Consider the following 115343-nt stretch of genomic DNA (forward strand, 5'->3'; position numbering starts at 1 on the left):
TCATTAAAATGCTAAAAGTACGAGCGGGTAATTGTCCAAGTGCTTTCATTTCGAGTGTAAATGGTATTGCGCTAGATAAAAGAGCAAGAGCAATTCCCATATATAAGTAGGTTGGAGTAAGGAGCAGGAGTCCTTTTCCGGCAATTCCGAAGGGTATAATTAATAAGGAAGCAAAAAGCATTCCTGTAGCTACAGCTTGACCTCCGTTCATAATTTTCGAAATTTTCCCTCCTAATATAATATAACCTGCCCAAAGGCCACCTGCTATCAATGCAAAAACAACTCCTAAAATATCAATTTTGCTATTGGTCCAAGGAGCAATCAATGCAATGCCTGTAGCTGCTAGAGCAACCCATAAATAATCTAAAATTCGTTTTGAACCCAAAACAGCGACCAACAATGGTCCGAAGAACTCTAAGGTAACTGCAAGTCCTATCGGAATGCGCTCGATAGCCATGTAAAAAACTAAATTCATTGCCCCTAACGATAATCCATACGGAATTACAATTTTCCATTGTTTAGCGGTTATGTGAAATAAGTTTGGTTTGTAAACAGCTAGTAGAATTAATGCTGAAATCCCAATACGCAGTGAAGCCGTGGCCGATGCACCCAATATTGGAAACAAGGTTTTAGCAATAGCGGCACCTGATTGAACACTTATGATGGCAAAAAGCACGGCGGGAATAGGAGGGATCGAAGGTAATTTGTTTTTCACAACTCTAATTTAAAGGAGTAGTAAATCTACTAAAAATTATAGTCTAAAGGTGTACTATTTATTTCATGATAAATTAATTTAAATACAAAATAGGACAACTAACTAAAGTTAATTTTGAAATTAAATTATTGAAAATGAGTGTTTTTATGATTGTTTTTTTAATATCTTTAACACAATCAAAAATTAAAACGTCTCTAATTAATTATTTTAAAATCGTGACCTCCAATGATAAAAAACTACTTTTTACTTTTTTCTCTGTTTTTAACTTTTTGCTTACATGCTCAAACTAAGAGTGTATTTGATATTGCAAGAAAAGGCAACTTGGTTGAAATAAAAAATGTATTTCAACAAAACCCTAAGCTCATAAATTCCGTAGATATAAATGGATATACACCTTTAATCCTTGCATGTTATAGAGGTAATGAAGAAGTAGCTCTATTTTTAACTGAAAAGGTAAGTGATATCAATTACAATAGTGGAATGGGAAGTGCAATAATGGCAGCAGTAATGTCAGGAAATAGCGCTATTGTAGAAAAACTTATTGCATTAAAAGCTAACCTGAATGAAGTAGATGCTCAAGGAAAAACTGCATTGATTTATGCTACATTTTTTAACAAAAATGAAATTGCCAAAATGCTGATAAAAGCAGGTGCTAATCTCAATATAAAGGATAGTGATGGTAAAAGTGCACAAGATTTTGCCACTTTCAATAAAAATACAGAATTAATAATATTGCTAAATTAATTAACCCTTAATTACTTAAATATGAAGAAAATTTACATACTGCTATTTTTAATTACAACAAGTTATTTTTGCCAGGCTCAAAAAACATCGGGTGAGGTTACTCTAGGTGGTCTTATGTCGGCAAAACTTGATTTAGATTCTAATACATCAAGAGTTACACTTACACTAAAGGGTCCATCAGATCGCTGGTTTGCATTTGGTTTAAATGCCTTGAGTATGAATTCAGGCACTGATTGTGTTGTGATGCGAAGTGCGTCATCTTTTAGCGATGACAGATTGATTGGTTTTCAAGCACCCGTTGCTGATGCAGTACAAAATTGGACTGTAACAACTAACGAAGTTAATGGATCAACAAGAACAATTGTGGCATCAAGAGCATTTAACACAGGCGATACCTCTGATTATATTTTTAATTTTAACCTAAGCTCTCTAAATGTTATTTATTCATTTGGGTCGGGAGCAAATTACAATTTAGTATATCATGGAGGAGCTAATCGCGGTGCAACTACACTGTCATTTACCACTTTGGGAACGAATGATTTTGCAACTGTAGAGGATGTAAATATTTATCCTAATCCTTCAAATGGTGTTTTTAACATATTAAAAAATGATTTAACTACAGTCTCAAAAGTTAGGGTTTTTGATATTAATGCAAAACTATTGAAAGAAATAGATACTAAAAATGACGATGCTATTGCTGTAAATTTATCACAATATGCAACGGGTCTTTATTTTATGGAAATTACCACTGCTAATAATAAAATGATTAAAAAAATTCAAAAAAAATAGCTCGATTAATTGAGCAAGAGATTATTACTGTTTAATTAAACTTTAAAAATCTTCATTGTTGGATGCTATTAAATTCGATACGAACTAACTTTGAATCTACTTAAAAAAAACCGAGCCACTGCTCGGTTTTTTTATTGATATATTTCTCAGCCTTGTAGTTGTCGTAATACTATTTAGGCTTTAAAAACTCGATAAGTGTATTTTTACAATTTTATTTATAGAAGTTTGTGAACCTTTAATAAGTAAAAGAACTCTGATTTTTCTATTTTTACACAAATTTAGAATTGCATGAATAAAATTTTTAAAGTGCTGCTTTTACTGCTTTCTTTTGATGCGGTGGCTCAAAAAGAGGCGAATATTTGGTATTTTGGCGGTAAAGCTGGATTAGATTTTAACAGTGGCAGTCCTGTCGCACTTACAGACGGGCAATTAAACACGCTAGAGGGTTGTGCTTCTATATCCACTGCATCAGGGAATTTGCTATTTTACACCGATGGTAAAAATATATATAACAAAAATCATCAAATAATGAATAATGGCTCTGGTTTACTAGGGCATCTTTCTACATCACAATCAGCGACCATAGTTCCGATGCCAGGATCAGCGTCATTGTTTTACGTCTTTACCTTAGATGCGGGTGGTGGAACTGAAGGACTTCGCTATTCGGTAATAGATATGAGTCTTGATGGCGGCCTTGGCTCTGTAACAGCAAAAAAAAATGTTTTAATATACACACCTTCATGCGAAAAAATTGCAATAGTAAAACACGCAAATGATACTGATTTTTGGATTATAACACATGGCTTTGATTCTAATTTGTTTTTTTCTCATTTGTTAACGGAAAATGGTTTAAGTGCTAACGCAGTAATTAGCAGTTCAGGAATTGTGGTTTTAAAAGATAGTAATGGTTTTAATACAATGGGGTATATGAAAGTGTCTCCAAATGGTACCAAATTAGCATTATGTCATCAATTTCTTTATTCAGCAGAATTATTTGATTTTGACAATGCGTCTGGCCTTGTGTCCAATCCAACTGTATTGCTATCTGATGCCGGTCAGTTATACGGTTTAGAGTTTTCACCAAACAGCGAAGTATTGTACGTGGCTTCTCAAATTTCAAGAAAACTTTATCAATTTGATTTAAAAACGTTCAATATAGCTGAGTCCGTAAAAACGATTTCAACATTACCCTACTTTATAGGTGCTTTACAATTAGGACCTGATGGCAAAATTTATATTGCTGCCTATGAACAAGCAAAATTGAGCGTTATCGAAAAACCAAACACAATAGGTTCTGCCTGCGATTTGCGTATTGATAGTGTTGATTTAGCTGGTAGAATAACAAAACTAGGATTACCTGCGTTTAATCAATCTTATTTTTTTAATTCGGATATTGTAGTTGATAATACATGCGTGGACGAAGTTTCTCAATTTAAAATAAATTCGAATCAAACCCTCACTACCGCCAGTTGGGATTTTGGTGATGGAACAAATTCAACAGAAATCAACCCATCTCACATTTATACGACAGCAGGAACTTACACCGTTTCTGTAACTGCTACAAGTACTAGCGGAACAACTACCAAAACCAAAAAAGTAGTAATTTTTGAAGTGCCAAGTGCGACAAAACCAGCAAACATTCAAGTTTGTGATGATGACAATGATGGTATATATTCTTTTAATTTAGAATCTCAAATGACTTCAATATTAAATGGACAAGACCCTGATTTGTATCAAGTAACTTTCTATGCCAATGCAACAGATTATGCCAACAAAGTTGCTTTGACCACGCCAAACAATTATTTAAACACAACACCATATCAGCGTCAAACTATTTATGCAGAAGTAGCTAACAAATCAAATACTAGTTGTAAAAGCGCGACTTCTTTTGATATCGTAGTTTTCGAAAAACCGCTTCCTAATAGTGCTTCAAACATTACAAAAACAGCAGTATGTGACAACACAACGGTTGGTACGGACACTGACGGTAAGGTGGTATTCGATTTGACTCAAAACGCGAATACGGTTTTAAACGGACAATCGGCTGGTCAATTTTTGCTTTCTTATTACAAAGATATCGCGCTAACGCAAAGTATTTCTTCTCCGGCATCGTACCAAAACACAAATGCATCAGAAACCATTTATGTTAAAGTTATCAATAAGGATAATGCAAGCTGCTTTGCTGTTACATCTTTCAAAATCGAGGTTTTAGCCTTACCAGTAATTACCAATGTTGCAGATTTAAAGCAATGTGATGATGATACTGATGGATTTAGTGTTTTTAATTTAGAAGAAGCGATTTCTAAAATCACTTCATATTCTTCAAATGAGACAGTTACTTTTTACAGTAGTTTGGTAGGAGCTGAAAATGATATTAATCCAATTTTGAATACAACTTCTTATTCCAATCAAATTGTAAGCAATGATGCTGTGTTTGCCAAAATTAGCAATAGCAATGGTTGTTATCGAATTGCAAGAATCAATTTGTTTGTCACAACAACTCAAATTCCGGTAAATTATGCCAAGTCATTTACTGTTTGTGATGACGCTACTTTAGGCACAAATACAGATGGAATTACCTCTTTTGATTTTAGTAGTGTCACTTCAGATATTCAAAATATTTTTCCAACAGGACAATTATTAGACATTCGTTATTTTAGAAATCTTGCAGATGCTTTAGCCGAGAAAAATGCGATTGTCGATATTTCAAATTACAGAAATATTGGATATCCCACCACACAGAAAATTTATATTCGTGTTGATAGTAAAATTAACAACGATTGTTTAGGATTGGGAAGCCACATAACATTGAATGTAGAACGAATTCCAATAGTTCAAGCCTTGAAAGTTGCTAAATGTGATGATGATCAAGACGGTAAATTGGCTTTTGATACCTCTTCGCTGCAATCGCAAATTTTAAATGGTTTAACAGGTGTTTCTGTTACTTATTTTGACCAAAATAACAATGCTTTACCAAGTCCATTGCCTAATCCGTTTATCACTTCAACTCAAAAAATAAAAGTAATTGTAACAAATACTACCGCAGCGGCTTGTTTTTATGAGGGTAGTATTGATTTTATTGTAGATGATTTACCAGAAGCATTTGCAATACCAACAAGTTTGACCAGTATTTGCGATGATGAAGTGGATCCTAAATTGCAAGATGGAAAATTTGCTTTTGATACCTCATCATTTCAAAATACCATTCTAGGAGCGCAAACGAGAATGCAGGTTTACTATTTCGATGCCAACAATAATCAATTACCAAGCCCCTTACCAAATCCATTTTTCACGACTACTCAAGAAGTGCGAGTAGAGGTGGTTAATCCGATGAATCCATCTTGTAAAGCAATTGTAACGATCCCATTTGTTATCAATCCTTTACCAACAATGGAGCTTGCCGGCGATGAATTAGTTTGTAGTGATTTACCAACTTTTACCAAAGTAATTGATGCAGGATTACTTGACATCAATCAAAAAAATAATTTTAGTTACAGCTGGACTAAGGATGGTCAACCGTTAGGGAATGCGATAAATTATGAATTAACAGTTAATCAAAAAGGAATTTATAGGGTGACTGCTACCAATTCATTTGGATGCGCAAGAACTAGAACAATTACAGTTAACGCCTCAGATAAAGCCAAAGTTGAAATAGCAATAAAAGACTTAACAACTGAAAACAGTATTACAGTTATGGCATCGGGTGCAGGTGATTATGTGTATGCTTTGGATCAGGAATTTGGAAATTTTCAAACAAGTCCTATTTTTGATAACGTAGCTTCGGGAGTTCATACCGTTTATGTAAAAGATTTAAATGGGTGTGGGACAACTGTTCAAGAAGTTGCAGTACTAGGAATACCAAAATATTTCACTCCTAATGCAGATGGATACCATGATAAGTGGACTGCACAAGGAGTAAACGCAACTTTTAACTCAAAAACTATAATTCGAGTATTTGATAGGTATGGCAAATTAATAAAACAAATTGATCCAAAAGGGGAAGGCTGGGACGGCACATTTAATGGGCAACCTTTGCCCGCTGATGATTATTGGTATGATATTCAACTTGAAGACGGAAGAGTTTTAAAAGGTCATTTTGCTTTGAAACGTTAAAAAAAATACCACTACTTTACTAGTCAAAATACTGTTGACAGAGGAAAATGTAGTTTAAGTTTTTTATAACATTGAAAAAAACTAATTGTAATTAACCATAATTCAAAAACAAATCAACTTAATATCACATGCATATTATTACTTTTGTTCTTTTTTTTGTTTGAAATAAAAGGCTATGATTTGTGATTTAAACAAAACATTTTTGACGAAGTATTTGTTAAAATTATTGATTCAATTTACGCTAATTTAAGACCTTTCTTGCTTTTCAAATAAATTGTATATACCAGAATATCAGTTATTCATTTGTAAATAGAGGCAACAATTATCTCACAAGAAATTACATTAATTGATTGTTATTTTTTTGATTAGGTTAATATTTTGATGGCTTATTTTTGCAAGGTAAACACCTTGAGGTAGCTCCTTTTTGATGATGATATTTAATTCTGGCTTGGCCTGAGTTTGAAGCTCGTATACTGTTTGTCCAAGTATAGAAATCAATTGAATTTTAAGATCTCCTTCTATAATTGTTGGTAGTGTAAGGTTAAATTGATTGTTGGTAACCGGATTAGGGTAAAGTACAATTTGGTCCGAAGTAAATTCCTCAGTAGCTAATGTTTTGTTTTCGAATATAATTTTAAAACGATCGTTTTTGTATGAAGCTGCAGCTGTTGTAGTTGAAAAATTTATGATTGCGGCTTCATCTGTTGGTATTTTGGTTTTACTCCCAAGATGGGTATCTACCAAAAACGGTGTAAATTGAGTATCAAAATTAGAAAATTGAATTCGGAAACTGTAGTTTTTGTTGGCTTTAAAATCTTCTAAATTAAGGAATACTTCATCTTTATCACTAATGAGACCTCGAGTATCGATAGCCCAAGATTTGTTATTATTAGTTATGGAGAAATTTTCAGTTCCGCTGCTTAGTTTAACCACATCAGTATTGTCAATAGCATTATTAAAAGCGGCATCAAAAACAGCAACAGCAGCATCAATTGGATAACCGCCAGTGCTTAGTTCACTCGCTTCGTATACACTCATATCTAAACGCGAAACCAATATTGGCTGGGTTCTTGAGCCTTGATTAACGTTAATGTTACCCACTTTATCTGCTTCTCGAAATGTTAATTTTCCTGCAATACCGAGAATTTTATTTTGTACAAAAAAAGCTTGTCCCGGCGCAATAAAGCCGTTAACCTCCGACGCTATGTTACTAGAACCTGTGGCACTGTTGTACACCACATAACGTCCTCTTTGCTCATCAGTACCCATGTTAGGATCCCATACATAGTAAGACTCCGTTAAACCCTCTTTAGATAGCGTACTCCAATTTACGGTATTTACATACGGATTTCCTATAAGGCTATAGCCATTAGTAGCTTGATTAGTAGTAGAATTTAAGACTTTACTATCAAAAACAATAGTTCCAATTGCTAAATTTCCAGTAGCCTTTAGGGTTACACATGAGTTCATAGTGTGCGATTCATTATTATTAATGATTGCATTTCGGTCTCCAAGCACCATCATTCGGTATCCATTGCCAATTTCAAGGTTAGTGTTGTTTGTTGCAGTTATGGTGCTCCAGCCATTTCCAACAGATTGATTATTGTTGAACTTAAACAAGGAAGGACTTGCTACTGCAGCAGTATCAAATCCACTTGCGCTTGTGCCTACGCCCACAATAGGAGTAGCTAATTGCCAATTGTTACTTATAAAATTTCTGGTTGTTACACCAGAGCTTAAAAGGTGGAAAGCTTTTTTGCCTTGTGCAATAAAGTTTTCAACGGTAACGTTCGTAGCGCCTAATATTGTTCCTGTAACTTGTCCGATTACTGCAGTTCCAGTTTTATCTGATTTTAATGTTATTGGAAGATCATTAAAGTTTGCTAATCCTTGAATAGTTATACTTGCATTAGGTGCTATGGTTAAAGTGCCTGATCCTGAAACGGTAAGTTTTGCATTTTTGGTTAGTGTAAATGGAATATCTAATGTTGGTGTTCCTTTTGGGATTTCTATATCTAAAGTTCCATCTGGAACTTGGTTGTTTGACCAATTGCCAGCTATAGACCACGTATTGTTTATTGCACCTGTCCACATGATGGCACAAGTAGTAACCGTAACCACTACTGCTTTGCGGGAGCTTTCGCAGCCATTAATAGTTTGTGAAACATAATAGGTACCTGAGCGGAGTGCAGTATTTGATGATAAAAAGTTGCTATCAGTCTCGGTAGCGTACCATTTTAAATCTTGGCCCGAGGCTATTAAGTTTAAAACAGTAGGTTGATCGCTTGCGCAAAAAGATTGCATAGAGGCCGTTGGTGAAGCGGGTTGCGAACAAGTTGAAATCATGACTCTGTTATTAGTACCATTTGAAGAAACAGCAACAAATCTGTTGTTTCCGTAAGTAACACCAAACCAGGAATTATCTGATCCAGAATTTCTTGAAGTCCAAATGATTCCGTCTGGGCTAGTCATTACTTTGTTACCTCTTCCATCATTAGCTACAGCTACAAAAAGCCCATTACCATAGGTAATTGCAACCCACTGATAATCTGCTGCTGATGATCTTGAAGTCCAATTAATCCCATCAGGGCTACTCATTATTCTATCTCCAGAGCCACTGGTTGCAGCAGCTACATATAGGCCATTTCCATAAGTCAAAGCATACCATTGATTGGTTGAGGCAGATTTTCTTGAAGTCCATACAATTCCGTCTGAGCTTGTCATGACTAAATCTTCAGTTCCATATTTAGCAACTGCTACAAAAAGTCCATTGCCATAGGTCACTGAAGACCAAGCGTTATCAGCAGTTGAAGATCTTGATGTCCAATTAATTCCATCAGGACTTGTCATTACTCGATTGCCTGTTCCTGAACTTGCAACGGCTACAAACAGGCCATTACCAAATGTCACTGAGGTCCAAGCATTATCAGCAGCTGAAGTTCTTGATGTCCAAGTAATTCCATCAGGACTTGTCATAATACCATGATCAGCACCATCAATTGCTACAGCTACAAAAAGACCGTTTCCATAAACTACTGAGGTCCACAAATTATCTGCTGCAGAGGCACGGGGAGTCCAAGTACAACCATCCGGACTAGTCATTACTCTGTTGCCTGATCCAGTGCAAGAAACTGCTACAAAAATATTTTTTCCATAAGTTACAGAACGCCACTGATTATCAGCTGCTGTGTTTAATGCGTTCCATGTAATACCATCAGTACTACTCATAATGCGGTTTCCAGCTCCACTATTGGCTACTGCTACATAATATCCGTTTCCATAAGTTACAGCAACCCAATTGTTGTCTGCTGCACTAAGTCTAGAATTCCATTGTAAACCATCAGTGCTGGTCATTATTCGGTTACCGGTACCATCAATTGCAACAGCAACAAAAACACCATTACCATAAGTAATTGATCTCCATGAGTTTTGAGCTGCTGGAGTTCCTGCTTGCCATGTTATACCATCAGAACTTGTCATTATTCTATTTCCTACTCCTGAACCGGCGACAGCCACAAAAAGATTATTTCCATATGTTACTGAAAACCAGCCAATATTTTCTGAGGCTGCTCTTGAAGTCCAAGTAATTCCATCAGGACTACTCATTACTCTATTACCAGAGCCACTACTTGCAACTGCAATAAAAAGTCCTTTACCATAGGTTACACTTGACCAATTCATATCAGCTGCTGAAGTTCTCGAAGTCCAAATAATTCCATCAGGACTCGTCATTACTCGGTTCCCTGTGCCGCTTTTGGCAACAGCTACAAAAAGTCCATTACCAAATGTAACTGATTGCCATTGGTTATCAGCAGCAGAGGTTCTCAGGGTCCAATTAATACCATCTGAACTGCTCATTACTCGGTTACCTGATCCATTTGTGCTCACTGCCACAAAAAGTCCGTTTCCGAAGGTAACCGATTGCCACTGATTTTCAGAAGGAGTATTTCTTGCCGTCCAGTTTTTACTATCGGGGCTGGTCATAACGCGTTTATCAACTCCCGAACTAGCTACCGCAACATATAGGCCATTACCATAGGTAACCGAAGTATAATTTAAATCGGAACCTTGATTGATACTCTGCCAATCTATTCCTTGACTGTAGGCCAAATAGGAACTGCAAAATAAAATACTGATTGTTAAATATTTTAAGAGTTTCATGATTACTACCATTTAAATTAATAATTTCAAGAAGTATTTTAGCGATAGTGGGGGATTATTACCAATGATGGTTTGGGCTTAACTTTTAGTCAGGCATGGTAATAATCGAACTTCATAGGGCATCCATATTAAATAAACGATAGTGCAAAAATCATAAACAGCAGAAAAGTAGTTTTTTAGTTTCATAGCAGTTTGAATATATTGTTAGTAATTAAATTTTACAAAGTCAATACAGTATATCTGTAGTACATAGATTATATTCTACGTAGTGGTTTTATACTACAGTTTAATAGCATTACAAATTTGGTTTTTCTTTTGTTATAAAACAAATTTTAAAACAATTATTTCTTACTTATTTTTTAAAAATATGCTTTTAATCGATAAAATATGCTTTTAATCGATTTTTTGTACGAATTTAAATCTGATATTTTTATTCCAATTGATTTCAAAAGTGCTTTTAAAGTTCAGTACCAATTATATTTTAGGACCTAGTCTAAAATCTTGGTAAATTAAACGGCAGTACAAGTGATAAATTTTTTGAAAGTAAAAAGGAGTGTGTCTAGATTTGCAAGAAGTAAGTTTAATTGGGTTTAAGGAACTTTCGAGTAGCAACTTGCTATATATTTCAATCTCTCTACTTTAGATATATAAACGCCAGCCAAAACGTTTTTGTACCTATTTAATATTTTAAAGTAGTTTATTAATATGGTAGTATTTTACGAAGTGGCATTAACGTAAAATCGCCTTTAGGAATACTTGTCCTAAAGGCGATTTTTGTTAACTTGAAAGAGGTAATGATTTCGAAATCTTATGTGTTAACCTTAATAATTTAAATTTACACCCAAACCTAATCCCATATCACTGTCGAAATGCGTTTTAATACTAAAATTCCTTTTGATAATGTAGCGTAATCCTGCCATGTATTCTTTATCGGTATTCCACATTAAATCCATGCGAACTCTTTTAGAAACAGGAATATCCATTCGTTCTAACTGAAATTACAAAATGGACTATTTTACAAAATGTAAACTTTAATAAATATATTTCTAGAATAGTTCATGAGTAGCTTGCAATTACTAAATTAAGTTGCGATAAAAACTATTGATTGTGGGGATAATGTGGGGATATTTATAAAATAAAAAACCCTAACTAATTGATGATCAATTGTTAGGGTTTTAATTGAGCGGAGAAAGAGGGATTCGAACCCCCGGACCTGTTACAGTCAACAGTTTTCAAGACTGCCGCATTCGACCGCTCTGCCATTTCTCCAGTATGTAGCTATCATTTTCTGATTGCGAGTGCAAATATAATAAGTTTTTTTTGAACCTACAATATACTTTTAGGATTTTATAAAAAAAATTCAATAACAGTGCAGAGTCAGGGGTATTTATAAATAAAAAAGGAGTTAGACTTGCTACCGAGATTGATAGAGGATGAGTTGTAAAATGAAAATATTTAAAAAGTGAATTTTTTAAGTTTTATAAAATGAAAAAGCCCGAAACTTAAGTTTCGGGCTCTTCGCGGAGAAAGAGGGATTCGAACCCCCGGACCTGTTACAGTCAACAGTTTTCAAGACTGCCGCATTCGACCGCTCTGCCATTTCTCCAATATGACGATTTCATTAGCTGAATTCGATTGCAAATGTAAGGTTCTTTTTGAGTTATACAAGCCCTTTTTTAGAAAAAAATAGAGTCTTTTTTAGATTGTATTTTAACTATTTCATTCTGTTGGCTTTACGGTCAAAAAAAAAATAAATATTATTTTAGTAACTCACGTATTCTGTTATTTCAAGGCCGTAGCCAATCATTCCTACACGCTTTTCTTGAACTGAATTGGTCACTAATCGTATTTTTGAGATGTCAATATCATGCAAAATTTGCGCTCCGATACCAAAATCTTTACTATCTATGACAATTTTTGGTGCTTTCATTTCACCTTTGGATTGTAAAATTTTTAAATCAGCTAAACGACTCAATAAATTAACCGATTGCATGTCTTGATTTACAAAAATAACAGCACCTTTACCGTCCTCATTAATTTTGCGGAACATATCGTCAAGTTGTTTATCTGCATTATTGGTTAGGGTACCTAATAAGTCATTATTCACTTGCGATGAGTTAATTCGAGTTAAAATTGGTTCACCCAAGTTCCATGTTCCTCTTGTTAATGCGATATGTATTTGCTTGTTGGTTGTTTGCTCGTAAGCACGCAATCTAAATGTACCAAAGCGTGTTTCTAAGTTGAAATCCTCTTTCTTTACGATAAGACTATCGTGTTGCATTCGATAAGCAACAAGGGCTTCAATTGAAACCAATTTTAAATCGAATTTCTTAGCCACTTCAACTAATTGAGGTAGGCGAGCCATAGTACCATCTTCATTCATGATTTCTACAATCACACCGGCCGATTTAAAACCTGCCAATCTAGCAAAATCAATAGCTGCCTCAGTATGACCAGTTCTACGTAAAACACCGCCTTGCTTGGCAATTAAAGGAAAAATATGTCCTGGTCGTGCTAAATCATGAGGTTTAGTTTCTGAATCAACTAATGCTTGAATGGTTTTGGCTCGGTCAGCTGCAGAGATTCCTGTAGTTACACCTTTTCCTCTTAAATCGACAGATACGGTAAAAGCGGTTTCCATTGGGTCTGTATTGTTACTCACCATAACATGCAAACCCAATTCCTTGCATCTGCTCTCTGTCAATGGAGCACATATTAGTCCTCGCCCATGTGTAGCCATAAAGTTGATCATTTCTGGAGTTACTTTTTCGGCTGCAGCCAAAAAATCACCTTCATTCTCACGATCTTCATCATCAACTACAATGATTACTTTTCCTTGACGGATATCTTCTATTGCTTCTTCAATTGTATTTAGTTGTATTTTGTCTTGATCCATTTTGACATTTAGTTTTGTGAGGGTAGTATTTTTTTAATAAATTTTTGGAAAGGAAGGAGTAAACTGTCCATGTTGATTAATCCTATGTCGTTCGTGGCGCGGTAAGTTAATAACACAGCAAGTGGCGTCAGTATAAAAGAGGATAGCCACGAACCAAGAAATGGCGTCATACCGTTTTCTTGCGCCAATCGTTTTCCGAAAGTATTGATAAAATGAAAGGTAATAAAAATTAAAACAGCAAAAACAATTGGTAATCCCAATCCTCCTTTACGAATAATAGCACCTAATGGAGCGCCAATAAAGAACATCAAAAAACAGGCAAATACAATAACAAATTTATCATACAAAGCAATTAAGTGTTTGTTGATATTTTTCTGTTTGTTAAATAATTCTGTTTTAGAGGAATCGATAGAGTAGGCAGTACTTTTTAAATTGCTAACGGCTATATTTAAAATATCTTTTTGTTGTTTGTCTGTATATAAAGTCAAAACATCAAAAGGCAATTTATTTTTCTTAGAACGGATTGCAATTTTATTTTTTTGCGGATAATTTACTCTATTGTTGCTGCTTTTTGCGAAGGACACGATTTCAGTTTTTAAATTCTTATTCAGAGAATCTAAAGTATAATTCAATTCGTTGGCAGTTAGCATTGTGTTGGTGTTAGCCACCGACTCGTCATTGACATCAGATTTATAAAATTCAGATAAATCAATATTTATAATTTGCTTTTTAAAAGCACTTTTTATAAAAGGCATTTTGCTTCGATCCTCGTATTTTTTAGGAACAATATCTTCATAATAATGGCCGTCATTTAAAACCAACTGCAAAATACTCGATTCTTCACTACTAATTAATTCACCGTCTTTGGCTTTAATAACAGTTTTGCTGCCATCACCAGTTTTTGATTTTTTGTGAATTGTAATTCCAGAAAGAATATTTCCTTCTTTACCGCTTTTTTTGTCGACTTTGATATTGTAAAAGCCTACATCGCTGAATTGTCCTTCGGCGATTGCAAGTGCTGGTTTTACTTGAGCAATATTTTTACGAAAGTTTATAAACTTGTACTCAGCGTACGGAATCACATTATTTGCAAAGAAAAAGGCAACAATACTTAGCAACGTAATAAAAACCGTTAAACTTCGCATGGCTCTTTGCAATGAAATTCCAGAGGATTTCATAGCGGCAAATTCGTAGTTTTCGGCTAGATTACCGAAAGTCATGATTGATGCCAGTAATATCGATAACGGTAATACCAATGGTACGATTCTAGGCATAGAAAAAGCCAGGAACTTTACGACCATAAATATGTCTAAATCTTTCCCGGCTAACTCTGATATGAATAACCAAACGGTTTGTAAAATGAAGATAAAAAATAGGATTACAAATACGGTTGTAAATGTAGTCAGAAATGTTTTTAATAAGTATTTGTCAAGAATTTTCACCTAATGCTTTAATCTAATTTGTTGATGTAGTAATTGGGATATTTGCTACCCACAAAGGTAAATTGATTTTTTGACAAAGGTTGGTTGGTTTTAAAAGAATTAACGGTTAATGTTGTTTTTGTTCCTTTTTTGCCAACTTCTATTAAATTATAAATGTGTTTGGTTTGTACATCTATTCCTAAAAGGATTTCTTTTCGTTGATCTCTAGCATTTGTAGGAACTAATTTGATATATTGAATTTTTCTACCTTTTACATTTTGAATAATATCCATCGTATACTTGTACCCTGAATTAAAAAAAGTCAACATTTTAGATGGAGTAATAGCATTGTCATCTTTTTCATTGATACTCGAAATCGTGATTTCTTCATCCTCAGGGACAATTGTATATGTTTTTTTTCCGTCAAAAATTTTAGTAACTCCCATAAAATTCAATACGTATTGATTGCCTTTCATGGTCACATTACCTTTGCTGTCTTGGTTGATATTCTCTTTGGCATTGTTTAATGAATATTTAAAATCAATTCCAATATTATTGTAACTTTTTACTTTGGCCGTCACTTGATCAAGTAGTTCCTTTGCTTTTTTATCTTGAGCTTGCGTTGAAAAACTAAATAATACACAAGCAAAGGCTAGTGTACATTTTTTAGCTAATTTTTGAAAGTTGTTGCTTTTTGAGTCTTGAATGATAAGTTCCATGTTTTAATTGTTTTGTTCATTGTTGAAAAATTGATCAAGAGCATGCATATCCATGATGTTTACACTACGCGCTTTACTGCCTTCAAAAGGACCTACAATTCCCGCAGCTTCTAATTGATCAATCAATCGACCTGCTCGGTTGTAGCCTAGTTTAAGTTTTCTTTGCAATAGTGATGCCGAACCTTGTTGTGCATTGACAATAATTTCGGCAGCTTCTCTGAATAAGCTGTCTCTTTCAGAAATATCTACATCAAGATTAATGCCATTTTCCTCTCCAACAAATTCTGGTAACAAATAAGCTGTTGCATATGCTTTTTGTGCACCAATGAATTCTGTAATTTTCTCGACTTCTGGCGTGTCTATGAAAGCACATTGTACACGTACCACATCGTTACCGTTCGTATAAAGTAAATCACCTCGACCAATTAATTGATCAGCACCTTGTGTGTCTAAAATAGTTCTAGAGTCAATTTTAGATGTTACTCTAAAAGCAATTCGGGCCGGGAAATTGGCCTTGATTAAACCGGTGATCACATTCACCGATGGTCGTTGCGTAGCAATTATCAAGTGAATCCCGATAGCTCTGGCCAATTGTGCCAATCTCGCTATAGGTACTTCGACCTCTTTTCCTGCGGTCATAATTAAATCGGCAAACTCATCAACTACCAATACAATGTAGGGTAAAAATCGGTGGCCATTTTCAGGATTTAATTTTCTTGATTTGAATTTTTCGTTGTACTCCTTGATATTTCGAACCATTGCATCTTTCAATAAAGAGTAACGATTGTCCATCTCCACGCAAAGTGAGTTCAAAGTATTCACTACTTTCGCATTGTCGGTGATAATGGCATCATCCATATCAGGTAACTTAGCTAAATAATGTCTTTCTATTTTATTAAAAAGTGTTAGTTCTACTTTTTTAGGATCTACTAAGACAAATTTCACCTCTGCGGGATGCTTTTTGTACAAAAGTGAAGTTAAAACCGCATTCAATCCTACCGATTTACCTTGACCAGTAGCACCCGCCATTAATAAGTGCGGCATTTTTGCTAAGTCAACTACAAATGTTTCGTTCGAAATGGTTTTTCCTAGTGCAATTGGCAGCTCCATTTCGGCCTCTTGAAATTTAGCACTACCAATAACGCTTTTCATGGAGACCATCGTTGGGTTTTTATTTGGAACCTCAATACCAATTGTTCCTTTTCCAGGAATTGGGGCAATGATACGAATTCCTAATGCTGAAAGTGAAAGGGCAATATCATCCTCTAAACTCTTAATTTTAGAGATGCGAATTCCTGCTTCAGGCACAATTTCATACAAAGTAACCGATGGACCAACGGTAGCTTTTATTTGTGCAATTTCGATTTTGTAATTTCGAAGCGTATCTACAATTCGATTTTTATTTTCTTCTAATTCTTCTTGATTAATGGTAATTCCACCACTTGAATATTCTTTTAAAATATCAATAGTTGGGAATTTGTAATTAGATAAATCCAAAGTAGGATCAAATAAACCAAAATCAGCTACCAATCTTGATGCTAGATTTTCTTCGATGATATCTTCCTCAGGTGCCGTTTCAATAACAAATGATTCTACTATTTCTGGTTCGACTTTAATACTAGGAGCAGGAGTAACCTCCATAGCTATTGGCTTAGTAGTAGGTTTTACTGCTAAGTCAGATGATGCACTTATAGTTGGCTTAAGCGCTTCTTTGTTGATTTCAAATTGAGTACCATTAGTTTTTAAATGTATGGTATCAATTTCTTCCTCCTCGGGAGTTGCATATTCTTCTAGGTTATAAGCGGCACTGTTTTCTTTGTCTTTTACTCCAATTGAAGGAGTTGCTTCTTCTTTTGCGGAAGCGGTAAAAAGAGATTGAATTTTTTCAGGTGAAATTTTAACTTTAAATATCACATAGATTATTAAACCAAAAATTAAAGTCAATAAAGTTCCAGTTTTCCCTAAATAATCTTGTAAAAACAGGTTGAGTTCGTAACCAATTGTTCCACCTAATTCAGGCACCGAAGTGGCAAAAAATCCTAACAAGATGCATAGAATTACCATCATGAAGAGATCCCAAAACCAAATATTTTTTAGTTTACGGCCGGGTATCCCAAGCAGCATGTAAAGTCCCGTTAAGAAAAAGAGTCTAACAAACAAAAATGCTGCAATCCCAAATCCCTGAAAAACCAGTAAATCTGCCAGAAATGCTCCAAATTTACCCAACCAGTTTTCTACGGTTTCTGAACGATCTGTTAATGCTTGAACAGCACTTTGATCTTGTTGCCCATGAAGGAAAAATGAAATAAAAGTAACTAGCAATGCAACCGAAAAAAGCACTAACAATGCTCCCAAAACAATTTTTTGTTGTTTAGAGATTACTATGCTTTTCGGTGAATCTACTTTGTCTGCGTTTTTTTTATTTGGGGGAGTCGTTTTGGTTGTTTTTGCCATTCGAGATTGTAAAATTGCCTAAAAAATAAAAGGGATGTAAATAACAAGACCAATAACAATTGCAGTTAGAGCGGCAAAAAATACCGCTCCCGCTGCAATGTCTTTTATGAATCCTATTTTTTCGTGAAAATTAGGGTGAATGAAATCGGCTATTTTTTCAACTGCGGTATTAAGTCCTTCTGTGCATAACACTAAGCCTAACGCCAATGTTTGAAAAAGCCATTCGGTTTTTGAAATTCCAAAATAAAATCCAGCTGCTGTAACCGCCACTCCGAGAGCGCATTGTACCATGATGCTGTGCTCTGTTTTTATCAGTGTTACTGCGCCTTTAAATGCAAACTGTACACTTTTTAAACGTCCAGATAAAAATTTATTGTCTTTTTGAAATTCCATATTGTTTGTGATTACAATACTGCTAAAGCAGCTTCGTAATTTGGTTCGTCAGCAATTTCAGCTACTTGCTCAGTGTGTGTAATGACGCCATTAGCATCAGTAACAATGATTACGCGAGAGTGTAAACCTGCTAAAGGTCCGTCAGTGATTTCTAAACCATTATTCTTACCAAATTCACCTGAAGCAAAATCAGATAAATTTACTACATTTTCAAGTCCTTCAGCTCCACAAAAACGTTTTTGAGCAAAAGGCAAATCGCGAGAAACACAAAGAACTACTGTGTTATCAAGATTTGCAGCACTTTCGTTAAACTTTCTAACAGAAGCGGCACAAGTTCCTGTATCAATACTTGGGAAAATATTCAAAACTAATTTTTTACCTGCAAACGAAGTTAAATCGGCTACAGATAAATCAGTTGCAACTAATTTAAAATCAGATAATTTTGAACCAACTGCTGGTAGTTCACCTGAAGTGTTTATTGGATTTCCTCCTAATGTAATAGATGCCATAATTTTTGTTTTTTTGTGAGGTTCAAAAGTATGAAAATTATTTAAGATTTTGAACTTAGTATCGGCTTATAACTTTTGTTTTTAGCGATAATTTAATTTTAATTTTACGCAGAACGTTTTGGTCTTAGCAAAAAAAACGCATCCTGAATTAGAATGCGTTTTTTTGTAATGTAAAGATTTTTATTTATCGATTGATCCTAGAACTCGTTTCATAAACTGATTCAAAGCTTCTTTTTTGTCAACCCCAGATTTAACCAATTTGTTGACTTCGATCGCACCGTACATGTTTGAGATTAACTCGCCAATAACATCTAATTCTTCATCTTTTAAGGAAGGAATTTCAGTCATAGCTTCTAGCACATCAATGGTTTCAATGATGTAGTCCTCATCATTTTCCTCGATAAATTGTGTTAAATGTTTGATTACGGGTAATTTCATTTTCTTTTTATATTTTAACGTATAAGTTTTTAATCAATTTAAAATTTTCGCTTCAGCTTACAATTTTAAACATTGCACTAAAAAATTAAACAATTTCGTTTACCAACTCAACCAATACTTCTTGTTTGTTGGTTTGTGTTTCGTTTACCAATTTTCCATTTACAAAAGTAGCGAAAGTAGGCAAGTTGCTTACGTTAGCTAATTTGCGAGATTCTGGGAAATTTTCAGCGTCTACCAAAGCAAATGTCATAGACTCGTTTTCAGTAGCCAATTTTTTGAATTTTGGTTTCATGATTCGGCAATTGCCACACCAAGAAGCTGAAAATTGTACAACAACTTTTTCTTCTTTAGTGATTAAATCTTGTAAACTATCAGAAGTTAATTCAATTAACATGGGATGTTTTTTTAGGGTTGAAAGGAACAAAGGTTCAAAGAGGTAAAGTTTTTAGAACTTCATGATTTGTGCGACAAAAAAGTTGCCGCTCAGACCCGCTGAACCTTTGTGTCTTTATTTTATTAGTTTAAACTTAAGTATTCAGCAGTACTTACGCGGTCAGCGCTCATTGCTTCTTTACCAGCTTCCCAGTTTGCAGGACAAACTTCACCTTTTTCTTGAATGTGTGTGTAAGCATCAACCATACGCAAGTATTCGTTTACGTTACGACCTAATGGCATATCGTTTACACTTTCGTGGAAAATTTTACCCGTTTCATCAATTAAGTAAGTAGCTCTAAAAGTTACGTTAGATCCTTCGATGATCACAGAATCTGTTTCTTCACTGTACTCAGTTGAGTCGATGTCAAGAATTCCTAAAATGTTAGATAAGTTACGGTTTGTATCAGCAAGAATTGGGTAAGTTACACCTTCAATTCCACCATTGTTTTTTGGAGTGTTCAACCAAGCAAAGTGTACTTCGTTTGTATCACAAGATGCTCCAATGATCATTGTATTTCTTTTTTCAAATTCTGGTAAAGCAGCTTGAAATGCGTGTAATTCAGTTGGGCATACAAAAGTAAAATCTTTTGGGTACCAAAATAAAAGTACTTTTTTGTTGTTGTTTACTGCTTCTTCGAATACGTTGATTTTTAAATTATCACCCATTTCAGAGATAGCATCTACTGCAATACTTGGAAATTTTTTACCTACTAATGACATTTTTATTGACTTTAAAGTTAATTTTTTGATTTTGCAAAAGTAGTTGTTCCTTGTTTAAATTAAAACAGATGTTTCATTACATCTTATTATACTTTAATAAACTTTTCTTATGCGGTATCTCAAACAACTTAAGTCCTTGTTGTTAACTCAAAGGTACGTGAACAGGTAGTGTGCCTTTTCCTAAAGTATCTGTCAAAAAATGTTGCGCCGCAGCTTCTTGAAACTCTTTAAAATCTTGATAAACCATTACCAAGCCTTTTGCTTGCGAGAGACTTGGAATGACTTGTAAGGAGTAAGGATTTCCAAACACGTAGACCGTACATTTTTTAGTCTCTAAAAGCTTTTTCAGCATATGCAACACTTCGTCTTCTAATTCAAAATTATTTAGTGGTTTTGCCTTGGGAACAAACAAGGAAATTAAAACTGTATCAAAGTTTTGTAATTGCTGTTCAAAGTGTATTGCAAATGATGTATCGTCTTGTGTGTAGGTAAATGTCGGACTTGATAATTCACTTTCTAAACTCGTAAAAAATAAATTGTTAATTGGTCCGTATAAGCTTATTTTGGCAAATGATTTCTTCTTAATAGCATTTAATAATTCTGCCTTTTTAGTTTTATTTATTAAGCTTGTGATGCTATTTTGAGCAATTTTTGTGTTTAGTTGTGAAGTGGTTTCCCAATCAAAATTTGTTGTGCTTGAAAGCTTAAATTCGTTTTTGGTATCTAATAAACCTGCTTTTTTCTTGTACTTCAATATGCGATTGTAACTAGCGTCAATTCTTTCTATAGTTGCGTTGGCTTTAATAAATTGAATTCCCTCAGCAATGTTTTCTGCAAAACATAAAACATCATTTCCCGCCTGAAAAGCTTCCCATTCTAATTGTCCTTTCTCAGTGTACAATTTTGAAACGCTGTGCATATTCAAAGCATCTGAAATAACTAATCCTTCAAATCCCATTTGAGTGCGTAACAATCCTTCAATAACTTTTTGAGATAGAGTTGCCGAAGTATTTTCGCCATCATTCAACGCCGGCACCGCTAAATGTCCAATCATAATAGAATCAACATCGGCGGCAATTCCAGCAGCAAAAGGATGCAATTCATTATTCATTAATTCCTCGAGACTTTCTGTTAAAACGGGTAAGCCAAGGTGAGAATCGACGTTGGTATTGCCGTGTCCCGGAAAATGTTTCAAACAACCTAAAATGCCTGCGTCATTTAAACCTTGCAAATAAGCTAGCGCGAATTGAGCGACTTTTTCTTTGTCTTCACCAAAGGAACGGTAGCCAATAACTGGATTATCCGGATTATTATTGATATCAGCTAGTGGCGCTAAATTGTAATGAATACCAACTGCTTTTAAATCAGTGCCAATTTGTTTTCCTACTTGATAAACCAAATCTATTTCGCTCAAGGGCAAAGCTCCAAGAGTAATAGCATAGGGATATTGTGGTGTTTTTTCAACACGCATTGCTAATCCCCATTCGGCATCAATACTAATAAGCAATGGAGTAGAGGCACACTTTTGATAGCGAATTATGAGTTCTTTCAAACGTTGGCAACTTTCATCATTTAAAATGACTTGTTTTTTAGACTCGTAATTAGTGGCAGCACTGGCTCTACTATGAAAAAAAGTAAGTCCACCAATGTGATGCTCCCTAATTAATTGTTCCAAGGCTTGAATTTCACTTTCGCTGTCGTTAATGAATGCCGCTGGAAAGAAAAACTGTCCAATTTTTTGTTTTAAAGTCATTGTAAAAGTGGAATAGTATTGTTGTACAAGCTAAATGCGCTGGTTCTTGTAACGAATATTGTTCGAACTTGCGTTAGGCTTGCTGTTTTATTTTAAATTACATTATTTCGATTGACGTAGATTCTCAGGAGTACTTTTTTTGCCAAAATCACTCGGAAAAATCAAGAATCGCGACAAAATTAAACCCGGAATGGTAGCCACAAAAACCCAAATAAAGAAGTTTCCGTACCCTAAATACTCCTGTATGTAACCGCTTACCATGCCTGGTAACATCATACCAAGAGCCATAAAACCAGTAGCAATAGAGTAGTGGGAGGTTTTCGATTCGCCTTCGGCAACATAAATCAAATACATCATGAAGGCAGCAAAACCAAAACCGTAGCCAAATTGCTCAATAATTACTGCCAAAACTACATATGGATTGTAATAAAAAATAGAAGTTGTCAGGTTTAAATTTAGTGGGTTCAGAGAATATTCTAGGTAAGGTAGATTTAAATTGAACATCACTTCCGGATGAATATATGAAATTAGTATAAATCCGATTATTGGTAAATGCATTGCTAAAATCATAGGTAGCATCCATTTACCTAGACCATCTCTTGAAATTACAAATCCTCCAATTAATCCTCCAAGAACAAGAGCTATAACTCCAAAAATTCCATAAATTATACCATAATCCATATTCGAGATACCCATTCCTTTTTTTGGGATTAAAGCGGAATTGCCATTGTGAACAATTAATTCATCTATAAATTTAGTTCTTTTCGATACTAAATCTTTGTATATTGTTTGGTCAGATTTTGATATATTCTTTAGATCTAAAGATGTTTTTTCATTTTGCATTATCGCGAAAATTGGCAAATTAGTATAAATAAATTGCATTTCACTTTTATTTGCTTTCCTATTGTGATTTATAATATTATAGTATGTTTTTAGTGCTGCTTTTTGCTCTGAAATTTTAGTTGACTCATCTAATTCATATTTAATAGGTTCAACTAAAAATGGATTAAGCATTTTCAGTAATTGTGATTCTCCTAAACGGAACAACAAAATAAAAGATATTATAAGAACTATTTGTTTTTTTTGGAAAAAAGTTGAGAAAACTTTGCTAAAATTTGGTTTACTAGTAGTTTCCACCTTTTTATTATTTTCGATTTTTGGAGAAAAAAAGAAATTGTAAATGGTTATGGCTATCATAAAAACGGCTACAAAAATCATTGTGTATGACCAGGCTTTATGTTTGTCTGTATAAACAATTTCTAGATAACCAGCTAAAATTACAACTAAGCCATTTCCAGTAAGAATTGCTATTTTATAGAAAGTACTTCTAATACCTAAAAACAGGGATTGTTGGTCTTTGCTTAATGCTAATAAATAAAAACCATCACTTGCAACATCATTGGAGGCAGAGGCAAAGGCAGCTACCCAAAAAATGGCTAAACTCAGAATAAAAAAGTTACTTGCGGGTATAATTAATCCAACAATTAAGAATGAAATTGAAATAGCAAGCTGCATAGTTAAAAACCATTTTCGTTTGGTGCCATGCAAATCGATAAACGGACTCCATAATGGTTTGATAACCCATGGAAGATACATTAAACTAGTGTAAACTCCGATATCTTCATTGCTAACTCCAAGACTTTTATACATAGTCCCAGAAACAGAAAGAATAATTGCATACGGAAAGCCCGATGCGAAATTTAATAAAGGAATCCAATACCAAGCTTTTGTGTCTGCTTTCATAGTTAGTTTTTAGTTTGATGCTGCTGCAAATGATACAATGGTTGGCTCACTTTCGTTGCCATACAAATCGATAAAGGTAATTGCGCAGGTTTTGTTTTTGTCTAGTTTGTAACTCGGAATAGCAATTTCAGCCAACTTTGATTGCTCATTGAAATTCTCTTTAGCAATAATTTGACTTGGATTATTGACATCTAATTTTGCTTGAAATCGAGAGCTGTAAACCACTACATAACGCATAGTATCGCCCGCAGGTTGGGCAACTGTAAAACGCGAAGCTATCGGGTCATTTTGAATTTTAGTAGCAATTGGTTTGCTCTGATTTTTTTTCACTGCTTGTGGCACAACGTTTGGCAACGCAGGATATTTGTATTGATTTTCAAGAAGCAATTTAGCCACGGTTTGATTCTTATTCACAAATCCTTTGGCACTGAAATAAGCATTTCCTTGAACGTTTTTGAAAGTTCTAGTCAAGTCAATTTGGTTTGGAATTTCTTTGGGATTGTTCCATCTTTTATCTGAATCTTCGTTTACTTTATAGGTGCTGTTTCCGATGTAAATCGCAGTATTATTCGAGTTATCAGACCACCATTTCAACAATTTTGAATACGATGCTTTTGGATGATCAATACTCCAATACAATTGTGGCAAAATATAATCGATCCATTTATTATCCATCCAAGCTAATGGATCGGCATAAAGATCGTCGTAATTGGTTTGCCCCGCCTCAGTATCGGAACCTTTTGGGTCAACTGATTTATTGCGCCAAACACCAAAAGGACTGATTCCGAATTGAACCCAAGGTTTTATCTTTTTAATCGAAAAAGCGACATCTTTAACAAAAGTATTTACGTTTTGTCTTCTCCAATCTTCTAAACTCAAACCAGTACCATACTTTTTGTAAGCAACTGAGTCATTAAATTTTTCGTTGGGCACTTTGTATGGATAAAAATAATCGTCAAAATGAATGGCATCAATATCGTAATTCGTCACTACTTCGTTTACCACGTTTAATAAATGCGCTTGTACTTCGGGTAAAGCAGGGTTGTAATAAATTTTTCCGCCATAGCGAATCATCCATTCCGGATGTTTAAAATAATCGTGTTCAGGACTTAAAATACTAGTGTTATAATCCATTGTAGCGCGGTACGGATTGAGCCATGCGTGAAATTCAAAACCTCGATTGTGTGCCTCATTAATCATCCAAGCCATTACATCATAGTAAGGTTGTGGTGCTTTCCCTTCTTTACCCGTTAAAAAACGAGACCAAGGTGCCAATTTAGTTGGGTAAAAAGCATCGCCAACACTACGTATTTGAACAATTACAGCATTATAATTCAGTTTTTTGTAAGTTTCTAAAATTTCAATATAATCTGCTTTTTGCTTGGCGACGTTATCAGTGCCGGCTTTTGGCCAATCTATATTTACAACTGTTGCAATCCATACGGCTCTGAATTCGTTTTTAGGATGTAGATTAGCTGTTTGTGCGCTCATTTGATGAAAAGTCAGTAAAAAGATAGACATCAATAAAGTGCAGCGCTTGAAATTTTTCATTCGATTGTAATTTTTAAAGTGTTCAAAAATAGTTTTTTTAGTGATAATAGCTAGCACAATTGACCCTAAAATTTGGCTTTATTTCAGTTTGCAATTTCTTTGCCAAAACAGCAAGCAGCTCTTTTGAGAACTTGATAGCCTAATAAAATTTTGCGAGAACGGACCGCAATTGGCTATTGATATTTCTATATTTGTGACTCAATTCTCTTTTTACCCAAAACATGTCAATTATTTCACAATTAGAACAATTAGCGAAGGATCTGGATGGAACTTTAGTTTATGATGATTTGCACAAAATATTGTACGCAACTGATGCTTCGGCTTACCGAATTTTTCCTTTGGCTGTAGCTTTTCCAAAAACGGAACAAGATATTGCTCGAATCATAACTTTTGCTGCAAAGCATCAAATTTCGATTACTCCGCGCACCGCAGGAACTTCATTAGCAGGGCAAACCGTAGGAAACGGAATAATTGTAGATGTGTCTAAACATTTTACAGCGATTAACGCTTTTGATGCCGGAGCGCAAACAGTGACGGTGCAACCAGGAGTTATTCGTGACGAATTGAATTTGTATCTCAAACCACACCGATTATTTTTTGGTCCCAATACATCTACGTCTAATCGATGCATGATTGGCGGCATGGTAGGAAATAACTCTTCAGGAACTACGTCTATTCGATATGGTGTGACTCGCGATAAAATTGTCAAGATAAAAGCCGTTTTAAGTGATGGTTCAACTGCTGTTTTTGAAAACATTACAACTGCTGAGTTCCAGCAAAAAATAAAAGGTTCTACTTTAGAGAGTCAAATTTACCGAACTTTATTTGAGGAACTTTCTAACACAGAGCAGCAACTCGAAATTAAAAGAGAATTCCCAAAACCTGAAATTCACAGACGTAATACGGGCTATGCAGTCGATATTTTGTTGCAATCGGAACTTTTTGGAGGAACAAATTCCCATATCAATGTTGGTCAATTACTTTGCGGAAGCGAGGGAACATTGGCGTTTACTACTGAAGTGACCTTGAAGGTAGATGCATTACCGCCTGCCAATAACGTGATGGTTGTAGCGCATTTTGATTCGGTTCAAGAAAGTCTCGAAGCGGTGGTAACAGCGATGAAACACCATCTGTACACTTGCGAGTTAATGGACGATACCATTTTAAATTGCACCAAAACCAACAGAGAGCAAGCTAAAAATCGATTTTTTATTCAAGGTGATCCTAAAGCCGTTTTAATGCTTGAAGTAGCTTCTGAAATCAGTATGGAAGATGCCGAAAAACAAGCTGATGATTTAATTTTTGATTTACAACAACAGAATTTCGGTTATGCTTTACCAAAAATTTACGGTGATGATATCAACAAAATAAATGAACTTAGAAAAGCAGGTTTGGGTCTTTTGGGTAGTATTGTTGGCGATGATAAAGCAGCCGATAGTATTGAAGATACTGCAGTAGAATTAAGTGATTTACCTAACTATATAGCTGACTTTTCAGCAATGATGGAACGTCACGGTCAAAGTGCTATCTATTATGCGCATGCCGGTGCTGGCGAAATTCACCTTCGACCTGTTTTAAATTTAAAGACAAAAGAAGGTGTGCACCAATTTCGAAATATTGCTACCGAGGTCGCTATTTTGGTTAAAAAATACCGTGGTTCCTTAAGTGGTGAGCACGGTGATGGCATTGTACGCGGGGAATTTTTGCCATTTATGATTGGTGCTAAAAATTACGAATTACTCAAACGAATCAAAAAAGCATTTGATCCAAACGGAATTATGAATTCGGGTAAAATTGTTGATGCGTTAAAAATGGACGAGAACCTACGTGTTGAAGCGGGTAGGGAAGAGCCCAACATTACGACCATTCAAGATTTTTCAGATAGTATGGGAATTTTGCGCGTTGCCGAAAAATGTAATGGTTCTGGAGATTGTCGCAAATTACCGTCAGCAGGTGGTACTTTATGTCCGAGTTACCGCGCTACTCGAAACGAAAAAGATACTACTAGAGCACGTGCCAATGCACTCCGAGAATACCTGACTCATTCTGAAAAAGAAAATAAATTTGACCATAAAGAGTTATACGAAGTTTTCGAATTGTGCGTGAGCTGCAAAGCTTGCTCCAGCGAGTGTCCGAGTAATGTTGACGTAGCGGCGTTAAAATCTGAATTTTTGTATCAATACCAAAAAGCGAATGGTTTCTCGCTACGTAACAAAATATTTGCTTACAATGCCAGACTAAATGCGTTGGGAAGCATAACCCCAAAAATTACCAACTGGATTGTTAATTTGCCTTTGGTAAAAAATAAAATGGGCGTTGCCAAAGAACGCACTGTGCCGCACTTAGCTAGAAAAACTTTTAGATCATGGTTAGCTAAGCAAAAAAGAAAGCAAACTGAATTTCCAAACGGAAAATTAGTTTTGTTTGTGGATGAATTTACGAATTATTATGACGTACAAGTTGGCATCGACGCTTACGAATTATTATCGGCTTTGGGTTACGAAGTGCTTATCGTTGATCATGAAGAAAGCGGAAGGGCTTTTATTTCAAAAGGTTTTTTAGAACAAGCCAAATCGATTGCTAATACCAATGTTGCTGTTTTTTCGGGATTTATTTCTGAGGACTTACCATTAGTTGGTTTAGAACCCTCAGCGATTTTAACTTTTAGAGATGAATATTTGCGCTTAGCAGATGATGTAGAAAAAGCCAAAGAAGTGGCTGCACATACGCATACTATCGAAGAGTTTTTTAAACTCGAAATAACAAAAGGAAATATTTCAGCTAAAAACTTTTCTGATAAAGAAAAACAAATTAAAATTCATGGACACTGCCATCAAAAGTCTTTGAGTACGATTGAAGCTACTTTTGCAATGCTAAATTTACCAAGTAATACAACGGTAACCATCTATAATTCGGGTTGCTGTGGTATGGCGGGATCGTTTGGATACGAAAAAGAACATTATGAAATTAGTATGCAAATGGGCGAGGATACCCTTTTTCCAAAAGTGAGGAACACTGCAACTAACACAGCTATTGCCGCAGCAGGAACAAGTTGCAGGCATCAAATTTTTGACGGTACGTCGCGTCAAGCCTTGCATCCTGTTTCTATTTTAAGAGATTGTTTGCTTTAAACGAAGAATTGCGTTATGAAATGATGGAATAATTTAACTCAAAGACAACAAAGTAAAGGTCAGCGACATAATTTTAAAAAAAACCTAGGAATTCAATATGTTTTGGAATAAAAAGAAAAAACCGTCAGTTACAGAAGATGACAAAAAATGGATTGAGGAAAGTTTTATTTTCCTTCGTGAAATTTTGGGCAATGAACACTTCGATAATTTAATAACAATTACTCCAACTAAAAACTTTTATAATTGGACTTTCAAAGGTGATGAAGAAGATGCCGTATTCGTTCTAGAAAGAACAAAAGATTTAATGCAAATAGAAGATTCTAACATTCGAATTGAATACTTTTCTAATCAACCAATAGAAATGAATGATGGGACAATTCTATCTAGCCCAGAAGATATTAATGGACAATGGCAAAGTGCAACTGGAGCATATGAAGAATTTGAAAATGAGAAAATAATTTACATTGAGAAAGAACAACTGAAAAACTCTCTTTCCTTAATTGCTACAATTGCTATTGAATTGTCGCGCTTTATTTTGCTTGGTGAAAACAGAATTGAAGAAAATGATGAATATTTAACTGAATTGACAGCTATAGCATATGGTTTTGGAATTTTTCTAGGTAACTCAAGATTTCAACATACCAAATTCCAAAACATTTCTAATTCAGGTTGGCAAATGAGTTGTCAAGGATATTTACCTGAACAAATAATCGCTTATGCAATGGTCTGGATAAGTCTTCAAAGAAAGGAATCAACCGAATATGAAAAATACTTAAACAAAGAAATGGCAAAATTTTTTACTCAAAATATCGAATATTTACGCACAAACAATCAATAAGGTTGCTAACAGCTACTATAATGTATTTGGGCATTTGTCTTGATGGCAAAATGATTTTGTACTTGGGAAATTTGTGCTCAACTGAAAAATATCTAATCTTTCATCCTAAACCTCGTGTCGCACCGAAACGTTTAGTTTTTGAAAAAAAAAGAGTAACAAACTATGATAATACAATTAGTTTTATACTTTTGATTTTTGAAGTTATTTTGCAGAATCAACAACAGAAATTTGCAAAAATTACAGATTATAAATTTAATTGATAAAAATACAAGATGGCATTAAAGGGCTTATTTAGAAAAAAAACCGTTCAAGATATCTTAAAGCAAGTTGAAAAAAATAATGCCGATGGCCACGCAGCCTTAGGCAAGCACTTGACAGCCCGAGATTTGACCGCATTTGGAATTGCAGCAATCGTAGGAGCTGGTATTTTTAGTACAATTGGTAAAGCTAGTGCCGATGGCGGACCTGCCGTAATATTTTTGTTTCTTTTTACTGCGGTTGCTTGTAGTTTTGCTGCATTTGCTTACGCTGAATTTGCATCAATGGTGCCGGTTTCAGGAAGTGCATACACCTATTCGTATGTAGCTTTTGGTGAAATCATTGCCTGGATTATTGGTTGGGCATTGATTATGGAGTATTCTGTGGGGAATATAACAGTAGCTATTTCGTGGAGTGATTACTTTACCGGCTTGCTTCAAAGTGGCGGAATTCACTTACCACAATGGGTTCAAATGGATTATTTATCAGCTTCTCGCGGATATGATGAAGCTATGGCGCTGATGCAAAGTGGAAAAGAATTTGCTAATTTGAGTCCGGCTTTGCAAAATGCACATAATGCATGGCAAACTGCACCGGTTATTGGCTCGTTTCATTTTGTAGCTGATTTACCTGCCTTGTTAATCATTGTTTTGATCACAGCTTTGATTTATCGTGGTATGAAGGAATCCCGCAATGCTAGTAATATCATGGTAGTTGTCAAATTATGTATTGTACTTTTGGTAATTGCTGTAGGTATTTTTTATGTAGATACGGCCAATTGGGACCCGTTTGCACCAAATGGTGTTTCTGGAGTTTTAAAAGGGGTGTCAGCTGTGTTTTTTGCCTATATTGGCTTTGATGCCATTTCTACAACTGCCGAAGAATGTAAAGATCCACAACGTGATTTGCCTCGTGGTATGATGTGGGCAATCATTATTTGTACGCTTTTATACATCGCCATTGCGTTAGTTTTGACCGGAATGGTTTCTTACGATTTACTAAATGTAGGTGATCCATTAGCCTTTGTTTTTGAAAAATTAGACTTGAAATGGATGTCGGGAATTATTGCTGTGAGTGCAGTGGTTGCTATGGCAAGTGTGTTGTTGGTTTTTCAAATGGGCCAACCTCGTATTTGGATGAGTATGAGTCGTGATGGTTTGTTGCCGAAACGTTTCTCAAAAGTGCATCCAAAATACAAAACACCATCGTACGCAACTATTGTAACTGGATTTGTTGTTGCAGTTCCAGCGCTGTTTTTGAATCTGACTTTAGTTACTGATTTATGCAGTATTGGTACCTTATTTGCCTTTGTTTTAGTTTGTGCTGGAGTTCTAGTACTTCAAAACAAACCAGATATCCCACGAGGGAAATTCAAAACGCCGTACGTAAATTCTAAGTTTATTATGCCAATTTTGCTTTTGATTGGTGTTGTTTATGCTTTTGTGTACAACAAAAAAGCGACGATGGATTTTATTACTAATGAAACTCAGACAAATTCTTCTGCAGCTATTATTACTAGCTTAACCAAAGAAGAAACTATAAAAGTATATGATTATTTAGTTGGTTTGGATGCTAAAAATGCTACAACAGATACTCCGGATTTAGAGCAAATTTTAAATCAGTACCAAGAAGATGAAGCAAAGTATGCTGAAGTTGTAAAAGGTTTGCCTGTAGCGGATGCTTTAAAATACGAGTCTGGTTTTAGTTTGTTCAAACATAAAATTCCAATGTGGATTTTCCTTTTGAGTTTAATCGGTTTAACAGCTTGGGCTTATCGCGCTAATTTGTCTTTAATTCCGCTTTTGGGTTTAATTTGCTGCTTGTACATGATGGCGGAATTAAGCGTTTGGAATTGGATTTATTTTGGAGTTTGGTTGCTTTTAGGATTAGTTATTTACTTTGGCTTTAGTCAAAAAAATAGTAAACTAAATACAGTTTCAGAATAAGAAATTAATTTTATACTCTATAAATGCTCTACTTTAGTGGAGCATTTTTTTTTGGACTAAGTTCTACCATTTAAAGTATTGTATTTTACATGTAAAACTTTTTGATGATTTACCAATCGATAGGTAGATAGCTCGTTTTAATAGTAGGTAGTTTTGTTTAATGCAGGTAAATAGTATCGCTTAAATCATATTGAAAGATCAATAATTATGCTCCAACCAAACCAATAAGTAATGAAAGAAATACTCTATACAATAGCATATAACTTCCATTAATAGAGGCTAATTAAAATTTCCAATAATTAAAAAAACATGAATCGATATGAGGTTTACTTATCAGATCTGATTCCAGCTCGAGCATAAAATCTGTGTTAATTTGTTTTCAAGTGAATAAGGTATATAAAATGATTTCAATATTTGTTTAAAGACCTAAATAGGAACGAAGAATCAATTACATTGGAAAAAAATGCTTAATATTGAAAAATTGGAATAAGACAATTAACTACTTTTTAACTATACCACACAATTATGAAAACAAAATACCATTCACCTTTTTTAGTAACCGCAATTTTACTTGTGGCTACGCTTTCATCTGCGCAACATAAATTTGTGAACACTCCCCCTGATGTTTCGCCTATGCCCATGAAACCTGAAATGACTGAAATTTGGGAGCCACAAGTTCAAGTAGTAACACCTGCGAAAGTTTTAGGAAACGCTCCTTCTGATGCGATTATCCTATTTGATGGAAAAAATTTAGATCAATGGGTAAGTCAAAAAGAAAAAAGTAAAGCTGCACCTTGGAAAATTATCAATAATGATTACATGGAGGTGGTTCCTAGTTCTGGCGGTATACAAACTAAAATGTCGTTTGGGGATTGTCAATTGCACCTAGAGTGGAGTGCTCCAGACGAAGTTCTTGATGGCGGACAGGCGAGAGGAAACAGCGGTGTTTTTTTTCAAAACCGTTATGAACTCCAGATTTTAGATTCATACAACAATAGAACATACGCCAACGGTCAAGCAGGTAGTATCTACAAAGATCATCCACCTTTGGTTAATGCCGTAAAAACGCCCTTAGAATGGAACTCTTATGATGTAGTTTATACCGCACCAAGATTTAAGTCCGATGGCAAAATTGATGCTCCAGCTCGAATTACCGTTTTTTTGAATGGTGTTTTGGTGCAAAACAATGCTACAATAAATGGTTTAACTTTGTACATTGGATTACACAATTATGCATCTGCACACGGAGAGGATGTAATTTCGTTGCAAGATCATGATTCAAAAAATCAGTTTAGAAATATTTGGGTTCGAAGATTATAATATAAAAATTTGTATGGAGCGCTAGTAACGCTCCATTTTTGTAGGATTTCATTTTTGAAACTGAATTTACTTATATTTGTTGACCTTTAAAAATGTAAAAAGTGACTCCAATTAATAAGAAGAAAATATTTAATGACCCTATTTACGGGTTTATCACTATACCGAATGCACTAATTTATGATCTAATTCAACATCCTTATTTTCAGCGTTTACGCCGTATTTCACAAATGGGGTTGTCCTATCTAGTGTATCCCGGTGCCAACCATACTCGTTTTCATCATGCTTTGGGTTGTATGCATTTGATGCAAAAGGCAGTTGATGTACTTCGTTTTAAGGGAGTTGTCATTTCAGCAGAAGAAGAAAATGCCCTTTACATTGCTATTCTACTTCATGACATTGGTCACGGTCCATTTTCGCATGCTATGGAAAAAAGTATTGTTGAAGATGTGCACCATGAGGAAATTTCTTTGCTATTCATGAATCAGTTAAACAGTGAATTCAACGGAAAATTAAGCTTGGCAATTCAAGTGTTTAAGGGAGAATACAACCGTAAATTCATGTTACAATTGATATCTAGTCAACTAGATATGGATAGAATGGATTATTTGAAAAGAGATAGTTTTTATTCTGGAGTGGCAGAAGGAAATGTAAACTCGGAGCGCCTCATTCAAATGATGAACGTGGTGGATGATTATTTGGTTATTGAAGAAAAAGGAATTTACTCCGTAGAGAAATTCTTGATGTCGCGAAGATTAATGTATTGGCAAGCCTATTTGCACAAAACGAGTTTGGTTGCCGAACTTATTTTGATGAAAATCTTAAAAAGAGCCAAAGAACTTACACTAAAAGGTATTGTACTTCCTTGCAGCGAACCGCTTTTGTTTTTTATGCAAAACAGAGTTTCTTTACAAAATTTTGATGCTGCTACTTTAGATTTATTTTCACAATTGGATGATTTTGATATCATTGGTGCTTTAAAAACTTGGCAAAGACATCCCGATTATATTTTGTCATCTTTAAGTAAAATGATTGTCAACAGGGATTTGTTGAAGATCAAATTAAGTAGCGAAAAAGTAGATTTAGACTATCTACAAGAACTTAAAGAACGATTTTCTAGAGAACATCATATTTCTGTCGCAGATACTAACTACTTTATTTTTAGAGGAAAAATCAAAAATCAAGCCTACAGTAAAGAAGCAGAACCGATCCGAATTTTGAAAAAAGATAATACAGTTGAAGATGTAATTGAGTCTTCTGACCAGCTGAATTTAAAATCGTTATCCAAAGCAGTGACTAAGTATTATCTATGTTTCCCAAAACAACTGTTATAAAAACAGCATTTAAAATCTATTTTTTTATATTTTTGTCGCGATGAAATTTACAGCAGAACAAATAGCGGGGATATTAGAAGGTGAAGTAATTGGTAATGCCAATGCCGAGGTTTCTACCTTATCAAAAATTGAAGAAGGAGTAGAAGGTTCTCTAACTTTTTTATCTAATCCGAAGTATCAAAATTATATTTATACTACAAAAGCCTCTATAACAATTGTTAATAAAAATTTTATAGTCGATGCTCCTGTTGAAACGACTCTTATAAAAGTAGACGATGCTTATGCTAGTTTTACCAAACTTTTAGAATTTTACAACGAAGTTAAATTGAATAAAACTGGGGTAGAACAACCTTCATTTATAGCTGATAACGCAAAATTGGGGTCTAATATTTATTTAGGTGCCTTTAGTTATATCGGGCAAAATGTCGTTTTAGGTGACAATGTAAAGATTTATCCTAATTGTTTTGTGGGTGATAATGTAGTAATTGGAGACAATTGTGTTGTTTTCGCTGGTGCAAAAATATATTCAGAAACAAATATAGGGAACAATTGTACGATTCATTCTGGCGCTATTATAGGTGCAGATGGTTTTGGTTTTGCTCCAAATCCAGATGGAACTTATACTAAGATTCCGCAAATTGGGAACGTAGTTATTGAAGATAATGTCGATATTGGTTCCTGTACAACAATTGATAGAGCAACAATGGGTTCTACAATTATACGCAAAGGAGTAAAATTAGACAATCAAATACAAATTGCTCATAATGTCGAAATTGGCGAAAATACGGTGATTGCGGCCCAAACAGGCGTTGCAGGATCGACCAAAATTGGCAAAAATGGAATGATAGGTGGTCAAGTTGGTATTTCAGGTCATTTGACAATTGGCAATAATGTGCGCATTCAGGCACAATCAGGTGTTGGTCGTAATATAAAAGACAACGAAGTCTTACAAGGAAGCCCAACATTTGGATACAATGATTTTAGTAAGTCATACGTTCACTTTAAAAACTTACCCAAAATTGTTGCAGAAATTGAAGAATTAAAAAAACAAATATTAAACCAAAAAAATGGAAACAATGGTTAAACAGAAGACCATCAAAACAGAAATCTCACTAACAGGAGTTGGCTTACATACTGGTAAAGAAGTAAAAATGACTTTTAAACCTGCTCCAGTGAATAATGGTTTTACTTTTGTTCGAATAGATCTTGAAGGACAACCCGTTATTGAGGCAGATGCTAACTTTGTAGTAAATACACAAAGAGGTACCAATCTAGAAAAACGTGGCGTACAAATTCAGACTCCTGAACATGTTTTAGCAGCTTTAATTGGTTGTGATTTAGATAACGTTATTATTGAATTGAATGCTTCTGAACTTCCAATCATGGATGGTTCATCGAAATATTTTGTTGAAGCTTTAGAACAAGCTGGTTTTGAAGAGCAAAACGCAAACCGTAACGTTTATGTAGTAAAAGAGGTTATTTCATTTACAGATGAGGCGACTGGCAGTGAAATATTAGTAATGCCTAGCGATCAATATTGTGTAACTGCAATGGTTGATTTTGGCACCAAAATTCTTGGAACTCAAAACGCCAATATGAAAAGCATTTCAGAATTTAAATCTGAAATTGCCGATTCTAGAACCTTCAGTTTTTTACATGAACTAGAATCTCTTTTAGAACATGGATTGATAAAAGGAGGCGATTTAAACAACGCTATTGTGTATGTAGATAAAGAAATATCTGCCACAACAATGGAGAATTTGAAGCGTGCTTTTGGTAAAGATGAAATTTCAGTAAAACCAAATGGTATTTTAGACAACCTTACTTTGCACTATCCAAATGAAGCAGCGCGTCATAAATTGTTAGACGTGGTTGGTGATTTAGCGTTGATAGGAACTCGTATTCAAGGAAAAGTAATTGCAAACAAGCCAGGGCATTTTGTAAACACGCAGTTTGCCAAAAAAATGGCGAAGATTATCAAAATAGAACAACGCAATTATGTGCCAGTTTATGATTTGAATCAAGAGCCCTTGATGGATATTCATAAAATCATGGCTGTATTGCCACACCGTCCACCATTTTTATTGATTGATCGCATTATTGAAATGTCTGAAAGTCATGTGGTTGGAATGAAGAATGTAACTATGAATGAAAATTTCTTCGTAGGGCATTTTCCAGAAGCTCCAGTTATGCCAGGAGTTCTTATCGTAGAAGCTATGGCGCAAACAGGCGGAATTTTGGTTTTAAGTACTGTTCCAGATCCAGAAAATTACTTGACCTATTTCATGAAAATTGATAATGTGAAGTTCAAACATAAAGTTTTACCCGGCGATACATTAATCTTTAAGTGTGATTTGATTACACCAATCAGAAGAGGTATTTGCCACATGCAAGCCAATGCTTACGCTAACGGAAAATTAGTTGCTGAAGCAGAATTAATGGCGCAAATTGCAAAAAAACAATAATTTTTTTGTTGATTTGGTTAATCGTTTTTCGGTTAATCGATTAAACAGGTAAACGATTAAATAAAGATTATGAATCAACCACTAGCTTACGTTCACCCTGGTGCTAAAATTGCCAAGAATGTTGTTATAGAGCCTTTTACCACCATACACAACAATGTAGTTATTGGTGATGGAACATGGATTGGATCGAATGTGACCATCATGGAAGGAGCCCGCATAGGAAAAAATTGTAATATTTTTCCAGGCGCAGTTATATCGGCAGTGCCGCAAGATTTAAAGTTTGGAGGCGAAGATTCTCTTGTAATTATTGGCGACAATTGTACAATTAGAGAGTGCGTTACAATAAACAGAGGTACAATTGCTTCAGGACAAACTGTTATTGGAGACAATTGTTTGATTATGGCAACAGCGCATATTGCGCATGATTGTCATGTTGGTAATAATGCAATTATTGTAAACGGTGTTTTATTAGGTGGTCACGTAACCATTGGTAATTACGCTATTATTGGAGGATTATCAGCTGTTCATCAGTTTATTAGTGTGGGAGATCATGCTATGATTTCTGGTGGATCATTGTTAAGAAAAGATGTTCCGCCTTACACAAAAGCAGCAAAAGAACCACTTTCATATGTAGGTATAAATTCTGTGGGTTTAAGAAGACGTGGATTTACCTCTGAAAAAATCAGAGAAATTCAAGAAATCTACCGTATTTTGTATCAAAAGAATTATAATGTAACACAAGCATTAGGGATCATTGAGGCAGAAATGGAAGCAACTCCAGAACGTGATGAAATCATTGATTTTATTCGAAATTCATCACGAGGAGTAATGAAAGGCTACTCAGGAAATTATTAAAAATTAAAATAAATATAAACCGCTGTTAAGATTTTAATTAATAGCTAAACATACCAAAATGGCAACTACATCGGATATTAAAAACGGATTGTGCATTAAATACAACAACGATATTTATAAAATTATCGAATTCTTACACGTAAAACCAGGTAAAGGTCCTGCTTTTGTCAGAACTAAATTAAGAAGTTTGACTAACGGGAAAGTATTGGATAACACTTTTTCTGCAGGTCATAAAATTGAAGAAGTTCGTGTAGAGAATCATAAATTTCAATTTTTGTATCCAGAGGGTGAGCAGTTTCACTTCATGAATACAGAAACTTTTGAGCAAATTTCATTGAACAAAAACATTTTAGATTCACCAGATTTATTAAAAGAGGGCGAAAATGTAATGGTAAGTATTAATACAGAAACTGATTTACCGTTATCTGTTGATATGCCAGCATCAGTTGTCTTAGAAGTTACTTACGCAGAGCCAGGAATTAAAGGAAATACAGCAACTAACGCCACTAAATCTGCAACTGTAGAAACAGGTGCTACTGTAAATGTACCTTTGTTTATCAACGAAGGAGACAAAATTAAAATTGAGACTGCTACAGGTTCTTACATGGAGCGTGTAAAAGAGTAATTAATTTAGGTTTTCTATTTTCGTGAATTTTTTTTTTGATTCACTAAAATAGAAAACCTAATTTGCTTTTTATTAAAGATATATTAGATGAAATTCGAAAAAGTTTACGCTTTACAAGAAATAGCTGCAATAATTGGTTGTGAGTTTATTGGTGACGCCAATTTTCCGGTACAGGGTATGAATGAAATTCATGTCGTTACACCGGGAGATATCGTATTTGTGGATCATCCAAAATACTATGACAAGGCTTTGCAATCGGCCGCTACAATTGTTTTAATAAATAAGAAAGTAGACTGTCCGGAGGGTAAAGCACTTTTGCTTTCTGATGATCCTTTTCGAGATTTTAATGTATTGACAAAGCATTTTAAGCCTTTTCAAGCAACTAATTCTGCTATTGCTTCTTCTGCAAAAATTGGAGAAGGAACTGTGATACAACCCAATTGTTTCATCGGGAATCAAGTGGTAATAGGAAAAAATTGTTTAATTCATCCCAATGTAACCATTTATGATCACACTGTTATCGGTGATAATGTAATCATTCATGCAGGAACAATTTTAGGTGCAGATGCTTTTTATTACAAAAAACGTGCAGAAGGTTTTGATCAGTTAATATCGGGAGGACGCGTTGTGATTGAGGATAATGTTGGTATCGGTGCTTTGTGTACTATTGATAAAGGTGTTACTGGCGATACAACTATTGGTGCAGGTACAAAGTTAGACAACCAAGTACACGTTGGACACGACACTGTTATTGGTAAAAAATGTTTGATTGCTTCTCAAACCGGAATTGCGGGATGCGTTATTATTGAAGACGAAGTTACTATTTGGGGACAAGTAGGAACTACTAGCGGTATAACTATCGGCGCTAAGGCGGTAATTATGGGACAAACGGGAGTTACCAAATCAGTTGAAGGTGGTAAATCCTATTTTGGAACCCCGATAGAAGAATCCCGAGAAAAATTGAAACAATTAGCTCATATTAAAAAGATTCCAGAAATTTTAAACAAACTAAAATAATATGTCTGTAAAAGAGATAGTTCAAAAGTTTTATAAGTCGGATGCCTTAATTGATAGCGCGGTCATTAAAGATTTTCTTCATCCAGAAGTGGTAGTGGAGTGGAATAGTAGTAAAGGTTTTGTTGAGTTAGATTATAATGCATTAGTGCAATTATCCGATGAATTAAGTAAAGCTTATGTGCGTTCAAAGGTACGCATTAGCCATATTTTGTCTGAGAATGATATGGTGTCGTTACGCTACTCCCATTTTGTAAAAACTATTGAAAATCCCAGAGAGGAGATGTTACTAGCTCATTTTAATGTTATTTGGCAAATAAAAGATAATAAACTTTTTCGAGGCTATCAAATGAGTCAATTATCATAATTAAATGCAATTGGCTTGCCATACATTGATTTACCCAAAAGAGGTAGTTTTATTCAAAATTGTTTCGATCGGTTGGTTTATTGGTAAAATTATCTCATTCAAAGTTTGGATATCAGATCGATATTTTCCTGTAATTCCTGTATTTAACTTTTTACAGTTTTCGAATCAAGTCCACTTCATTATATTTTTTATTTCTTTACTCCTTATTGGAGGTCTTTTCTTTTATCCTTTAAAAAGACACTTGGTGTTAGCTGTCATTGTTATAGAGTTTGCATCCTGTCTATTAGATTATATGCGATGGCAGCCTTGGGAATATCAATATCTTTTGACCTTGATTTTTTTTTTATTTGCAAGAAATAGCAAACATTTTCTATCATTGGTGGGGTTGTTAATTGCTGTAACTTATATTTTCAGTGGCCTTCATAAGTTTAGTGGAAGTTTTTTATATATTTTTTGGGATAGTATTATTTTGAAAAAAATCATACATATTTCTGATGGATTGATAAAGAATCCTTTTGTACATTATTTTGGATTGATTTTCCCTGCCATAGAAATTTTTATTGGAGTTGGTATTTTATTTTTTCGGAATAAAAAAAACTGTGCCATTCTCGCAATTTTAATGCATTTGTTCATATTATTGCTTTTTGGACCATTAGGACTGAATTACAACATAATAATTGTTCCATGGAACTTGGTTATGTTAGGGTTAGTTTTGATTCTTTTTTATCACGAGGGATTCTCAAATCTTACATTATTATTCTTTAACAATATTCGTAATATAAGCGTTTTAGTGGTTATTGTAATGATGCCAATTTTGTCTTTTTTTGGAAATTGGGATGATTATCTTTCTTTTAATTTATATTCTGGAAATACAAAAACACTTTCAATTTGTGTAGATAAAATTCAAAAATACCCTGAATTAGAGAAAAGGAGATCAAAATTAAAAAACGATATCTTTTGTAATGGTAGTTACCTGATTGATACCAACACTTGGGCTTTAGAGGAATTAAAAGTACCCGTTTATCCCGAGGAGAGAGTATTTAAAATTATGAAAGACCGATTCAATCAGAAATACCCAAATATTAAAAATAAATTTGTTTATTATAATTATCCTTACCAAAATAAAAACATCAATGAAGTGAAATAAAATTCTCTTGAGATTTTTATTGCTTTTGTTTTAAACTTTGCCTCTAAAAACCTATTTTTGCCTAACGATTTTAAAAACTACATAAAAAATATATCATGAGTGTTTTAGTTAATAAAGATTCCAAAATAATTGTTCAAGGTTTTACAGGAAGCGAAGGTACATTTCATGCTTCTCAAATGATTGAATACGGTACAAACGTTGTAGGTGGTGTTACTCCTGGAAAAGGAGGAACTAGTCATTTAGATCGTCCGGTATTTAATACTGTAAAGGATGCTGTTGATCAAGCAGGTGCTGATACAAGTATCATTTTTGTACCACCAGCTTTCGCTGCTGATGCTATTATGGAAGCTGCTGATGCTGGTATTAAAGTAATCATTGCAATTACTGAAGGAATTCCAGTTGCAGATATGATTAAAGCTAATGCTTATGTTAAAGAAAGAAATGCAAGATTAATTGGTCCAAACTGCCCAGGTGTAATCACTCCAGGTGAAGCTAAAGTTGGTATCATGCCAGGTTTTGTATTCAAAAAAGGTACAGTTGGTATTGTTTCTAAATCAGGTACTTTAACTTATGAAGCGGCTGACCAAGTTGTAAAACAAGGATTAGGAATCACTACTGCAATTGGTATTGGTGGAGATCCAATTATTGGAACTACTACAAAAGAAGCAGTTGAATTGTTAATGAATGATCCTGAGACAGAATTAATCATTATGATTGGTGAAATTGGTGGTCAATTAGAAGCTGATGCTGCTAAATGGATAAAAGCTGACGGTAACCGCAAACCAGTTGTTGGATTCATTGCTGGAGAAACTGCTCCTGCAGGAAGAACAATGGGTCACGCTGGTGCAATTGTTGGAGGATCTGACGATACGGCGGCTGCTAAAAAACAAATCATGAGAGACAACGGAATTCACGTTGTTGATTCACCAGCTGAAATTGGTAAAAAAGTAAAAGAAATTTTAGGATAATCAACTGAAATTTAAATATTAAAAAGCCTCACATTTTGTGGGGCTTTTTTTGTTGTAAATTGAATTAAAGAAATATCTTTGCACTTTATTTAAAAAATCTTGCATCCAAGTTTTTATTTTAATAAAAAACAAAACATACGAATAGTTTTCAGTGAGCCTCACGATGTTGTGAGGTCTTTTTTTGTGAAAATCTATTTCATTAAAAATAACATATATGTACAAAGAATTAGAAAAATTCACGGTTACCAATCAATTTTTATTTAATATTGATGATAGTTTAGAGCAAGTTTGTAATGCTTCTGAAGGATCTGGCGTGTTTTTAGTTTACGCAGTAGGTGACGAGAAAGAATTAATTATGGTGGGTTCAACTGGGACTGTTCAAAATAACGGCGCTTTGAAAATAAAAAATGGCGGTTTATTCGATAAAATTGTCGAAGGTCACCAATTTGCAAAAACAGGAAGAAAATATTCTTGGCCAGCTCAAATGAAAAAAGAAGCTATATCTGCTCTAGAAGTAGTTTGGTATGAGACTTTTAATAATGAAGTGAAATCAATTCCAACTGCTGTAGAAGGTCAAGTTTTACAATCATTTTTAGATGAAAATGGAAGACTGCCTCGATGGAATGTTGCTTTCTAATAAATTTAGCATTTTAGATTAAGTACAAACGCTACCTTTTTCGGGTAGCGTTTTTTTATTATCAAATTTTAAAGCATTTGTTTGCAAATATTGTAACAGATTGTGTATTTTTGCACCCGTTATCACGAATCCTGTAAAGGGATAGCAACCTGCAACAACAAGCAAGGTGCTAAAACGATAAGCCAAATCCTTTGGAAAAAATGTTGTTTACATTCCCAATACCAGCTTTGTTTTTCGTCATAACACTTAATTTAAAATTATTTTTTATGACAAATTTTACTAAGGAATCCGGAAATCCGTATGCTTTGATTCCGCTTTTTATTTTTATTTTTACTTTTTTGGGTGCTGGTATTTTACTAGACGATTTTTATGCGTTTCCTTCACCAGTAGCAGTATTAGTAGGTATTATTGCTGCATTTATTTTGTTTAAAACATCAACTGACGATAAAGTAGATACTTTAATTGCTGGTTGTGGCGATAGTAAAATCATGACAATGTGTTTGATTTATTTGTTTGCTGGCGCTTTTGCCGTGGTTAGCAAAGCCATGGGTGGTGTAGATGCAGTAGTAAATTTAGGGATTAGTACTATTGATGTGGCTTATTTTCCGTTAGGGATTTTCTTGATTGCCTCGTTTTTATCTACTGCTACAGGAACTTCAGTTGGGGCTATTGTAGCAATTGGACCTATTGCTATATCACTCGCTGATAAAAGTGGTGCTTCTATGCCATTAATTGCGGGTGCTTTATTAGGTGGTTCTATGTTAGGGGATAATTTATCAATGATATCAGACACGACAATTGCAGCTACTCAATCTCTTGGTTGTGATTTGAAAGATAAATTTAAGATAAACTTGTTTATTGCGCTTCCTGCGGCCATCGTAACTGTTTTAATTTTCTTTTATTTGGGCTTTAATTCAGATGTTGTTGCTGTAGATATTGCTAAAAATGATTATTCTTTGTGGGCTATTTTGCCTTATGTTTTAGTAATCGTTCTTGCCGTTGTGGGTGTCAATGTATTTTACACATTATTATTAGGAACTATAATTGCAGGTTTGATTGGTTTTTACAACGACTCATTTACGGTAATGGAATTTACCCAGAAAATTTATGAAGGCTTTACAAGTATGACCGATATCTTTTTGCTTTCTATGCTTACAGGAGGATTAGCTGCTATGGTTGATAAGGCTGGAGGTATTACTTGGGTTTTAAACCAAATCAAAAAAAGAATTAAAAGTAAAAAATCAGCACAAACAGGTATTGGAGTACTAGTAGGTTTCGCCAATTTAGCCATTGCAAACAATACCGTTTCTATTGTGATTACTGGGCCTATTGCAAAGGAAATTAATGATGAATACGGATTGAGCGCTAAAAAATCGGCTACTATTTTAGATATTTTTTCATGCGTCATTCAGGGAATATTGCCTTATGGTGCTCAAATTTTATTGATATTGAGCTATGCCAATGGTAAATTAGATTTTCTTGATATTTTGAGTAACGCATGGTATCATTTATTTTTACTTGTGTTTACATTGATTGCTATTTATGCTGCTTTTTGGGATAAACTAGCCTACCGTTTTTTGAAGGTATAATTGTAAAAATTATTGTTCATAATCAAGCCTAAATTTTTTTTAAAAAAGGAAATAGTATATATTTGGCAAGTCGTTTTTAGCCCTGATAGCAACGGAAATCCTTTTGGGTACGCGACAGCGGACCTAAAAGATTGCAGTGAATAGCAGGAATAGCTTCGAATAAAAAATAACTAATTTTTGATTATGAAATTACTAGAAGGAAAAGTTGCCATTATAACAGGCGCAAGTCGCGGAATTGGGAAAGGAATTGCAGAAGTTTTTGCAAAACATGGCGCTAATGTTGCGTTTACATACAGTTCATCAGTAGAGTCGGCAATGGCTTTGGAGAACGAATTGAATGCATTGGGCATTAAAGCAAAAGGATACCAATCAAACGCTGCGGATTTTAATGAAGCGCAAACGTTTGTTGATGCAGTTTTGGCTGATTTTGGAACGGTTGATGTATTGATTAACAACGCCGGAATTACAAAAGATAATTTGTTGATGCGTATGTCTGAAGAAGATTTTGACAACGTTATGGATGTGAACTTGAAATCGGTTTTTAACATGACAAAAGCCATTCAACGTACTTTTTTAAAGCAACGCGCAGGGTCAATTATTAATATGAGTTCTGTGGTTGGTGTGAAAGGAAACGCGGGACAAACGAACTACGCGGCTTCAAAAGCAGGTGTAATTGGTTTTTCGAAATCAGTTGCTTTAGAATTAGGTTCAAGAAATATTCGTTGTAACGTAATTGCGCCTGGATTTATTGAAACTGAAATGACTGCAAAGTTAAACGAAGATGTTGTAAAAGGTTGGAGAGATGGAATTCCGTTAAAAAGAGGTGGTTCTACTGAAGATGTTGCAAACGCTTGTCTTTTCTTCGCATCGGATATGAGTGCTTATGTAACTGGTCAAGTACTTAATGTATGTGGCGGAATGTTGACTTAAAATGTTATTCAAAGATTTAAAATTCAATGATTTAACGAATTTTAAACTTTAAAACATGTTATAAGCTGTAAATTCTTCAAATCTTTTAATAAAGAATAAATGACAACAAACACAATACTATTGATACTTTTATCTTTGATACTAGCTGGGGTGTTGTCGTATTTACAGTATATTTTTAAGGCCAAAAATCAAACTAAAACAGTTTGGTTTTTGGCTTTTTTGCGTTTTTTATCGCTTTTTGGTATTTTGTTACTGTTGATAAATCCGATAGTCATACGTAAAACCTTAGAGTTGTTTAAAACTCCTTTGGCAATTGTGGTTGATAATTCGAGTTCGATTTCTTTTTTAGAAGCTACCAAACAAGCTAAAGAAACAATGCAAGCTTTGCAACAAAATGCAGTATTACAAGAAAAGTTTGAAATACAATCTTTTCAATTTTCTAATACAATGGAGCCTTTTAGTCAGCTAGATTTTAAAGGAAACCAAAGTAATATTGATGTGGTTGCTAAAAACTTGAAAAGTAATTTTAAAAACAAAACTTTTGCTACCGTTTTGATAAGTGATGGAAATCAGACTTCGGGAAGTGATTACGTATTTCAATTTGATCCAGAAAATAAAGTATATCTTGTAGCTGTTGGTGATACAACAACCTATTTGGATTTAAAAATTAGTCAATTAAACGCCAATAAGTATGCTTTTTACAAGAATAAGTTTCCTGTAGAAGTCTTTTTACAATATGCAGGAAAGCAAAATGTTACCGCTAGTTTTTCCATTTCTCAAGGGAATAATGTCGTGGTAAAGCAAAGTGTTTCTTTCTCTGCTTCAAAAAATACCGCCACTTTGAATTTGCTTTTACCTGCAGATAAGGTGGGATTGCAGATGTATCAAGCTAAAATAAGTTCGAATCTAACGGAGAAAAATAGATATAATAACGTAAAGAATTTTGCAGTTGAAGTACAAGATCAAAAAACAGCAATTGCAATTGTATCAGCTATTGATCACCCGGATATTGGTGCTTTTAAAAGAGCGATTGAAACTAATGCGCAACGCAAAGTAACGGTCGTTAAACCTAATCAAATTAATAACTTACGCGATTTTAATATTCTTATTTTTTACCAGCCAACTGCTGCTTTTAAAAGTGTTTTTGAAGGTGCTAAAAATGCTAAGATAAGTAGCTTTGTAGTTACCGGGATGTCAACCGATTTTAACTTTTTGAATCAGCAACAAAATGATTTGAATTTCAAAATGAGCGGCCAAAGTGAAGATTATTTGAGTGTTTTGAATACTGATTTTAATTTATTTGCCACTGATGATATCGGTTTCGATGCGTTTCCTCCTTTACAAAATGCATTTGGTACCATAGCACCAAAAGCGGGACTTGAAATTTTACTTTCGTCAAAAATTCGAGTAATGAATACCAATGCGCCGCTATTGGCTTTTGCTGAAAATGAAAACCAACGAACTGCTTATTTGCTGGGCGAAAATAGTTGGAAGTGGCGTTTACAATCGCACATTAAGGAAAAATCATTTGAAAAATACGATCGTTTTATCGATAAAATTATTCAGTATTTAGGATCAAAAGCAGCCAAAAAGCCTTTAGTCGTAGATCATGAACGGTTTTATAACGCGGGAGAATCAATTGTTATTAGTGCACAATATTTTAATAAAAATTATGAGGCCGATGATAAAGCACGACTAACAATTAGCTTGCTGAATAAAAAAACAAAACAGCAAACGAATTATGATTTGTTAAAAGCTGCAAACGGATACAAGGTAAATCTTGATGGCTTGAAAGCAGGAACTTATCAGTTTACAGTAAAAGAACTAAACTCTAATACGACCTACAGCAGCAGTTTAGAAATTATTGATTTTGATATCGAAAAACAATTTGTAAACTCAGATATTGAAAGATTGTCGCAATTGGCATCGCAAACTTCAGGACAGTTATTTTATCCGAGTCAGGTTGACAAGCTTATTCAGACTTTGTTAGAAAATAAGGATTACCAAACGACTCAAAAAGAAATAGTTGTTAAAACCCCACTTTTAGACTGGGTGTGGTTATTGGTTATTATTGCTCTTTTACTTGCTACAGAATGGCTCGTTCGTAAATACAATGGCATGTTGTAAAACTAAAAAATATGGATTTTAGGCTCAAAGTTTTTTATACCGTAGCACAACGTTTGAGTTTCACAAAAGCTGCAGCCGAATTGTTTATCACCCAACCCGCGGTTTCGAAACACATTCAGGAGTTAGAGGAATATCATAAAATCAAACTTTTTGAACGTAATGGATCGCGAATTGCCATAACAGCCGCTGGAAATGTCTTATTGAAACATGTAAAAAACATTTTTGATATTTACAGTGAAATCGACTTTGATATGAACGCATTGCTGCAAACGCAGTCGGGTGTTTTACGAGTAGGAGCGAGCACAACCGTTTCACAATATATTATTCCGCCCGTTTTAGCTCAGTTTCATCAAAAACTACAAGATGTTCAGGTTCGTTTATGGAACGGAAACACTGAACAGATGGAAACAGCCTTGCTTCAACAAGAAATTGAAATTGGAATAGTTGAGGGAAAATCTAAAAATAAACAAATCAAATATATACCGTTTTTAAAAGACGAACTTGTTTTGGTTTGCAATAGTAAAAACCCATTAACTAAGTGTGATACAATAGGAATCGATGATTTGAAACAAATGCGTTTTTTATTGCGCGAGCAAGGCTCTGGAACACTTGAAGTTATAGATGATGCGTTGAAAGCTTTGGGTGTAAAACTATCCGATTTGCAAGTAGAAATGCAATTGGGAAGCACGGAGAGCATCAAATCGTACCTTATGAATTCAAACTGTGTGGCTTTCATATCTATTCACGCTATTCAAAAGGAACTGCAGAATGAAGAATTATATTTACTTGATTTAGATCGTTTTGCGATAGAACGTTTTTTTTATATCATCACTTTACAAGGAAAAACACATTCACTTGCCGATGTTTTGGCACAAAAGATCTTGAGTTATTATAACTTAAAGTTATAGCAGATTACAAGATACGATTGGTATAACATAAACAATCGTCGCACCTTTGTACTATAATTTTCAAAATAAAATCGTGAAAACTCAAGTACAATCCAATTCGATAATCTTATTAATAGAATTGTTGGCACAAAACAAATTGGCTAGCATTGTCTTTTTCATTATTTTACTTGTTTGTGCAACAGGGCTCATTAGTCCGGCAATAGCTTTGTTACTAGGAATAGTGGTTACACATTTATTCGGAAATCCGATCGCTATTTACTCTCCAAAAATAATCCAATGGTTGTTGCAGATATCCGTTGTTGGTTTGGGTTTCGGAATGCAATTAAAACATGTTGTAACTGCCGGTTCGACTAGTTTTGGAATTACAGTGGTTTCTATCGCAAGTACTTTGTTGATAGGTACTTTGTTAGGAAAATGGTTTAAAACAGATCGCAAAACGAGTCACTTAATTGCTTGCGGTACTGCAATTTGCGGTGGTAGTGCCATTGCGAGCATTGCACCCGTGATTCGGTCTACTGAAAAACAGACTGGCTTGGCACTTGGCGTTATTTTTATTTTGAATGCTATTGCTTTGTTTTTGTTTCCGGTTGTTGGCCACCTTTTGAGATTATCTCAGAGTGAATTTGGAATATGGAGTGCCATTGCCATTCACGATACAAGTTCAGTTGTTGGCGCCGCAAGTAGTTATGGCGCAGAAGCACTGCAAATTGCGACAAGTGTGAAATTAGCTAGAGCCTTGTGGATCATTCCTATTTCATTCGTCACGGCGCTAGCAAGCAGTAATAAAGCAGGTTCAATTAAAATTCCTTATTTTATATTCGTTTTTTTAGGAGTAATTATTGTGCAAACTTATTTTCCTGTTCCTGATTTTGCAGCCGTTAAGATTAATACTTTATCAAAAATAGGTTTGACAATTACTCTATTTTTGATTGGTTCAGGTCTGACCAAAGAAATACTTTTTAAAGTAGGCGCAAAACCATTATTGCAAGGATTGTTATTGTGGGTTTTTATCGCGAGCGGATCTCTTTTGGCGGTAATGTACTTTTTTGATTAATATTTAAAAAAGACAATTTAGCGGAAATTCATTTTTTGGTAAAGACCAGATGTTAAGTAAAGCTTAATAATGCATTAGTAATTGCAGTTCTTTTTTTGAAAACCAATTTATTGAGATACATTTGCCTTTCTAAAAAAATAATTAAATGAAAAATTTTAAACTGAAACCAACTCTTATTGTTTTTACTACAATTTGTGCAGCAGTAGTACTGATGTCATGGGGTGTTGTAGGGCATGAGCGTATCAACAGAGCTGCTGTAATGGCTTTGCCAAAACCATTACAAACATTCTTTTACAACCACATCGATTTTATCACGCAAGAAAGTACAGTTCCTGATTTGCGCAGAAATGTTTTGAATGACAAAATGGAACCACCTCGCCATTATTTTGATATGGAAAACTTTGGTGATCCTGCTTCGTTTCCTAAAACTATGGAGGAAGCTAAAGCTAAATATGACGAGAAATTTTTGACCAAAAACGGAATTTTACCTTGGCACATTCAGGAGTTAATGGAAAAGTTAACGAAAGCATTTAAGGACAAGCGTAAAAACGAAATTCTTTTTATTGCGGGTGATTTAGGTCATTATATTGCAGATGGTCACATGCCATTACATACTTCAGACAATCACGACGGACAAAATACAGATCAAAAAGGAATCCATTCTTTATGGGAAAGCCGCTTACCAGAGTTGTTTGCCAAAGATTATAAGTTTAACGTTCCACAAGGTGTTTATTTAGAAAATGTTGAAAAAGCAACTTGGGATTTAATAAACGATACGCATAGTTTGGTAGAACCATTGCTGGCCATTGATAAAAAATTAAGAACAGCTACACCACAAAATAAAATTTTTGTAACCGATGCGGCAGGTGTAATTGTAAAAAATAAATACGGCGGTACAATGTATTCTGATGAATATGCTAAACAATTGCATGCTGACATGAATGGTATGGTTGAAAAGCAAATGCGAAAAGCCATTACAGTTACAGCTAGTTTTTGGTACACAGCTTGGGTTAATGCTGGTAAGCCTGATTTGAGCAATTTAGATACTCCAGAACTGACTAAAAGAAATAGCAAATTGCTAAAGAAAGACATGAAGACGTACCTGAAAGGAGATCTTTTTGGGTTGACGAGCGATAGAGAATAAAAGAAAAAAAACTTTTTTATAAACGGGTGAGATTCAATCTTACCCGTTTTTTTTGTGTAATAAAAATTTAAAAATAACTTATGAATTACATCAGTAACAAACTTTTTTAAAAAATTAAGAATGGCTTAATATTCATCTGTTCAAAACTTAACAGAGTTTAATAGTGCTACTTTTACACAAAATAAAAGCACTCAAAAATGAAGAATAATCTAATTAGCACCGTTTTACTGCTATTTGCCGTAGTTATTACGAGCAACGCACAAAGCTGGAAAACATCTTTTACAGAAGCAAAAGCTCAAGCTGCTGCCGAGAACAAAAACATACTTTTAGTTTTCTCAGGATCGGATTGGTGTGCTCCTTGCATAAAATTAGACAAAACCATTTGGCAATCTGAAGTGTTTAAAAGTGAATCTGCTCAAAAATGGGTGATTTACAAAGCGGATTTCCCAAAGAAAAAAGCCAATTTATTGCCATTAGAATTAACCGAAAGCAATAAAAAGTTAGCAGAGCAATATAACAAAGCAGGGAATTTTCCGCTGGTACTTTTATTAAATCCTGCAGGTTCAGTATTAGGAATTAGTGGTTACAAAAACGGGAGTCCTCAAGAGTATATTCAATTGATTCATTCTTTCGAACAAAAATGAAAAAGATAGTCTTCTTAATTGCTGTTATTTGTAGTCTTTCGGCACAGTCACAAATCATTCACAAGCGTAAGTTGTTTATGTTAGGGAGTCCATTTGAAGTGACCGCCGTTGCAAAAGATACTATTGCCGCAAACGATTACATAGATTTGGCCATAGCCGAATCAAAACGAATTGAGAATTTAATCTCAGATTGGATTCCCACCACTCAAATTTCTCAAGTCAATAAAAATGCGGGCATTAAGCCAGTTAAAGTGGACAAAGAAGTTTTTGAACTAGTCGAAAGAGCTATAAAAATTTCGAAGTTAACCAATGGAGCTTTTGATATTTCGTATGCTTCGATGGATAAAATTTGGAAGTTTGATGGGTCAATGAAAGTAATGCCTACCGAAGAAGCAATCAAACAATCAGTTTCGAAAATTGGCTATCAAAACATCATATTAGATCCTAAAGAGCAGACCATTTTTCTGAAATTAGAAGGAATGAAGTTAGGATTAGGAGGAATAGGACAAGGGTACATAGCCGACAAAATAAAGAGTTTATTATTTTCTAAAGGATGTTTGTCAGGAATCATAAATGTTTCAGGTGATATAAATGCGTGGGGAAAGCAACCTGACGGGAAACCATGGACAGTAGGAATTGTAAATCCCGTAAATAGAAATAAAATTTTCGCCACTTTTCCACTAACCGATAGTGCGGTGGAGACTTCAGGAAACTACGAGAAATTTGTTGTTTTTAATTGCAAAAGATACTCACACATCATTGATCCAAGAACTGGTTTTCCTGCCACGGGAATTGTAAGTGTGTCTGTATTTGCAAAGCAAACAGAAATTGCAGATGCCTTAGCTACAGGAATTTTTGTGCTTGGAGTAGACGTTGGTTTGGATTTAGTCAATCAAATAAAAGGAGTAGAGTGTATCATTGTAGATGATACGGGTAAAGTGCATTCATCAAAAGGAATAGATACCAAAAATGCAATCAATTAAATAGTAGTGCGATGATAAAGAAATTAGGATTAATGCTGATAGGATTGTTTGTTTTGCAATCTTGTAGCTCCGTAAAGGAATATGAAAAAGAAAAAATAAACGATCCTGATATGAAGCTATCAGCAAGAACGGCAGAACGTTACGAAACTTCTTTTCAAGTGTATCGTGAAGCTTCAGCTGGAGCGAATGGTGGTAAATCAGGTGGTGGCTGTGGTTGCAACTAACCTTGCAAATATTTGACTTTAATAGCAATTCAATTAAAAATGAAGATAAAAATTATAGCACTCTTGCTTATTGGTACAGCAACTGCATTTGCACAAGATACTCCAAAGGAACCTGTGTTTAAAAAGCGCGTATTAGAAACTACCGAAATTGATTTTTTGGCAAGTTACTATGCCCAAGATGGTTCAAGATCTGCTGTTTCTGGTGGGCTTGGATCTGAAAAACTTACTGATGTAGCTTCAAATATTGTAGTGGCAATGCCATTAAATGATGATGATGTTTTAACTATTGATTTGGGTATTTCGGCTTACTCGTCAGCTTCCTCAAGTAATATCAATCCGTACGATACGACCAACGGTACGCCTTGGCAAGCCTCTTCAGGTGCATCACAGAGCGATCAGCTTACATCTATCGTAGCTAATTACAGCCATAGTAGTGATTCACGAGATCTTATTTGGAACGGAGATGTATCTTTTTCTAATGAGTATGATTACACTTCCGTTGGAGTAGGTGGTGGAGTAGCACGTTTGTTCAATGAAAAAAACACAGAGCTTAGCGTAAAAGTGAATGCCTATTTGGACCAATGGAGACCTATTTACCCAAAAGAATTATCAGATTTTGATGGTAATGGAAATAATTTTTTAAGTCAAGGTATTTTCAATGGTAGAACTATTTGGGATCAAAACGGACAAGCTTCGACAGCTTATTTACCGAGTGCTTTTAAGCCAGTTACTGCAGTTAATAGGAATTCATTTTCGGCTTCATTTGGATTTTCACAGGTTTTAACCAAGAAATTACAAGTTTCATTTTTCTTTGATGTGTTGCAACAACAAGGACTTTTATCCTCACCGTATCACAGAATGTATTTTGCTGATAAAGCAAACTTTTATGTAGGGCAGCCGCAATTTATTGCTAATTATACCAATGAAAACAATAAAGGAACGTATCAATTAGCCGATGATATTGAGCGATTGCCTGATAATCGTTTTAAACTTCCAATTGGAGCACGATTGAATTATTATGTAAATGAACGTGTTGCTTTGCGAACCTATTACCGCTATTATTCAGATAATTGGGACATACAATCGCATACCGCGAGTATTGAAGTTCCGGTAAAACTGACGGATAAGTTTACGGTTTTTCCAATGTATAGGTATTATACACAAACACAGTCTAAATATTATGCGCCTTACGAAACCCATTTGTCAACTGAAAAATTTTATACGTCAGACGCTGATTTAGCTACTTTTGATGCCAATCAATATGGTTTTGGAGTGAATTATACCGATATTTTCACAGCTGCAAAAGTTTGGAAATTTGGATTGAAAAATATTGATTTTAGATTCAATCATTACAAACGAAGTGATAATCTTACAGCCGATATTGCAACCGTTGCATTTAAATTTATAATGCAATAAAGCTTAATTTTACAAAAAAAGAAACATGCACTTATTAATTGTAGAGGATGAGGCTGGGATTATTCAGTTTTTGAAACAAGGATTAGAAGAAGAAGGCTATACCGTGAGCAGCGCTGCTGATGGGAGTCTTGCATTTGAGAAAATCCAAAAGGAAAATTTTGACCTCATTTTATTAGATTGGATGTTGCCCAAAATGACAGGTTTGGAGCTGTGTAAAGCCATTCGGTTGAAAAACAATACTACTCCTATTATTTTCTTAACTGCTAAAGATACAGTTCAAGAAACCATTGAAGGGTTGAAAGCAGGAGCAAACGATTATATCAAAAAACCTTTTAGTTTTGACGAATTATTAGAACGAATCAAGATCCATTTTAGGAATCAAGGTGAGATTACAAAACTGACTTTAGGAAGCATAACAATTGACTTAGCGCAGCATAGGGTTTTAGTAAACAATGCGGAAGTTGCCTTTACACAACGGGAATTTGAGCTTTTGACATATTTAATTAAAAATAAAGGTAAAGTTTGTACCAGAACACAAATTATTGAAGATGTTTGGGACATTCATTTTGAATATGACACTGGTGTTATTGATGTTTTTATGAATGCTATTCGTAAAAAATTGAATTTAAAATTAGAACAAGACAATATAAAAACTATTCGTGGAGTAGGCTATATCGCTAATGATTAAATAAAAATGCAACAACTTTCATTTAAAAATAGAATTGCTTTCAATTATATTGTCACCACTGCTTTATTGATTTTTGTGGTGTTTTGTATTATCTATTCAATCGTAAAATTTAGTGTCTACAATCATGTCAACACTGATATTAAAAGCGAGGCAGACAAGCATTTAACCGAAATCGAAGTCGTTGGCAATTCATTTCATTTGACTCATAAAGAGGAATGGAAGGAACGCGAACACAACACACTTGATGTGAATCCTGTTTTTATTCAATTTATTGATCAAGATGGAAAATTAATTGAAAAGTCACCAAATCTTAAAAATATGACTTTGTCTTTTGATCCTAAGCATGTTTCAAATGTACTTTATGATGATGTTCTAGCCAATAGCGCCATCAGGCAGATGCAAGTTCCCATTTACAATAAATCTAAAATTATTGGATATTTAATCGTTGCTATGTCGCTTGAAGATGCTACGATGGTTCTTGATAATATCTCCAAAGTATTGATTATTACTTATCCTCTAATTTTATTAGTACTTTTTTTTCTGGCTCGTTTTATTGCTGGTCGCTTTATAAAGCCAATTAGTTCCATCATTACTACTTCAAACGATATTACAAAAGACAATTTGACTTCGCGAATTGTATTGCCTTTTCAAAAAGATGAATTGTATGTTTTATCGCAAACTATAAATAATTTGTTGGACCGAATTGAAACTGCTGTGGAACGAGAAAAACAATTCACTTCTGATGCATCGCATGAACTCAGAACTCCACTAACAGTTATCAAAGGAACACTCGAAGTTTTGATCAGAAAACCGAGAGAACACGCTGAATATACCGAAAAAATAAACTTTTGTGTCAACGAAGTAAACCGCTTGAATAACTTAGTAGATCAATTGTTATTATTAGCTCGTTTTGAAAATCAAAAACAGACATTAAAAACAGAAAAATTATATTTAAACGCCTTGTTTTTAGACACTATTTCTCGATTTTCAGCAATTATTCAAAGCAAGAAAATCAATGTTATTACCAATTTTTCGGCAGAATATTACACAGAAACAGATGGGTATTTATTTTCGATTGTAATTAATAATTTAATATCGAACGCTTTAAAATATTCGAATCAAAACGGAAACTTGACAGTAGTTTTGAAAGAAGTTGACTCTATAATTGAATGCCAAATTAGTGATACTGGGATAGGAATTCCTGCCGAAGATGTAGATAAAATTTTTAATCAATTTTACAGATCTCAATCCAGTAGTCATCCCGAAATTAAAGGCACCGGTTTAGGACTTTCTATTGTAAAAAGACTATGTACTTTACTGAACATTGATATTGCAATTAGCAGTCAAGAAAACAAAGGAACTACGATAATTTTAAGATTATTTGAAGCACACCTTAAGTAGTTCTTAAGGAAATACCTATCTTTAAACCTTACTTTTGAGGTATAAAAAAAGATTAAAATGCTTGAAAAAATAATTGCTTTCAGTTTAAAAAACAAACTCATTGTTTTACTATTCACACTCGGAATTTTTGGATTTGGTCTCTTTTCTGTTTTCCAAATTTCAATCGGTGCAGTTCCAGATGTGACTAATAACCAAGTTCAGGTAATCACAACTTCTCGTAACCTTTCTACTCAAGATATTGAACAATTTATTACTTATCCGGTTGAAATAGAAATGGCTAATTTGCCTGGCGTAAAGGAAATTCGATCGATTTCTAAATTTGGTTTGTCTGTAGTCACCATTGTTTTTGATGAGAATTTAGGAACCTATCTTCCAAGACAACTTATTGCTGAGAAAATCAAAACCGCTTCTGAGAAAATTCCGCAAGGTTTTGGAACACCAGAAATGGGTCCAATTACCACAGGACTAGGAGAAATCTATCAATACACTTTAGAAGTAAAACCAGAATTTAAAAACAATTATTCCGTAACAGATTTACGTACCATTCAGGATTGGGTAGTAAAACGTCAGTTATCTGGAATTAAAGGTGTTGTGGAAATTAATACTTGGGGTGGATTTTTAAAACAATATGAAATTGCAATTAGTCCATCGAGTTTAAAAGCGATGCACATTACTACCGCTGATGTTTTTACCGCTTTGGAAAAAAACAATAGTATTGCAGGCGGTGCCTATATTGAAAAAGTGAATCAAAGTTATTTTATCAGAGGCGAAGGAAAAGTAAATTCACTAGAAGATATTGGGAATATTGTTGTTACAAATACTAATGGGTTGCCAGTTTATATCAAGAATGTAGCACAAATTCGTTACGGTCATGCCAATCGTTTTGGTGCGATCACGGGCAATGGCGAAGGGGAAAAAGTTTTGGGACAAGTCATGATGCTCAAAGGAGGAAACTCTAAACAAGTTATTGATGATGTGAAGAACAGAGTTGCCGAAATCCAAAAATCACTGCCTGCAGGTGTCTACATAAATGGATTTTTAGAACGAAGCGAGTTAGTTGGGAAAACAACTTTTACCGTTGCTGAAAACTTGATTTTAGGATGCTTAATCGTAATTTTTGTTGTGGTGCTGTTGCTAGGAAACTGGCGATCGGGCTTGGTCGTTGCTTCTGTTATTCCATTGTGTTTGTTGTTTGCCATTTCGTTCATGAATATATTTGGTATCGATGCCAATTTAATGAGTTTGGGTGCAATAGATTTTGGAATTATCATCGATGGTGCGGTAATTATTGTCGAATTTATTGCGTTTCAAATTGCTAGTAAATCAGCTCATTTAGTCAATCTTAGTAAGGAAGAACGCCAGTTAGAGATTGACCAAATCACCTATAAAAGCGCTTCCAAAATGATGAATTCGGCTATTTTTGGCCAGTTGATTATTCTGATAGTTTTTATTCCAATTTTATCCTTATCTGGTATCGAAGGTAAAATGTTCAAGCCAATGGCTATGACATTTAGTTTTGCTTTGTTAGGCGCCATGATTTTTTGTTTTACCTATGTTCCTGTCGTTTCTTCTTTGTTTTTGAAACCAAAAGAGGAAAATCCAAATTCATTATCCAGCAGGTTAATCCATAAGTTGAATTCTTGGTATTTGCCTATAATTACTTGGGCTATAGCCAATACCAAAAAAGTTTTGTATGGTGCACTTGGCTTATTATTACTGGCTGCGGGTCTTTTTGCAACAATGGGAGGAGAATTTATTCCCACATTAGATGAGGGTGATTTTGTGATTCAGCCCGTTTTAAAAACAGGGACGTCATTAACTAAGACGATTGCAATTACTACAAAAATTGAAAAAATAATCCTTAAAAACTTTCCAGAAGTTACACAAGTTGTGAGTAGAATTGGTGCTGCGGAAGTACCTACTGACCCAATGTCTATGGAAGAAAGCGATGTCATTGTGAAATTGAAACCTAAATCCGAATGGACTTCGGCTTCCACCAAAGATGAATTGGCAGATAAAATAAAAGCAGTTTTAGAAAATCAAATTCCAAATATGGAAATCGAATTTACACAGCCGATAGAAATGCGCTTCAACGAATTAATTTCGGGAACGCGATCTGATGTCGCAGTTAAAGTGTTTGGCGAAGACTTGGATGTTTTGGCACAAAAAGCACACGAAATAAAAAATGCAATTGCAAAAGTAGACGGTGCTTCGGATATTATCATCGAAAAAACAGAAGGCTTGCCACAAATGTCCGTAGTTTATGATCGTTCTAAAATTGCTCGGTACAGTTTGAATATTGCCGATTTGAACGAAATGATTGCCCTTGGCTTTGCCGGAAAAACCGTTGGAACTGTTTTTGAAGGCGAAAAACGTTTTGATATGGTTGTGCGTTTGGATCAAACCAACCGACGAGATATTGAGGATTTACGTAATTTATACGTTCTAACTCCTAACGGCGAACAAATTCCTTTGCGCGAGTTGGCTTCTATTGAATATACTGAAGGTCCTGCGAAAATTTCTAGAGACAATACGAATAGAAGAATTGTAGTGGGAATCAACGTTAGGAACCGAGATTTGCAGAGTGTAGTTACTGATATTCAGCAAATTGTTGAAAATAAAATCAAATTACCAGCAGGTTATTACGTGAAATATGGTGGACAATTTGAAAATTTACAAAGTGCCAAAGCCCGATTGATGATTGCAGTTCCTATCGCATTATTTTTGATTTTTATCCTTTTGTATTTTGCTTTTGGATCTGTAAAAGAGGCGTTAATGGTCTATTCAGCAATTCCTTTGTCAGCAGTGGGTGGCGTTCTTTTTTTATGGCTGCGTGATTTGCCGTTCAGTATTTCGGCAGGTGTTGGTTTTATTGCACTTTTCGGGATCGCAGTATTAAACGGAATTGTATTAATCGAACATTTTAAAGAACTCAAACATCAAGGAATGAAAGATATCGATGCATTAATTTTAAAAGGAACTACAGATAGATTACGTCCCGTATTATTGACTGCAGCTGCTGCCGCATTAGGATTTTTACCAATGGCAATTTCGTCTTCGGCAGGAGCCGAAGTGCAACGACCCCTAGCAACGGTTGTTATTGGTGGATTGTTTACGGCAACTATTTTAACCATGATTGTATTGCCTATTTTATACAAAGTTTTTGAAGGTCAGTCTTTCAAAAAAGCAAAGTTCAAAAAGAATCAAACTGCTACTTTTATCATTATGTTATTGTTAAGTACTTCATTTGCTTTTTCACAAAATACTAATCCAGAATTAGATAGTTTATTGTCGAAAGCAATGCAAAATAATAAAGGAATTAAAGCGGCTCAATTGCAAGTCGAGAAGGCTAAAGCCAATATCAAATCGGCTAATACTTTTGATAAAACCAATATTTATTACAGTTACGATCAAAATAATTTGGCATTGAATGAACTGCCCTTGCGTGTTTTTGGCGTGCAACAACGTTTTGCTTTTCCAACGGTTTACGGAGCGCAGAAAAAAGTATTTTCATCTGAATATGAAAAGGAAAAAGCCAATTTTGAAATTCAAAAAAACAAACTTTCTTTGGCTGTAGCCAAATCTTATCAGCACATTGTTTATTTGCAACATCAAGAAAAACTGTATCAGTATTTGGATAGTTTGTATCAAAATTTCTCGAAAGCCAGCGACAGACGTTTTGAATTAGGAGAAACAAATTATCTCGAAAAAATTACGGCTCAAGCCAAGTTTAGGCAAATAAGAACCAAGCTTTCGCAAATTGAGAATGATAAAAAAGCACAGTACGAACTCTTGCAGTCCTTACTTCAAACCGATGAAACTATTGTGGTAAAAAGCAATAAAATAGCACCCTTAGAATCTTCTACTGAGGAAACAAGTAAGGCGATATATGTTGCTTATTTAGAAAGTATTACATCTAATTACAAAAGCCAAATTATGTTGCAAAAACAACATTGGCTACCGGATATTAACCTAGATTATTTTCAAGGTAGAAATAATGGATTATCGCAGTCGTTGTATGGTTTTCAAGTTGGAGTTGCGGTCCCCATTTTATTCTCAGGACAAGTAGCAAAAAGTAAAGTAGCACAGCTTGAATTGCAAAGTTGGGAACAACAAAAGCAAAATGAAGCCACAAAAATAGAGAAGCATATTACTCAAAAAAAGAATGAATTAGCAAAGCATCAAGAGGCAATAAACTACTACAATCAATACGGTAAAAAATTATCGGATGAGATTATAAAGGTGGGAAATAATAGCTACAAACATGGTGAAATTGATTTCTTTCAATACATTCAAAGTTTAGAAAATGCCACAACAATTCAAGTAGATTATTTAGATACTATTTTGCAATTCAATCAAACCCAATTAGATTTACAGTACCTCAATTTTTAATATTTTACCAATGAAAAACGCACTCTATATAATCACATTATCTCTTTTTTTATTTTCTTGCAAAGAAGCGAAAACAGAAGAATCAGAACCAAAAGATAACGGTTTAATTACAGTATCTGAAACTCAATTCAAAACCTCGGGAATGGAGATTGCGAGTCCAACAGAACAGGATTTTGATGTTACCGTTAAAGCATCAGGTAAAATTGATGTACCGCCACAAAACCGAGCTAAAGTGAACACTTTTATGGGCGGTTACGTAAAATCGACAACGCTTTTGGTTGGAAATAGAGTCACAAAAGGTCAAGCTTTATTGACTTTACAAAACACCGAATTTCTGGATATTCAAAAAGAGTACATGGAAGTAGCGGAGCAACTTAATTTTTTGAAATCAGAATACGATCGCCAAAAAACCTTGTACGATGAAAAAATCACTTCGCAAAAAAACTACTTAAAAGCCGAAAGCGACTATAAAAGAGCCAAAGCCATGCATCAAAGTTTAAGAGCCAAATTAGTGCTTTTGAATATTAATCCTAGAAATGTAGAAAGAGGAATTTTGACTTCAACAATCACCATTTTTTCTCCAATAACAGGTGATATCGTAATCATGAATGCCAATGTAGGTATGTATGTAGCGCCTTCGGATGTGATTTTAGAAATTGTTGATACGGATCACTTGCATTTGGAATTAGCCGTTTTTGAAAAAGATATTTTGAATGTGAAAATTGGACAAAAAATACATTTTAAAGTTCCCGAAGCATCCAAAGAAGTGTTTAATGCCGAAGTACATTTGGTAGGAAAATCAATTGAAGGAAACGACAGGACGATTAATATTCATGGACATTTAGACGATGCCATAAAACAAAAGCTTTTGACAGGAATGTTTGTAGAATCTGAAATAATTATCGATTCTAAAGAAGGTTTAGCGATTCCTGCTGAAGCATTGGTGACAGAAAACAATAAAAATTTTGTACTTTTAGTCAAGAATGAAAAAAATGGATATTCGTTCCAGAAAGTAAGTGTTACTGTTGGTTCGAAGTCTGAAAAGTTTGTCGAAATACTGCCAAACACAACAATATCTGCTTCTTCAAGACTATTAACAAAAGGAGTTTTTGATTTGGTTAATTAATAAAAAATGAAATAATGGACTTGAATAAACTTAAAGATCAGTTGCAAACAGAGGTTGATACGGCCTTTTTGTACGATAGTATTGCCGCCATTCAGTCTGATGAAAATCTTTCGAGAGTTTTACTAAGCTTAGGCGAAATAGAGAAAGGTCACGCAAAACACATGTTAGATAAAGTTCGTACCATAGAACCAAATTTTAATATGCCTTTGCCATCTGGTAGAGCAAAATTTCAACTGAAGTTGGGTAAAATTTTTGGATACAGTTCGATAATTAGCTCCTTATCCTCAATTGAAAAACAGTTTGCCGAAAATTCGGTTCGAAATAAAATCAAAACGGGTGAAAAACCAAACGGTTTTGAGCACAATCACCTGAATATTATTGAGGCTGTAAATAATAATGCGGCCTTAAATGTTTCAGGAGGGCTGTTGTCTAAATTCGAAAGTCGCCATAAATCCGTGGGCGGAAATGCTTTGCGAGCGGCAGTTTTAGGTTCCAATGATGGATTGGTTTCTAATATGAGTTTGGTCATGGGAGTTGCTGGAGCGGCTGTTTCTAATGATACGATTTTGTTAACCGGAATCGCAGGACTTTTGGCAGGTGCGATATCAATGGCGCTAGGCGAATGGCTTTCGGTACAAAGTTCCAGAGAATTAAACCAGCGCCAAATTGATTTGGAAACCGAAGAATTAGAAGCTTCTCCCGAAGAAGAGAAAAAAGAATTGGTTTTATTGTATCAGGCCAAAGGGATGAATGCGGTCGAAGCACAAAAATTGGCTGACAAAGCTTTTGAAAATCCTCAAACAGCGATTGATGCCATTATCACGGAGGAATTAGGAATTGACAAAGAAGAATTAGGAGGATCAGCCTGGGAAGCAGCAACAGCATCGTTTGTGCTTTTTGCAATTGGAGCGATTATTCCGTTATATCCTTTTATGTTTTTAGACGGAAAAAATGCAATTTTACTGAGTGTCGGAAGCAGTGTTGTAGGGCTTTTTGGAATAGGAGCAGCCATCACTCTATTGACAGGAAAAAGCATTTTATTCTCGGGATTCAGACAAGTGGCTTTCGGTTTGTTAGCTGCAGCAGTTACTTACGGAATTGGTTCGTTAATTGGCGTTTCCTTAGCAGGATAAAACTCTTAAAAATTAAATATCACTAATAAATACTAACTTAAACTATAAAATTATGAATGATGCACACTTACACCTAGTTGTAAACCATTTTCCTATTATTGGAACAATCCTTGGACTTGGGATTTTAATCGCTGGAATAGTACTCAAGAATAAATCGGTACAAAATACCGCTTATGTGTTATTTGTCGTTGCAGCTGTTTTTGGCTTTTTTAGCATGTCTACTGGTGAAGGAGCAGAAGAAATGGTGGAAGATTTCCCAGGAATAGGAAAAGCAATTATTCACGAACATGAGGAAATGGCCGAAAAACTTGCACTTGTTTTGTATGCGCTGGCAATTACATCATTATTTGGTCTTTATTCTAACTTGAAAAACAAGCCAAAAGCAAATTTAGTTTCTTATATCGCGACAGTAGTTGGAATCATCGCTGTGTTTTTTGCACAACAAACGGGTACAACAGGAGGCGAAGTTCGTCATACTGAAATTAGATCTGAAAGTACTGCTGCGGATAGTACTACAGAGAAAATTGCTCCTACAAATGAGGAGGAAAAGGAATAAAAAAGATATATTTAACAAAAAAGTAATATTTAGTTAAAGTATTAATTGCTTTTTAAATAAAAAAGAATCTATCTTTGCAAAGAAAAATAAAACACATGTTTACAATACAATTACATCATCATCATTTTCATTATTGCTCTCAAGCGATGTGTTAATGGTATGCATGTAAATCATCATATTTAAAAACCCGTTTGAGTACATCAAACGGGTTTTTTATTACCCCACATTGTACTCAAACATTATCATTCTAAAAAAATAAAAAACAAAAAAATGAGTACATTAAAAATTGCAATTCAAAAATCAGGTCGTTTAAACGAAGACAGCATTCAAATTCTAAAAGATGCTGGTATCTCAATTGATAACGGAATCGACCAATTAAAAGCTGAAGCATCTAACTTTCCACTTGAAGTTCTTTACTTAAGAAATTCGGATATTCCACAATATTTAATGGATGGCGTAGTAGATATTGCCATTGTTGGGGATAATTTATTGGTTGAAAAAGGCGGAAATATTGAAGTTATTCAAAAATTAGGTTTTTCAAAATGCAAAGTATCTGTTGCTGTACCTAAATCTTTTCAATACACATCTGTAAAAGATCTTGATGGTATGCGCATTGCTACATCGTATCCTAAAACGGTACTGGATTTCTTTAATTCAAAAGGCGTTACGGTTGACATTCACCAAATTTCAGGTTCGGTTGAAATTGCTCCAAACATTGGTCTTGCTGATGCTATTGTAGATATTGTCTCAAGCGGAAGTACCTTGTTTAAAAATAATTTAAAAGAAGTTGAAGTTATATTTAAAAGTGAAGCGGTTTTGGCTGTTTCGCCAAAAGTAAGCCCAGAATCTCAAAAAATCATCGACACCTTGAAATTCAGAATCGAATCGGTTTTAAGAGCTAGAAAATCAAAATACATTTTGATGAACGTTACTAATGATAAAATTGAGGCAGTTGGTAAAATTCTTCCAGTTTTACGCAGCTTAACCGTTTTACCATTGGCACAAGAAGGTTGGAGCAGTGTACACTCGGTAATTGACAAAGACACTTTTTGGGATGTTATCGATCAGTTGAAAGAGGCTGGAGCAGAAGGAATTTTAGTATGCCCAATTGAAAAAATGGTCTTGTAAAAACTTTAGAGTAAAACTTATTTTAGTAAAAATTCATTGCGAACTTTGCGAATACCTTTGTGAACTTTGCGGTTAAAAACAATACAATGAACAAAATATACAATCCAAAACCAGAAACGTGGTCTAGTATTTTAGAACGACCTACAAAAACGGTAGATGATATTGAGGCTACTGTTAAAGAAATTTTCAAAGAAGTACAGAAAAAAGGGGATGAGGCAGTGGCCAAATATACCTCGCTTTTTGATGGCGTTGAAGTAGACACAATGATTGTTTCTGAAGCTGAAATTCAAGAGGCTATCGTAGCAGTACCGCAAGAGTTAAAAGAAGCAATTGCTTTGGCAAAGTCTAATATTATGGCCTTTCACCGTGCTCAAAAAACAGAGCGTGTGGCTGTTGAGACTGCACCTGGAGTTTCATGCTGGCAAGAAAAAAGACCTATTCAAAAAGTAGGTTTGTACATTCCGGGTGGAACAGCGCCTTTGTTTTCGACTGTATTGATGCTTGCCGTTCCTGCTGAAATTGCGGGTTGTAATGAGATTGTTTTGTGTTCACCACCGGATAAAGAAGGTAAAATTAATCCTGCTATTTTATTTGCGGCCAATTTATGTGGAGTAACTAAAATCATGAAAGTGGGCGGAATTCAGGCCATAGCCGGTTTAACTTTTGGTACAGAAAGTATTCCTAAAGTGTACAAAATTTTTGGACCAGGAAATCAGTTTGTAACGATAGCCAAACAATTGGCAACACAATGTGGAGTTGCTATTGACATGCCTGCTGGACCATCAGAATTATTGATTGTGGCTGATAATACTGCCGTTCCCGCTTTTGTAGCGTCGGATTTATTATCACAAGCAGAGCATGGAGTAGATAGTCAGGTAATTTTAGTTTCGACATCAAAAAAATTAATTGATGCTGTAGCTGATGAAGTTGCTACTCAAATTGAGGCTTTGCCAAGAAAAGCTATTGCTGAGAAAGCCATTGCTAACTCAAAATTAATTTATGTCGAAAATGATACAATTGCTTTAGATTTAATCAATGAATACGGACCAGAACACTTTATTGTATGCACTGCCAACGATGATTTTTATATCGACGAAATACAAAATGCAGGTTCTGTCTTTATAGGAAACTATACTCCTGAAAGTGCAGGTGATTATGCCTCAGGAACCAATCATACCTTACCAACCAACGGATATGCAAAAAACTATAGTGGTGTAAATCTAGATAGTTTTACAAAAGCAATGACGTTTCAAAAAATTTCTGAAAAAGGAATTCAAAATATTGGTAAAGCAATTGAAATTATGGCTGATGCCGAAGGATTGCAAGCACATAAAAACGCAGTTACATTACGATTAAAAGCACTTGAAAATGGAAAATAGTTTTGATATCAATAATTTGGTTAGGGAGAATGTAAAAAACATGAAACCGTATTCCTCTGCTCGCGATGAGTTTGAAGACTTTGATACAGCCGAAATGATTTTTTTGGATGCCAATGAAAATCCGTTTGAAAATGGCGTAAATAGATATCCAGATCCGCAACAAATGCGCGTAAAACGCCTTTTAGCAAAACAACGTCGTGTACAAACGAATCAGATTGTATTAGGAAATGGAAGCGATGAAATTTTAGATTTACTTTTCAGAGCATTTTGTGAGCCAAATACTGATAACGTGATTACTTTGCCACCAACTTATGGCATGTACGGCGTTTTGTCTAATTTGAATGCCATTGAGAATAGAGAAGTTTTACTTTCTGAGGATTTTCAGCCGGAGATTGAAAAAATCATGGAATCGGTTGATGCCAATACCAAAATGATCTTTTTATGTTCACCAAATAACCCTACGGGAAATTCCTTTTCGGATGAAAAAGTAGCGTACTTATTGCAAAATTTTAAAGGACTCGTTGTAATTGATGAAGCGTATATTGATTTTTCTAAAAAAGAAAGTTGGATCAATGAATTGGATGAATATCCTAATTTGATCATTACACAAACGCTTTCTAAGGCTTACGGATTGGCTGGAATCCGTTTAGGAATTTGTTATGCTTCTAGCGCGGTTACTACGATATTAAACCGAATCAAACCACCTTATAATGTAAACGAATTGTCGCAAAATAGAGCAGTAGCAAGACTTGAAGATCGGTCAGCTATTACTACTGAAATTGAGTCAATTATATTACAAAGAGAACTTTTAATTGAAGCTTTATCAGAAGTAAGTTACGTAGAAAAAATTTATCCTACAGAAGCCAATTTTGTTTTGGTTAAAGTGGATGATGCCAATAAAAGATATACTGAGTTGATTACAAAAGGAATTGTAATTCGAAATAGAACTACACAAGCACTTTGCGAAAATACCTTGCGTTTGACAGTTGGAACTGAAGAAGAAAATAAAAAATTAATAGTAGCTTTGAAGGATAATTATTAACCTAAATTCAAATAAAATGAAAAAAACAATTTTAACTTTATTAGTGTCTTTATTTTTTGCGGTTGGAGCAGCTGCGCAAGAGGCAAGTACAGCAGAAACAGGTAAGATTTATTTTTTACGATCTACTGGTTTTCAAGGATCTGCGGTTGCATTTAAAACCTTTATTGATGGTGAATTTGTGTGTAAGTTAAACAACAAAAAATACTCCATCCATGAGGTTCCTGCAGGAAAACACGAGTGCTCTGTTCAATTTGGTGGAAAAGTATCGAAAGAAAAAGCAGAGAAATTTATTGTTGATGTACAACCTGGCAAAACAGTTTATGTTCAAATTGTATTTGAATCAGGTATGCTTATAAACAATGTGTATTGCGAAGAAGTAACAGAAAACACTGCTACTAGTAAAATGCAAAACATGAAGGAAGATACGGATTGTAAATAATACCATTTAGCTTCACTGCTTCGCGTGAGGGATAGCAGTGAAGCTCTTTATACTGCCGCAAAGCAGGGCAGGATAAAAGCGAGAACGAATAGCCCGACCCGACCTTTTTGGAGGGGCACGCCATAAAAATCTAAATTAAATACTAAATAAAAACGCAAATATTAATTGAATACTGCGTTTTCGACACTGACAATAATGAAAAAAGTACTCTTTATCGATCGTGATGGAACGATGGTTTTGGAACCGCATGACTACCAATTGGATAGTTTTGAAAAATTAGAATTCTACCCACAAGCGTTTCAGTTTTTGGGTAAAATTGCAAAAGAATTGGATTTTGAATTGGTTATGGTTACCAATCAAGATGGTTTAGGTACCGCCTCTCATCCCGAAGAAAATTTTTGGCCCGTGCATAATTTGGTGATGAAAGCTTTTGAAAATGAAGGTGTTGTTTTTAGTGAAGTTTTGATCGATAAAACATTCCCACATGAAAATGCTCCTACTCGCAAGCCAGCAACTGGTTTACTGACTAAGTATATCAACAGTTCAGACTACGATTTGGCAAGTTCATTTGTAATTGGAGACCGAATTACTGATGTGGAATTAGCAAAAAACTTGGGTGCAAAAGGGATTTTTATCAATACAGATGAAGCATTAGGAAGTGACGAAATAGCTTCAAAAAGAGAAGAATTGGATTCTGTTATAGCACTACAAACTACAGATTGGAAAACGATTTATGAGTTTTTAAAATTAGAAGAACGTTCAGCAACCATTTCGAGAAAGACAAATGAAACTGATATTTACATCAATTTGAACCTTGATGGAACTGGTAAGAGTAAAATTGAAACCGGAATTGCGTTTTTTGATCACATGTTAGACCAAATTGCGCGTCATGGGCAAATGGACTTGGAAATCCTTGTAAAAGGTGATCTAGAAGTAGACGAACACCACACCATTGAAGATACTGCAATAGCTCTTGGAGAAGTTTTTGCAAAAGCATTGGGTAATAAATTAGGTATTGAGCGTTATGGTTTTTGTTTACCAATGGATGATTGTTTAGCTCAAGTGGCTATTGATTTTGGAGGTAGAAATTGGCTGGTTTGGGAAACCGAATTCAAGCGAGAAATGGTAGGTAAAATGCCAACCGAAATGTTCTTTCACTTCTTTAAATCGTTTTCAGATGGAGCCAAAGCCAATATCAACATCAAGGCTGAAGGTACCAATGAGCACCACAAAATTGAAGCGATCTTTAAAGCTTTTGCAAAAGCAATAAAAGTAGCCGTGAAGCGTGATACCGAAAAAATGATTTTACCAAGTACAAAAGGTATGTTGTAAAAATGTTTCAAGTTTAAAGTTTCAGGTTGACTCGAGCAACTTTAAACGTTAAACTTGAAACTTGAAACAAAAGTGAAATGAAAATAGTAATTATAAACTACGGAGCCGGAAATATTCAAAGCATTATGTTTGCCATAGAGCGCTTGGGTTTTACAGCAGTGCTTAGTAACGATTGGAAGGAAATAAAAGCCGCAGATAAGGTTATTTTTCCCGGTGTTGGTGAAGCAAGTTCTGCTATGAAAATGCTTATCGATAGTGGTCTTGATGTATTGATTCCAACCTTGAAACAACCTGTTTTAGGGATTTGTTTGGGTATGCAATTGATGTGTAACAAATCAGAAGAAGGAAACACTGCTGGTTTGGAAATTTTTGATGTAAATGTGGTCAAATTCACTTCAAAAGTAAAAGTGCCGCAGATGGGCTGGAATCAAATTTATAATTTGAGATCAGATTTGTTCAAAGGAATTGCTGAAAAGGAGTACATGTATTTGGTACATAGTTTTTATGCTCCAAATTGCGCCGATGCCATCGCTACCACAAATTATGAAGTAGAATATGCCTCAGCGTTGAAGAAAAATAATTTTTATGGAACACAATTTCACCCTGAAAAAAGCGGCGATGTAGGAGAACAAATTTTAGGTAATTTCTTAAAATTATAAAATTGAAAAATTCAAAGATTGAAAAATTAGGGGAGTCAAATATTTCTTTGACCAACAGTATTAATCTTTTAATAATTCAATTATTAAATCTTTAAATTAAAATAAATGAGAATAATACCAGCAATAGATATCATCGACGGGAAATGTGTCCGTTTGTCCAAAGGAGATTACAACACCAAAATTATTTACAACGAAAATCCGCTAGAAGTTGCTAAAGAATTTGAAGCGCACGGAATAGAATATTTACATTTAGTAGATTTAGACGGAGCAAAATCAAGCCAGATTGTAAATTATAAAATATTGGAACAAATTGCAACTCAAACTAGTTTAAAAATTGATTTTGGCGGTGGTTTGAAAGCAGATTCCGATTTGAAAATTGCATTCGAAAGTGGTGCCAATCAAATTACTGGCGGCAGTATTGCTGTGAAAAATAGAGAATTATTCGGAAAATGGATTGCGGAGTATGGTGCGGATAAAATTATTTTAGGAGCAGATGCTAATAATGAAAAAGTAGCTGTTTCAGGCTGGTTAGAAGATTCTAATGAAGATTTGATTCCCTTTATTCAAGATTATCAAAGTAAAGGAATTCAGTACGTAATTTGTACTGATATTGCCAAAGACGGAATGCTAGAAGGACCATCTTTTGATTTGTATGCTAAAATTTTAGCAGAAGCAAAAGGAATAAAACTTATTGCTTCAGGAGGAATTTCGACTTTTGATGAATTACCAAGGCTTGCCGAATTAGGTTGCGAAGGAACAATAATTGGTAAAGCTATATATGAAGGACGAATTTCATTGAAACAGTTAGAGCAATACATATTAAACAAATAGATTATCTCGCGAAGAAGCACAAAGAAGACGCAAAGATTCACCAAAAATTTTGTGTGTCTTTGTGATAGCTTAGTGAATCTCTGTGTAACAACAAAAAATATGCTTACAAAAAGAATAATTCCTTGTCTGGACATAAAAAACGGAAGAACGGTAAAAGGTGTCAACTTTGTAGACTTACGTGATGCCGGTGATCCAGTTGAATTGGCCAAAATCTATTCGGATGAAGGAGCTGATGAATTGGTTTTTCTAGACATTTCGGCAACGGAAGAAAGAAGAAAAACATTAATTGATTTGGTTCGAAAAGTAGCTTCAACTATTAATATTCCATTTACAGTTGGTGGCGGAATTTCCTCTGTCAAGGACGTTGATGTTTTATTGCAAAATGGTGCCGATAAAGTATCTATCAATTCATCAGCTGTTAAAAATCCGCAGTTGATTAATGATTTGGCACAAAAATTTGGAAGCCAATGTGTTGTAGTAGCCATTGACGCTAAGCAAATTGACGGTCAGTGGATTGTACATTTAGTGGGCGGAAAAGTGCCTACTGAATTGAATTTATTTGATTGGGCAAAAGAAGTCGAGCAACGTGGAGCAGGTGAAATATTATTCACCTCTATGGATAATGACGGAACTAAAAATGGTTTTGCTAATGAGGCTTTGGCCAAACTTTCGGAACTAGTTAATATCCCAATTATTGCTTCGGGAGGTGCAGGAAACATTCAGCATTTTGTAGATTCATTTATTGATGGAAAAGCCGATGCAGCCTTAGCAGCAAGTGTATTTCATTTTAAAGAAATTGAAATCAAAACATTAAAAGAAGCTCTTAAAAATAACAATATTGAGGTTAGGATATAGAAACAGATACTAGAATAAAGAGAAAAGAGAATCGTACTAGATAATCTTTCAATTTTTAATCTTTCAATCTTTAAATTAAAAAAATGAACATAGATTTCTTAAAAAATACAGACGGATTAATTCCAGCCATTATACAAGATAGCGAAACCAAAGCCGTTTTGATGTTGGGCTACATGAATGAAGAAGCATATCGTAAAACTATTGACACGCAAAAAGTAACTTTTTTTAGCCGCTCTAAACAAAGACTTTGGACAAAAGGAGAGGAGAGTGGCAGCTTTTTAAACTTGGTTGATATAAAAAATGACTGTGATGGCGATACTTTATTGATTCAAGCAAAACCAGTTGGTCCAACATGTCATACAGGTGCTGATACTTGCTGGCAAACAGAAAACAAAGCTGATTATGGGTTTATTTCACAATTAGAGCAAACCATCGAAACGAGAAGAGAAAAAGCTGACTCGGAGAAGAGTTATGTTGCTTCATTATTTCAATTAGGAATCAACAAAATTGCACAAAAAGTAGGTGAAGAAGCAATAGAAGTAGTTATTGAAGCCAAAGATGATAATGATGATTTATTCTTAAGTGAAAGTGCTGATTTATTGTTTCATTATTTGATTTTGCTGCAAGCCAAAGGATTCAAATTGAATGATGTTATTGATGTGCTAAAAAGTCGACAGAAATAATCTAGAAAACTATAAAAACAAAACCCAATAGAAATTTAAAATCTATTGGGTTTTGTTTTTTATTTAAAATACTAAACTTGTATATTTAATTTTTGAAAATCAAATAATTAAATATCTGAAACAGTTTTTCAATCTTTTAATACAATCCACATCTTGCAACAAAACACCAATCATACCGGCTTGTACATTATTCTAACGACAGAGGAAGATGATTTGAGACCGGTTTACATAGCAGGAAATTTCAATAATTGGCAAACACAGGACCAAGCATTTGTGATGGAGAAAATGGGGCAAAACAAATACCATTTTAAGTTCCCAAATGATTTTGTTTTTCCTGAAACTCTTTTGTATAAATTTACAAAAGGTGATTGGAGTGAAGTCGAAATTGACGAAAATGGCAATCGAACAGAAAACCGCACAACTGTCTTAAGAACAGGAATTCAGCTCGAGTCTGTAGCTCGATGGAGGAAAAATTGGTTGCCCTTTAAGCAATCGTTTTTACCGCAAATACAATTAATTTCAGATGAATTTGAAATTCCTCAACTCAACAAAACTCGAAAAATTTGGGCTTTATTGCCACACGATTACGATCAGTCAGAGGAAAGGTATCCTGTCATGTATTTACAAGATGCTCAAAATTTATTTAACGATAATTCTGAATTTGGCAACTGGGAAATCGATAAAAAAATAGCAGTGATGTCAGAATACAAAATTGGTAAAATTATCATCATTGCGATCGAACATGCCGATGAAGATCGTCTAAAAGAGTATAATGTGGGTAAAACAATTTTAGGAAAAGGACAAGGTAAAAAGTACATTCGATTTGTTACCGAAACACTAAAACCATACGTTGATGTTCATTTTAGAACAAAAAAAGAACGTGAATTTACTGGAATTGGTGGAAGCAGTATGGGTGGATTGGTGAGTATTTTTAGTGGGCTCCGAAATCCTGAAGTTTTTGGCAAGTTGATGATATTTTCTCCTTCGTTATGGGTTGTGCCCGAATTAACTATTAAAACCAATGATCTTCCTTTTCCAGAAACAAAAATTTATTTATACGCTGGCGGAAATGAAAGTAAAACGATGCTAAATCAAGTTAAAAATTTTAAAAATGAATTAATAAAGAGTACATTTATAAATGACTTGAACTTATTGAATGTCAGTATTAATAGATACGGACAGCACAGTGAGCGCTATTGGAGTGATGAATTCCCAAAAGCAATCGAATGGTTGTTTTTTCAACAAAAGTAAATTCAATAAACAAATAGTTCGTATAACTAGTTTACAGACATCATTATGAAAATAAAAATCATTCCAGATTTAGAAACCTTTTCAGGTACAATCTTGATTCCAATGTTTGAGAATGAAGAGGTAGATAGAACCATAATAATATCAGAAAACACCTCAGTACCATCAACTCTTTTTAGCGGAAAAAAAGATAGCACTTATGCGTTTCAAGATAAAAATAATTTGTGTTTGGCAATTGGTTTGGGAAAACAAGCCGATTATAAAACAATAAAAACTATTTTTAGACGTGTAGCAGCAAAACAGCAAGATCTGCTAAATGAAGGTGTTGCCATACTAATTTCAGAAAATTTTTCTGCAACTCAGGTTGAAGCGATCATTTCTGGCCTTTTATTAGGAACTTATAATTTGGGACATTACAAAAAAGAGCAAAAGAATCATGCTTTTTTAAATCCGAATTTCATTTTAAACATAGTCACTACTTCAAATTTCAAATCCGCAGCTGAGAGAGGAATTAAAATTGCTCATGCGCAATTGGCAAATTTCCATTTGGTAGATCTGCCACCAAATACCGTTACACCCAAGTATCTCGCCAATTGGGCTGTAGAAAAAGGAAAACAATATGGTTTTGATGTAGTTGTTTTAGGCCATGAAGATGCCAAAATTGCAGGACTTGGTGCTTTTTTAGCCGTAGGTAAAGGTAGTGAGCAAGAGCCGCAGTTTGTCATAATGAAATATGTACCAAAGAACGCTGTTCAGCCACTTAAGCACGTGGGATTAGTAGGTAAAGGCATTACTTTTGACACAGGAGGCTTGAATATAAAAACTGCGGGGATGTTGCATATGAAGTGCGATATGGCAGGTGGAGCAGCTGTATTTGGTGCCATGCAATTAATAGCTGATTTGCAAATACCTATTCAAGTAACCGCTATTGTTCCTTGTGCGGAGAATGCGGTAGATGCCAAGTCTTTTTTACCAAGCGATGTAATTAAAAGCTATAGTGGTCATTCCATTGAAATTATTGACACTGATGCTGAGGGCCGACTTATCTTAGCTGATGCTTTGTCCTACATGATCAAGAATTTTAATCCTGAATATCTAATTGATATTGCTACATTAACAGGTAGCAGTGTAGGTACTTTTGGCTATGAATGCGGTGCATTATTTACGAACAACTCTAAAATAGCGGAGCAATTACAAGTAAATGGGGACGAAATTGGCGAAAGACTGTGGCAGTTACCACTTTGGGACTGTTACAAAAGTGATATTCAAAGTGATATTGCAGATGTGAAAAACTATAGTGGAAAAGCAGTTGCAGGAGCGATTAGTGCGGCTAAATTTTTAGAATATTTTACAAACGAGCATCCTGCTTGGGCTCATTTAGATATTGCAGGCGTTGCATTTGGCGATGATGAATTTGCTAAAAGTAAACACGCAACAGGTTATGGCGTACATTTATTAACTTCATTTGTTGAAAATCTTTAAGTTATGAAAAATTCCAAAAATTTTCTTTGCATCTCGAATTACTTTAAAGGGACAGATTTTTTAACTCATTTAAGCAAATTAAACAACAATGTTTATTTGGTTACTAGCGAAAAATTAAGAGATAAACCTTGGCCTCACCAACATATAAAAGAAATTTTTTATATGGAAGGTCTGGACGTCGACTGGAATTTAGAGCATTTATTATTAGGTGTAGGTAACTTTATGAAATCTACAAAAATTGATGCCATTGTAGCTCTAGATGATTATGATGTAGAAAAAGCAACTTATTTGCGTGAAAATTTACGAATAGACGGAATGGGGCAAACAACCGGAAGATACTTTAGAGACAAATTGGCCATGCGCATGAGAGCGAAGAGTTGTGCAATTCCAATACCTGCTTTTTGTTCTCTTTTTAATGATCATGACATCAATACTTTTGCAGATACTGTAGCGGCTCCGTGGGTTCTCAAACCAAGATCTGAAGCTTCGGCATCAGGAATCATAAAAGTATATGATAAAGAAACACTTTGGATTCACATCAACGAGCTTGGTAACAATAGATTTAAATACCTTTTAGAACAGTTTAAACCTGGTGCCGTGTACCATTGTGACAGTTTAATTTCAAATGGTCAAGTCATTTTCAGTTTAACATCGAAGTATTTGGCGACCCCGATGGAAATATCGCAAGGTGGTGGCGTTTTCAGAACAGCTAATGTACACTATGATTCAGAGGATGATTTAGTTATCAAAGAATTAAACGTTCAGGTCATGAAAAGTTTTGGTTTAAAGCATGGTGCCGCGCACACCGAGTTCATCAAAAATGAAGAAACTGGTAAAATGTATTTTCTTGAAACTTCGTCAAGAGTAGGAGGCGCTCATATAGCCGAAATGGTGGCAGAGGCATCTAATATTAATTTGTGGAAAGAATGGGCTGCAATTGAAAATTCATTGGCCAAAGGAACGGCATACCAATTACCAACCGTTAAAAAAGAATATGCTGGTATTGTGCTCACACTTTCAAAGTACCAACATCCGAACTTAGCCGCTTTTTCTGACCCAGAAGTTTGCTTTAAAGTTCCTTTAGAATACCATGCGGGAATCATTGTTAAATCAGATAACGCGGAACGTATACAATTTCTATTAGAAGATTATGGAACCCGATTACGGGAAGATTTTACAGCTGTAATAGAGCAAGTTAAAGTGGATAATTTACATTAATACTTACAATAAAATCAACAAGATAAAATCACTTTTTTAAAATGAATAAATTATTAGATCTTGTTGTTCATATACGAATCATGAAAAAAACGTTTATTTTTATTTTATTAGGCCTTTCAGTTCAAGCAAGTTTAGGACAAGAGCTTTTGCAGAAAAACATAGAAAAATTTTCACATCAGGACAGCTTGCGTGGCAGTATTACAAAGGAGCGCGCTTGGTGGGATCTAAAAAAATACCATCTTGATATTAAAGTTAATCCTCTAGATAGCACAATCAGTGGATCAAATACAATTACGTATCAAGTTTTGGAAAATGAAAAAAAGATGCAAATAGATTTGCAACAACCAATGCAAATTTCTAAAGTCATTCAAAACGGAAAACAAGTTTCTTTTCAAAGAGACGGTAATGTATTCTATCTTAACTTGACGGAAGCTCAAACAAAAGGAAGTATACAACAAGTACAGATTTTTTACAACGGAAAACCAAAAGTAGCTGTTAATCCACCTTGGGATGGCGGAATTACTTGGAAAAAAGATGCCAATGGAAAATTTTTTATAGCTTCCTCTTGTCAAGGTCTAGGTGCAAGCGTTTGGTGGCCTAACAAAGATCACATGTATGACGAAGTAGAGAATATGTTAATCAGTGTGAATGTTCCATCCTCATTGACCAACGTATCAAATGGTCGTTTGCAAAGTATCAAAAAATTAAAAGATGGAACGAGTACTTTTACTTGGTATGTTGCCAATCCGATTAACAATTACGGCGTAAATATTAATATTGGAGATTATGTTTCTTTTTCAGAAAAATACAAAGGTGAAAAAGGAAATTTAGATTGTACGTATTATGTTTTGAGGGATAATTTAGCAAAAGCCAAAAAACAATTTAAAGACGTTCCTAAAATGTTGAAAGCTTTTGAACATTGGTTTGGACCATATCCATTTTATGAAGATAGTTACAAATTGGTTGAAGCGCCGTACCTTGGAATGGAACATCAAAGTAGTGTAACATACGGAAACGGATATCAAAATGGGTACCGTGGCAGGGATCTAAGCGGAACAGGATGGGGATTAAAGTTTGATTTTATAATCATACACGAGTCTGGACACGAATGGTTTGCGAATAATATTACTTACAAAGATATTGCTGACATGTGGATTCATGAAAGTTTTACGAACTACTCTGAAAGCCTCTTTTTAGAGTATTACTACGGAAAGGAAGCTGGATATACTTATGTGAGAGGTCTTAGAAATATAATTGAAAATGATAAACCTATAATTGGTAAATACGATGTAAACAATGAAGGTTCGGGTGATATGTATCCTAAAGGAGCAAACATGTTACACACCATTCGCCAATTAGTGAATAATGATAAAAAATGGAGGCAAATATTGAGAGGATTGAATAGTACTTTTTATCACCAAACGGTAACAACCAAGCAAATTGAAGATTATTTATGCAAGCAAACTGGAATTGATTTGTCAATGATTTTTAATCAATATTTAAGAGATGTTCGTGTACCAAAATTAGAATATTCTGTAAAGAACAAGCAACTTTTATATCGCTGGACAAATACTGTGCAAGGTTTTAATATGCCTTTAAAAATTACTCTAAATGGCAAAGATGAATTATTACAACCAGAAAATCAGTGGAAAACAATTCCATTATCTAATAATGAACTTAAATTGGTAATAGATCCGAACTTTTATGTAGAAACTTTAAAAGTAACAGAATAATTTAAATACTCAACAAAAAAGGGATACTGATTGCATCCCTTTTTTGTTGAGTATTTTATTAAAGTTTAAATTAAATTTTTCTTGATATAGTTAAAACTTGTTGCTGCTGATTCTATCGGATTAGGTTTGTAATTTGATTCATGTTCCAAGAAAAAACGTTTCATTCCCGCTTGTTTTGACTCAGCAAATATTGCTTTAAAGTCGATAGCACCTGTGCCAATTTCGGCATTAAAATCAGGATTTACTTTATCCATATCTTTTACGTGCCACATACTAAAGCGACCTGGATATTTTTTAAACAATTCTAGAGGATTATTTCCAGAACGAACAACCCAATACAAATCCATTTCAAAATCAACTAAATCTTTGTCTGTGTTGTTTAGTAAAATTTCATATCCGTTTGTTGCTCCAAATTTGGCGAATTCAAAATCATGATTGTGGTATGCCAATTTGAGTCCACCACTTTTACAAATACCACCAATTTTGTTTACATGTTCTGCTAATTTTTTGTAAGCATCTGCACTTGTTCCTCTCAAATCAGCAACTATATAAGGAACTGTAATATATGAACTACCTAAAGTATTAGCTGTTGTAATGTAATCAGAAACTAAATCAGTAGATCCATCTTTAATCATGCTATTGAAATCAAAATGGTTGCTACTTGCTTTTAAACCAATATCATCTAACATTAATTTAAAATCTTTCACACTTGTTCCAAAAAATCCTGTCTTAGGAGCGTATCCAAAAGTTTCTACTTCTGTAAATCCAGCTTTGCCCACTTGCGCCAAAACACCTTTAACATCTTTAGGTAATGTATCACGCAATGTCCATAATTGAATCCCGATGGCTTTTCTTTTAGCTTCAAAAGCAAAACTTGGAGCAATTGCTAAAGCACCTAATGCTAAACTGGTATTGATTAGAAATTCTCTTCTTTTGTTCATGATCTTTATTTTTTTAAAGTTAAATGTCACAAATTGTTATGGCTTGTTGCAACGAAGCTAATTTATTAGAGTTAGAAGGTATAAATTCTTGACCTACAAAACCTTTAAAACCTGTTTTTGCAATGGCTTTCATAATTGCAGGACAGTTCAATTCTTGGCTATCGTCAATTTCATGTCTTCCGGGAACTCCAGCGGTATGATAATGTGCAATGAATTGATGATTATTTGCAATTGTACGAATAACATCTCCTTCGTCAATTTGCATATGGTAAATATCATACAGTAATTTAAAGTTTGGAGAATTAATGCGTTTCGCTAAAGCAACACCCCAAGATGTTTTATCACACTGATAATCTTTATGATCAATTTTACTGTTAAGTAATTCCATGACTAAAGTGACGTTGTGTTTTTCGGCAAGTTTTAGTAGTGGTTGTAACCCAATTGCGCAATTTGCTAAACCTTCTTCATCCGATTTTCCTCTTTTGTTTCCACTAAAACAAATAAGATTAGAATATCCTGCAGCCGCGACCCTAGGAATCATATCACTATATCTTTTTTGTAATTGCTCATGGAAAATAGGATCATTAAAACCATCAACAAGATTAAGTTCAGCTCCATTGCACATGGTAGAAACTAAATTGTATTTTTTTAAAATTGGCCAAGCGTCAGGACCTACCAAATCAATTCCAGTAATACCTAACTTTTTAGCTTCTTGACAAAGAGTTTCTAAATCTAAATGGTCAAAACACCAGCGAGAAACCGAGTGATTGATTGTGCCTTTTAGTTTAATACTTTTAGCAGAATTAAAACTTTGAGACTGACCAAATGCCGCCATTTGGCTTGCAAAACCTAAACTTGCTGTACTTGCCAAAATACCTTTTATGGCTGATCTTCTGTTTAACGATTCGCTCATGATGCGCTAGATTGAATTAACAGCTGGATTACCTTCCTTTTTTTGGTCAAATAATAAAGCAAAAATCACAAAAACAAAGAAAGCAATAGCTGCTGGAGCAATCCAAACTACTTGCCAATTAATAGCTCCACCTGCAAGCTTGTAATTATCAGTAATCCAACCTGCAACTGCAAATCCTATTAACATTCCAACGCCATAAGTAGCTAGAGTAATTAATCCTTGGGCAGCACTTTTATATTTTTCTCCCGCTTTTGAATTGGTATAAATTTGACCCGAAACAAAAAAGAAATCGTAGCAAATACCGTGAAGTGCAATTCCAATAATAAGCATAAAACTTAAGTCATTGCCGTTCCCGTAAGCAAATAGAAGGTAACGAACAGCCCATGCCAACATACCTATTAAGATTGTCTTCTTAAAGCCATAGCGACTAAAAAATACAGGAATAAAAAGTAAAAACAAAACTTCAGAAATTTGACCGATTACCATTTTACCTGTTGGTCCTTCAATACCCGTTTGGGATAAGTAAAGATTGGCGTTTTGATAGTAGAATGCCAATGGGATACAAATAAGAATTGAAGAGATAAAAAAAACAGCAAAGTTTCTATCCTTTAAAAGTTTTAAAGCATCTAAGCCTATTATATCGGCAATTTTTACTTTTTCGTCGCTACCTTTTGGCGGAGTAGCTGGTAAAGCAAAACTAAAAAGCCCTAATAGTAAAGAAGCACCACCTGCAAGTAGGAATGTGTTTTTAAGTAATCCGTCACGAAGTCCTTCTGTAGAATCCCAATGAAAAATATAGCTAATAGCTAAGCCAGCAATTATCCAACCAAGAGTTCCAAAAACTCTAATGTTTGAAAATTCTTTTTCAGGATCTTTCATTTGATTAAAAGATACTGAATTGACTAGGGCCAATGTAGGCATGAACAAAATCATGTAACTTAGCACATAAGTATAAAAAGCAGAAACATCCGAAGATTGATACATTTGGTACATTAAAAAGGCACCAATTATATGTAAAATACCTAGAATTTTTTCTGCATTAAAGTAGCGATCAGCAATTAAACCAATGATGAAAGGAGCAACAATGGCACCCCAAGATTGTGTTGAAAAAACAGCAGCGCTCTCTGACCCTGAAGCCTTTAAATTACTTCCTAAAAAAGTTCCTAATGTAACAAACCATGCGCCCCAAACGAAAAATTCAAGGAACATCATAATGGATAGTTTTACTCTGGTTGTAGTATTCATTGGTTAAAATAATAAGTGGTTTGGTTAGTTAACAGCATTCTTTTTTCTAATTACATTCCAGCTTCACAGCCAGTAGTAACCTTCATGGTATTCCATTCTTTAATCATAATATTTCTAAACCAAACATTATCACCATGATCTTGCAGGGCAATCTTACCTTTTTTGAAAGTTCCAAATCCTGGCCAAGTAGCAAATTTGCTACCAGCAATTAGATTTTTAAAATTAGGATCCCACAAGGTAGTCTCTATAATTTTTACGCCATTCAATTGAAAAGTAAGTTTTCCAAATTTGCAAACTATATCGACAGAATTCCATTCACCAGCTGGTTTTACAGGCTCTGAACTACTTTTTATCAAATCGTACAAATCACCCGCTCTGTGTTTTTCAATTTTTGCATCAGGATGTCCTGCATTGTCTAACACTTGCATTTCAATACCTGTTTCGTAAGTGTTTTTATATTTTGTCAAATCTTCATTGACATAAAAAATAATTCCACTGTTGGCATTTGATACTACTTTCCATTCTAATTTTAAATGGAAATTTTCATATTCTACATCAGTTACTAAATCGCCACCTTGACCGTCTTTTGCGGCAGTAGGATCAAAATGCAACATACCATCTTCTATTTTCCAAGCACTTCCCGCTGTTTTTTTTCCGTAAGTATGCCATCCCGCAGTTGATTGGCCGTCAAATATCGATTTAAACCCTTTTGGAACAGCTGCTTGCTGTGCATTTGATGTTTGCATTGCAACTAGCAAAACAAACGCTGAACTAATATTTTTAATCATTTTAATTTATTTTTAATTATTCTAAAAATTATAAAGTAAGTGCTTTCCAGCCTTCACGGTAATCACGTTTCACAAATTGATTTACTTCATCAAAATTGGTAATTTTCATTGCATTGTTATCCCAAAGTAATTTAGCTGAACGACCAGGATACACTTCTTCACCAAGCTCTTCACGAATTACATCATATCCTCTTACAGCTAAATTAGCCATAAGCAACGCTTCTGTTAATGGTCCCGCTACTTCAAATGGAGAACTCAATTCTGTTTTTCCGTAGCCAGCAATAGCCGCTTCAACCCATTGTTTGTAATGACCTTCGGCGCCACCATCAACTCTAGCATATTTTTTAGCCACTTTTAGGTTTTCATTTTTACTCAATGGTAACAATCTTGGATTTAATCCATAGGTATCGCACATCATTTTTCCCTTGGTTCCCGTAAACAAAGTTCCGTTACCACCATCTCCAAATATTTCATTTGGAGCTAATTCATCCGGACGTTCTGGCTGAATTCCGCCGTCCATCCAGTGTACTTTAACATCTCCTTTTGTTTTACTTGTTTTAGGAAAGGTAAGGGTAACATGACTTGATGGAGGACAACTTTCTGGAAAGTAACCTCTTTGGAATTCATCAACATATACAGAGCCAACGCTACATTGAACATCTTTTGCATATTGCAAACCTAATACGCTAAATGGAGCTTCTAATAAATGACAACCCATATCCCCCAAAGCTCCTGTGCCATAATCCCACCAACCGCGCCAGTTAAAAGGCACCAATTTATTTACATATTCTTTAAATGGAGCAGTACCCAACCACAAATCCCAATCTAATTCAGTTGGAACTGTTGCATTGTTTGCTGACCAAGGAATTCCTTGTGGCCACACAGGACGATCTGTCCAAGCATGTATCGTGTGAACATCTCCAATAAGTCCTGCTTCGTACCATTCTTTCATTATTCTAGTTCCATCATTTGAGGCACCTTGATTCCCCATTTGTGTCACTACTTTGTATTTTTTAGCTGCCTCTGTTAAAATTCTTGCTTCAAAAATATCGTGAGCAATCGGTTTTTGTACATAAACGTGCTTACCCAATTGCATTGCGGCAAGCGCCTGAATAGCATGGTTATGGTCTGGAGTTGATACAGAAACGGCGTCAATATTCTTATGTTCCTTATCTAACATTTCACGCCAATCCTTATAAAATTTAGCTTTTGGAAAGGCTTTAACACTATCAGCTGCTCTACGAGTATCTACATCACACAAAAATGAAATATCTGCTTTTCCACTTTTAGCAAACATCGCAATATCTGAACGACCTTTACCACCAACACCAATTCCAGCTACAGATAGGCGGTCACTAGGAGCGATAAATCCTCTACCTAATACATGACGAGGCACAATCATAAAGGCTGCGGCAGCAACAGCAGTTGTTTTTATAAAGTCGCGACGATTATTTGTTATTTGATTATTTTCTTCTTTTGGTTTCATGGTTATTTTTCGATTAGATAATAAAAAGGAATCAAACGCTAATTATTTCGAACCTTTTGATTAGAAAAGAGTCTGTCTTATTTTTTTAAAGATAAGATGTATTTTGCCATTGATTTAGCATCTTCCTTTTTAATTGATCCATGAGCTGACATTGGGACAGCCCCCCAAACACCAGAACCTCCCTTGATGATTTTCCCACTCAAATAAGCTATATTTTTATCATTCAACGGATATTTCTTTGCAATATCTAAATAGGAGGGACCAATAAGTTTTTTATCAATTTTATGGCAACCAATACAATCCGATTTAGCAATTAGTTTTTCACCATCAGAGCCCTGATAGACCGCAGATGTTTTTTTGGTAATCGCAATGTATTTAGTTGATAAAGCTGGGGTTGAAAATGAAGTCAAGGCCAATAAAGCTGCTCCAAACAATACAAATTTTAGTTTCATTTTAGTTTATTTATAGTTTTATAGTCCTAAGTTTTTTCGATTGAATGCTTGATCAGTAGCTACTGCTGCAAAATCATCAAATGCTTTATCTGTCACTTTAATGATATGATTTTTGATAAATTCTGCACCTTCTCGAGCACCATCCTCTTGATTTTTTATACAGCATTCCCATTCCATAACAGCCCATCCTTTAAAATCATATTGTGCTAGCTTGCTAAAAATAGTTTTAAAGTCTATTTGACCATCACCCGGAGAACGATACCTACCAGCTCTATTGGCCCAATTTTGGTATCCGCCAAATGTGCCTTGTTTTCCTGTTGGATTGAATTCAGCATCTTTTACATGAAATGCCTTTATACGTTCGTGATAAAAATCGATGTATTGAATATAATCTAATTGCTGTAAAACAAAATGAGAGGGATCGTATAATAAACAAGCTCTTTTATGATTATTGACTGCCTTTAAAAACATTTCGTAGGTTTCACCATCGAACAAATCCTCACCAGGGTGTATCTCGTAACACACATCAACTCCGTTGTGATCAAATTCATTTAAAATAGGAGTCCAACGCTTGGCTAGTTCTGCAAATCCCTCCTCAACCAATCCTGCCGGTCGTTGTGGCCAAGGATGAAAATATTGCCATAATAAGGAACCGCTAAAAGTAGCATGTTCAGTCAAACCTAAGTTTTGAGATGCTTTTGCAGCGAACATCATTTGCTGTACTGCCCATTCTTGACGCGCTTTTGGATTTCCATGTACATTTTTTGGTGCAAATGCATCAAAAAAATCATCATAGGCTGGGTGTACCGCCACTAACTGGCCTTGTAAATGAGTAGATAATTCGGTGATTTCTAAACCATAGGAGGCTATTTTTCCTTTCAGTTCATCAGCATAGGTGGTACTTTCGGCAGCTTTTTGAAGATCTATAAATCGTGAATCTAGAGTAGGCATTTGAATACCTTTAAATCCTAAATCAGCAGCCCATTTACATATACCATCTAAGGAATTGAAAGGTGCTGTATCACCAATAAATTGTGCTAAAAAGACTGCTGGTCCTTGAATTGTAGTCATATAATTCGTTACATGTTTATTACTTGTAGTTATCTAGACAACGAAAGGTGTCCATTTTAAATCTGATTCGGATGAAGCAACAACATTATCAATAAATGCCATACCGCGAACTCCATCAACAACCGTTGGAAAGTCGAGCATTTCTGGACTTGGTTCCGTTCCTTGTAATTTACATTGCAATGTGAGCGCAAAATTTCTATAAATATTAGCAAATGCTTCTAAATATCCTTCTGGATGTCCACCAGGCGTGCGGCAATTATGAGTAGCAAAAGATGATAAATGACTGTAATTAGAACCAGCTCGTAAAATTTGAGTTGGTTCAGTCAACCATTTAACTATTAAAGAATTCGGATCGTGTTGTAGCCATTCTATACCACCATTTTCCCCATAAACTCTAATTTTTAAAGCATTTTCTTCACCTGCAGCAACCTGCGATGCCATTAATACTCCTTTCGCTCCATTTTCGAATTTGAGTAATACAGCTCCATCATCATCCATAACACGGCCGTCAACCAAAGTATTCAATTCTGCACAAACCGCGGTAATTGAACTACCAGTAATATATTCAGCTAGATGTGCTGCATGAGTACCAATGTCGCCCATTACAGAACTTTTACCTGATTTTTTTGGGTCAGTTCTCCACGCTGCCTGCGCATTACCCTCTCTTTCGGAAAGTCTACTCAACCAGCCTTGCGGATATTCTACCCAAACCTTTCTAATTTTCCCTAACTTACCTTCTTTAACCATGGCTTTTGCCTGTTTTACCATAGGATATCCAGAGTAGGTGTGGGTCAGACACAATGTTAAACCCGTTTCATTGACCTTATCTTGTAGTAACTTCGCCTCTTCAAGAGAAAACGTAATTGGCTTTTCGATCACTACATTAAAACCATGTTCTAAAGCCATCATAGCCGGAGCAAAATGAGCAAAATTAGGAGTAACAATTGTTACAAAATCTATTCTTTCTTCTGAAGGCAAAGCAGCTTCAGACTTAATCATTTCTTCATAACTAGTATAAGTTCTAGACTCAGGTAAAAAAAGTGCTCTGCCAGATGCAATAGCAGTTTCGGGATTGATACTTAGCGCACCACAGCTCAATTCAATTAAGCCATCCATATTTGCTGCTAAACGGTGAATTGCTCCAATAAAAGCATCTTGTCCACCGCCGATCATTCCCATTCTTAATTTTCGTAATGCCATTGCTTTAGATATTACCTTTTTTTAATTCTTTAACTGCATAATCACAAGCACGTGCTGTAAGAGCCATAAATGTTAATGATGGATTTTGACATGCAATGGATGGCATACAAGAACCATCGGTAACAAAAACATTACTCACTTCGTGCATTTGATTCCATTTATTTAAAACTGATTCTTTCGGATCGTTACCCATACGTGCAGTTCCCATTTCGTGAATTGCCATTCCTGGATAACAATCATTATCGTAAGTTTTAACGTTTTTAATACCAGAAGCTTCTAACATTTCTGCAGCATCATTCATCATGTCTTCTCGCATTTTAGCCTCATTTTCTTTGTGCTCACAATCAATGGCAAGAACGGGTTGACCCCATTTGTCTTTACGAGTATGATCTATATAAACTCTATTTTCATAGTAAGGGAGCATTTCTCCAAAACCACCTAGACCCATACTCCAAGAATCTGCAGGTAATGACATAGTTTCTTTAAAGTTTTGACCAAAGGCTAACTCGGCTACTTCTTTGTGCCAAGAACCTCTACTTGCGCCACCTTGGTAACCAAAACCACGTAAATAATCGCGTTTGTCACTACCGTAGTTTTGATATCGCGGAATGTAAATTCCGTTAGCTCTTCGACCGTAAGTGTATTTGTCTTCAAAACCTTCAGCAGTTCCTTCAGCACCACAGCGGAAATGGTGATCCATTAAATTATGACCTAAATGACCACTAGAATTTCCTAGTCCATTAGGATGAGCTTCTGATGTTGAATTTAATAAAATGAAAGTTGACCCTAAAGTTGATCCATTTACAAAAACAATTTTTGCATAAAACTCCATGGTTTCATTAGTTTCGGCATCAATAACCATAACACCTTTTGCTTTTTTTGTATCCTTATCATAAATGATATGATTTACAATAGAGTAGGGTCTTACAGTTAATCTTTTAGTAGCAGTAGCTGCTGGTAACGTAGAAGATTGGGTGCTAAAATAAGCACCAAATGGACAACCTCTACTACAAAGATTACGATACTGACAACTACCGCGGCCTTTGTGGGGAACGGTTAAGTTGGCTGTTCGTCCGATAGTCAAAATGCGTGTATTGTTATAGTGTTTTTCTAATCTTTCTTTAACTGATTTTTCGACACAGTTTAAATCCATTGGAGGCAAAAATTTACCATCTGGCAGCAAAGGCCAATTTTCTGCTTGGCCACTAATTCCAGCAAATTTCTCTACATAATCATACCATTTGGCTAAGTCTTTATAACGTATTGGCCAGTCATTACCATAACCGTCTTTTTTGTTATCTTCAAAATTATGATCGCTAAAACGATAACTTTGTCTGCCCCACATTAATGACTTGCCACCCATGTGAAAACCTCTGTACCAGTCAAATCGTTTGTCCTCAGTATAAGGGCAATCTAAATCATTTACCCACCATTTTTCAGTTGCTTCGTTGTATGGATAATCTCGTGTTTGTACAGGGTGCGTGCGTTTCTGTTCTTGTGTTAATTTTCCTGCTCGCTCAAATTCCCAAGGAGCTTTCATTGCCGACTCGTAATCTTTAATGTGCTCGATATTCATACCGCGTTCTAGCATTAGCACACGCATTCCTTTTTCGGTTAGTTCTTTTGCTGCCCAACCACCACTTATTCCTGAACCTACTACAATAGCATCATAGGTGTTTTCTGCTTTTAAATTGGTATTAATGTTCACGTTTAGTTTTTTTTGGTTTAAAATTCTAGTTTTTTGATTTTTAGCATTTAATTAGTTGCCCAAGCTTTTTGTCCTGGTTTGTAATCTGCATTACCATCGTATCGTCCTGGAACAGGTAAATATTCTCTTGCTTGTGTACAACCAATTTCTGATGAATAATACCCCAAAATAGTTAGATCTCTCGCAAGAAGAAAGAAGGAAGGAACTCTATTGGTTGCAATAGCTTCCTCTCTTAAGTCTTCCATTAGTTTTTGACGTTCTGCTGGCGAAGTGGCTAAAAACTCTTTATTAAAATCTTTTACACATTTGTATTGCATTGCTTTTAGCCCTGTTGCGAATACTTCTTGCATTTCAACTGAATAACAATCTTTAATAATCATTGGAATAAAAGTACCCAAACCTGCTGCTTTAGCACCAGGAGAGGAAGCAGTTGTTGGAATGATGATTTCGGCAAATTCAGCCAAAATAGCTTCATCTGTTGCCGTAAAGCTTAGTTTTTTGTTTTCGTCAATAGGCGAACTAAAACTTTCAAACAAAACGCCCATAGTTGTTGCTGAGATTGCGCTTCCCATTAAAAACGCAACGCTTTTAAGTGCTTCTCTTCTATTCATTTGCTGATTATTAAAATTAATTATGGTAACAAAATTATTAGAACTACACAATAATAAAGAAAAAAAAAGCAGCTTGATTTTTTTTATGTTAAAAAAATAAATTATTCCATTTTTGACATTTTATTAAGTAAAACAATTTAAAAAATTCAGCAATTGGGTTTACAACTGTCTATTTTTCAGCAAAAAAATAGAACTCACAAAAATTTAAAAGCTTAAAAATGTGATATTAAGGAGATTTTGAAGATATTTTATAAATTAAAGATTACAAAATAAATCAAAAAAAAGGACTAAACCGTTTTATCATTGCGTTAAAATGACTTAATAGAAAAAAAATGCTACTAATTTGCATAGTACAACAGTTCATGATTTCAAGGAAAAAAAACTGAAATTGTATCTAAAGCGGTTACAATGTAAAAATGAATTCTTATTTTTCAAACAACCCGATCGATCCGCCAACCCAATTAGCATCTTTATTAAATTTTACGCCAATCATTTCACCTCGACTCAAGCGAACTAAATTACAAAGTAGAGTGGGAGCGCTATCATTTTTATCCCAAGTACAAAGTATTCTAACTTCGGCTTTTACTTTACCAGTAGGTGATTGTATAATTGGAGCATAGGTTACTTTTTTTTGCAAAATGTAGAGGTCTTTTTCGACTATATTTTCAATATCTTGGCGTGTTACATGAAAAATAACTCCAGCACCAGCAAATGAAAATAGAGGTTTCAAAACATAATTTTCTAAATCAGTTGGAATTTCTTTGAGTTCGCTGACTAATGTCGTTTCAATACAATACTTTCCTTTTAACATCGGTAGTATAAATTTGCTGATTCGGAAAAACCAATTGGGATGTCCTGCCCACTCTATATCAAGTTCATCAGTAAAACTAAAATTCAAGTCTAAGTCAGTTCTTGCCTCTAATTCATCAAAAATGACACGATTGTAAATTCGTTTTATTTGTTTTTGTTCGCCATGTTTGTTGGTGTAATATAATCTATTTTCTTTTTTTATCACCGCTGTGACACAAACTACAGCTACTCCTAAATCGCGTTCACAATAATAAAAATCAATTTTTGTGTTTTGTTTTTCAGGTTCAATTTCTAGTAATATTACATCTTCTGGTAAATGATTACCACAAATTATTTTTTGTAAAATGCTTATGTATTTATGTTTTGAAATGCCGTTGATGAAAGGTGTTAATTCATCCAGAAAAGGATAATGATTTTTAAATTTCTCATAAAGATTCATTTGATAATTGAATAAAGATGGAAATCCTTGTACCTCAATCAATTTTGGTATAATCTTTTCATTTTCTATGCAAATACCAAAATCAATGGCTAAAAAAGTGGTGTGATTGTCTTCGTTAGGAACATTGCAATGAGGAGGTACTGCTTTTTGTGTAAGCTTTTTAAAATCATCTTGTTGGATAAAAGAAATAATTTCGTGACAACCTTCAATCAATTGATCTTTAAGCGTACTTGGAATAAAAAAAGGGGTTTCGGAGACTCTAAAGGTTGGTAAATAGTCAAAATCAGAGGCGATATCGGCTTTCAAATTTTCGTATTTCTGCTCGGAAAATTGCGAGTTGAATAATTCCCTATATTTTTCAATCATGTGAGACTGGTTTTAATTCGAAATCATTTTTTTTGTCTTAATCAAATCATTAATTGCGATTCGAAGAAAGTTCGGAATCAGAGTTTCGTTTGTTCTATAAATTTTATCATCATCTAATAAATCTTCCAACATTGAACGAAATTTACGTTCCCCTTTCATCGCTTTAATTCTTTCTTTGGTTTCTTTATTTCTTAGGAAGGTTACAAAACTTATTGGATCTGCTTCTGGATGAAATTGTGTGCCAACAAAATAATCGGTAAACCGAACAGCCATAATTGCTCTTTCATACTGAACATGATCTCTGATTTTTTCGAGAGAAATGATACGAGCTCCTTTTTTACTAAAAACGCTTAATTTAGGTTGTACTACTTGATAATCACGTGAATCAATAGCATAAAAAGGATCGGGAAGTCCATCAAATAGAGGATCTACAAGACCTTCTTTGGTTTTATGAATTGACATAACTCCAAACGAAGTATCATTTCGTTTGGTCACTTTTGCTAAACCAAAGTGCTGGCAAGCCATTTGAAATGAATGACAAATAAATAACATGTGCTTTTTTATATCATTTTTTGCATTCCATGCCGATAAAGCGTCAATAAATTCATAATATTTTTTATCCCAATTTCCATCACCTTCAAGAGGGTTTCCTGGCCCACCGGTCGAAATATAAATATCGTATTTTTTAATATCAGGTAATTCACATTTTTGGCGAACATCAAAAATATCATAACGTACAACCGGATGAAACCTATTGATCACATCAATTATACAACGCATGCCCTGATTGGGTTGTCCGTTATACATGTCTAAAAGTGCAATTTGTAATGGTTTTGGTAGCATATCCGTAGATTAAATATTTAAAATTATAAGCCTTTGGTAAATTCGGATGTAATGAAATCAACTACACTTGTTAGCTGTCCTGTTTCATTAAAAACAGCCAATTGTTTGTCTGCACCGGTGCCATCTTTTAATATTTCATGAACAAAGTTAATTTCGTTTCTGCTTCCTAGTTCGTCTACTACATCATCAATAAAATCGAGTAATTCAAGTATAAGCATCTTGGTTGATACCTCTTTTTGTAACCCAAAATCAATCATATTGTTTTCTATTCCGTAGCGCGCTGCTCTAAATTTGTTTTCCTTGATTAATGCTAACCTATAGATATTAAAACTAGTGTTGTTCATGTTTAATTTGTACAATTTAGCCACAATAGCTTGAATTATAGCTACGATACAAATAGTTTCATCAACGGTAAGTGACATGTCACAAATTCTAAATTCGATAGTATTATAAAATGGATGCAAGCGCAAGTCCCACCATATCTTTTTAGGATTATCGATACAATTGGTTTTTACCAAAGTGTCTAAATAATTATCATAAGAACTTACTGAATCAAAGTATTCAGGCAAACCTGTTCTTGGGAACTTGTCGAAAACCTTTGTTCTAAAAGATTTATAACCTGTTTGTCTGCCTTCCCAAAAAGGAGAGTTCGTCGAAAGAGCAAAAATATGTGGTAAGAAATAGGTGGCTTGGTTCATTAATTGTAAACCGATTTCACGATTTTCAATTCCAACATGACAATGCATTCCAAAAATTAAATTTGAACGTGCGGCATCCTGAAGTTCATTTACAATATCATGGTAACGAGGATCATCTGTAATAGGCTGGTCTTGCCACTTTGAAAAGGGATGCGTACCAGCTCCGCCTACAATTAAATTTTGCTTATCGGCCAATTCGACAATTTTAGAACGTAAAAACCGAATCTCATTTTTGGCGTCGTGAATATTTTTACAAATATTAGTACCTACTTCAACCACTGATTGATGCATTTCGGCCTTAACTTGTTCGTTCAATATAATTTTGGCGCCATCTACAATTTTAGATAGATGTGAACGTAAATCTCTAGTATCAGGATCTATAATTTGGTATTCTTCCTCTACACCAAGCGTAAATACAGGTAATTTCTTTAGCATAATTATATTTTTAGTGTTTAGTCTTAGTCGCAGCTTTCAGCTTATTTACTGAATACTTTGAATGAAAACTATCTTACTGCATCCTTGATAAAATCACCCCAAGTTAAGTTTATTTTACCAGATTTTTGTTTTTTAGCTGCAGCAATTGCCATCTTAGCAGCTTCTTCAACAACCCATTCAAAATTAGCTTCACCTACAGATGTAATTTCGGCATCAGGAGCAGGATTTCCAAAATCTATTGCATAAGGAATACCATCTCTAACAGCAAATTCAACGGTATTAAAATCGTAACCTAAGCCTTTGCATAAGCGCAATGTATAATCCTTTATAGTTGCTAATAATTTTTTATTTGCAGGTGGTCCATCGAGAACATATCTTAAATGATGGGGATTTCTAGGTTCATATTGCATAATGCGAACCGCCTTTCGACCTAAACAATACACTCTAAAATATTCAGTAAAAACGATTTCTTCCTGCAAAAGCATTACTAATTGACCTGTTTCTTGATGTTTTTGCCAAAATTCTTCTTTGTTTTCAAGACGATACACGTTTTTCCAGCCACCGCCTGCGTAGGGTTTCATGTAGGCAGGAAATCCGACGTACTCAAATATTCCATCCCAATCCATAGGATATTTCAAGTTGCGAAAAGATTTTTCGGTAGTATCTGTAGGATGGTCGGCAGACGGTAAAATAACCGTTTTAGGCAAAGGAACGCCCAAAGTATCTGCCAAGGAATTATTGAAAAATTTATCGTCAGCACTCCACCAAAAGGGATTGTTAATCACATTAGTACCTGTTAAAGCAGCATTTTTTAAATAGGCTCTATAAAAAGGAACATCTTGAGAAATTCGATCAATAATAACAGCATATTCTCCGTCCTTATTTTGCACCACTTTGTCAATTGTTACCGCTTCGGCAATAATGCCTTTTTCATTTTTTGAATTAACTCGATCAATAAAGGCTTGCGGAAAAGAGTCTTCCATGCCAAATAAAATTCCAATTTTTTTCATCTTGATTCTTTTGTATTGTTAAAAAAACTTAATTCGTGATAAATAATGCGGAAACATTTCTTTCCATAAGGGCCAATCGTGATTTTGTTCTGGCCTGATATCTAACCAATGGTGAATATTCCGATTACTCAAGATCTTGCTCATTTTTAAATTGGCATCAAAGCAAATATCCCAATTTGAAGTTCCTAAAACGATATCAATATTCCACAATTCATAATCGTTAAGACCGAATAAATAATCTTCGGGGCTGTTGTAAAAAACGTTATCATTGTGAAAGCCATCCATGAAATTTTTGATACTGAAAGCACCGCTCATAGCAAATAAATGGCTGACATATCCAGGATGACGAAATGCAAAATTTGCAGCATGATAGCCTCCAAAACTACAACCTGCAATTGCAATTTTCCCTGTTGGACTATGGTGCTTTATTTTTTCGACAATTTCGTGGCAAATCATTTTATCGTATTGAACGTGGTTTTCGATACGATGAACAGGATGAATATTTTTATTGTAAAAACTGTTTTTATCTATACTATCGGGGCAAAAAATCTGAATTAAACCTTGATCTAAATACCATTTTGCCGATTCAACCAATCCCATATCCTTGTTTTCATGAAAACTCCCCATAGAGGTAGGAAACAGTAAAACAGGATAACCAGCATGCCCAAAAACTAGCATTTCAATTTCTTGATTGAGATGCGGGGAGTGCCATTTGAAATAATCTTCCGTCATAAAATTTATTTTAAACAAGTATAACGAAAAAAACGTATGAATTTTATGTGAATTTTAAAATCGCAAGACAATTCAAGGATATCAAATAGACGCGTACTATTTCAATCAAATGTTTAAAATGGACGATGTTAAAATGCCAAAATTGCATTTTTACTAAAAAATTAACAAATCTTAATTTAGAGATAAGCAATAAACATTGTTAAAACCTATAAAAATAAGTTTAGATTTTGATCAGAAGTACTTTTTTTAGAGAAAACATGCACTAAGTCTCTAATAAATAGAGTATTAAATTTATATTTTTTCTCTTTAAATTTTGACAAATCTCTTTTTGGGAACATTTATTTAGTAGCAAAATACTGTAACTGACTTTTTAAGCGCTCTAATAGCATGCTCATCATTCGTTTGTTTAGATGTGATGCGTTAAGACTGTATAAATCATATTCTTGTGTGGTAAAAAGACCAATAATAATTCCTTGACATTTATTTCTGAAGGCAGTATCTTTTAGCACGGCGTTCTCCATAAGCGCCATTTTCTTCTCCAGCGTAAGATTGTAAAAATCAACTTTGCTGTTTTGAGCATAGGAGTTAAATATACTCAAGAACAGGTCGTTTTGTAGTTTTAAAATAGGTCGTAAAACTTGGTTTTGAAAATGCTCAGCAGGGGTAGTAGCTTCGTTGATAGAGCCTATAGTTTGACCTCTAAAGTCATTTAAAAAAGAATCTCTTGTTGTCATTTTTTTTTATTAAAGGTAAACAATACCGCAAGACTCAACGTTATGTAAGCTTAATTTAGTTGTTAAGATTATTATGATACTACCGCTATTTATCTTTTTTAAATCCATCAAGTGTGTTCTCTGACATAGTTTCAAACAATTCAAGACCAAAATAGGGTGCTGCCGCAATAATATGATCGAAAATGTCTGCCATTATATATTCGTAATTCTCGAATCGTTTATCATGCGAAAAAACATAAACTTCAAGCGGTACGCCATGTGCTGTCGATTGTAACTGTCTACAAAGCAAGAGCATATCCTTATTCACACCTGGATAATGAGATAAATACTCGGTAATGTATTTTCGAAAAACACCCAAATTAGTCAAGTTTCTGCCATTTATAGGAAGTGATTTATTTATGCCGTTTTGCAGATTGAATTGATCAATTTCTTGTTTACGGGTGGCAAGGTACGTGGTAATATGCTGAATTTTACTTAATTCTAAAAGATCATTATCGTCAAGAAATCGAATACTACTCGTTTTTATTAAAATATGCCTTTTAATTCGTCTTCCGTCTGAATTCAGCATGCCTCGCCAGTTTTGGAACGAATCGGAGCTTAAACTATAGGTTGGAATTGTGGTTGTGGTATTATCAAAATTTCGAACTTTTACGGTAGCTAAATTTATTTCAATTACATCACCATCAGCACCAAATTTGTCCATTGTAATCCAATCGCCAATGCGTACCATATCATTTATTGAAACCTGAACGCTTGAAACGAATCCGAGAATTGTATCCCTGAAAATTAAAATGATTACCGCAGAAACAGCTCCTAATATCGTTAACAATTCCTTCTTATCAATATCAAATAATTTAGAAACAATCAACGTGCTACCCACAACCCACAGCATAATCATGATAACTTGAATGAAGCTATCAATGGGTTTGTCGCTATAGCGTGGTTTCAGCTTTAAATAATCGCGCAAGGCATTAAAAATGGTGCGGATAATCCACAAAACCAAAACAATGATATAAATACCAACCAATTTGCCAAATACGCCCTCCCAATATTCAAATCGTTCTAAAATGACAGGTACAGACTTGTAAATAAATAAAAGCGGAATCAAATGCGCGATGTACTTGGCTGTTTTATTGGAAACCAATAAATCGTCAAATTTCGTTTTAGTTTTTTTAGCAATGATAGCTAAAATGGTCACCAAAACTAGGCGAAAGACAACATAAATAATATATGAAATAGTACATAAAACGATAATATTTATTACCAAACTCAAATACGAGGCGACACTACTTCCTAAACCCCATTTTCTAAAAATAGGGTAGAGGAATGTGAAGATTGCTTCTATGTATTTAAACATTTTTTAGGTATTTTTTATCTACATAAAAAGTTCCGAAAGGGATTAAGGAGCCTAAACAGATAATTCCGAATTTTTTCCAATCCCAATTTTGTTCAAATTTCAGCATTATTGCTAATATAATGTAGCTAACAAATAGGAGACCATGTGCCATTCCTATTGGAAAAAGTAACGTTTTATAAAGAACTAAATTTGTAGGTTTTACAATTAGCATATTTGAAAACAATGCCAAATAAGAAACTCCTTCTAATAAAGCGACAATTTTGAAAATTTTAAGCATGATATTTTCTTTAAGGTATAAAAAACAAAATTAGCTATTATCACGCAATTTTCTGTAACGGAAACCTAAAGTAATTACTTTTGCAATCTTAAACTTTGATAATGAGTAAGCGAGAGTTAAAAAAATATATTGCAACACTAGATAAAGAACAACTTGAAGAACAAATAGTCGAGTTGTATGAAAAATTTAGCGCTGTCAAAGTGTATTATGATTTTGTTTTTAATCCAAAAGAAGACACCCTTTTAAAAGAATGTAAAACTAAAATTGCCTACGAATATTTTCCTGTCAAAAAATCGGGACGTCGTAGCAGACCAAAAATGCGTCGCTCCGTAGCTCAAAAATACATCAAACACTTTCAAATTTTAGGTGTAGATCCTTTTGTGATTGCCGATGTGATGTTGTACAACATTGAAATTGCTCAAACTTTTTCAAGCGAAAACACCATTAAAGTGGATGGCTTTTACAAAAGTATGTTCAACTCATTTGAGCAAGCGGTCGTTTTTTTAATTGCAAATGGAATTCTAGATGATTTCAGAAATCGATTAAGAGCTATTCATGCCGAAGCCATCCGTCAAAAATGGAATAATGAAACACAATTTGAAGCAGTTTTAGAACGATTGGAATATTAATACAATAAGCCTTCATATTTTTAATATCCAACTATCAAGATTTAAAATACAATTGTAGCAGAATTCTACGTTTTAAGTAATAAAAATTGATTTTTTAAGAAATTAGATTGAATTAAGTGGCTCAATTTGAGTTAAGCGGTCCTAGTTAAATCAATTTTATTTAATCTAACGCCTATTTTTTTTCTTAATTGTGGCGTAAAAACTGTTTTTTAGGCGTATTTTTGCAAAAATCCAATATTTACCAATGTCCCAAAACACTTTAGAAATAGAAATCGAAGACAAAAAAGAACTTTATGCGTACCAAAAAGGCGATATCGATGCCATTTTTGAACGCATAGATAATGCACCGGAAAAACATCATTTACTATACCAACTCCCAACTGGAGGTGGAAAAACTGTTGTGTTTTCAGAAATTGTAAGACGTTATTTATCACAACACGATAAAAAAGTGGTGGTGTTAACGCACCGAATCGAGTTGTGCAAGCAAACCTCAAAAATGCTAAAAGGCTTTGATGTAAAAAATAAAATCATCAACAGCAAGGTTAAAGATCTACCAGACCAAAACGAATATTCTTGTTTTGTGGCTATGGTCGAAACACTTAAAAACCGTATCAATGATGATAAATTGCATCTTGATAACATTGGTTTAGTGATTATTGATGAGGCACATTACAACTCATTCCGCAAGTTATTGAGTTCCTTCAAAAACGCATTTATATTAGGAGTGACGGCTACGCCATTAAGCTCTAATATTAAATTACCAATGCATCAAAGTTATGATGAGCTTATAGTAGGTGATACCATTAGCTCATTAATCGAAAAAGGATTCTTAGCAAAAGCAATTACTTACAGTTATGATGTGGGTTTGACCTCGTTAAAAGTAGGTATTAACGGAGATTACACCGTAAAATCATCTGATGATTTGTACACCAATATGGCCATGCAAGAAAAATTATTGCATGCCTACACTGAAAAATCTATTGGCAAAAAAACCTTGATTTTTAACAACGGTATCAACACTTCGTTATATGTATATGAAACGTTCAGAGAAGCGGGGTACGGCATCAGACACCTAGATAATACAAGTAGCAACGAAGAGCGTAAAGAAATTTTACATTGGTTCAAGCACACGCCAGATGCAATTTTAACATCAGTAGGAATTCTTACCACGGGTTTTGATGAGCCAACTGTTGAAACTATTATCTTAAATAGAGCGACTAAGTCACTTACTTTATACTACCAAATGATTGGTCGTGGATCTCGAAAATTGCCTGGCAAAGATTCCTTCACCGTAATCGATTTGGGTAACAATGCCGCACGTTTTGGCTTGTGGAGCGAGCCGGTAAACTGGCAACATATTTTTAAATCACCTGAGTTTTATCTTGAAAATTTACGTGACGATTCAGAGATTGAAATGTATTTCAAATACAGTATGCCACCTGATCTTCGCGAAAAATTCAGCAAAACAGAAGTGGTTACTTTTGACGTAGAAGAAGAACATAAATTGATTATCAAGCAAAATTTACGCTCTAAAGAAGTTTTAGATAAGTCTCTTGACCAACACGCTGCCATGTGTGTTGACAATACTGAAACCTTGCAAGAAGCCAAAGTACTTGGTAAATTATTAGAAGATGATATTGAATGCCGCATCAAGCGTTATGCAAAATGTTTGAGTCAGTGCAGTAAAAATTATCGCGAATGGCTCGTAGACGATTATAAAGTCAAACTCGTTTTGCTCATCGGTAAAAAATACCGCGAAAAAATCATGAACGAACCTGACGAAGATTAATCTATCTGTTAGGAGCTATTTCCCGCTATCCGCTGTATTCCCGATAAATAAAAACTACGGCTAAAAAGCCTTGTTTTTCTAAATCGGGAGATGCCGCTACTATCGGGGCTAAAAAACGAGCAGGCAACAACTATTTTTTTAAAACATTCAAAATCCAAAAAACATGTCAAAACAATTCTCTGATTTAGGAATTTCGGCACCACTGGTAAAAGCAATTACCGATCTGAAAATTGTTGTGCCAACAGAAATTCAGCAAAAAACAATTCCGATATTACTTTCAAATACAACTGATGTAGTGGGACTTGCACAAACTGGTACAGGAAAAACGGCTGCTTTTGGATTACCAATTTTACAATTAATAGATACTACTACAACGCACGTTCAAGCTGTAATTTTGGTGCCAACGCGCGAGTTAGGCCATCAAATTACACGAAATTTAGAAGATTTTGCCAAATACTTACCTGAATTGTCAATAGCAGCTACTTGTGGTGGAATTCCAATTAAACCACAAATAGAACGACTTTCGCAACCTACCCACGTTGTAGTTGCAACTCCTGGAAGGCTAATTGATTTACTACAACGCAAAGCCATTGATTTGTCTAAAACAAAATTTCTTGTGCTAGATGAAGCTGATGAAATGGTGTCCATTTTAAAAGAAAGCTTAGACGAAATTATAAGTGCCTTGCCCAAAGAGCGTCGTACTTTACTTTTTTCAGCAACCTTACCTGGCGCAATCAAACAATTGGTTCAAAACTACCTTCATAAAAATGTGCAACATATCAGTGCACAAATGGAAACTGTAGGTCATCAAGGAATTGATCACGAATATATAGTTGTGGACCCAATTGAAAAATTAGATATTTTAATGCATTTTTTAAATTCAAGAGAAGGGGAGCGCGGCATCATTTTTTGTAAAACAAAAGCCGCCGTTAATAAATTGGCTAAAAACCTAGCCATAAACCGTTTTTCCTCTGGAGCCTTACACGGAAGTTTGTCGCAAGGTATTCGAGATCGCATCATGGAGCAATTCAGAGAAGGTCATATCAATATTTTAGTGGCTACAGATTTGGCTGCAAGAGGTATCGATGTAAAAAATTTGTCGTACGTTGTCAATTATCATTTGCCTGATGTGTACGAAGCTTATGTGCACCGTAGCGGAAGAACAGCTCGTGCTGGCGCAAAAGGATTGGCTTTGACCGTTTTGCAAGCGGAAGAAGTAGCTGAAATTGCTGATTTCGAAAGAGAATTAGGTATTACTTTTACGCCTTTTCAAAAACCAAGTGCTTTAAGTATCGAGCAGAACAATACTTTACTATGGGCTAAACAAATTTTCAAAACCAAACCCAACCACGATGTCGACGTTGAGTTTAAAAATAAAGTAAAAACGATTTTTCACCATTTAACAAAAGATGAATTGGTAGAAAAATTACTAGCGAATTATCTTTTGCAAAATAAAAATGAACCAGCTGAAAAAGTCATAAAAAGACAGAAAATGAAGTAACAGATACTTCATTAAACATAAAAACATCACTCGAACGTAACAGTTTTGGTGATGTTTTTTTTGATGTTAAAATTAGTACTATTTTATTCTATAATTTGGCTTCTTAGAAAAGCTTAAATTTTATAGAAAGAGCTATAATTTTAAAATTACGTTAAACCTTTTAAAAAATCAACAGTCAAAACAACAAACCAAAATTAAATAATCATGAAGAATTTAACACCATTTGTGGTTTTATGGCTATTTTTTACATCTTGTAGCGGAGATGATAATCCAATCTCACCACAAGTACCAACAAATATGTATTTCCCACCCACAAGTTCAAACACTTGGGAAACACAGTCTAGCAATAGCTTAGGATGGAATCAAGCCGCGATAGGACCGTTGAAAGATTTTCTGACGCAGAAAAACTCCAAATCGTTTATGATTTTGGTTAATGGCCGAATCGTTATGGAAGAGTATTTTAACGGTCACAACGCAACTACTTCTTGGGAGTGGAATAGCGCTGGAAAGACTTTAGTGTCAGCAACCACAGGAATCGCACAGCAAGAAAATCTTTTAGATATAACTATGCCGGTCTCAAATTATTTAGGTAATTCCTGGACAGCAATGCCTTTGGAGAAAGAGCGATTGATTAAAGTTACTGACTTGTTAAGCATGACATCAGGGAATGATGACACCAAACAATTTGTAATAAAATCAAATATAACCTATGTTGCTGATGCGGGTACAAGATGGGCTTACAGCAATGTTTTTCAAAAATTATTTGATGTTGTTACATCGGCAAGTAAACAAAATTTTGAAACGTATTTTAATGCCAAACTCAAAAATAAAATAGGAATGGATGGTTTTTGGAATTACGGAACGATATTTACTGTTTATCATAGTACCACCCGAAGCATGGCTCGTTTTGGATTATTGGCCTTAAACAAAGGAAAATGGGAAAACGAAACCATTATCAACGAAACTTTTTTTAACCAAAGTATAACTCCATCGCAAGCAATTAATCCTTCTTATGGATTTTTATGGTGGTTAAACGGAAAAAATAAATACATGGTTCCGAGTGATCAAACTGTTTTTCAAGGCTTCTTAATCCCATCAGCACCGGCAGATATGTATGCCGCGATGGGAGCCAAGGACCAACGTATTTATGTAATTCCGAGCAAAAAAATGGTAGTAATTCGAATGGGAGTAGCATCTGATCCAGATAATACTAATTTTGCAGTATCAGGTTTTGATGAAGAGCTTTGGGAAAAAATAAACGCTGTTATTCAATAAATAGACAGCATCAATTTAATGTACCATTACTACTTCGTTATCAGTTGAAGTTGTAATAGTATTTTTTATTTTGCGTTTTCCAATTAATAAAACAATAAGTGCCAATACTGTTGTTCCAGTGATTAGCCATACCATTGGCACAATTGAGTTGGTTACAAAAACACCAACTGCAAATGAAGCCAATGCTCCTAATCCAAGTTGAATTGCACCCATTAATGCCGAAGCACTTCCTGCATTTCGAGTGAAAGGTGCGAGGGTAAGTCCTGCGGTATTCGGATTTGATATTCCTAAACAAGCCAAAAACAGAAATAAAAGGGCAATTGTGCTATACAGATTCAATAAATGATTTATCGCCAAAATTATAAACAACACGCTAATTCCTGTTTGTACCAATAGCGCGCCTAAAATCATTTGCTCACTTGTAAAACGTTTTAAAAGCACAGAATTTAACTGACTCGCTCCAATAAAACTTAAGGACATAAATGCAAAAATCCAACCGTACATTTTTGCATCGACGGTATATATTTCCATAAATAAAATAGGAGAAACAGCAACGTAAGTAAATAACCCTGAAAATGCTATTGATCCAGCAAAAGCGTAGGTATAAAACTGAGGCTCTTGTAAAATAACCCAAAAATTGGTCAAAATAGGTTTTGGTTTTAAGGATATTGTCGGATCTGGTTGGTAGGAATTTGGTAATCCAAACTGAGCTGCTAATAAAATAAAAATTCCAATCACCATCAAAATTAAAAATACAGTATGCCAACCGTAATCAGCAGTAATGTAACCACCAACGGTGGGTGCTAGCATAGGAGAGAGCCCTACGACTAACATCAACATTGAAAAAACTTTCGGAATGTCTTTCACCGGAAACAAATCACGAACCATCGACACAGAAGCTACTGTTGCAGCACAACTTCCTATGGCTTGAATGAATCGTAATCCAATAAAAGTATCAATATCCTGCACAAAAACACAACCCAATGAAGCCAAAATGTAAACTAGTAATCCAATAAACAAAGGTTTTTTTCTACCAAAACGATCCAATAAAGGACCATACAACAATTGCCCCGCCGAAATACCAATAAAATAACTTGATAATGTCATGGCTACTTTTGCAACCGTCGTCTTTAAATCTATTGCAATGCCAGCAAAACCTGGTAAATACATGTCAATTGAAAAAGGACCTAATGCTGTTAAAGCTCCCAGAATTAAAATTAATTTAGTGTAAGTTCCTTTTTTCATTGCAGTGCCATTCATAAATTTCAAATTTTTGGCAAAGATACGTTTTAAGAATCCCAGAACAGAATAGGAATCGCTTAAAAAAGGTTTATGAAGCTAGTTTTTAATCAAAAGTAAAACACCAGATACACAAAGTAAAAAAAGCATACTGTTTTTTAGCATGGTTTCATTGATAAAGGAGTAAACTTTTTTCCCTAAGAATAATGCTATAACAAAGAAAGGCAACACATAAAGTGCATTGTAAAATTGTTGCCAAGTCAAAATCCCTTCAAAAGCAAGTACGGGAATACGCATCAAAGTGATGAGTCCCAGAACACCAAACATAGTAGCGCGAACTACTTTAACATCTGGAGTTTGATTCTTGATGATGATCAAATACAATGGTCCGCCGGTTGAAAATACTCCTGAAAAAAAGCCACCCAAAAATCCAAAAAAGAATTTCATCTTAGTTAATACTTTAATTTCACTTGCCGATTTTAGGCTGTTGAGCACAAATAATAATATAAAAATACCTAAAGCCTTTTTGAGAAAAATAGGCTGACCATAAGCCAAGACAAGAATCCCGATTAGTAATCCGAAAAAAGAAGAAACAAACAGCTGTTTCAGTAATTGTTTATTGATTAACCGCCATTCTTTATAAACATGAAAAGGAGTAGATAGCATGTAAAAAATAGACAAATAACCAATAGCATCAGGCAAAGGCATTACAAAAAGAAGTACGGGCAAAGCAATTAAAGCGCCTGCAAAACCCGTTACGGTTTGCACAAAGAATCCTAAACAAATACCAATCGTGAGCCAAAAAACAGTGTAATCCATTTGGCAAAATTAGATTAGAAAACCGTATTTTTTAAAATAGAATCAACGGAAAAAATTATAATTTACCTTTAAAAAATGTAATTTTACATCTTAAACCAAAAATAAAATGGTAGACTCATTAGATTTAAAAATAATAGATTGTTTGAAAGTAAATGCGCGAAGTTCATTTGTAGAAATCGGAAAACAAGTTGGTCTTTCGCCGTCATCCGTGCGAGAACGTGTGCAAAAACTCGAGGAAAATGAAGTTATTACTGGATATCAAGTACAGTTGAATCCGGCTAAACTAGGTTTTGGTTTAGAGGTGTTTATCATGTACAAATTATTCAGTGGTAAACTGATGATTTTTTGTGCGGATTTGGCTTTATTCCCAGAAATTTATGAAATTCATCGTATTACGGGAACACATAACATTTTTATGAAAGTAATTCTACGAGATCAAATGCATTTACAACAATTTATTGATAGACTTTTAGGCTATGGAGAACCAACAACACACTTAATTTTATCTGATTTAAAAGAAATTAAAATCTAACAAGATTTTGAAGAATAATAAGTTTTTCTAGTCGTTATTAAATGAACTATAATTTATATTATGTAAAATAGTAAACTTAACTTCTCACACTAACTATAAATAAATCTAATTATACCCTAATTAAGGAAGCCTAAATTAGGCTCATAAAAAAAAGCATTGCTTACACAATGCTTCTCTATTCAATAAAAATGATTTTATTTTATGTTGACTACAAAATCCCAATTTTCCCAACTTAGTACAACAGCATTCTTTTCTACAGTATAAACTAATTTCTCAGTTGTTTTTTTAGAAGCTTTTTGTTTAACCGTCACACGCAATTGATCTTCAGTTTGCTTGTATTTGTATGCTCCCCATTGTTTAGCTTCTTTGTTAAAAATGATAACAGATTCTTTTTCTGATGGTAAAACAAAAAATGAATATTTTCCTGCTGGTAGTTTTGTACCTTCTACAGTAATTTCCTTATCGGTTTCAAATGTTGTTGCATCATTTGCACCAGCACGCCATACTTGATTAAAAGGTACTAAAGCACCCCAAATAGCTCTACCATTTACCGATGGGCTTCCATAATTAATTGTAATTGTAGCTCCATTAATTTTTCCTGTTACAGATTCTTTTGTACTTGTCGGTTTTCCTTGTGCTGAAGCCACATTAACAAGTAAAAATCCAATAATTGCAAATTGTATTTGTTTCAATAATTTCATAATAAATTAGTTTAGATTTGAGTTAAAAGTAAAACAACTTTAACTTTTTTTCATGCTTTTACGTTACTTTTATGAAAACATTAAGGATTGTACAAATTGTGTGTTTTGCCATGTGCTACCTTGCAGTAGTGTTTTTTAATTTCTTATTTTTACCATCGATTACAACACTTGAACCATTATGAATTCGATAGCTGAACAAATTGCTGATTTTTTAAAAGAATATGCGCCCTTCAATTTTTTGACATTTGAGGAGTTGTCCAATATTGCAACGAATATTCGGGTAGTTAATTTGGAAAAAAATAAATCTCTTTTCCAAATAAATGATGCATTACATGATAGTTTTTATGTAGTAGCTCAAGGTGTCATCAACTTATCTGTTATTGCTGATGCAGAGGAAACATTATTAAACAAATGCGCTCCTGGCGATATTTTTGGCTTACGTCCTTTTTTTGCTAAAAACAATTACATGATGACCGCTAAAGCCCGCGAAGAATCGTTAGTTTATGCAATTCCCATTGCTACCTTTCGTCCTTTTGTTGCAAATAATTCCGAAGTGCTCAATTATTTATTAGAAAGCTTTGCTGTCAATACCAGAAATCCAAAAGACAAAGAAAATTTAATAGGAAAATTAATTAGTGATAATGTTTTTTATTCTGATCAACAATCAGAAATGCAGTACTTTCAGTCGTTAAATTACAATACCTCACCACTAGTTACCAACCGCAATTGTTCGATTAAAGAAGTTGCTTTACTAATGACCGAATCATTGAAAGACAATGCGCTGGTTGTCGAAAATAGTTGGCCAATTGGTATTGTAACCGATTGTGACATGCGCTCCAAAGTGGCTACTGGTCGCTATGAGTTGCACACACCAATAACATCAATAATGTCTTCTCCAGTTATTACAGTGGTAGAAAACATTTCGCTTGCCGAAGCACAACTTGTTATGCTCAAAAATAACGTAACTCATTTGTGCGTGACCCAAGATGGTACAGACAAGTCTGCTATAAAAGGAATTATATCTGAGCACGATTTAATTGCAGCTCAAGCAAATAACGCTGGCGTTCTTATAAAAGAAATTAAAAGAGCTCAAAATCCGAAAGAATTAAAGCAAATCAGAAATCGTGTTACCGATTTAATTCAATCTTCTATTTCTAAAAATATCCCGTTATCACACGTTTTCAATATTACGAGCGAAATTAATCTGGCAATTATTAAAAGAAGTGTAGAACTTTCTATTTTAGATTCAGGCTCGCCTCCTGCCCGTTTTGCATGGTTAAGTATTGGAAGTCAAGGGCGAAAAGAACAGCTATTACGTACTGATCAAGACAGTATCATTGTATTTGAAGATGTTGCTCCAGAAAAATACCGAGATGTAAAAGATTATTTTCTTCGACTTGGCAAAAAGACTACCGCTACACTTGAAAAAATTGGATTTGACTACTGTCCAAACGGACATATGGGTAGTAATATACTTTGGTGTAAATCCCTGACTGACTGGATAAAACAATATGATAATTGGATGAATACTCCAGGAGAGAATTCAAATGATTTAAGTAGTATCTTTTTTGATTATGAAATCACTTTTGGTGAACAAAAAATTGAGGATGCAATAAGCGATACTATCTTTAAAAATGCTAAAAACAATGCCTTGTTTTATGATTTTCTGGGAAATGATGCATTGCGAAAAAACTCTCCTTTAACGTTTTTCAAAAATTTTAATTTAGAAGAAGACGGTCCAAACAAAGACAAATTTGATATTAAAACTAAAGCATTAATGCCTTTAATTGACGGCGCACGTTTGTTCACCTTAAGTTTTGATATTCGCGGAATTAATAATACGTTTCAACGCTTTAAGCAATTGTCACTTACAGATTCCAAACATGCTGAAATTTATTTAAATTGTGCGGAGGCGTTTTTAACTTTATCAAAATTTAGAACTTTAGAAGGTCTAAAAAATGACAACGATGGACAATTCATTAATCTTGAAGAACTTTCAAAAATTGATCGCGAAAAATTAAAAAATGCATTAGCACCGATGCGTGAATTAGAAGAATTGATTAAAAGCAAATTTCAACTTACACAATTTTCATAATTATGTTAGACTGGTTAAAAAATATTAACAAAGAATATCCAGAATTTTGGAAATCTTACAGCTCGAAATTCGATAAAAAATCTTCCCGATATGTTATTTTGTCTACTGAAACAACAGGCTTGAATCCAGAAAAAGACGTGATATTGTCGTTGGGAGCTTTTGCTGTCAAAGATAACGCAGTGCACATCGGTGATAATTTTGAAAGTTATCTAACTCAATACAAATTTTTACATGACAACGGCTTAACAAACGAATTCATGATGGAAAGTACTATCAAAAAAAGTAGCGAACCACAAGCCATTCAATCTTTTATAGAATATATTGAAAACGCTATTTTAGTTGGGCATCACATTGATTTTGATGTGGCTATTATCAACGAAGCCTTAGAACGAATGGGATGCGGTAGACTCAAAAATGAAGCCTTAGACGTAGATGTGATGCACCGTAAGCTAAATGATATTAGTGATAAAGAAACTTCTCTTGATACTCTTTGCGAATTGTATCACGTTCCCATTAGTGACCGTAACTCGGCAGCTGACGATGCTTACAAAACGGCACTACTATTTTTGAAATTAAAATCAAAGTTAAAGATCAAGTAGGAAGTTAAATTATAAAATTTGATCTAGCATTGCGGCTTGCCAAAATTTTCCGTGATGAGTAACTGAAATTGGGTAATCAAAACCTAATTCTTCTTTTCGAATAAAAGGTAGACCTTCTTTTTTAAATATTTTATGGTCTTGTTTTAATTCTAAAATGGCCGAAAAATGTTTAGGATCAGTAACGGCAATTGTATAGATTTTGTCATTGTCAATCAATGTTTTAGTAAAAAAAATTTTGTCTTTAAAATTTACCTTTCCAAATACACTTGTATCAATTGAACATTCAAACTGTATCGGATTAAAAACTCTCGTTCCTGTTTCTCGATTGAAAATTTTATAAGCCGCTTCCTTCTGGGACCATAGTTTCCAAACCATTTGCTCTTGGTCTTTCGCGGTTTCGATATAAAATTGCTCTTTGACAGAAAAAATTTTATTCAAAAAACCGGGCCGCTGCCAGTTACTTTCTAACCTCGCAACGCTCAAATCGATTACATCGTTCCCAATCACATTTTCTTATTTTGCAATTAATCTCGTGCTGCTAATTTTTCCTCAATGATTGCCATTGCCGCTTTTACTGTTAACATTTTCTCCATCGATTCATTATCAATAATAATATTGTATTTTTCTTCGATATCTAAAACAACATCTACTAAGTTAGCAGAGTTAATCTTTAGATCTGCAATGAAATCAGTTTCTTCAGTTAAGTTTTCAAAAGCTTCGTTGTTAGCAATATAAGGTTTTATAATTGCTTTTAGTTCGATTATGGTTTGTTCTTTATTCATTTTTTTATTTTTTTCTCCACTAATGTAGCAAAGATTATTGATCATTCGTACTTTTTAAAAACGATACATGCATTCACATCGCCAAAGCCAAAACTGGCTTTTATGGCATACTGCATATTTTTTTCTAGCTTTGTTCTTGGTATTTTTTCCTCGTCAATAAGATCTGTAATTTCAGGATGTAAATCAGCACAATTTAAATTCGGAAAAACAAAACCTTCATGCAATTGCAAAACAGTAGCCACACTCTCAATACTACCTGCTGCTGACAAGCAATGTCCAACCATTCCCTTGAGTGAATTTATTAATGGAAAATCGTTCCCTTTCCGATTCAAGGCTTTTGTCCAATTTTCAATTTCCAAACTGTCTTTTGAAGTTGCAGTTAAATGTCCATTTATTAAATCGATATCATTTGCTGCTACTTTTGCATCCTCTAATGCATCTACAATGCATTTTTGTACAGCAATCGCGTTTGGAGCTGTCATGGTTCCAGTTCCTCGTTGTCCGCCGGAATTACAACTGCCTCCTAAAATTTCGCCGTAAATGGTAGCGCCTCGCGCTAATGCACTTTCTAAATCTTCCAAAACTAAAGCACCAGCGCCACTTCCCGGCACAAACCCTGATGCTGTTGCCGATAATGGTCGCGAACCTGCTTCAGGATCCTGATTGTGTTTAAAAGTACACACTTTCATAGCATCAAAACCTCCCCAAATATAAGGTCCTGAGTCACTTGTACTGCCAGCTAACATGCGCTTTGCTTTACCTGTTTTGATACGTTCAAAAGCCATTAAAATTGCCTCTGTGCCAGTTGTACAAGCAGATGAATTGGTTGTCACTTGATTTCCTAAACCTAATTTTCCGCCAAGATAGGCACTCACACCGCTATTCATGGTTTGAGCAACAGCTGTGCTCCCCAATCGACGGGTTTGCAAATCGTCTATTTTATAAATGCTTTCGCGAAATTTATCAATTCCAGATGTTCCTGTTCCAAAAATAGTTCCGCTTTCCCAGTCTGGATTTTCATTGTTTTCCATAGGTAAACCAGCATTTTTCCAGGCCTCAATACCAGCAATTACTCCGTACAGAATACCACTAGAATTAAAATTACGCAATTCAAGTTCCGTGAAATATTGCAATGCGAGTTCAGGAGAAACAGATGGTGTTCCAGCTATTTGACATGAAAATTGTAGGCGTTCCAATTTTGTATCATGCTTTATTCCTGAAATTCCATTTTTGATGGCATTTGTAAACTCATCAAGGCCAACCCCATTTGGAGCAACAACACCTAGACCCGTGATAACAACTCTCTTTTTCATTTATTTAGAAATTATCATTCCTGCAATTGTTCCTCTACAAACTTCTTCTTCTTTTTCATTTATCATAAGGACTTTACATTTTAATTTTCCGAATCTAAAATATATTTTTTCAGAAATAACAGTCACTTTTTCATTTGGGAAAACAGGTTTTAAAAAATCTATTTCTGTTGATGTTAAGCCTATTGAAGTACTTTTGTTAAATGAATTGTCTAATAAAAAAACACCTAAGCAAACCAATCCAATTTGCGCCATTACCTCGGTTAAAATCACACCTGGAGTTACAGGATTATTTACAAAATGACCTTTATAGAACTCTAAATTTTCATCAAATCTAAACGTTCCCTTGACACCATTTTCATCAATATGCAGAATTTCATCTACAAATAGAAAAGGTTTTGAATACGGAAGCTTGGCTAAAGTTTCATCGTTTTTCATTGGACTTTTATCTTTTAAAATTGCAATAAAATACGCTGAGCCGAAAATCCAGGACCAAAACTTAACATTAAACCCTTCTCTCCTTTTGCAGGCTGCGCATCCATAATTTGTTCTAAAACATATAAGACAGTTGCACTTGACATATTACCGTATTGTTTCAATACCTCTTTTGTAGCGTCAATATTTTTGCCCAATCCTAAAAATAATTCTTCTACTGTTTGAATAATTTTTTTTCCACCAGGATGAAAAATTAGATGATCGATTTCATTGATTTGAAAGTTATTTTTCTCCAAAAAAGGATGAATGATAGCCGGAAAATGTGATGCTATAGTTTCAGGAACTTCAATATCTAAAACCATTTGTAAACCAGAATTGGTCAGTTTAAATCCCATCATATGAATGTTATCATAAAAATGATACATCTCGTCGGCAATGATTTCTGGTCCCTCATCATCTTCGTGTGAAGATAATAATACGCAAGCAGCTCCATCACCAAAAATGGCAGCACTCACAATATTGGCCATGGAATAATCATCGAGTTGAAATGTAGCTGTTGGACTCTCCACGGCAATAACAGCCGCGCGCTTGCCAGGATTGGCTTGCAAGAAATTTTTAGCATAAATCATTCCTGAGATTCCGGCAGCACACCCCATTTCAGTAACTGGAAGGCGAACAATATCTTGGCGCAATTGCAATGCGTTTATCAAATAGGCATCAAGAGAGGGAATCATAATACCAGTGCAACTCACCGTAATGATATAATCCAAATCTTTTGGGAGCCAATTTGCCTTTTTTAGGGCTTTATCGAGTACTTTTTCACCTAATTGTATGACTTCACGAATGTAAATATCATTACGTTCCTCAAATGAAGTTTTGGTAAAAACTTCAATAGGATCCATAATAGAATATCGCTTATCAACAGCAGCGCCTTCAAAAATTTTCTTTACTTTTCTGATAAATCGATCGTCCTGACCAAGGAGCCAAGCATCTAAAAAAGGCAAAATTTCTGCAGTTGTTCTTGAATATTGTGGTAGCTGCTTAGCAACTGATTTTATTTTTACACTCATTTTTTGGTAATTATCCATTGGTATCGAAACGCCCATTTCCAGCGAATGGTATCGTTTTTAAAATTAAGCTTTTTCGAAAATTCTTCTAAATCTTCTTTTTTAAAACCTCGTAAGATAGATGTTAATCCATCTTCGCGAGACATAGCATTCAATTGAAATACAAAACACAAAGCCTGAAATAATCGATAAGCAACAGCACTGCGATGCAAATCGTTAATTACAACACCTAAGCGAGCTTGTTCATAAAACACTGCTAGTAGCCTTTCTATTTCTTGATCTTTGAAATGATGTAAAGTCAAAGTGCACAAAACAATATCACATTTTATTTCAACAAATGAAGGACTAAAAATATCTAAGCATTCGTAACTTATATTTGGATAGTTTTTTGATAAATTTTGTGCATGATTAATCGTAAATGCATTCGCATCAATTCCTATTAATCGGAATTTAAAATTATTTTTTGTACCAAAATTAGCTAAAGACCGCAACATATCACCATTACCGCAGCCTACATCAACGATAACAATTTCTTTTTCTGAAGCAGTACTTTTTAATAGTTTTTGCACTCCCTTTAAAGTAAGCGCATTTCCTCCCAGAAGTTGATTAATAGATGCAATTTTGTCCAAAGCATCTCGAAGTATTTCACCCTCAAGTGCAAAATCATCCATGATTTCCGCTTCTTCTGTTCTGTATTTTGTTTGTATCAATTGTTAAACGGTTTTACCATGAGTTTGTTTGATTATTAGTGGCAGTAAAAACGGAAAGAAAGCAAAAATTTGAAGTAAAAAATTCGCAACTTTAGTTTTTTGCAACACATAGCCTAGTATTCGACCCATTAACAAACGAGATTTAAAATTTTTGTTCCACTCGCTTTTATAACGTTGTTCCATTGTTTCTCTTGTACAATTACCATTTAAAAAATTGTGAACTTGTTCTGAGGCAATTTTTGCACTATGCATGGCCATTGCCATTCCGTTACCACAAAGCGGATGAATCAATCCTGCGGCATCGCCAATGATTAACATGTGGTTTTCTACACATTTTTTCTTGACAAATGAAACTTGACTAATTGTAATGGGCTTTTCAAATTGACATATAGCTTGTTGAAAGATAGTCTTTAATATTGGATTTTTCTCTACCCATATTTTTTGATAGTCATTTAAAGAAGGAAATTGTTTAAAAGAAGTGTCGGTTGCCAAATAACAAATATTTACTAAACCATCTTCAATACGAGAAACTCCACAATAACCGCCTTCAAAATGATGTAAACCCACCAAATTATCTGGAAAATCAACTCGGTAATGCGCTTTTACTCCTAACCAAATATCTTCATTTTTTCTAGAGAAAACCCTACTTAATTTATTATCTAAATTTGATCTTTTGCCAAATGCTCCTAACACAATATCTGCTGAAAATGTTTCGCTGTTAGTTTGCACAATGAATTGATTGGTTTTAAACTGTACATCGATGACAGTATCTTTATAAACCATGCAACCTAATTGCTTTGCGTATTGAAAAAGATAATTATCGAGTAACTTTCGACTAACACCGAAACCACCTAAAGGTAAATTAGTATGCAAACTTTTTCCGGATTTCAATGAAAAATGCAACTTAGTTATGTTTGATGTCTTCAAAGAATTGATATCTATCTGTAAAGACTGTAAATACGATAGAATTTCATTAGAAATGTATTCACCGCATACTTTGTGTTTTGGAAAATCATTTTTTTCTAAAAGCACCACTTGATGATTTTTTAAGCGAAGATCAATAGCCGAAACTAAACCAGCTAAACCACCGCCTATAATAACAACTGTTGCCTTTTTCATATAAAGTAAATTTACTAATTTATGTTCTTAAATGCGTGCCAAATCATTTTAAAAACAAATATAATTTTGCAGGAAACTGTAAAAATTTTAAATTTGTCAAATGGTAATTAAAAACATTGTTGCACAGCTAGTTATATGTACCTTACTCCTTTTTTTTATCGCTTACTTTAGCGCTGGTATTGTAATAAATGTAAATTCGGTAGTTTATACCAAACCATTTATAATTCCTTTGTTTGTTTTTTATGTCTGGCTAAAACATCAAAAAAAACTCCCCACTCTTTTTTATTGGTATAGTTTTTTCTTCTACGTCAACGAAGTCTTATTACTATTTTGGCAACATTCAAATCTTATTTATGAGCTTGCTTTAATTGTTTCTTTTTGCGGCTACATATGTTTGTGTTACATGGGGTATTTATCTGTTAGAAAACAAAAAAAAAGTTCGTTTTCTAAAGGGTATAAATTACTTATTGTGCTAATTAACTGTATGTTTCTACTTTCTGTTTTTTACTTTTTAAAGTCAATTATTCCAGAAAAATCCCTAGGTATAATTATATTTTTTAATAGTCTTTCAGCCATTTCTTTAGGTGTTATTGCAGTCTTGTATTTATCAAAAGTCACCTCTAAAAAAAGTTATTATTACTTTTTTGGCGCTTTTTGTTTAATAATAAATGATGTCTTCGCTGCTATAGGGACCTATTATTTTGATGATGTAATATTAAACACACTTGATAGAGTACTTCACTTTAGTTCTTTTTACTTAATTTACAAATTTGTAAGCATTACAAAAAAAAGGCTAAAAACAACTTAAGTCTTTAGCCTTCTCTATTTTACAATTTCCCTTCTTTAATTTCATCTACAATTTCAGGATTTAGAAGAGTAGTAATATCACCAAAATTAGAATAATCACCTTCGGCTATTTTTCGTAAAATACGCCTCATGATTTTTCCAGACCGCGTTTTTGGCAAACCAGAAACAAATTGAATTTTATCCAACTTGGCAATAGGTCCGATATGATCTGAAATATGTTGATTAATTTCTTTGCTTAAATTTTCTTTATTACGGGTTTCGCCTGTTTCTTTTAAAATAACAAAACCGTACAACGCATTTCCTTTAATATCATGCGGGAAACCTACTATTGCTGATTCAGCAACAGCTGGATGTTCATTGATTGCATCTTCAATTGGAGCTGTCCCCAAATTATGTCCCGAAACAATAACCACATCATCAACTCGACCTGTAATTCTGTAATATCCTACTTCATCACGCAAAGCACCATCACCAGTAAAAAACTTACCAGGGAATGCAGAGAAATACGTGTCTTTATATCTTTGATGATCTCCCCATATTGTTCTTGCGATTCCTGGCCATGGAAATTTGATACACAAACTACCAACGACTTGATTGCCTTCAATTTCGTTGCGCTTGTCATCCATCAAAACCGCTTGCACTCCAGGAAGTGGCAAAGTTGCGTAAGTTGGTTTTGTAGGCGTTACAAAAGCAATCGGTGCAATCATAATTCCTCCCGTTTCTGTTTGCCACCAAGTATCTACAACTGGACAACGCTTATCGCCTACGTGGTCGTTGTACCAATGCCAAGCTTCTTCATTAATTGGTTCTCCAACAGAACCAATTACTTTCAAGGACTTTAAAGGATATTTTTGAACAAATTCTATTTTTTCCTTTGCCAAAGCACGAATTGCAGTTGGTGCCGTGTAAAACTGAGTAATTTTATGTTTTTCGATTACATCCCAAAAACGACTAAAATCTGGATACGACGGAATTCCTTCAAATAATACCGTTGTAGCTCCATTTAAAAGTGGTCCATATAAAATGTAAGAGTGTCCTGTTATCCAACCTATATCAGCAGTACACCAAAATATATCAGTGTCTTCGTAATGAAAAACGTTTTTAAAAGTATAGGCGGTATACACCATATACCCTGCAGTGGTGTGAACCATACCTTTTGGTTTTCCGGTTGAACCAGAAGTGTACAAAATGAAAAGCGGATCTTCGGCATCCATGATTTCTGCTACATTATTATCTGAAGCTTCATCTAAAAGAGGTTGTAACCATTGATCGCGACCCTCCTGCATTTTTACATCAGTTTGAGTTCTTTTTGCGACTAAAACTTTTTCAACCGATGAACATTTTTCTAGTGCTTCATCAATTATACTTTTTAGATCAATTGTTTTGTTACCTCTAAAACCACCATCGGAAGTAATTACCATTTTGCAAGAGCTGTCGTTGATACGACTCGCCACTGCAGATGCAGAAAAACCTGCGAAAACTACGGAGTGAATTGCACCAATTCGGGCGCAAGCCAAAACCGAAACAGCCAACTCAGGAATCATTGGTAAATAAATACAAACTCTATCTCCTTTTTTGATCCCTTGTTCGCGCAAAACATTTGCCATTTTGCAAACTCTTTGGTGTAATTCGGTATATGAAATATGTAGAGCCTCCTCGGATGGGTCATTTGGTTCAAAAATAATAGCCGTTTTCTCCCCTCTTTTAGCTAAGTGCCTGTCGATACAATTTTTTACAATATTAACTTTAGCCTCGGTAAACCATTTAATATCGGCTTCGGCCATATTAAATTCTACCACCTTATCCCATTGCTGGTACCAAGTAAAATTTTCTTCTGCTATTTTGCCCCAAAATTTTCTAGGTTCGCGTACTGATTTATTGTAGTGTTTGAAGTATTGTTCTAGATTATCAATTTTGTAGTAACTCATAGTTTAATTTTTTATAAAAGTATTAAATCTGCGGCTACTGAGAAAATTATTTAAACCATAAATACTGCCAAAAAAAAGTCAAACTGAAAAATTTTGATTGTTTTTATTACAAATACGGTTGTTTTAATTGTTTTTACAGCAAAACTGTAAAATACAAAAAGGCGCAAAAGAAAAAATCTTCGCGCCTCTTACCAAACAAAAATATATAAAAAACAATTAAAATATTTTTTAAAACCCTTTTCTACAATTATCGAAATCACTTTACAAAAGGACTTATTACCACTTTTAAGATAAATTAGATTTTCAGTTCTTTCTTTTGATGAATTATGGGATTACCTCACTTAACTTTGATAAAAATCAAAGCTAAGTGAATGTAAAAGCATCCATACCTGTCGATCATTGTAACACTTTTTAACTAACTCAAGACATTATGAAATCAAATGATATAGTGCCAATCCCGCCACATCCTCATATGTGGTAACTCATTATTTGTTTAACTTATTTTTTTCATAGCAGTCATCGAAGCACGCAGCCATTCCCCAACTTCTTCAATGGGATGCTGTCTGATAGTTTTGTTTACTGCAATCAGTACGCTGTTATCAACTCCGTTCGAAGTTGCAAATGGTTTACCAATTACATTTGTTTTTACGGTTTTCATAAAATCAACTAATAATGGTTTACAAGCGTGATCAAATAAATAACAACCATATTCTGCTGTGTCAGAAATGATTCTATTCATTTCATATAATTTTTTTCTAGCAACAGTATTTGCAATCAAAGGCAATTCATGCAATGATTCATAATAGGCTGATTCTTCAATAATTCCAGATTCAGTCATGGTTTCAAAAGCCAATTCTACTCCTGCCTTCACCATAGCAATTAGTAAAGTACCATGATCAAAATATTCTTGCTCAGAAATGTGAGCTGCAGTTGGGGCTGTTTTTTCAAAATTAGTTTGAGCAGTTTCTGCTCTCCAAGTTAGAAGATTTACATCATCATTTGCCCAGTCAATCATCATGTTTTTTGAAAATTCACCCGAAATAATATCATCCATATGTTTTTGAAACAACGGACGCATGATTTCCTTTAA

99 protein-coding genes, 2 tRNA genes and 1 riboswitch (2 of these 102 cut by a window edge) are annotated in these 115343 nt (G+C 34.5%); of the genes, 54 read left to right on the forward strand and 47 right to left on the reverse strand.

The genetic code is table 11. The features are described from left to right. Positions 1-715 carry the 5' portion of an EamA family transporter gene (locus KBJ98_RS08280; RefSeq protein WP_210789408.1) on the reverse strand. The gene continues 176 nt to the left of window position 1, outside the view, so 715 of the gene's 891 nt are visible here — the first part of the coding sequence; it begins with the start codon at positions 713-715; its stop codon lies off the left edge, out of view. 225 nt (positions 716-940) lie between these two features. Here KBJ98_RS08280 and KBJ98_RS08285 point away from each other — a divergent pair, with 225 nt between their 5' ends. The 3 genes from KBJ98_RS08285 (at position 941) to KBJ98_RS08295 (ending at position 6361) form a co-directional block, all read left to right on the forward strand. Beyond that, positions 941-1459 carry an ankyrin repeat domain-containing protein gene (locus tag KBJ98_RS08285; protein WP_210789411.1) on the forward strand — a complete coding sequence of 173 codons (519 nt, stop codon included), beginning with the start codon at positions 941-943 and terminating at the stop codon, positions 1457-1459. Positions 1460-1480: 21 nt separating this feature from the next. After that, on the forward strand, positions 1481-2248 hold the full coding sequence (locus tag KBJ98_RS08290) for a T9SS type A sorting domain-containing protein (protein ID WP_210789414.1): 768 nt from the start codon (positions 1481-1483) through the stop codon (positions 2246-2248). Between the two features lie 288 nt (positions 2249-2536). Further along, positions 2537-6361 carry a T9SS type B sorting domain-containing protein gene (locus KBJ98_RS08295; RefSeq protein ID WP_210789417.1) on the forward strand — a complete coding sequence of 1275 codons (3825 nt, stop codon included), beginning with the start codon at positions 2537-2539 and terminating at the stop codon, positions 6359-6361. A 342-nt stretch (positions 6362-6703) separates the two neighbouring features. Here KBJ98_RS08295 and KBJ98_RS08300 read toward each other — a convergent pair whose 3' ends face one another. From KBJ98_RS08300 to KBJ98_RS08375, 16 genes are all read right to left on the reverse strand, one after another. Next, positions 6704-10522, reverse strand: a complete 3819-nt coding sequence (locus KBJ98_RS08300; RefSeq protein ID WP_210789420.1) for a T9SS type A sorting domain-containing protein — start codon at positions 10520-10522, stop codon at positions 6704-6706. Between the two features lie 821 nt (positions 10523-11343). Continuing rightward, entirely contained in the window at positions 11344-11505 is a 162-nt protein-coding gene (locus tag KBJ98_RS08305; RefSeq protein WP_210789423.1) for a hypothetical protein, read from the reverse strand. Positions 11506-11706: 201 nt separating this feature from the next. Further along, positions 11707-11791 (reverse strand) — tRNA-Ser (locus tag KBJ98_RS08310). A 252-nt stretch (positions 11792-12043) separates the two neighbouring features. Continuing rightward, positions 12044-12128: transfer RNA gene (locus tag KBJ98_RS08315), tRNA-Ser, on the reverse strand. Positions 12129-12284: 156 nt separating this feature from the next. Then, on the reverse strand, positions 12285-13418 hold the full coding sequence (ribB, locus tag KBJ98_RS08320) for a 3,4-dihydroxy-2-butanone-4-phosphate synthase (protein WP_210789425.1): 1134 nt from the start codon (positions 13416-13418) through the stop codon (positions 12285-12287). An 8-nt stretch (positions 13419-13426) separates the two neighbouring features. Further along, on the reverse strand, positions 13427-14860 hold the full coding sequence (locus KBJ98_RS08325; RefSeq protein ID WP_210789426.1) for an LptF/LptG family permease: 1434 nt from the start codon (positions 14858-14860) through the stop codon (positions 13427-13429). Positions 14861-14868: 8 nt separating this feature from the next. Further along, entirely contained in the window at positions 14869-15558 is a 690-nt protein-coding gene (locus KBJ98_RS08330) for a LolA family protein (protein WP_210789428.1), read from the reverse strand. 3 nt (positions 15559-15561) lie between these two features. Beyond that, positions 15562-18012, reverse strand: a complete 2451-nt coding sequence (locus KBJ98_RS08335) for a DNA translocase FtsK (protein WP_210789429.1) — start codon at positions 18010-18012, stop codon at positions 15562-15564. Positions 18013-18030: 18 nt separating this feature from the next. Continuing rightward, positions 18031-18405: a diacylglycerol kinase family protein gene (locus KBJ98_RS08340; protein WP_210789430.1), complete on the reverse strand. Its 375-nt coding sequence runs from the start codon at positions 18403-18405 to the stop codon at positions 18031-18033. 11 nt (positions 18406-18416) lie between these two features. Beyond that, entirely contained in the window at positions 18417-18914 is a 498-nt protein-coding gene (tpx, locus tag KBJ98_RS08345; protein ID WP_210789432.1) for a thiol peroxidase, read from the reverse strand. Positions 18915-19094: 180 nt separating this feature from the next. Further along, on the reverse strand, positions 19095-19352 hold the full coding sequence (locus tag KBJ98_RS08350) for a DUF6952 family protein (protein ID WP_166134272.1): 258 nt from the start codon (positions 19350-19352) through the stop codon (positions 19095-19097). Positions 19353-19437: 85 nt separating this feature from the next. After that, positions 19438-19746, reverse strand: coding sequence for a thioredoxin family protein (locus KBJ98_RS08355; RefSeq protein ID WP_210789434.1), 309 nt, complete (start codon positions 19744-19746; stop codon positions 19438-19440). A 122-nt stretch (positions 19747-19868) separates the two neighbouring features. Continuing rightward, entirely contained in the window at positions 19869-20507 is a 639-nt protein-coding gene (locus tag KBJ98_RS08360) for a peroxiredoxin (protein WP_166134276.1), read from the reverse strand. Positions 20508-20649: 142 nt separating this feature from the next. Beyond that, positions 20650-22260 (reverse strand): glycoside hydrolase family 3 protein, encoded by a 1611-nt coding sequence (locus tag KBJ98_RS08365; protein ID WP_210789435.1) that lies wholly within the window; start codon positions 22258-22260, stop codon positions 20650-20652. A 102-nt stretch (positions 22261-22362) separates the two neighbouring features. Then, on the reverse strand, positions 22363-24003 hold the full coding sequence (locus tag KBJ98_RS08370) for an MFS transporter (RefSeq protein WP_210789437.1): 1641 nt from the start codon (positions 24001-24003) through the stop codon (positions 22363-22365). A gap of 9 nt (positions 24004-24012) precedes the next feature. After that, positions 24013-25554, reverse strand: a complete 1542-nt coding sequence (locus KBJ98_RS08375) for a glycoside hydrolase family 10 protein (protein ID WP_210789439.1) — start codon at positions 25552-25554, stop codon at positions 24013-24015. A gap of 221 nt (positions 25555-25775) precedes the next feature. Between KBJ98_RS08375 and KBJ98_RS08380 the strand changes: the two genes are divergently transcribed. The 43 genes from KBJ98_RS08380 to KBJ98_RS08590 all read left to right on the forward strand — a co-directional run bounded on the left by KBJ98_RS08380 (position 25776) and on the right by KBJ98_RS08590 (position 76800). Further along, a complete protein-coding gene (locus KBJ98_RS08380; protein WP_210789441.1) occupies positions 25776-28685 on the forward strand; it encodes an FAD-binding and (Fe-S)-binding domain-containing protein in 2910 nt (969 codons plus the stop codon). A gap of 97 nt (positions 28686-28782) precedes the next feature. Beyond that, positions 28783-29523, forward strand: coding sequence for a hypothetical protein (locus KBJ98_RS08385; protein ID WP_210789443.1), 741 nt, complete (start codon positions 28783-28785; stop codon positions 29521-29523). 272 nt (positions 29524-29795) lie between these two features. Next, positions 29796-31727 (forward strand): amino acid permease, encoded by a 1932-nt coding sequence (locus KBJ98_RS08390; protein WP_210789445.1) that lies wholly within the window; start codon positions 29796-29798, stop codon positions 31725-31727. Between the two features lie 525 nt (positions 31728-32252). Further along, the gene (locus KBJ98_RS08395) at positions 32253-33047 is read left to right on the forward strand and encodes a 3-keto-disaccharide hydrolase (protein ID WP_210789447.1); all 795 of its coding nucleotides are present in this window, start codon (positions 32253-32255) and stop codon (positions 33045-33047) included. Between the two features lie 101 nt (positions 33048-33148). After that, positions 33149-34378, forward strand: a complete 1230-nt coding sequence (locus tag KBJ98_RS08400) for an HD domain-containing protein (protein WP_210789448.1) — start codon at positions 33149-33151, stop codon at positions 34376-34378. 40 nt (positions 34379-34418) lie between these two features. Beyond that, complete coding sequence (lpxD, locus tag KBJ98_RS08405; protein ID WP_210789450.1) at positions 34419-35462, forward strand: UDP-3-O-(3-hydroxymyristoyl)glucosamine N-acyltransferase; 1044 nt, start codon at positions 34419-34421, stop codon at positions 35460-35462. Further along, a complete protein-coding gene (locus KBJ98_RS08410) occupies positions 35455-36843 on the forward strand; it encodes a bifunctional UDP-3-O-[3-hydroxymyristoyl] N-acetylglucosamine deacetylase/3-hydroxyacyl-ACP dehydratase (RefSeq protein WP_210789674.1) in 1389 nt (462 codons plus the stop codon). Before lpxD ends, KBJ98_RS08410 begins: the two co-directional genes overlap by 8 nt. 69 nt (positions 36844-36912) lie before the next feature. Further along, positions 36913-37698: an acyl-ACP--UDP-N-acetylglucosamine O-acyltransferase gene (gene lpxA, locus KBJ98_RS08415; RefSeq protein ID WP_210789453.1), complete on the forward strand. Its 786-nt coding sequence runs from the start codon at positions 36913-36915 to the stop codon at positions 37696-37698. 58 nt (positions 37699-37756) lie between these two features. Beyond that, positions 37757-38323: an elongation factor P gene (gene efp, locus KBJ98_RS08420; RefSeq protein WP_210789455.1), complete on the forward strand. Its 567-nt coding sequence runs from the start codon at positions 37757-37759 to the stop codon at positions 38321-38323. An 87-nt stretch (positions 38324-38410) separates the two neighbouring features. Further along, positions 38411-39340, forward strand: coding sequence for a UDP-3-O-(3-hydroxymyristoyl)glucosamine N-acyltransferase (locus KBJ98_RS08425; protein ID WP_210789457.1), 930 nt, complete (start codon positions 38411-38413; stop codon positions 39338-39340). 1 nt (position 39341) lies between these two features. Further along, a complete protein-coding gene (locus KBJ98_RS08430) occupies positions 39342-39704 on the forward strand; it encodes a nuclear transport factor 2 family protein (protein WP_210789460.1) in 363 nt (120 codons plus the stop codon). A gap of 244 nt (positions 39705-39948) precedes the next feature. After that, positions 39949-40851, forward strand: a complete 903-nt coding sequence (locus tag KBJ98_RS08435) for a hypothetical protein (RefSeq protein ID WP_210789463.1) — start codon at positions 39949-39951, stop codon at positions 40849-40851. A 95-nt stretch (positions 40852-40946) separates the two neighbouring features. Next, on the forward strand, positions 40947-41819 hold the full coding sequence (sucD, locus tag KBJ98_RS08440) for a succinate--CoA ligase subunit alpha (protein WP_210789466.1): 873 nt from the start codon (positions 40947-40949) through the stop codon (positions 41817-41819). A gap of 214 nt (positions 41820-42033) precedes the next feature. Then, entirely contained in the window at positions 42034-42456 is a 423-nt protein-coding gene (locus KBJ98_RS08445; RefSeq protein ID WP_210789468.1) for a hypothetical protein, read from the forward strand. 114 nt (positions 42457-42570) lie between these two features. After that, a riboswitch (SAM-I-IV-variant riboswitch) is annotated at positions 42571-42667 on the forward strand. Between the two features lie 55 nt (positions 42668-42722). Next, positions 42723-44045 carry a Na+/H+ antiporter NhaC family protein gene (locus KBJ98_RS08450; protein WP_210789471.1) on the forward strand — a complete coding sequence of 441 codons (1323 nt, stop codon included), beginning with the start codon at positions 42723-42725 and terminating at the stop codon, positions 44043-44045. Between the two features lie 183 nt (positions 44046-44228). Continuing rightward, the gene (fabG, locus tag KBJ98_RS08455) at positions 44229-44975 is read left to right on the forward strand and encodes a 3-oxoacyl-[acyl-carrier-protein] reductase (protein ID WP_144890891.1); all 747 of its coding nucleotides are present in this window, start codon (positions 44229-44231) and stop codon (positions 44973-44975) included. 99 nt (positions 44976-45074) lie between these two features. Continuing rightward, positions 45075-47102 (forward strand): hypothetical protein, encoded by a 2028-nt coding sequence (locus KBJ98_RS08460; protein ID WP_210789474.1) that lies wholly within the window; start codon positions 45075-45077, stop codon positions 47100-47102. An 11-nt stretch (positions 47103-47113) separates the two neighbouring features. Further along, a complete protein-coding gene (locus KBJ98_RS08465; protein ID WP_210789477.1) occupies positions 47114-48010 on the forward strand; it encodes a LysR family transcriptional regulator in 897 nt (298 codons plus the stop codon). A gap of 73 nt (positions 48011-48083) precedes the next feature. Then, positions 48084-49064 carry a YeiH family protein gene (locus KBJ98_RS08470; protein WP_317192489.1) on the forward strand — a complete coding sequence of 327 codons (981 nt, stop codon included), beginning with the start codon at positions 48084-48086 and terminating at the stop codon, positions 49062-49064. 145 nt (positions 49065-49209) lie between these two features. After that, entirely contained in the window at positions 49210-50208 is a 999-nt protein-coding gene (locus tag KBJ98_RS08475) for a zinc dependent phospholipase C family protein (protein WP_210789479.1), read from the forward strand. Between the two features lie 197 nt (positions 50209-50405). Beyond that, the gene (locus tag KBJ98_RS08480; protein WP_210789481.1) at positions 50406-50852 is read left to right on the forward strand and encodes a thioredoxin family protein; all 447 of its coding nucleotides are present in this window, start codon (positions 50406-50408) and stop codon (positions 50850-50852) included. After that, complete coding sequence (locus tag KBJ98_RS08485; protein WP_210789483.1) at positions 50849-51835, forward strand: FAD:protein FMN transferase; 987 nt, start codon at positions 50849-50851, stop codon at positions 51833-51835. The genes KBJ98_RS08480 and KBJ98_RS08485 overlap by 4 nt, the downstream gene beginning before the upstream one ends. A gap of 11 nt (positions 51836-51846) precedes the next feature. Next, the gene (locus KBJ98_RS08490) at positions 51847-52059 is read left to right on the forward strand and encodes a DUF4266 domain-containing protein (protein WP_210789485.1); all 213 of its coding nucleotides are present in this window, start codon (positions 51847-51849) and stop codon (positions 52057-52059) included. A gap of 39 nt (positions 52060-52098) precedes the next feature. After that, positions 52099-53475 (forward strand): DUF3570 domain-containing protein, encoded by a 1377-nt coding sequence (locus KBJ98_RS08495; RefSeq protein WP_210789486.1) that lies wholly within the window; start codon positions 52099-52101, stop codon positions 53473-53475. A gap of 25 nt (positions 53476-53500) precedes the next feature. Next, positions 53501-54163, forward strand: coding sequence for a response regulator transcription factor (locus tag KBJ98_RS08500; protein WP_210789487.1), 663 nt, complete (start codon positions 53501-53503; stop codon positions 54161-54163). Positions 54164-54169: 6 nt separating this feature from the next. Further along, a complete protein-coding gene (locus tag KBJ98_RS08505; RefSeq protein WP_210789488.1) occupies positions 54170-55564 on the forward strand; it encodes a sensor histidine kinase in 1395 nt (464 codons plus the stop codon). A 57-nt stretch (positions 55565-55621) separates the two neighbouring features. After that, a complete protein-coding gene (locus KBJ98_RS08510) occupies positions 55622-59956 on the forward strand; it encodes a CusA/CzcA family heavy metal efflux RND transporter (RefSeq protein WP_210789490.1) in 4335 nt (1444 codons plus the stop codon). Between the two features lie 10 nt (positions 59957-59966). Continuing rightward, entirely contained in the window at positions 59967-61082 is a 1116-nt protein-coding gene (locus tag KBJ98_RS08515; protein WP_210789493.1) for an efflux RND transporter periplasmic adaptor subunit, read from the forward strand. A gap of 14 nt (positions 61083-61096) precedes the next feature. Beyond that, complete coding sequence (locus KBJ98_RS08520; protein ID WP_210789494.1) at positions 61097-62215, forward strand: VIT1/CCC1 transporter family protein; 1119 nt, start codon at positions 61097-61099, stop codon at positions 62213-62215. 52 nt (positions 62216-62267) lie between these two features. Continuing rightward, positions 62268-62771, forward strand: coding sequence for a hypothetical protein (locus tag KBJ98_RS08525; protein ID WP_210789496.1), 504 nt, complete (start codon positions 62268-62270; stop codon positions 62769-62771). Positions 62772-63041: 270 nt separating this feature from the next. Beyond that, positions 63042-63899, forward strand: a complete 858-nt coding sequence (hisG, locus tag KBJ98_RS08530; RefSeq protein ID WP_210789498.1) for an ATP phosphoribosyltransferase — start codon at positions 63042-63044, stop codon at positions 63897-63899. A gap of 86 nt (positions 63900-63985) precedes the next feature. Beyond that, positions 63986-65278, forward strand: a complete 1293-nt coding sequence (hisD, locus tag KBJ98_RS08535; RefSeq protein ID WP_210789500.1) for a histidinol dehydrogenase — start codon at positions 63986-63988, stop codon at positions 65276-65278. After that, positions 65268-66320, forward strand: a complete 1053-nt coding sequence (gene hisC, locus KBJ98_RS08540) for a histidinol-phosphate transaminase (RefSeq protein WP_210789502.1) — start codon at positions 65268-65270, stop codon at positions 66318-66320. Before hisD ends, hisC begins: the two co-directional genes overlap by 11 nt. 16 nt (positions 66321-66336) lie before the next feature. Continuing rightward, positions 66337-66759: a DUF2846 domain-containing protein gene (locus KBJ98_RS08545; protein ID WP_210789503.1), complete on the forward strand. Its 423-nt coding sequence runs from the start codon at positions 66337-66339 to the stop codon at positions 66757-66759. Positions 66760-66954: 195 nt separating this feature from the next. After that, the gene (gene hisB / locus KBJ98_RS08550; RefSeq protein WP_210789505.1) at positions 66955-68091 is read left to right on the forward strand and encodes a bifunctional histidinol-phosphatase/imidazoleglycerol-phosphate dehydratase HisB; all 1137 of its coding nucleotides are present in this window, start codon (positions 66955-66957) and stop codon (positions 68089-68091) included. Between the two features lie 77 nt (positions 68092-68168). Beyond that, the gene (gene hisH / locus KBJ98_RS08555; RefSeq protein ID WP_210789508.1) at positions 68169-68750 is read left to right on the forward strand and encodes an imidazole glycerol phosphate synthase subunit HisH; all 582 of its coding nucleotides are present in this window, start codon (positions 68169-68171) and stop codon (positions 68748-68750) included. Between the two features lie 105 nt (positions 68751-68855). Continuing rightward, positions 68856-69581 carry a 1-(5-phosphoribosyl)-5-[(5-phosphoribosylamino)methylideneamino]imidazole-4-carboxamide isomerase gene (gene hisA / locus KBJ98_RS08560; protein ID WP_210789511.1) on the forward strand — a complete coding sequence of 242 codons (726 nt, stop codon included), beginning with the start codon at positions 68856-68858 and terminating at the stop codon, positions 69579-69581. Positions 69582-69680: 99 nt separating this feature from the next. Continuing rightward, entirely contained in the window at positions 69681-70436 is a 756-nt protein-coding gene (gene hisF / locus KBJ98_RS08565; protein WP_210789513.1) for an imidazole glycerol phosphate synthase subunit HisF, read from the forward strand. 83 nt (positions 70437-70519) lie between these two features. After that, complete coding sequence (gene hisIE, locus KBJ98_RS08570; RefSeq protein WP_210789516.1) at positions 70520-71119, forward strand: bifunctional phosphoribosyl-AMP cyclohydrolase/phosphoribosyl-ATP diphosphatase HisIE; 600 nt, start codon at positions 70520-70522, stop codon at positions 71117-71119. Between the two features lie 153 nt (positions 71120-71272). Continuing rightward, on the forward strand, positions 71273-72370 hold the full coding sequence (locus KBJ98_RS08575) for an alpha/beta hydrolase (protein ID WP_225899090.1): 1098 nt from the start codon (positions 71273-71275) through the stop codon (positions 72368-72370). 45 nt (positions 72371-72415) lie between these two features. Further along, positions 72416-73849, forward strand: coding sequence for a leucyl aminopeptidase family protein (locus KBJ98_RS08580; protein WP_210789518.1), 1434 nt, complete (start codon positions 72416-72418; stop codon positions 73847-73849). Between the two features lie 3 nt (positions 73850-73852). After that, positions 73853-75067 carry an ATP-grasp domain-containing protein gene (locus tag KBJ98_RS08585; protein ID WP_210789520.1) on the forward strand — a complete coding sequence of 405 codons (1215 nt, stop codon included), beginning with the start codon at positions 73853-73855 and terminating at the stop codon, positions 75065-75067. Positions 75068-75147: 80 nt separating this feature from the next. Further along, complete coding sequence (locus KBJ98_RS08590) at positions 75148-76800, forward strand: M1 family metallopeptidase (protein WP_210789682.1); 1653 nt, start codon at positions 75148-75150, stop codon at positions 76798-76800. Positions 76801-76865: 65 nt separating this feature from the next. On the opposite strand, the gene KBJ98_RS08595 is transcribed toward KBJ98_RS08590, so the two are convergent. From KBJ98_RS08595 to KBJ98_RS08680, 18 genes are all read right to left on the reverse strand, one after another. Continuing rightward, positions 76866-77741 carry a sugar phosphate isomerase/epimerase family protein gene (locus tag KBJ98_RS08595; RefSeq protein ID WP_210789522.1) on the reverse strand — a complete coding sequence of 292 codons (876 nt, stop codon included), beginning with the start codon at positions 77739-77741 and terminating at the stop codon, positions 76866-76868. 19 nt (positions 77742-77760) lie between these two features. Beyond that, on the reverse strand, positions 77761-78654 hold the full coding sequence (locus tag KBJ98_RS08600) for a hydroxypyruvate isomerase family protein (RefSeq protein WP_210789523.1): 894 nt from the start codon (positions 78652-78654) through the stop codon (positions 77761-77763). A gap of 6 nt (positions 78655-78660) precedes the next feature. Then, complete coding sequence (locus KBJ98_RS08605; protein WP_210789525.1) at positions 78661-79899, reverse strand: nucleoside permease; 1239 nt, start codon at positions 79897-79899, stop codon at positions 78661-78663. Positions 79900-79949: 50 nt separating this feature from the next. Next, positions 79950-80687 (reverse strand): 3-keto-disaccharide hydrolase, encoded by a 738-nt coding sequence (locus KBJ98_RS08610; RefSeq protein WP_225899091.1) that lies wholly within the window; start codon positions 80685-80687, stop codon positions 79950-79952. Between the two features lie 28 nt (positions 80688-80715). Next, entirely contained in the window at positions 80716-82173 is a 1458-nt protein-coding gene (locus tag KBJ98_RS08615; RefSeq protein ID WP_210789528.1) for a Gfo/Idh/MocA family protein, read from the reverse strand. 77 nt (positions 82174-82250) lie between these two features. After that, complete coding sequence (locus KBJ98_RS08620; protein ID WP_210789530.1) at positions 82251-82625, reverse strand: c-type cytochrome; 375 nt, start codon at positions 82623-82625, stop codon at positions 82251-82253. Between the two features lie 18 nt (positions 82626-82643). Beyond that, entirely contained in the window at positions 82644-83696 is a 1053-nt protein-coding gene (locus KBJ98_RS08625) for a sugar phosphate isomerase/epimerase family protein (protein ID WP_210789533.1), read from the reverse strand. A gap of 33 nt (positions 83697-83729) precedes the next feature. After that, on the reverse strand, positions 83730-84896 hold the full coding sequence (locus KBJ98_RS08630; protein ID WP_225899092.1) for a Gfo/Idh/MocA family protein: 1167 nt from the start codon (positions 84894-84896) through the stop codon (positions 83730-83732). Positions 84897-84900: 4 nt separating this feature from the next. Then, positions 84901-86604 carry a GMC oxidoreductase gene (locus KBJ98_RS08635; RefSeq protein WP_210789536.1) on the reverse strand — a complete coding sequence of 568 codons (1704 nt, stop codon included), beginning with the start codon at positions 86602-86604 and terminating at the stop codon, positions 84901-84903. 47 nt (positions 86605-86651) lie between these two features. Continuing rightward, entirely contained in the window at positions 86652-87215 is a 564-nt protein-coding gene (locus tag KBJ98_RS08640; protein ID WP_210789539.1) for a gluconate 2-dehydrogenase subunit 3 family protein, read from the reverse strand. A gap of 424 nt (positions 87216-87639) precedes the next feature. Next, the gene (locus KBJ98_RS08645; RefSeq protein WP_210789546.1) at positions 87640-88830 is read right to left on the reverse strand and encodes a hypothetical protein; all 1191 of its coding nucleotides are present in this window, start codon (positions 88828-88830) and stop codon (positions 87640-87642) included. A gap of 12 nt (positions 88831-88842) precedes the next feature. Continuing rightward, positions 88843-89673 (reverse strand): type 1 glutamine amidotransferase, encoded by an 831-nt coding sequence (locus KBJ98_RS08650; RefSeq protein ID WP_210789548.1) that lies wholly within the window; start codon positions 89671-89673, stop codon positions 88843-88845. 23 nt (positions 89674-89696) lie between these two features. Beyond that, a complete protein-coding gene (locus tag KBJ98_RS08655) occupies positions 89697-90806 on the reverse strand; it encodes a carboxylate-amine ligase (protein ID WP_210789550.1) in 1110 nt (369 codons plus the stop codon). Between the two features lie 68 nt (positions 90807-90874). Then, positions 90875-91816, reverse strand: coding sequence for an ATP-grasp domain-containing protein (locus KBJ98_RS08660; protein ID WP_210789552.1), 942 nt, complete (start codon positions 91814-91816; stop codon positions 90875-90877). Between the two features lie 18 nt (positions 91817-91834). Further along, on the reverse strand, positions 91835-92548 hold the full coding sequence (locus KBJ98_RS08665; RefSeq protein WP_210789554.1) for an esterase family protein: 714 nt from the start codon (positions 92546-92548) through the stop codon (positions 91835-91837). Between the two features lie 338 nt (positions 92549-92886). Beyond that, positions 92887-93282, reverse strand: a complete 396-nt coding sequence (locus KBJ98_RS08670) for a glyoxalase (protein ID WP_210789555.1) — start codon at positions 93280-93282, stop codon at positions 92887-92889. Between the two features lie 85 nt (positions 93283-93367). Beyond that, on the reverse strand, positions 93368-94639 hold the full coding sequence (locus KBJ98_RS08675) for a mechanosensitive ion channel family protein (protein ID WP_210789569.1): 1272 nt from the start codon (positions 94637-94639) through the stop codon (positions 93368-93370). Next, entirely contained in the window at positions 94632-94916 is a 285-nt protein-coding gene (locus KBJ98_RS08680; protein WP_166134399.1) for a DUF3817 domain-containing protein, read from the reverse strand. The genes KBJ98_RS08675 and KBJ98_RS08680 overlap by 8 nt, the downstream gene beginning before the upstream one ends. A gap of 101 nt (positions 94917-95017) precedes the next feature. Between KBJ98_RS08680 and KBJ98_RS08685 the strand changes: the two genes are divergently transcribed. The 4 genes from KBJ98_RS08685 (at position 95018) to KBJ98_RS08700 (ending at position 100110) form a co-directional block, all read left to right on the forward strand. Beyond that, positions 95018-95545, forward strand: a complete 528-nt coding sequence (locus KBJ98_RS08685) for a DUF6155 family protein (protein ID WP_210789573.1) — start codon at positions 95018-95020, stop codon at positions 95543-95545. Between the two features lie 244 nt (positions 95546-95789). Next, positions 95790-97334, forward strand: coding sequence for a DEAD/DEAH box helicase (locus KBJ98_RS08690; RefSeq protein WP_210789577.1), 1545 nt, complete (start codon positions 95790-95792; stop codon positions 97332-97334). A gap of 163 nt (positions 97335-97497) precedes the next feature. Further along, positions 97498-98835: a DEAD/DEAH box helicase gene (locus tag KBJ98_RS08695; protein WP_210789581.1), complete on the forward strand. Its 1338-nt coding sequence runs from the start codon at positions 97498-97500 to the stop codon at positions 98833-98835. A 204-nt stretch (positions 98836-99039) separates the two neighbouring features. Beyond that, on the forward strand, positions 99040-100110 hold the full coding sequence (locus tag KBJ98_RS08700) for a serine hydrolase domain-containing protein (protein WP_210789585.1): 1071 nt from the start codon (positions 99040-99042) through the stop codon (positions 100108-100110). A gap of 15 nt (positions 100111-100125) precedes the next feature. Here KBJ98_RS08700 and KBJ98_RS08705 read toward each other — a convergent pair whose 3' ends face one another. After that, positions 100126-101370 carry a multidrug effflux MFS transporter gene (locus KBJ98_RS08705; RefSeq protein ID WP_225899093.1) on the reverse strand — a complete coding sequence of 415 codons (1245 nt, stop codon included), beginning with the start codon at positions 101368-101370 and terminating at the stop codon, positions 100126-100128. 78 nt (positions 101371-101448) lie between these two features. Next, positions 101449-102168: a sulfite exporter TauE/SafE family protein gene (locus KBJ98_RS08710; RefSeq protein WP_210789588.1), complete on the reverse strand. Its 720-nt coding sequence runs from the start codon at positions 102166-102168 to the stop codon at positions 101449-101451. A gap of 106 nt (positions 102169-102274) precedes the next feature. Here KBJ98_RS08710 and KBJ98_RS08715 point away from each other — a divergent pair, with 106 nt between their 5' ends. Beyond that, positions 102275-102700 (forward strand): Lrp/AsnC family transcriptional regulator, encoded by a 426-nt coding sequence (locus tag KBJ98_RS08715; protein WP_210789591.1) that lies wholly within the window; start codon positions 102275-102277, stop codon positions 102698-102700. 194 nt (positions 102701-102894) lie between these two features. Here the strand turns inward: KBJ98_RS08715 and KBJ98_RS08720 are convergent, their stop codons facing one another. Then, complete coding sequence (locus KBJ98_RS08720) at positions 102895-103401, reverse strand: DUF2911 domain-containing protein (protein ID WP_210789594.1); 507 nt, start codon at positions 103399-103401, stop codon at positions 102895-102897. Positions 103402-103579: 178 nt separating this feature from the next. On the opposite strand from KBJ98_RS08720, the gene KBJ98_RS08725 reads away from it, so the two are divergent. Together KBJ98_RS08725 and KBJ98_RS08730 are read left to right on the forward strand one after the other, a co-directional pair. Further along, complete coding sequence (locus KBJ98_RS08725; RefSeq protein ID WP_210789596.1) at positions 103580-105496, forward strand: DUF294 nucleotidyltransferase-like domain-containing protein; 1917 nt, start codon at positions 103580-103582, stop codon at positions 105494-105496. Positions 105497-105498: 2 nt separating this feature from the next. Continuing rightward, the gene (locus KBJ98_RS08730) at positions 105499-106095 is read left to right on the forward strand and encodes a 3'-5' exonuclease (protein ID WP_210789597.1); all 597 of its coding nucleotides are present in this window, start codon (positions 105499-105501) and stop codon (positions 106093-106095) included. Positions 106096-106104: 9 nt separating this feature from the next. On the opposite strand, the gene KBJ98_RS08735 is transcribed toward KBJ98_RS08730, so the two are convergent. The 7 genes from KBJ98_RS08735 to KBJ98_RS08765 are packed head-to-tail and all read right to left on the reverse strand — an operon-like array spanning position 106105 to position 111518. Beyond that, complete coding sequence (locus KBJ98_RS08735) at positions 106105-106602, reverse strand: 4'-phosphopantetheinyl transferase superfamily protein (RefSeq protein ID WP_210789598.1); 498 nt, start codon at positions 106600-106602, stop codon at positions 106105-106107. Between the two features lie 17 nt (positions 106603-106619). Then, on the reverse strand, positions 106620-106877 hold the full coding sequence (locus KBJ98_RS08740; RefSeq protein ID WP_166134423.1) for an acyl carrier protein: 258 nt from the start codon (positions 106875-106877) through the stop codon (positions 106620-106622). 41 nt (positions 106878-106918) lie between these two features. Next, positions 106919-108190: a beta-ketoacyl-[acyl-carrier-protein] synthase family protein gene (locus KBJ98_RS08745; protein WP_210789599.1), complete on the reverse strand. Its 1272-nt coding sequence runs from the start codon at positions 108188-108190 to the stop codon at positions 106919-106921. Further along, positions 108191-108625 carry a 3-hydroxyacyl-ACP dehydratase FabZ family protein gene (locus KBJ98_RS08750; RefSeq protein ID WP_210789600.1) on the reverse strand — a complete coding sequence of 145 codons (435 nt, stop codon included), beginning with the start codon at positions 108623-108625 and terminating at the stop codon, positions 108191-108193. It lies immediately after the preceding gene. Positions 108626-108639: 14 nt separating this feature from the next. Continuing rightward, positions 108640-109692, reverse strand: coding sequence for a type III polyketide synthase (locus KBJ98_RS08755; protein WP_210789601.1), 1053 nt, complete (start codon positions 109690-109692; stop codon positions 108640-108642). Continuing rightward, positions 109689-110360, reverse strand: coding sequence for a methyltransferase domain-containing protein (locus KBJ98_RS08760; protein WP_210789692.1), 672 nt, complete (start codon positions 110358-110360; stop codon positions 109689-109691). The genes KBJ98_RS08755 and KBJ98_RS08760 overlap by 4 nt, the downstream gene beginning before the upstream one ends. 42 nt (positions 110361-110402) lie before the next feature. Further along, positions 110403-111518, reverse strand: a complete 1116-nt coding sequence (locus tag KBJ98_RS08765; protein ID WP_210789603.1) for an NAD(P)/FAD-dependent oxidoreductase — start codon at positions 111516-111518, stop codon at positions 110403-110405. A 100-nt stretch (positions 111519-111618) separates the two neighbouring features. Here KBJ98_RS08765 and KBJ98_RS08770 point away from each other — a divergent pair, with 100 nt between their 5' ends. After that, the gene (locus KBJ98_RS08770) at positions 111619-112326 is read left to right on the forward strand and encodes a hypothetical protein (protein WP_210789604.1); all 708 of its coding nucleotides are present in this window, start codon (positions 111619-111621) and stop codon (positions 112324-112326) included. Between the two features lie 19 nt (positions 112327-112345). Here KBJ98_RS08770 and acs read toward each other — a convergent pair whose 3' ends face one another. Both acs and ilvC read right to left on the reverse strand, forming a co-directional pair. After that, the gene (gene acs, locus KBJ98_RS08775) at positions 112346-114253 is read right to left on the reverse strand and encodes an acetate--CoA ligase (protein ID WP_210789605.1); all 1908 of its coding nucleotides are present in this window, start codon (positions 114251-114253) and stop codon (positions 112346-112348) included. Positions 114254-114746: 493 nt separating this feature from the next. After that, positions 114747-115343 carry the 3' portion of a ketol-acid reductoisomerase gene (ilvC, locus tag KBJ98_RS08780; RefSeq protein ID WP_210789606.1) on the reverse strand. The gene runs 873 nt beyond the window's last position, so the window shows 597 of its 1470 coding nt (coding positions 874-1470); the start codon falls outside the window, past its right edge; the stop codon is at positions 114747-114749.

The sequence above is a fragment of the Flavobacterium erciyesense genome (assembly GCF_018069925.1).
In the GTDB taxonomy this organism is placed as follows: domain Bacteria; phylum Bacteroidota; class Bacteroidia; order Flavobacteriales; family Flavobacteriaceae; genus Flavobacterium; species Flavobacterium erciyesense.

Coding starts and splice junctions, on each gene's coding strand:
- KBJ98_RS08500 (WP_210789487.1), top strand. CDS start 53,501: ATGCACTTATTAATTGTAGAGGATGAGGCTGGGATTATTCAGTTTTTG.
- KBJ98_RS08365 (WP_210789435.1), bottom strand. CDS start 22,260: ATGACTTTAAAACAAAAAATTGGACAGTTTTTCTTTCCAGCGGCATTC.
- KBJ98_RS08450 (WP_210789471.1), top strand. CDS start 42,723: ATGACAAATTTTACTAAGGAATCCGGAAATCCGTATGCTTTGATTCCG.
- KBJ98_RS08290 (WP_210789414.1), top strand. CDS start 1,481: ATGAAGAAAATTTACATACTGCTATTTTTAATTACAACAAGTTATTTT.
- tpx (WP_210789432.1), bottom strand. CDS start 18,914: ATGGCATCTATTACATTAGGAGGAAATCCAATAAACACTTCAGGTGAA.
- hisIE (WP_210789516.1), top strand. CDS start 70,520: ATGAACATAGATTTCTTAAAAAATACAGACGGATTAATTCCAGCCATT.
- KBJ98_RS08725 (WP_210789596.1), top strand. CDS start 103,580: ATGAATTCGATAGCTGAACAAATTGCTGATTTTTTAAAAGAATATGCG.
- KBJ98_RS08525 (WP_210789496.1), top strand. CDS start 62,268: ATGAATGATGCACACTTACACCTAGTTGTAAACCATTTTCCTATTATT.
- KBJ98_RS08645 (WP_210789546.1), bottom strand. CDS start 88,830: ATGATTGAAAAATATAGGGAATTATTCAACTCGCAATTTTCCGAGCAG.
- KBJ98_RS08650 (WP_210789548.1), bottom strand. CDS start 89,673: ATGCTACCAAAACCATTACAAATTGCACTTTTAGACATGTATAACGGA.
- KBJ98_RS08675 (WP_210789569.1), bottom strand. CDS start 94,639: ATGTTTAAATACATAGAAGCAATCTTCACATTCCTCTACCCTATTTTT.
- fabG (WP_144890891.1), top strand. CDS start 44,229: ATGAAATTACTAGAAGGAAAAGTTGCCATTATAACAGGCGCAAGTCGC.
- KBJ98_RS08605 (WP_210789525.1), bottom strand. CDS start 79,899: ATGAATACTACAACCAGAGTAAAACTATCCATTATGATGTTCCTTGAA.
- KBJ98_RS08630 (WP_225899092.1), bottom strand. CDS start 84,896: ATGGCATTACGAAAATTAAGAATGGGAATGATCGGCGGTGGACAAGAT.
- KBJ98_RS08625 (WP_210789533.1), bottom strand. CDS start 83,696: ATGACTACAATTCAAGGACCAGCAGTCTTTTTAGCACAATTTATTGGT.
- KBJ98_RS08690 (WP_210789577.1), top strand. CDS start 95,790: ATGTCCCAAAACACTTTAGAAATAGAAATCGAAGACAAAAAAGAACTT.
- KBJ98_RS08745 (WP_210789599.1), bottom strand. CDS start 108,190: ATGAAAAAGAGAGTTGTTATCACGGGTCTAGGTGTTGTTGCTCCAAAT.
- KBJ98_RS08480 (WP_210789481.1), top strand. CDS start 50,406: ATGAAGAATAATCTAATTAGCACCGTTTTACTGCTATTTGCCGTAGTT.
- KBJ98_RS08335 (WP_210789429.1), bottom strand. CDS start 18,012: ATGGCAAAAACAACCAAAACGACTCCCCCAAATAAAAAAAACGCAGAC.
- KBJ98_RS08300 (WP_210789420.1), bottom strand. CDS start 10,522: ATGAAACTCTTAAAATATTTAACAATCAGTATTTTATTTTGCAGTTCC.
- KBJ98_RS08670 (WP_210789555.1), bottom strand. CDS start 93,282: ATGACAACAAGAGATTCTTTTTTAAATGACTTTAGAGGTCAAACTATA.
- KBJ98_RS08430 (WP_210789460.1), top strand. CDS start 39,342: ATGTCTGTAAAAGAGATAGTTCAAAAGTTTTATAAGTCGGATGCCTTA.
- KBJ98_RS08520 (WP_210789494.1), top strand. CDS start 61,097: ATGGACTTGAATAAACTTAAAGATCAGTTGCAAACAGAGGTTGATACG.
- KBJ98_RS08715 (WP_210789591.1), top strand. CDS start 102,275: ATGGTAGACTCATTAGATTTAAAAATAATAGATTGTTTGAAAGTAAAT.
- KBJ98_RS08740 (WP_166134423.1), bottom strand. CDS start 106,877: ATGAATAAAGAACAAACCATAATCGAACTAAAAGCAATTATAAAACCT.
- KBJ98_RS08330 (WP_210789428.1), bottom strand. CDS start 15,558: ATGGAACTTATCATTCAAGACTCAAAAAGCAACAACTTTCAAAAATTA.
- KBJ98_RS08755 (WP_210789601.1), bottom strand. CDS start 109,692: ATGAGTGTAAAAATAAAATCAGTTGCTAAGCAGCTACCACAATATTCA.
- KBJ98_RS08700 (WP_210789585.1), top strand. CDS start 99,040: ATGAAGAATTTAACACCATTTGTGGTTTTATGGCTATTTTTTACATCT.
- KBJ98_RS08705 (WP_225899093.1), bottom strand. CDS start 101,370: ATGAATGGCACTGCAATGAAAAAAGGAACTTACACTAAATTAATTTTA.
- hisB (WP_210789505.1), top strand. CDS start 66,955: ATGAAAAAAGTACTCTTTATCGATCGTGATGGAACGATGGTTTTGGAA.
- KBJ98_RS08720 (WP_210789594.1), bottom strand. CDS start 103,401: ATGAAATTATTGAAACAAATACAATTTGCAATTATTGGATTTTTACTT.
- KBJ98_RS08580 (WP_210789518.1), top strand. CDS start 72,416: ATGAAAATAAAAATCATTCCAGATTTAGAAACCTTTTCAGGTACAATC.
- KBJ98_RS08505 (WP_210789488.1), top strand. CDS start 54,170: ATGCAACAACTTTCATTTAAAAATAGAATTGCTTTCAATTATATTGTC.
- KBJ98_RS08355 (WP_210789434.1), bottom strand. CDS start 19,746: ATGTTAATTGAATTAACTTCTGATAGTTTACAAGATTTAATCACTAAA.
- KBJ98_RS08465 (WP_210789477.1), top strand. CDS start 47,114: ATGGATTTTAGGCTCAAAGTTTTTTATACCGTAGCACAACGTTTGAGT.
- KBJ98_RS08475 (WP_210789479.1), top strand. CDS start 49,210: ATGAAAAATTTTAAACTGAAACCAACTCTTATTGTTTTTACTACAATT.
- KBJ98_RS08495 (WP_210789486.1), top strand. CDS start 52,099: ATGAAGATAAAAATTATAGCACTCTTGCTTATTGGTACAGCAACTGCA.
- KBJ98_RS08485 (WP_210789483.1), top strand. CDS start 50,849: ATGAAAAAGATAGTCTTCTTAATTGCTGTTATTTGTAGTCTTTCGGCA.
- KBJ98_RS08295 (WP_210789417.1), top strand. CDS start 2,537: ATGAATAAAATTTTTAAAGTGCTGCTTTTACTGCTTTCTTTTGATGCG.
- KBJ98_RS08585 (WP_210789520.1), top strand. CDS start 73,853: ATGAAAAATTCCAAAAATTTTCTTTGCATCTCGAATTACTTTAAAGGG.
- acs (WP_210789605.1), bottom strand. CDS start 114,253: ATGAGTTACTACAAAATTGATAATCTAGAACAATACTTCAAACACTAC.
- KBJ98_RS08285 (WP_210789411.1), top strand. CDS start 941: ATGATAAAAAACTACTTTTTACTTTTTTCTCTGTTTTTAACTTTTTGC.
- KBJ98_RS08510 (WP_210789490.1), top strand. CDS start 55,622: ATGCTTGAAAAAATAATTGCTTTCAGTTTAAAAAACAAACTCATTGTT.
- KBJ98_RS08655 (WP_210789550.1), bottom strand. CDS start 90,806: ATGCTAAAGAAATTACCTGTATTTACGCTTGGTGTAGAGGAAGAATAC.
- KBJ98_RS08760 (WP_210789692.1), bottom strand. CDS start 110,360: ATGGATGATTTTGCACTTGAGGGTGAAATACTTCGAGATGCTTTGGAC.
- KBJ98_RS08765 (WP_210789603.1), bottom strand. CDS start 111,518: ATGAAAAAGGCAACAGTTGTTATTATAGGCGGTGGTTTAGCTGGTTTA.
- hisD (WP_210789500.1), top strand. CDS start 63,986: ATGAACAAAATATACAATCCAAAACCAGAAACGTGGTCTAGTATTTTA.
- KBJ98_RS08395 (WP_210789447.1), top strand. CDS start 32,253: ATGAAAACAAAATACCATTCACCTTTTTTAGTAACCGCAATTTTACTT.
- KBJ98_RS08595 (WP_210789522.1), bottom strand. CDS start 77,741: ATGAACAAAAGAAGAGAATTTCTAATCAATACCAGTTTAGCATTAGGT.
- KBJ98_RS08445 (WP_210789468.1), top strand. CDS start 42,034: ATGTACAAAGAATTAGAAAAATTCACGGTTACCAATCAATTTTTATTT.
- hisF (WP_210789513.1), top strand. CDS start 69,681: ATGCTTACAAAAAGAATAATTCCTTGTCTGGACATAAAAAACGGAAGA.
- KBJ98_RS08665 (WP_210789554.1), bottom strand. CDS start 92,548: ATGACGGAAGATTATTTCAAATGGCACTCCCCGCATCTCAATCAAGAA.
- KBJ98_RS08545 (WP_210789503.1), top strand. CDS start 66,337: ATGAAAAAAACAATTTTAACTTTATTAGTGTCTTTATTTTTTGCGGTT.
- KBJ98_RS08610 (WP_225899091.1), bottom strand. CDS start 80,687: ATGATTAAAAATATTAGTTCAGCGTTTGTTTTGCTAGTTGCAATGCAA.
- KBJ98_RS08370 (WP_210789437.1), bottom strand. CDS start 24,003: ATGAAAGCAGACACAAAAGCTTGGTATTGGATTCCTTTATTAAATTTC.
- KBJ98_RS08305 (WP_210789423.1), bottom strand. CDS start 11,505: ATGGATATTCCTGTTTCTAAAAGAGTTCGCATGGATTTAATGTGGAAT.
- KBJ98_RS08490 (WP_210789485.1), top strand. CDS start 51,847: ATGATAAAGAAATTAGGATTAATGCTGATAGGATTGTTTGTTTTGCAA.
- KBJ98_RS08685 (WP_210789573.1), top strand. CDS start 95,018: ATGAGTAAGCGAGAGTTAAAAAAATATATTGCAACACTAGATAAAGAA.
- KBJ98_RS08620 (WP_210789530.1), bottom strand. CDS start 82,625: ATGAAACTAAAATTTGTATTGTTTGGAGCAGCTTTATTGGCCTTGACT.
- KBJ98_RS08710 (WP_210789588.1), bottom strand. CDS start 102,168: ATGGATTACACTGTTTTTTGGCTCACGATTGGTATTTGTTTAGGATTC.
- KBJ98_RS08590 (WP_210789682.1), top strand. CDS start 75,148: ATGAAAAAAACGTTTATTTTTATTTTATTAGGCCTTTCAGTTCAAGCA.
- hisA (WP_210789511.1), top strand. CDS start 68,856: ATGAGAATAATACCAGCAATAGATATCATCGACGGGAAATGTGTCCGT.
- KBJ98_RS08695 (WP_210789581.1), top strand. CDS start 97,498: ATGTCAAAACAATTCTCTGATTTAGGAATTTCGGCACCACTGGTAAAA.
- KBJ98_RS08730 (WP_210789597.1), top strand. CDS start 105,499: ATGTTAGACTGGTTAAAAAATATTAACAAAGAATATCCAGAATTTTGG.
- lpxD (WP_210789450.1), top strand. CDS start 34,419: ATGAAATTTACAGCAGAACAAATAGCGGGGATATTAGAAGGTGAAGTA.
- KBJ98_RS08390 (WP_210789445.1), top strand. CDS start 29,796: ATGGCATTAAAGGGCTTATTTAGAAAAAAAACCGTTCAAGATATCTTA.
- lpxA (WP_210789453.1), top strand. CDS start 36,913: ATGAATCAACCACTAGCTTACGTTCACCCTGGTGCTAAAATTGCCAAG.
- KBJ98_RS08385 (WP_210789443.1), top strand. CDS start 28,783: ATGTTTTGGAATAAAAAGAAAAAACCGTCAGTTACAGAAGATGACAAA.
- hisC (WP_210789502.1), top strand. CDS start 65,268: ATGGAAAATAGTTTTGATATCAATAATTTGGTTAGGGAGAATGTAAAA.
- KBJ98_RS08615 (WP_210789528.1), bottom strand. CDS start 82,173: ATGAAACCAAAAGAAGAAAATAATCAAATAACAAATAATCGTCGCGAC.
- KBJ98_RS08600 (WP_210789523.1), bottom strand. CDS start 78,654: ATGAGCGAATCGTTAAACAGAAGATCAGCCATAAAAGGTATTTTGGCA.
- KBJ98_RS08515 (WP_210789493.1), top strand. CDS start 59,967: ATGAAAAACGCACTCTATATAATCACATTATCTCTTTTTTTATTTTCT.
- KBJ98_RS08460 (WP_210789474.1), top strand. CDS start 45,075: ATGACAACAAACACAATACTATTGATACTTTTATCTTTGATACTAGCT.
- KBJ98_RS08425 (WP_210789457.1), top strand. CDS start 38,411: ATGAAATTCGAAAAAGTTTACGCTTTACAAGAAATAGCTGCAATAATT.
- sucD (WP_210789466.1), top strand. CDS start 40,947: ATGAGTGTTTTAGTTAATAAAGATTCCAAAATAATTGTTCAAGGTTTT.
- KBJ98_RS08380 (WP_210789441.1), top strand. CDS start 25,776: ATGTCAATTATTTCACAATTAGAACAATTAGCGAAGGATCTGGATGGA.
- KBJ98_RS08350 (WP_166134272.1), bottom strand. CDS start 19,352: ATGAAATTACCCGTAATCAAACATTTAACACAATTTATCGAGGAAAAT.
- KBJ98_RS08375 (WP_210789439.1), bottom strand. CDS start 25,554: ATGAAAAATTTCAAGCGCTGCACTTTATTGATGTCTATCTTTTTACTG.
- KBJ98_RS08360 (WP_166134276.1), bottom strand. CDS start 20,507: ATGTCATTAGTAGGTAAAAAATTTCCAAGTATTGCAGTAGATGCTATC.
- KBJ98_RS08770 (WP_210789604.1), top strand. CDS start 111,619: ATGGTAATTAAAAACATTGTTGCACAGCTAGTTATATGTACCTTACTC.
- ribB (WP_210789425.1), bottom strand. CDS start 13,418: ATGGATCAAGACAAAATACAACTAAATACAATTGAAGAAGCAATAGAA.
- KBJ98_RS08660 (WP_210789552.1), bottom strand. CDS start 91,816: ATGAAAAAAATTGGAATTTTATTTGGCATGGAAGACTCTTTTCCGCAA.
- KBJ98_RS08640 (WP_210789539.1), bottom strand. CDS start 87,215: ATGAATAGAAGAGAAGCACTTAAAAGCGTTGCGTTTTTAATGGGAAGC.
- KBJ98_RS08680 (WP_166134399.1), bottom strand. CDS start 94,916: ATGCTTAAAATTTTCAAAATTGTCGCTTTATTAGAAGGAGTTTCTTAT.
- efp (WP_210789455.1), top strand. CDS start 37,757: ATGGCAACTACATCGGATATTAAAAACGGATTGTGCATTAAATACAAC.
- KBJ98_RS08750 (WP_210789600.1), bottom strand. CDS start 108,625: ATGAAAAACGATGAAACTTTAGCCAAGCTTCCGTATTCAAAACCTTTT.
- KBJ98_RS08410 (WP_210789674.1), top strand. CDS start 35,455: ATGGTTAAACAGAAGACCATCAAAACAGAAATCTCACTAACAGGAGTT.
- hisH (WP_210789508.1), top strand. CDS start 68,169: ATGAAAATAGTAATTATAAACTACGGAGCCGGAAATATTCAAAGCATT.
- hisG (WP_210789498.1), top strand. CDS start 63,042: ATGAGTACATTAAAAATTGCAATTCAAAAATCAGGTCGTTTAAACGAA.
- KBJ98_RS08340 (WP_210789430.1), bottom strand. CDS start 18,405: ATGGAATTTCAAAAAGACAATAAATTTTTATCTGGACGTTTAAAAAGT.